Below are 106,467 nucleotides of genomic sequence, written 5' to 3' on the forward strand. Positions count from 1 at the left end.
CGGCCGCCTGGTCCGCTTCCTGTCGCCGCGCGACCTGAAGGACGAAACGGAGTCGCCACGCTGACCGCGACCTTCGACGCCGCGCAGCCCGTCCCAGCCGGCGACGCCGGCGCCGCGCCGCCCGCGGAAGCGCCGCCCGAGCTGGCGCTCGAGTTCGAGATCGAGCCGGAGTCAGCGGCCGCCCGCGCGTTGCGCCACCCGGCGCTCGCCGCGGCGCGGCAGGGGCGGACCCGCAGCGTCGCGGACGAGGTGATCTGGCTCGACGACGCCATGGGCAGCCTGGCCGCGGACGGCCTCGTGCTCGAGCGGCCGAAGCGCGGCCCGGCCCGGCTGCGGCGGACGGCGCCGGACGGCCGCGCGCCCTGGGTGCCGGGCACGCCGCCGGCGCCGTTCGACGGCAGCGGCGACGGCGAGGACGCGGCGGCGGACCTTTTGGCGGGGCCGGCGGTGCCGTTCGCGGCGTTCAGCTTCCGCCGGAGCGTCCTTTCGCTTTCCACCGCGGCGGGACCGGTGGAAGCGGAGCTGCTGGCGGGGAGGTTGCGCGCGGTCGCAGCCGAGCGGCCGGCGGCGCGGTTGCGCTTGTCCGGCGGGCGGGACGCCGTGCTCGGCGTGGCGGCGCGGCTCGCGGCCGACCTGCCTCTGTTGCCTGGCGGCGCGGCCCTGGCGGAGGCGGGCCGGGCGCTGGCGCGCGGCGGCGCAGGCGAGCCGCCCCGCCCGCGGCACCGCGGGGCGCCCGACCTCGCCGGGGCCGCGACGCTGGAGGAGGCGCTGCTCCGCGCGGTCGGTCACCTGCTCGACGTGATGCTGCACCAAGCGCCCTTGTGCCGGCTGGAGGCGGGGCCGGAGGGGGTCCACCAGCTCCGCGTGGCGCTGCGCAGGCTGCGCTCGGTGCTCAAGACCTTCCGCCCGGCGGCGCGCGGCGCCGCGCTCGGGGCGCTGGACGACGACCTGAAGGCGCTGGCGCGACGGCTCGGCCCGGCGCGGGACTGGGACGTCTTCCTGGGCGGGCTCGCGGCGGAGGCGGCGGCGGCGCTGGGCGAGGACCGCCGCCTTTCCGCCCTGCGCCGCGCCGCGGAAGCCAAGCGAGACACGGCCTATGCCGCCCTGCGGCGGGAGCTGGACGGCCCCGCCTTCCGGCGGCTGGCGCTCGACGGCATCTCGGCCTTGCTGCGCCGGCCGTGGCGCGACGAGCCGGACGCCGCGGACGCGGCGGCGCTGGACGCCCCGTCGGAGGAGTTCGGCGCGGCGCTGCTCGACAAGCGCTGGCGCAAGCTCCGCGACGGCGGCGAGGGCATCGCCGCGCACTCCTTCGAGGCCCTGCACGACCTGCGGCTGGAAGCGAAGCGGATGCGCTACGCGGCCGAGTTGTTCGCCCCGCTCTGGGGCGGCAAGGCCGCGCGCCGCTTCCTCAAGCGGCTGTCGGCCTTGCAGGAAGCGTTGGGGACGGTGAACGACGCGACGGTGGCGCGTGGGCTGTTGTCGGCGCTCGACGGCGGCGCCCCGGCCTGGGCGGCCGGCGCGGTGGAGGGCTTCGCGGCGGCGCGTGTAGGGCCGGCGCGGAAGGAGGCCTTGTCGCGCTGGGACGACGTCGCTGCGGCCAAGACGTTCTGGGACGACGGGGCGTGCGGCGGCGGGTGAGGCCCTCCGGCTGAGCATCGCCGCATCGTGATGCCCGGCACGCCGCGACGGCACGCCGTCCGGTGGACTAGATGAACTTGGGCGGACGCCGCGCCACAGAGCAGCTCTTCTGGGGCCGCGTTGCCAAGTCCGGGCGGGCCTCCAATATTGTTGCACCGCATCATGACGGCGCCCGGGCGAACGGCGCCGCGCCAGCCAGGGGACCGAGAAGGATGAGCAGCACGGCCGACAAGGGCGCCACCAAGCGCAGCGTCACCGTCACGTTGGACGGGAGCAACCGCAGCGCCAGCCTGCCGCTGGTCTCCGGCACGCTGGGGCCGGACGTGTTCGACATCCGCAAGCTCCACGGCGAGCTGGGCGTCTTCACCTTCGACCCCGGCTACGGCGCCACCGCCTCCTGCGAGAGCCGAATCACCTACATCGACGGCGACGAGGGCGTGCTGCTCTACCGCGGCTACCCGATCGAGCAGCTCGCGGAGAAGTCGGACTTCCTGGAGGTCGCGTACCTGCTGCTGAACGGCGATCTGCCGGACGCCAAGCAGTTCGAGGACTTCCACCAGGGCGTGACGCGGCACACGATGCTGCACGAGCAGATCCGCCGCTTCTACGACGGCTTCCGCCGCGACGCGCACCCGATGGCGATCATCTGCGGCGTGGTGGGCGCGCTGTCGGCCTTCTATCACGACAGCCTTGACATCAACGACGCGCGGCAGCGCGAGATCGCCGCCTTCCGCCTGATCGCCAAGGTGCCGACCATCGCCGCCTGGGCCTACAAGTACTCCATCGGCCAGCCGTTCATGTACCCGCGGAACGACCTCGGCTACGCCGAGAACTTCCTGTACATGCTGAACGCGGTGCCGGCCGAGCAGTGGCAGGGCAACCCGATCCTGTCGCGCGCCATGGACCGCATCCTGGTGCTGCACGCCGACCACGAGCAGAACGCGAGCACCAGCACGGTGCGCCTCGCCGGCTCCACCGGCGCCAACCCCTACGCCTGCATCGCCGCCGGCATCGCAGCGCTGTGGGGCCCGGCGCACGGCGGCGCCAACGAGGCGGTGCTGAAGATGCTCGCCGAAATCGAGCGCCCGGAGAACATCCCGGCCTTCATCGACGGGGTGAAGGACAAGAGCAGCCACCACAAGCTGATGGGCTTCGGCCACCGCGTGTACAAGAACTTCGACCCGCGGGCGAAGATCATGCAGCAGACCTGCCACGAGGTGCTGCGCGAGTTGGGCATCAAGGACGAGCCGATGCTCGACCTGGCGATGGAGCTGGAGCGGATCGCGCTGTCGGACGACTACTTTATCCAGCGCAAGCTGTACCCGAACGTGGACTTCTATTCGGGCATCATCCTGAAGGCGATGGGCATCCCGACCAGCATGTTCACCGTGCTGTTCGCCGTGGCGCGCACGGTGGGCTGGGTGAGCCAGTGGAAGGAGATGATCGAGGACCCGGCGCAGCGCATCGGCCGCCCGCGGCAGATCTACACGGGCGCGCCGCAGCGCGACTACGTGCCGATTGGCCGGCGTGGCTGAGGCCGCCTGAGGCGGGCGCTGGCCGTTCCCGGTCCGCGTCCCGCCGCGGGATCGAAGCAACGACGACTCAACCCGTCTTGGCATTTTCTTAACAGACAGTCTCAAAACAGATAAAAATCTAGGATTACTTGCCGAATCCCTCTTGTCGCGAAGTCGTGAGTTCTGCATCTTCTACTCATGGTTGAGTGAGGATTTGGAACTCCCGCGATGCAAGAGTCTGTTCGGAAAGCCGGCCGCCACGAGTTGGACAAAGCGGTCCGTGCGCAACTGATGAAGTGGCCGCAACGGCCTCCAGGCGTGGTCGCCAGCAGGAAGCAACCGGGGACTTGGCTGCGCGCGAGGCCCGGCGACCCTTCGGTTTGCGCCCAGCCTTTCTTGAAGTTGCCGGGCTCCAACCGGCTCCGGACGCTGCCGGACGGGCTGTGGATGCACTTCAGCCCTTCGCCGGCGGACCCTTACGTCGACATCACCTGCATCGAGGCGTGCTCCTCCTTCCAGAACCTCCTGGACAAGCGGTCGCGCTTCGCGCCTTCCACCTCCTCCCTGCTCGCCGTCTGCCCGACGCCTTGGCTGCTGGCGCCGGCGCGGCCCGAGGACGCGCTGCCGGTCCCGCGGTGGCGGCTCATCCGCATGCTGCACAACGAGCCGGCGGCGCCGCTCGTGCTTCCGGTGCGCGACGCGCGCGTGCTGTTCGGCCTCAAGCGCCGACACTACGAGGGGTTCGCGCAGAGCCAGATCGCGCAACCGCACGAGTTCTTCTGCCCCATGGAGGCGCTCACCGCCGAGCGCGGGCACGAGGACCCGGAGATGCGGGCGCTGATCGCCCGCGCCAGCGCCGCCGCCAACTTCATGCGGATGCCGTAGCCGGCGCGGGGGGCGCGTGCGGCCGAGGGTTGTGGGTGCGGGGGGCGGTCTGTAGGCTCCGCGCTTCCCGGCCCGACCGCGGGGCCGAGGCAAGGAAGAAGGCCCCGCCAGCGGGACCGGGAGGAGCGATTGCAGCACCAGCACCCCGGGCGCGCCACCGCCCCGCCCGAGCCGCTCCGCGACCCCGCCGCGCTGCGGCGCGTGCTGTCGCCGCGCAGCGTCGCGCTGGTGGGCGTGTCGGCCGAGCCGACCTCCTTCGGCGCCCGCAGCACCACCAACCTGCGCGACTTCGCCGGACAGGTGTGGACGGTGAACCCGAAATACGCGGGGCAGGAGCTGCACGGGCGGCCTTGCTTCGGGAGCATCGCCGACCTGCCTGAGGCGCCCGATTGCGTGCTGCTCGCCTTGCCGCGGACGGGCGTGCTCGCGGGCGTGAGGGCCGCGGCGGAGCGCGGCGCGGGCGGCGTCGTGGTCTACGCGTCCGGCTACGGCGAGACCGGGCTGGCGGACCGGGTGGCGGAGGAGGACGCGCTGCGGGAGGCCGCGCGCTCCTCGTCCTTGCCGCTGGTTGGCGTGAACTGCCTGGGCGTCGTGGACCACACCACGCGCGCCGCCGTCACCTTCATGCCGGAGTACCCGCGCCTGACCGCGCCGGCGGGCGGCGTCGCCGTCACCTCGCAGTCCGGCGCGCTGGGCTACGCGCTGATGCAGGCGGCGGAGCGCGGCTTCTCGCTCTGCCACATGGCGACCGCGGGCAACGCCACCGACCTCGACGTGTGCGACCTGGCCGCGTACCAGCTCTCCATGCCCGAATGCCGCAGCGTGGCGCTGGCCGTGGAGGGCCTGCGGGACGCGCGGCGGCTGTTCCTGCTGGGCGACGCCGCGCGGGAGGCGGGCAAGGCCGTCGTCGTGCTGAAGCTCGGCCGGGGCGAGGCGGGGGCGGCGGCGGCCGTGTCGCACACCGGATCGCTCGCCGGCAGCGCCGCCGCGTGGTCCGCCGCCTTCCGCCGCGCCGGCCTGGCGGAGGTGGAGGACTTCGACGCGCTGCTGGAGACCGCCGGCCTGTTCGCCAAGGCGCCGAAGCCCAAGGCGCGCGGCGTCGCCATCGTCACGCCCTCCGGCGGCGCCGGCATCATGGCGGCGGACCACGCGGAGGCGCTGGGCCTCGACATGCCGCAGCCGGCGCCAGAGACGGAACGGGTGCTGCGCGGCGCCATCCCGGAGTTCGGCGCACCGCGCAACCCGTGCGACCTCACGGCGCAGGTCGCCACCAACCCGGCCATGTTCGACGCCTGCATGGACGCCATGCTGGCCGACCCGCAATACGGCGTGGTGGTGATGCCGGTGGTGTATTCGCACCACGCCACGACGGCCGGGCGCATGGAGTCGATGCGGCCGCACGCGCGCAAGCACGGCAAGCCGGTCTGCATCGCGTGGATGCCGGAGCAGCTCGAAGGACCGGGCGCGGTGGCCGCGGACTCGGCGCCGGAGCTGCCGCTGTTCCGCAGCACGCGGCGGCTGATGAACGCCATCCGCCTTTGGCTGGAGCACGACGCGCAGCAAGCGCCGGCGCCGGACGCGGGCCCGGCTGCGGCGTCGGGCCTTGAGACGGCGGCGGCCTCGTTGCCCGACGGCGGTACGCTGATGGAGGCGGAGGCCAAGGCGCTGTTCGCCCGCGCCGGCCTGCCCGTGGTGGAGGAGCGCCGCGCCGCCACCGCCGAGGCCGCGGCGGAGGCCGCCGCCGCGCTCGGCTTCCCGGTGGTGCTGAAGCTCGACAGCCCGGACATCGCGCACAAGACGGAGGTGGGCGGCGTCAAGCTGAACCTGGCCGACGCGGACGCGGTGCGCGGGGCTTTCGACGCCATCGCCGCCTCCGCGCGCCGACACGCGCCGGGGGCGCGGGTGGACGGCGTGCTGGTGCAGCGGATGGCGCGGAAGGGCGTGGAGCTGATCCTGGGCTGCAAGCGCGACCCGCAATTCGGGCCGATGGTGCTGGTGGGCACCGGCGGGGTGATGGCGGAGCTGTTCCGGGACGTGGCATTGGACCTCGCGCCGGTGACGCCGGAGCGGGCCGAGGCGATGTTGCGGGGCCTGAAGGGCTTCCCGCTGCTCGACGGCTTCCGCGGCGCGGAGAAGGCGGATGTGCGGGCGGTGGCGGCGGCGGTAGCCGCCTTCTCGGCGCTGGTCGCGGCGGCGGGCGAGCGGATCGCCGAGGCGGAGATCAACCCGCTGATCGCGGGGCCTTGGGGCTGCTTGGCGGTGGACGGGCTGGTGAGGTGCGGCCCGGCGTGAGCCGCGTCGTTCAGCGCGCCGGCCCGGGCCAGCCCCGGTAGCGCAATTCCGGACGGGCGGCCGTCAGGTCCGCGTACAGCCAAGCCATGCGATCGATGTACCAGAGCTTGGCGCCGGTCACGAGCGCGGCGCCGAGCAGCGTCGGCCAGACGGAGAGGTCGGCCACGCCCCAGACCACGGACGCCCCGCCCGCGGCGCCCGCCGCGTTGAGCAGGTGCGGCGCCAAGCGGTGGTGCTCCGGCACCGCCACGGAGTCGCGGCGCGTCCAGAGGCGCTCGCCGAACACGCCTTTGGAGATCCAGGGCGCGTCAGACCGCGCCGGCGGGAACACCCGCGGGTTCAGCCACGTCCAGGCGAGCGCCGCGGCGACGGGCGCGGCCGACCACCAGCCGAGCCGCGCGCGGCTCCAGAAGGCCAGGACCAGCAGCGGCAGAACGGTGGCGAAGCGGGTCCAGCCGCTCCAAGGGTTCGCGTGCCGCGCCCACGCCTCGTCGTCCAGGGCGAACAGGGCGGCGACGCGCCCTTCGGGCGTCACGGCGGCCCTTGGCGCTACCAGCCGTTCACCCGCTCCCACACCGCGAGGACGCGCTCGCCGCCGTCCACCACGTGGTAGCGGTCATGCGCCGCCGCCGTCAGGCAGGCGTGGTTCGGCGCCACGCGCACCCGCGCGCCGACCGGCAGCCGCGCGAAGGGGAGCGGTTCCGCGCCCCTCGCCTCGCCGTGCTCCTGGTGGACGCGCGTCACGACGGCTTCCCCGAAGGACGGGCGGCCGGCGCGATCGAGCACGAGGCCGAAGCCGTAGTCGCGCGGCGCCGCTTCCGTGCTGCGGTCCTTGGAGAGCGCCAGCGCGCCGGCGTCCAGCAGCACGGCGTTGCGCCCCGGCCGCCGGCCGATGACGCTGGCGAGCACCGTCAGCGCGATGCCGTCGGGCCCGTGGGTGCCGAGCTGCATCTGGAACAGGTCGCCGAACATGTAGACGCCGGCGCGGACCTCGGTGACACCCGCGAGGTTCCGCGCGTGCAGGGCGGTGGGGGAGGAGCCGAGCGAAACGATTGGGACGGCGTGGCCCATCGCGCGCAGGCGCTCGGCGGCGCGCACCACGCCGGCGCGTTCGGCTTCGGCCACCGCGGCCATCGCCTCCGGCGTGCGCTCGGCGTAGCTGTGGCCGGCGTGGGCCATGACGCCAGCGAGGCGCGGCCCCAGCGCCGCCGCGATCTCCGGCAGCGCGTCGTCTTCGGGCCGGACGCCGCCCCTGCCCTCGCCCACGTCCACCTCGACCAGCGCCGAGACCGGGCCGGGGTGCGCGGCGACCGCGTGGGCGGCGCCGGGGTCGTCGGTGACGACCTTCACGTCGGCGCCGACGGCGTTCAGCTCCGCCACCGCGTCCAGCTTCCGGGGCGCGATGCCGACGGCGTAGATCTGGTCGGTCCAGCCGCCCTCGGCGAAGTGCCGCGCTTCCGCCAGCGTGCTTACGGTGATCGCGCCGCGGCCGGGCGCGGCCATGCGGGCAACGTCGCGGCTCTTCGCGGTCTTGAGGTGCGGGCGCAGCGCCACGCCGGGGTGCCGCGCGACGGCCGCGGCCATGCGGGCGATGTTCCGCCGCAGCACGCCGAGGTCGAGCACCAGGCACGGCGTCGGGAGGTCGTCGAGCGTTGTCATGCGGCGGTAGGTTAATGGCCCCGTCCGCAACGCGCCAAGTTCCGCGATCGGTGAGGAGGGACGCGGCCCCGGGGCGCGATAACGCCTGACAACCCGGTGTCTTGCGGCGTCGTGCCGGGCTCTTGAAGCCGCGCGCGACGGGAGTTGGGGCAAAGCTGTGCGCGCAGGAGGACAGGACCCATGTCGCACGGCGCGCAGCACCGTCACGATCGACCCGGAAAGCCCGCGCCCATGTCGCGCGAGGCCGCCGAGGCCGTACTCCGCCGGCACGGCCTGGACGCCGCCGGCCTCGCGGCGGACGAGCTGAAGCGCCGCTGGCAGGAGTTGGCGCGCCGGCACCACCCCGACCTCGGCGGCGACACGCGCGCCATGCAGGAGATCAACGCGGCCTATTCTTTCCTCAAACCGCAGGCCGGCGGCGGCCTGCGCGACACCACTTCGCCGCGCGTCGGCGGCGTGCCGGTCTGGGCCTGGGCCGGCAACGCCCTGGGCACCGTGCCGGACGAGGTGATCTCGCGCGACGACTACAGCGACCGCAACTTCTTGAAGAAGCGCCTGTGGGAGATGTCCGGGTGCTCCAAGGAGGAATGGACCCTGTGGGCCTTCGACGGGCGCGAGTTCCTGCCGCCCGTCGTCGCCTACGGCAGCGAGGCGATCTTCCCGGAGATGGGCCGGGCCATGCTGCACCACGGGCGCCGCGGCTTCCGCTGGCCGCGCGCGGTGCTCGCGCAGGCGCCGAACGAGCGGTACGAGGTGCTGCTGCTGCACGCCGACCGCCGGCCGCTGGACCCGCCCGTGGCGATGTCCCTGTCGTGCCCGGGCGGCTTGGCGCGCGACCGGGCCTTCGCCATAGACCTGCCGGGCTATCTCGACTCGCTGGCGGCGCGCCGGAGATCCTGACCGCCGCGCCTCACAGCGCGACTCCGAGCAGCTCCGCGAAGCGCGGCGTGCTCTTCAGGCCGGTGCCGGTCATGACGAGCACGGTGCGCTCCTCCGGCCGTACCGTGCCGGCGCCGAGCAGCTTGCGGAAGGCGGCCGCGGCCTGGGCGCAGGTCGGCTCCACGTAGACGCCCATGCGCGCGAGGTCGAGCGCGGCGGCGCCGATCTCCGCCTCCGACAGCATCACCGCGCCGCCGCGGCTCTGCTGCAAGAAGCCGAGGCACTCGCGCATCCGGATCGGCTTGGCGATGGCGGTGCCCTCGGCGATGGTCGGGCGCGGCTCGGCCGGTTCGAGGTCGAGGAAGGCGCGGGCGATGGGGGCGCAGTTCGCCGGCTGCGCGGCGAATATGCGTGGCACCCGGTCGATCTGCCCGGCCGCCAGCAGCTCCGCGAAGCCCATGCCGCAGCCGAGCACGTTGGAGCCGGCGCCGCAGGGCACCACGACGTTGTCCGGCGCGGCGAAGCCGAGGTCCTCCCACAGCTCGTAGGCGAGGGTCTTGGTGCCCTGGAGGAAGAAGGGGTGCCAGTTGTGGCTGGCGTAGAACACCGAGGCGGCTTGGCGCAGCGCCTCGTCCGCGCAGTCCTGCCGGCTGCCGGGCACCAGCTCAATCTCGGCGCCGCTGGCGCGCGCCTGCACCGTCTTGGCGGCGGAGGTGCTTTCGGGGACCAGGATCTTGGCGCGCATCCCGCCCGCCGCCGCGTAGGCCGCGACCGCCGCGCCGCCGTTGCCGGAGGAGTCCTCCAGCACCGCCTCGACGCCCTGCGCGCGGAGCAGCGAGAGCATCACGGACGCGCCGCGGTCCTTGAAGGAGCCGGTGGGCATGAACCACTCGCACTTCAGCAGAGCGGTGGCGCCGCCGCCGACGGCGCGCGGGACGAGCGGCGTGCAGCCCTCGCCCATGCTGATCGGCGGCGTGCCTCCGAGCGGCGGCAAGGCGGCGCGGTAGCGCCATAGGCTGCGCTCGCCCCGGTCGATGTCGTCGCGCCCGATGCCCGGCATCGGCGTGAGCATGAGCGGCGCCCCGTCGTCGCCGCGCCAGCGCGGCCGGTCGAAGGGCCAAGTGGCGCCGGTGCGGGGGTCGAGGTAGGCGGGAGAACCGTCCATGCGGCGAGACTTGCTCTTTCCGAACTGCGCGGCAAGGTTGCGTGGATGACCAAGGAAGCGAAAACGCCGGCCGCTCCCTCGGTGCGCCCTGCCGATGACGCCGCCGCGGTCGCCCGCCTCGCCGCCGACCTCGTCTCCATCGACAGCCGAAGCGCCGTTTCGAACCTGGCGGTGGCCGACCGGATCGAAGCGGAACTCGGCGGCTTCGAAGTGGAACGGCTGGACTACACGGATGCCGCCGGCGTGCCGAAGCGCGCGCTGGTGGCGCACCGCGGACCGCCGGGCGGGCACGCCTTGTCCGGGCACATGGACACGGTGCCGGAGACGGGCTGGACGGAAGAGCCCTGGGCGCCGCGGCTCGGCGCGGCGGGCGTGCTGCACGGCCTGGGCAGCGCCGACATGAAGGGGCCGCTCGCCGCTTGCATCGTCGCCGCGCGGGGCGTGCCGGGGCGCGTGCCTGCGACGCTGCTCATCACCACGGACGAGGAGACCACCAAGGCCGGCGCACGCGCCGTGGCGGACAGCGCTCTGGCCCGCCGCCTCGGCCTCCGGGGCGTCCTTGTGGCGGAGCCGACCCGGCTGGTGCCGGTGCGGGGCCACCGCGCTTCGGTGAACATCACGGCCACGGCCGAGGGTGTGCAGGCGCACTCGTCCACCGGCAAAGGCCGCAACGCCAACTGGGACCTGATTCCGTTCCTGGCGGAGATGCGCGCGCTGGCGCAACGGCTCCGCGACGACCCGGCCTTCCGCGACGGCGCCTACGACCCGGCCTTCCCCGACTTCAACCTCGTCGTCGACAACCACGGGACGGCGGTGAACGTGACCGTCGCGCGCGCGACCTGCCGCATCAAATTCCGCCGCAGCCGCGGCCTGCGGGCCGAGCCGGTGCTGGAGGCGGTGCGGGACGCCGCGGCGCGGGCCGGTGTCGCGCTGGACGTCTCGGCCGAGGGCGAAGCGCCGGAACTCGCCGCCGACCACCCGCTGGTGCGCCTTTGCGCGGAACTGTCCGGCAAGGCGCCCGCGACCGTCCCCTTCGGCACGGACGCGGTGGCGTTGCAGGCGCTGGCGCCTTGCGTGGTGATGGGGCCGGGCGACATCGCCGTCGCCCACACGCCGGAGGAGCGGGTGTCCGTGGCCGAGTTGGCGGCGGCGGTGCCGCTCATGGCCCGTTTCCTGGAACGCGGCGCCGACTGAGAATCATCTTTGCGGGATCGCTCCGCCTAGCGGGGTCGGAAGCCGTTCAAACGCCCGCGACGCCCCATATGGCGGAATCATGCACACGAAAACGGCACCCGGCGGGGCTCGCACCGCCGCCGGCGCCGCCCGGGAGGTCCGAGATCCATGACCCGACCCGCCTTGGCAGCCCTGCTCGGCGGCTTCCTGCTCGCAGGCTGCGCCGTGCGCCCGCCGACCGGCCCGACCGTCCTTGCGATCCCGCCCGAGGGGAAGAACCTCGCCCAGTTCCAGCAGGAAGAGGCGGGCTGCCGGAATTACGCCTTCAACCAGATTGGCATCAGCCCTGCGCAAGGCGCGAACCAATCGGCGGCCGGCAGCGCGGTCGCGGGCACGGCGCTCGGCGCCGCCGCGGGTGCGCTGCTGGGTGCGGCCGGCGGCTCGCCGGGCACGGGCGCGGCGATCGGCGCCGGCACCGGGCTGCTGGCCGGTTCGGCGGTCGGCGCCAACAACGCGCAGGTTTCGGGCTACAGCCTCCAAGCCCGCTACGACCAAGCCTACACGCAATGCTTGGCGAGCACGGGCAACCAAGTGCAGACCGCGGCCGCCTATGGGACTCCCTACGGCGCGCCGTACCCGTACTACCCGGCCTACCCGTATTACGGGCCGTACTACAGCCCCTATGTCGGCGGGTTCTACGGGCCGGGCTTCTACCGGCCGGGCGTTTCGCTCGGCTTCGGCTTCGGGATCAATCACTGGCGTCCCTTCTACGGGCGCGGCTTCCACGGCGGTGGATTCCGCGGCGGCGGCGCCCGCGGCTTCGGCATACGCGGCCGTTGAGGCGCCGCGGACGCCGGCCCAGCGGGCGCGGAGCGGTCGACCGGAGCCTGCTGCGCCGGCGTCAGACCACCCCGGCCAGCTGCGCCGAGCGGCGGCCGTGGCCGATGACCACGCCTGGCGAAGCGGGCTTGGCACGGCGAAGCGCACTCCACGCGCGCGGCTGGCCAGCGCCGCCGACGGCGCCGTGGGCGGCGGCACCGACCACGGCTCCCTCTTGCACAGCCGGTGCACCGGGCAGCATGAAGCCGGCGTTGCGTGGCGCCTGCGCCGAGCCTTCCACCAACCAAGCGTCGGCCGGCGACACTGGGTGGCCGAGCAGGCGCCGAGCACCGCCGTGACCTCGCCGGCGCCGATCGCCCTGGCGGCAGGTGGACCGCGGCCGATGCGGCGACCGCGGCGGGCGGTTCGGACAGGATGCGGCCGACGCCGGGCGGTTCGCGAGCGTTCAGCAGCAGGATCGCGGCCGGCGCCAGCAGCGCCATGAGCCCGCCGTTCCGCAACGCGCGCCCGTAGCGGCGCGCGCTGCGGAACGGCGGCGCATCGCCGAGCCCGGCCGCCGTCCCGGTCCCGGTCGGAACCTCGGGCGCGCCGCGCACGGGGCCGCCGGGTACCGCGCGGGTCGCGGCGGCGCCCGCCGCTACTCCAGCTTGATGTCCAGTTCGCGCACCTTGCGCTCCCATAAAGCGCTTTCCTGCCGGACCATGGCCGCGAACTCCGCGAGCGGGCGGGCCGGCGCCGGTTCCAGGCCGTCGTGTTCCAACCGCTCGCGGAAGCGCGGCGAGTCGGCGGCGCGGCGGCAAGCCGCGGACAGGCGCTCCTGGACTTCGGCGGGCAGGCCGGCGGGCGCGAAGACGCCGTGCCAACCGGTGATGACCACGCCGGGCAGTCCGGCTTCCGCGAGCGTCGGCACCTCGGGCAGCGCGGAGATGCGCTTTTCGCCCGTCACGGCGATGGCGCGCAGCTTGCCCTCCTTGATCTGCGGGATGGCCGGGGGCGGCGAGGAGAAGTTCATCGCCACGCGCCCCGCCACCACGTCCAGCAGCGCCGGCGCGGTGCCGCGGTACGGGATGTGCTCCATGGAGAGGCCGGCCGCCTCGGCGAACAGCACGCCAGCGAGGTGGTTGGCGTTGCCGACGCCGCCGGAGGAGTAGGAGACCTCGCCGCGCGGGCGGCTCCGCACGTGGGCGATCAGCTCCGGGAGGGTGCGCGCCGGCACCTCCGGGTTGACAACCAGCACGTACTGGTAGGACGAGACCTGCGCCACCGGCGCCAGGGCGTTGGCGAGGTTGAGCCGGTCGCCGCGCTGCAGGTGCGGATTGACCACGATGTTGGTGGAGACCGCGAAGAGCAGGATCGAACCATCCGGCCGCGAGCGCGCGACGCCCACCGAGCCGACATGCCCCGCCGCGCCGCCGCGGTTGTCCACCACCACGGTCTGGTTCAGCTCCTGGGCGAGGAGCTGCGCGAACTCCCGCGCGGTGATGTCGGTGCCGCCGCCCGCCGCGTAGGGCACCACCACCGTCAGCGCACGGACCGCGGGCTGCTGCGCATGGGCGCCGCGGCGGCCTGCGGCGAGGGCGGCGGCGCCCAGGCCGGCGGCGAGCGCGACGCGGCGCGTCGGGACGGTGGCGGTGGCGGTGGCGGTGGCGGTGGCGGTGGCGGTGGCGACAGACGGGCTCGGCATCGCGTCGTTCCTCGTGGTGCGGCTCGGTCGGCGAGTTTTGCCCCGAAAGTCGGCCTGCCGGAGCCGGGCCTCACGCATCCGTCATCGAACCGGCGCGCGCAGGTGCCGAGCGTTCCGGCCCCGGCGCTTGATCGCCGCCGCGGATCGGGCTGCTTTGAACGACAACCCAACAGGGAAGGGGACGTCCATGGCGAAAGTGGCACTGGTCACCGGCGGGCAGCGCGGGATCGGCGCGGCCATCAGCGAAGCGTTGCAGCAGGCGGGCCGCACGGTGGTGGCGAGCTACGCCGGCAACGACGCCGCGGCCGAGGCCTTCACCAAACGCACCGGCATTCGCTGCTTCAAGTTCGACGTCGCCGACTTCAAGCAGTGCGCCGACGCGGTGAAGCGCATCGAAGGCGAGGTCGGCACCGTCGAGATCCTGGTGAACAACGCCGGCATCACCCGCGACGCCACCATGAAGCGCCTGACGCGCGAGCAGTGGGACGCGGTGATCGATACCAACCTCGGCTCCTGCTACAACATGTGCAAGCTGGTGTGGGACGGCATGATGGCGCGCCAGTTCGGCCGCATCGTCAACATCGGCTCGGTCAACGGCCAGGCCGGGCAGTACGGGCAGGTGAACTACGCCGCCGCCAAGTCCGGCATCCACGGCTTCACCAAGGCGCTGGCGCAGGAAGGCGCCAAGGCCCAGATCACGGTGAACGCCATCGCCCCGGGCTACGTCGACACCGAGATGGTGCGCGCCGTGCCGCCGGACGTGCTGGAGAAGATCATCGCCCGCATCCCGCGCGGGCGCCTGGGCACGGCGCAGGACATCGCGCGCGGCGTGGCCTTCCTCACCGCCGACGACGCGGACTTCATCACCGGCTCGACGCTGTCCATCAACGGCGGGCAGCACATGTACTGACGTTCCGAGCGGGGGCGGCGGGAACACCGGCCGCCGCCACTCGTTCTGGTCCTCTCGGCTAGGAGAGGACGCACCATGGCCAGCAGCAAGCACCCGAAGACCACGGCGGACCGCGAGAGCGGGCTCGGCGCCGACGCGCCGCGTCCGCCGGACGACCTCGACCGCAACCCGGGCATCGGCACCTCCAAGGGCGTCCACAGCGCCACCGGCGTGGATCCGGAGGACCTGGAAGCGCAAAGCACCGTCGAAGGCGATACCATGAACGACACGACGGCGCAGGGCGGCGTAGACCCGGACCAGCAGGGCCGGACCAACAAGTAGCGGTGGAGGCGCGGCGCCGCCCGACCGAGGTTGCTTCCGGGCCGGCGCCGGCCGACCATCGGGCGCGCCGGACGGAGAAGCGCCCATGGGTTACGCCATCATCGCCTGGGACGGCGAGGACGAGGCCGCGCCGCAGCGCCGCATGGCGGCGCGCGAGCGGCACATGACCGTCATCACCGAATGGGCGGCCGACGGGCGCTTGGCGCTCGGCGTGTCGTTGTTCACGCCGGACTGGAAGCCGGCGGGGTCGCTGATGCTGCTCGAAGTGCCCGACCGCGCGGGGCTCGACACCTACCTCGCCGCCGAGCCCTTCGCGCAGGGCGAGGTGTGGAAGCACGTCGAAGCCTTTCCCTTCCGCATCGCGCCCCTGCCCTACCGGCCGCTGCCGCAGCCCGGCGCGCCGGTCGCTTCCAGCCGCACGCACACCGTGATCGTCGCGCGTGACGGCACCGACGAAGGGGCCGAAGCGCGGCGGCTCGCGGTGCGGGCAGCGCACATGAAGCGCGTGTCGCCGATGGCGGCGGACGGCACGCTCGCCGTGGGCGGAGCCATCCTGGACGAACCGGGCGGGCGCATGATCGGGTCCATCGCCGTCACCGCGCACGCGGACGACGCCGCAGCGCGCGCCTGGATGGCCGAGGACCCCTACATTACTGGCGGCGTGTGGCGCGACGTCTCGCTGTACGGCACCCGGTTCGCGCCCCTTCCCTACCGACCGCTGCCGGGCTCCGCCTGACCCGCCCCGGCGTGTCGGTCGCGGCGGCGCACGCGGGGACGACCGGGTCGGGCACCATGGCCGGCTGCGCGGCATTGGCGCTTTGGGCCTTCCTGGCGCCGTTGACGCGCTTGGCGCAGCCCACGCCTCCGCTCCTGCTCACCGCGCTCGGCCTCGCCGCCGGGGGGATGTTCGGCTTGGCGGCAGTGGCGGCGCGGGGGCGGCTGTCGGCACTGCGGCAGGGCCCGCTCGCCTGGACGCACGGGTTGGCGGGGATCGGCGGCTACCACGCGCTCTACTTCGCGGCGCTGGGCTGGGCACCGGCCGTCGAGGCGAACCTGCTGAACTACGCTTGGCCGCTGCTCATCGTGCTGTTCTCGGGCCTGATCGGCGGGTTGCGGCTGGGCGCGCGGCGCCTGCTCGGCGTCGGCATGGGCGCGGCCGGCGCGGCGCTGCTGCTGGCGGGGGGCGGAGCGGCGTTCCCGGCGGAAGCCTGGGCGGGCTTCGCCTGCGCGCTCGCCGCCGCCGTGGTGTGGGCGCTCTACTCCGTGCTGGCTGCGCGGCTCGGTTCGGTGCCGAGCGAGGCGGTGGCGGGCTTTTGCCTCGTTTCCGCCGCCGCGGCTTGGCTGGCGCATTTGGCGCTAGAGCCGCCGGCCGCCTTGGAGGCGCGGCATTGGACGGTGGTGGCGCTGATGGGCCTCGGGCCAACGGGCGCGGCCTTTTTCCTGTGGGACCACGGCATGAAGCGGGGCGACCCGCGGCTGCTCGGCACCCTGGCCTACGCGGTGCCGGTGGCGTCCACCCTGCTGCTGGTGGCCGCCGGCGAGGGCGAGCTTTCGGCGCGGATGCTCGTCGCGGCGGCGCTGGTGAGCGGCGGCGGCCTGCTGGCGGCCTCTGCCGGCCGGCGGCGCGGGTAGCGCCCGCCGTCAGCGGTCACCGGTCACCGGTCACCGGTCACCGGTCACCGGTCACCGGTCACCGGTCACCGGTCAGCCCAAGGCCACGCGGTCGCCCAAAGCAAGCCGCATCCGCCACGTGACGCCGCCACTGCCGTAGTCGAGCGCCACCTCGCCCCCGAGTTGGCGCGCCAAGCCCTTCTCCAGCAGGTGCAGGCCGAAGCCGCGCCGGGTCGGCGGGCCGGCGAGCGGGGGGCCACCGCTCTCGGCCCAGGCGATGTCGAGCGCGGCGGCGTCGTCCGGCGCCGGCGCCCACACGAGCGAAACCTTGCCGCCTGGCCGGGACAGCGCGCCGTGCTTGGTGGCGTTGGTCGCCAGTTCGTGCAGGGCCATCGCCAGCGACACGGCCGGCTCCGGCGCGAGCAGCACGCGCGGCCCGTCGCACGCGATCCGCGCCGCGGCGGCGCCCGTGCCGAGCACCCCGAAGGGCGCCAGGGCGGCGTGCGCCAGCCCGGCGAGGTCCGTGTTCCGCCACGCCTCCCGCGTCAGGAGGTCGTGCGCGCGGGACAGCGCCAGCAGCCGGGTGCGGAAGTCGGCGTGGAAGCGCTCCTTCTCCTCGCCGCCGCCGGTGGCGCGGAAGGACTGCTCGGCCAGCGCCAGCACCACGGTGAGCGTGTTCTTCACCCGGTGGTTCATCTCGGCCAGGATCAGCGCCTGCCGCTCCCCGGCGGCGCGCTGCTCGGTGCTTTCGATGGAGGCGCAGACCAAACGCACCTCCCCGGCCGACGCGCGCCTGCCCGCCTCGGCCACGAAGCCGGCCCGTCCGACCGAGCGGAACCAGCGCGGGCGGCCGTCCGCGCCCGGCTGCGGGCCGCGGTGCTCGATCGCAAAGCGGCGGTCGCCGGCCGGGTCGAGGGCGCGAGCGACCGCCTCCCGCACCGCGGCGGCGTCGTCCGGGTGCGCGAGGAGGCGGAGCGCGTCCGCGAAGGGGAGCCGGCCGGGCATTCCGAACAGGTCCCGCGCCCCGGCGTCCCAGGTGGACAGGCCGGTGGCCGCGTGGAGTTCCCAGGCGCAGCCGCCCGCGGCTCCGAACGCGAGGCGCAGCCGCTCCTCCCCTGCCCGCCGGGCGCCCGCCTCGTCCAAAGACCGCGCGGCTTGCCGCGCCGTGCGTTGGTTCTCCAAGGCCCGCATCGCCACGGAAGCGAGCGAGGCCAGCCGCCGCCGCTCGGCGGGCGCGATGCCGAAGGGCCGGGGATGGGGCGACAGGACGCATACGGTGCCGAGCGCGCGGCCGTCAGGGGCGACGATCGGCGCGCCGGCGTAGAAGCGTATGCGCTGCCCGCCGACCACGGGGGCTTCGCCGGCGAAGCGGGGGTCGGCGGCGGCGTCGTTCACCACGAAAACATCGCGGGGTTCGCCGAGCGCTCGGCCGCAGAGCGCCCAAACCTGCGGGACCTCGGCGACTTCCAGCCCGACCCGCGCTAGGGGGAATTGCCGCTGCCTTTCCGAGAGCGAGACCAGGGCCGCCGGCGCCCGCAGCAGATCCGCCGCCAAGTTGGCGATCTCGTCGAATTCGGGCGCGGAGGACGCTTGCGGCCCATCGCAGCGGCGCGTCGCGGCCGCATGCGCCGTTTCTCCGGCCGCACCAGCGGGAAAGGCTTGGTACCCAGGCGCAGCCATTAGTGGGTGTTCTCATGCGATAACAGTTCGTTAGTGTATCTAACGTTCCGCTATGCGAACAGCGCCGTCCTGAGACCTCATCCAATTGTCAGCGTCAAAGCCAGGAGCGAACGATCGCGGCGATCTGGCGCGGTGCCGATGGCCTGCATCATACCGCCGCGCTTCGGCGACGCGGCTCGCCGAACCCCGGCCATAGGTGCATGCGGTATACGGCGAGGCTCGGCGACGGAGAAGGCGCGCGCCGTTTGGGCGGCTCCTACCGCCCTTTCAGTTTCCGCCACGCGGCGAAGTCCGACAGGCTGCGCTCCTCGGTGGCCGGGTAGAGGCCCAGGATGGGGCGCCCCTTGCGGACCTCCTCGGTCACGAAGTCTTCGTACGCGGTCATCTCCACCGCTTCCGCCGCCAGTTCGTCCGCGAGGTGGGCGGGGAGGACGATCACGCCGTCGTTGTCGCCGACCACCACGTCGCCGGGGAACACCGGCGCGTCGCCGCAGCCGATAGGCACGTTGATGTCGATGGCTTGGTGCAGCGTGAGGTTGGTGGGCGCCGAAGGGCGCTGGTGGAAGGCGGGGAAACCGAGCGAGGCGATCTCGGCCGCGTCGCGGAAGCCGCCGTCCGTCACCACTCCGGCGACCCCGCGCGCCATGAGGCGCGACACCAGGATGCCGCCGGCCGAGGCGGCGCGCGGGTCCTTGCGGCTGTCCATCACCATCACCGCGCCGGGCGGGCACTCCTCCACCGCCTTGCGCTGCGGGTGCGTGCCGTCGCGGAACACCTCCAGCATGTTGAGGTCTTCCCGCGCCGGCATGTAGCGCAGCGTGAAGGCTTCGCCGACCACGCTCTCCTTCAAGGGCGAGAGCGGCTGCACGCATTGCACGAACTGCGAGCGGAAGCCGCGCTTGTAGAGCGCGGTGGCGAGCGTCGCGGTGGAGACGCCCTTCAGCTTGTCGCGGGTCTCGGGCTTCAAAGCCACGGCGTCGCCTCCCTCAGTAGATCGCGGGTTCGGGGACCGGCGCGCCGAACTCGGTGCGCAGGAAGTCGAAGTCGCAGCCCTCGTTCGCCTGCTGGATGTGCTTGGTGAACACCCAGCCGTAGCCCCGCTCGAAGCGCGGCTCCGGCTGCTTCCAAGCGGCGCGCCGCCGGGCCAGTTCCTCCTCGGGCACATCCATGGAGATGGAACGGGCGTCCACGTCCACCGCGACCGTGTCGCCGTTCCTGAGCAGCGCCAGCGGGCCGCCGACGTAGCTCTCCGGCGCCACGTGCAGCACGCAGGCGCCGTAGGAGGTGCCGCTCATGCGCGCGTCGGAGATGCGCAGCATGTCGCGGTGCCCCTCCTTCAGCAGCTTCTTGGGCATGGGCAGCATGCCCCACTCCGGCATCCCCGGCCCGCCCTGCGGCCCGGCGTTCCGCAGCACCATGACGTGGTCCGCCGTCACGTCCCAGGACTCGTCCTCCACCGCCTTCTTCATGGAGGGGTAGTCGTCGAACACGACGGCGGGGCCGGAGTGCTTAAGGAAGCGCTGGTCCATCGCCGCCGGCTTGATGACGCAGCCGTCCGGCGCGAGGTTGCCCTTCAGCACCGCGAGCGACCCTTCGCCGTAGATCGGGTTCGCCGTGGTGCGGATGACGTCGTCGTTGAAGACCTTCGCGCCCTCGATGTTCTCGCCCAGCGTGCGGCCGGTGACGGTCAGGCAGGACAGGTCCAGGTGCTCGCGGATGCGGCCCATCAGCCCCTTGATGCCGCCGGCGTAGAAGAAGTCCTCCATCAGGTACTGGTTGCCGGAGGGGCGGACGTTGCCGATCACCGGCACGCGGCGGGAGTAGCGCTCGAAGTCGTCGAGGCCGACGTCGTGCCCGGCGCGCCGAGCCATGGCGATCAGGTGGATGATGGCGTTGGTGGAGCAGCCCATGGCCATGGCGACGGCGATGGCGTTGCCGAAGGCGGCGCGGGTCTGGATGCGCCGCGGCGTGAGGTCCTCGCGCACCATCTCCACGATGCGCCGCCCGGACTCGCTCGCCAGCCGGATGTGCCCGGAGTCCGCCGCCGGGATGGAGGAGCCGCCCGGCAGCACCATGCCCGCCGCCTCGGCGATCGCCGTCATGGTGGAGGCGGTGCCCATGGTCATGCAGGTGCCGTAGGAGCGCGCGATGCCGCCCTCGACGCCGAGCCAGTCCTGGTCGGTGATCTTGCCCGCGCGCAGCTCGTCCCAGTACTTCCAGGAGTCGGAGCCGGAACCGAGCACCTTGCCCTGCCAATTGCCGCGCAGCATCGGCCCCGCCGGCAGATAGATCGCGGGGATGTCCATGCTGGTGGCGCCGAGCAGCAGGCCCGGCGTGCTCTTGTCGCAGCCGCCCATAAGCACCGCGCCGTCCACGGGATGGGAGCGCAGCAGCTCCTCCGTCTCCATGGCCAGCATGTTGCGGTACATCATGGTGGTCGGCTTGACGAAGCTCTCGCTCACCGAGATCGCCGGCAACTCCACCGGGAAGCCGCCCGCCATCAGGATGCCGCGCTTCACGTCGTCCACGCGGGTCTTGAAGTGCGCGTGGCAGGGCTGGAGGTCGGACCAGGTGTTGACGATGGCGATGACCGGCTTGCCCGTCCATTCCTCCGGCGCGTAGCCCATCTGCATGGCGCGCGAGCGATGGCCGAAGGAGCGCAGGTCGGCCGGGCCGAACCAGCGGGCGGAGCGGAACTCGGACGGGTCCTTGCGGCGGGGCTGCGCGGAGTCCGGCGCCTCGGTCGCTTCCAGTTGCGCGGGTCGCGTGGCGGCGGGTTCGTCGGGCATGGCGGGCGCGTCCTCCTCTCGGCTCCGGTCGTCAGTCCAGGCTGATCTTGGCGCTCTTCGCAACCTCGCCCCAGCGCTTCGTCTCGCTGGCGACGAAGGCGCGGAACTCCTCGGGCGAGTTGCCGACCGGGGTTATGCCGAGGTCGGCGAAGCGCGCCGCCACGGCGGGGGTGGCCAGGGCCGCGCGCGCCTCGGCGTTCAGGCGCTCGATGATCGGGGCGGGCACGCGGGCCGGGGCGAAGAAGCCGTGCCAGGACAGGCTCTCGAAGCCTGGCACCGTCTCGGCGATCGCCGGCACGTCCGGCGCGGCCGGGCTCCGCTGCAAGGAGGTCACGCCCAGGACGCGCAGCTTGCCCTCCCGCGCGAAGGGCCAGGCGGAGGAAAAGTTGTCGAAGGCCATCGGCAGCTCGCCGCCGAGCAGCGCCGTCGTGACCTGGCCGCTGCCCCGGTAGGGCACGTGCTCGATCTGCGTGCCGGTGAGCTGCGCGAACAGCGTGCCGGCGAGGTGGACGGAGGTGCCGACGCCGGAGGAACCGTAGTTCACCTGCCCCGGCCGCGCCTTCAGGTGCGCCACCAGCTCGGGCACGCTGCGGGCGGGGAAGCTTTCCGCCACCGCCAGCGCGTTCGGCTGGGAGGCGAGCTGGGTGATCGGGGCGAAGTCGCGCAGGTTGTCGTAGGGCAGGCGCGGGTAGATGCCCGGGTTGATGGCGTGCGAGCTGATGGTGCCGAGGCAGATGGTATAGCCGTCCGGCTGGGCCCGCGCGCAGGCTTCGCTGCCGAGGTTGCCGCCGGCGCCGGGCCGGTTCTCCACGACGACCGGCTGGCCGAGCGCCTTGGACATCTCGGTGCCGACAAGGCGCGCGACAGTGTCGGAGGTGCCGGCGGAGAAAGGCACGATCACGCGGATGGGCTGGGTCGGCCAAGCCCGCTGCTGCGCCGCAGCCGGCCACGAGGCTGCGCCCAGCGCCGCCCCCAGGACCAGCGCCGCCCCCGTCACCGCCGCCATGCGCCTCGTGATGGCCTCCATCGTCGTCCCTCCGCGCCCCGCTGCTTCATCCGGGCTTCCGGGCCCGCATGCCAACTGCTATGGCAGATGGCAATGCCCGACTCGTACGAATCCGCGGTCGTACCCTTCGCGCCCGACGAGGTCCTCTCGCTGGCCGAACGCGCGTACCGGCGGCTGCGCGACGCCATCCTGGGCGGCGCCCTGCCGACCGGGAGCCGCGTGTCCGAGCGCGCGCTCGGCAAGTCCCTCGGCGTGTCGGCCCAGCCGGTGCGGGAAGCGCTCCGCCGCTTGGAGGCCGAGGGCATGGTGGTCACCTCGCCCCGGCGCGGCACGGTGGTGGCCGAGTTCGACGCCAGGGCGCTGGCCGAGATGAACCTGATCCGGCTGGCGCTGGAGGGCAGCGCCGCCGCCCTCGCCGCGCGCAAGGCCACGGACGCCGACATCGCCGGGCTCCGCGCGCAGCTCGGCGCGATGCGCGAGGCGACCGCCGCCGGCGACATCGCCGCCCTGACGCGCGCCAACGAGGCCTTCCACGAACGGCTGCACGCCGCGGCCGGCAACGCGTTCCTGGCGCGCGCCCTGCAAACCTTGCGCGCCTACGACCGCGTGGCCCGCCTCCGCGCCCTGGGCAGCTCGCCGGCTGAGCCGGCCCAGGCCTTGCGGGAACACGCGTCGCTGCTCGCGGCGCTGCGCCGGCGCGACCCCGAACTGGCCGAAGCGCGGATGCGGGCGCACGTCCGCCGCTCGCTCCGCGCGGGCGGCTTGGCCGACCCGCCCGGCGGCGGGCGGCGCCGGAGGTGACCGCCCCGGGACCTCGGCCGTCCGGAGGTCCCCGCTCGGCTTCCACGAGCCCGGCCGTGCGCGCCGGCGGGCCGCCCGCGCTAGGCTGGCCGGCGCACACCCGGGAGGAAGACACCATGGCCATCAGCATCCCGCGTCGGGCGGCCCTCGCCGCGCCCGCCGCCGCGCTCCTCGCCCCGCGCTTGTCGCGCGCCCAGGCGAACTGGCCCGAGCGGCCGATCACCATGGTCGTGCCTTTCGCGCCCGGCGGCACGCCGGACATCGGCGCGCGGCTGCTGGCGCCGAAGATGGGCGAGTTCCTGGGCCAGTCCGTCGCGGTGGAGAACCGCGCCGGCGCCGGCTCCACCATCGGCACGCGCTCCGTCGTGCAGGCGCGGCCGGACGGCTACACGGTGCTGATGGGCTCCATCTCCTTCCTCACCGCGCCGCTGACCATCCAGCCCATGCCGTTCGACCCGGTGGAGACGCTGCGTTGCGTCTGCCTCGTTTCCACCTCGCCCTACATCCTGGTGGTGCGGGTCGACAGCCCGGCGCGCGACATCGCCGGCTTTCACGCCATGGCGAAAGCCGAAGGCGCCAAGCTGAACTACGGCTCCGCCGGCAACGGCACGCCGCTGCACCTGGGCGCGGAGCTCTACAAGCTGATGATGGGCGTGGACCTCACCCACGTCGCCTACCGCGGCACCGGCCCCGCCATCACGGCCTTGCTGTCCGGCGACGTCTCCATGGTCTTCGCCGATGTGCCGGGGGCTTCGGCGCACATCGCCTCCGGCGCGGTGCGGCCGCTGGCGACGCTGGTGAAGCAGCGCATCGCGCAGTTCCCGAACGTGCCGGCGATGGCAGAAAGCGACCCGCGCCTCGCCGACTACGAGGTCTACACCTGGGCGATGCTGGCCGCGCCCAAGGCCACGCCGGACGGGCCAGTGATGCGCCTCAACGAGGCCGCGCGGCGCGCCGCCCAGGCCCCCGGCGTCTCGGAGCGCTTCGCGGAGTTGGGCTTCGACCACATCGGCTCCACGCCGGCGGAGGGCGACGCGCGGTTGGGCCGCGAGAAGGCGAAGTGGCAGGACGTGATCCGGCGGGCGAACATCCGCGCGGACCTTTAGGCGCCGGTCGCCCATTGGGAAAACGCCAAAGGCGTGAAGCGTCGGGCCGGTGGGGGCGAGCCCCTTCGGCCGGTTCGCCATCGGGCCGAAGCCGGGCCAGCGTCCTCGGCGACGGGCGTGTCGGCGCGCGGCGCGCCCGGACGCCGTCGACGCGGCCGCTTCCCTCAGGCGACTCCCTGACCCGCGCCACCGCGAACGCCGTGTAAGGCCGATCACAGCGCGGCGCGGACGAGCACGGCATCCATGCGCGGCACCGGCAGCTGCGCTGCCGGCCCCACCGACCGGATGAGGCGCCGCGGATGCGGCCGGTCCTTGCTGCGCGGCGGGCAGCAAAAGAGGACGCGCGCCATGGATCGCAACGATTCCCTGACCGGACGCATGTTGGCCGGGCTGGATGCCGACCCGGACGCCGGCGCGTTGCGGCGTCGCGGCGGAGAAGCCGCCACGGAAGCCGAATGGCGCGCGATGCGGGGCGCCTGGGTCGCGGCGGTGTTGCGGGCGCTCTGGCGCGCCGCGCCGGTCGGGCCTGCCCGGCTGGCGCGACTGCCGGCGGGCGGGCGTCGTTGAACGCGCCAGCACCCAGCGGCTCGGCGCGCCCACGCACGCGCGGCTTGACCGCGCTCATCGCCGCACTCACGGCGCTGCCCGCCTTGTCCATCGACATGGGCCTGCCGGCGCTGCCGGATCTGGCCGACGCCTTCGGCGCCGGGGCGGGCGATGCGCAGCTCTCGATCGGGCTTTTCCTGGCTGGTTTCGCCGCCGCGCAGCTCGGCTGCGGGCCGGCGTCGGACCGCTTCGGCCGGAGGCCCGTGCTCCTCGCCGGCCTCGGCCTCTTCGCCGCCGCCGGCCTGGGCTGCGCGCTGGCGCCTTCGCTCCCCGCCCTGTTCGCGTGCCGCACCCTGCAGGGAGTCGGCGCCTGCGCCGGGACCGTGCTCGCGCGCGCGGTCATCCGCGACCTGTTCTCGGGCGAGGCGGCAGTGGCCAAGCTGTCCCAGGCCACCGCGATCATGGCGCTGGGGCCGGTCCTGGCGCCGGCGGTCGGCGCCGCGGTGCTCGCCGTTTTCGGCTGGCGGGCGGTCTTCGTCGTCCTGGGCCTGGGCGGGCTGGCGCTGTTCCTGGCCGTGGCGTCCGGCTTGGCGGAGACGATCCCCGCGAAGGACCGCGGCGCGCTGGACCAGCGCGCGCTCGCGCGCAACGCGGCCGCCTTTTTCAGAAACGGGCGGGCGCTGGGCAACGCGCTCGCCGCGGCGTTCCTGTTCGGCGGCATGTTCGCCTACGTCGCCGCGTCGCCCTTCGCGCTGATGGAGGCGCTCGGCGTCGGCACGCCGGGCTTCTCCGGCCTCTTCGCGCTGACCGCGCTCGGCATCATGGCCGGCGCGCTCGCCGGGTCGCGCCTCGTCCGCGTCGCGGGCCGGCGGCGGGTGGTGCTGGGTGGCCTCGCGCTCGGCGCGACGGCGGGCGCTGTCCTGTTCGCGCTCGCCCTCGCCGGGGGTCCCGCCTTGCCCGCCGTGGTGGCCCTCGTGGCGCTCTACACCTTCGCCCGCGGCCTGGTGGTGCCGGTGGCTACAGCCTCTGCCATGGAGCCGATGGGCCACGCGGCCGGCCTCGCCTCCGGCCTGATCGGCGCCATGCAGATGGCCGGCGCCGCGCTGGCCGCGTCGAGCGTCGGCCTCTTCGGCGATCCGCTGGTCGGCATGGGGGCGACGCTCGCTTTGTCCGGCGCCGCCGCGCTCGCCTGCGGCCTCGGCTGCGAGAACGAGGCCGGCCGCTACGCCCCGTCCGCCGCGGCGCCCGCGCGCGGCAGGTAGGCGCGGGCCGGCAGTCGGCGCATACGCCCGTCGCCGCTTCCGGCATCGCGGCCGGACGGGGACGGGGGAGCGCGGGGCGCCCATGGCGGTGTACTTCACGGCGGACACGCATTTCGGGCACGCGGCGGCGCGCGCGCTGTACCGCCGCCCCTTCGCCTCGGTGGCCGAGATGGACGAGGCGATGGTCGCGCGCTGGAACGAGGCGGTCGGGCCGGAGGACGAGGTTTGGCACCTGGGCGACTTCGTCGTGCGCCGCGGCGCGGCCGAAGCGGCGGCGGTTTTGCTCACGCGACTCAATGGGCGCAAGCGCCTAGTCATCGGCAACAACGACCCGCCGGCCGTGGCGGCGCTGCCCGGCTGGGCGGCGCCGGCGGTCCACTACGCGGAGGCGGAGGTGGACGGGACGGGCGTTGTGCTCTGCCACTACGCCTTCCGCACCTGGCGCAACGCCGGCCGCGGGTGGGTCAACCTGCACGGCCACAGCCACGGCCGGCTGCGCCCGCCGCTGCCCCGCCAAGCGGACGTGGGCGTGGACGCGCAGGATTTCCGCCCCGTGGCCCTGGCGGAGATCTTCCGGGCCCGACGCGGCGGCCGGCGCGGACCGGCGTAGCGCGGGAATTGGACGCGCGCCCCCCTGGCGCAGCCTTCAAAGGCGGCGCGTCGGGAGGAGCCGGCCGCCGCCGCGATGGGGAGGGAACGATGAAACGCCTGCCCGGCGCCGCCCTGGCGGCGGTGTCGCCGTTGTTCGCCCTCGCGGCGCCCACGGCGCGCGCCCAAGACTTCCCGGCGCGGCAAATCACCATGATCGTCGTGTTCGCGCCAGGCGGCGCGACGGACGTGCTGGCGCGCCTGGCGGCCGACCACATGGGCCGCACGCTGGGCCAGCGCGTGGTGGTGGAGAACGTCACCGGCGCCGGCGGCACGGTCGGCGGCGCCCGCGGCGCGCAGGCAGCGCCCGACGGCTACACGCTGACGGTCGGCAGCAACGGCAGCCATTCCGCCGCGCCGTCCATCTACCGCATCATCCAGTACGACCCGCGCGAGCTGCAGCCGATCGGCCTGATCGCCGGGACGCCGCTTTACTTCATGGTGCGCAACGCCCTGCCTGCCCGCAGCTTCGCCGAGTTCGCGGCGCTGGCGCGGACCGTAGCGGGAGGCCTGTCCAACGGCCATGCGGGGGTGGGCTCCACCAACCACTTGGCCTGCGCGCTGTTCGCCCAGGTTTCCGGGCTGCGGCTGAACGCCATCCCCTACCGCGGCGAGGCGCCGGCCGTGAACGACCTCGTCGCCGGGCAGATCGACTCCGCTTGCGTGCTCGCCCTCGCCGCGGTGCCGCAGCTCCAGGCCGGCACGGCGCGGGCGCTGATGCTCGCCGCGCCCGAGCGTTTCCCGACGGTCCCGGACGTGCCCACCTCGCGCGAAGCAGGGCTCGAAAGCTTCGTATTCCAAGGCTGGAACGCGGTTTTCGCGCCGAAGGGCACGCCGCAGCCGGCCGTCGCCAAGCTGTCGACCGCCCTGGCGGCGGTGTTGGAAGACCCGGGGGTCAGACGGCGCATCGAGGAGTTGGGCTCGGTCCCGCCACGGCCGGACCAGACCGGGCCTGAGGCGCTGCGCGCTCTGGTGCGCTCCGAGGTGGAGCGCTGGGCCGAGGTCGTCCGCGTGGCCGGCATCGGCGCGCAGTGAGGTGGGACCGGCGCCGCCCGACCAAGCCTCTTTTCGGCCGCGCGCCGCCACCTCCACCCCGGCCCAGCCTTCGGTGACGCGCACCAGCTCCGTCACGTCCGTCCCCGCTGCGCCTTGCGCCAGCGCCAAGCCGTAGAGCAGGCGCGCGGCGCCGCAGGTCGGCATGACGAGGCCCAGCGCCTCCGCCTTATCCAGGGCCAAGCGCATGTCCTTCGCCATCAGCTCCATGCGGAAGCCGAAGTCGAAGCGGCGGCTCAGCACCGGACCCGCGGCGAAGCGTCCGGTCGGGAAGGAACGGCCAGAGGAGACGTTGAGCACCCGAACCATCAGCTCGGGGTCGAGCCCGGCTGGGCGCCCACCGCCATCGCTTCGCACGCGGCGGCCCAAGTCGTCGCCGCGAGCAGGTTGTTGACCAGCTTGGGCGTCTGCCCCTGCCCGACCGCCGGCCCGACGAACACCGTGTTCGAGCCTATGGCCTCCAGCACCGGCCGCACCCGCTCGAACGCGGTGGGGTAGCCAGCGGCCATGACGGAGAGCGTGCCGGCCTCGGCGCCCGCGACGCCGCCGCTCACCGGCGCGTCCAACGCGGCCACGCCCCGCGGCGCCAAGCCTTGCGCCACCTCCTGGGCGACGCGGGCACCCGCGGTGGAAAGGTCGACGTAGACGCGCATCGCGCGCCCTTCGACCAACCCGCCGGCGCCCAGCGCCACCGCTTTCGCCGCCGCTGGCGTGGGCAGGCTGACCAGGACGATCTCGGCCTCGTCCGCGACCGCCGCGGCGCTCCTCCGCCCTTCCGCGCCGTCCGATCCGGCGGCGGACAGCGCCGAGGGATTTGCATCGTGGGCGAGGACGCGGTGGCCGGCCGAGAGCAGGCGCCGCACCATCGGCGCCCCCATCGCACCCAGGCCGACAAAGCCTAGCGGGCCGCCGCCGCTCATTGCCGCACCAAGGGGCATTGGCCTTCGGAAAGCGGGCGGAAGGCCTGTTCCGCGGGAATCGCGGCGAGGACGCGGTAGATGTCCCAGGGACAGCGCGACTCCTCCGGCTTATTGACCTCGACGAGGTGCATGTCATGCACATGGCGCCCGTCCTCGCGCACCCGGCCGCCGCGGGCGAACATGTCGTCCACCAGCATGGCTCGCATCTTCGCAGCCACCGCCATGGCCTCGTCCGTGCCGGAAGCCTCGATCGCCTTCAGCCAGCGCCGCACGGCGGAGTAGACGCCGGCCTGGTACTGGGTCGGCATCGCGCGGCGGTGGCGCTCGGCGAAGCGGTGGGCGAAGGCCCGGCTGTCGTCGTCGCGGTCCCAGTACCAAGCTTCGGTCGCCACCACGCCCTGCGCGGTTGCGAGGCCGAGCGCCTTGGCGTCGGTGATGTTGACGAACATGCCCACGAGGCGCTGCCCGCCGCGCGTCAGCCCGAACTCGCCGGCCTGTTTGATGGCGTTGATGGTGTCGGTGCCCGCATTGGCCAACGCTACCACCTGCGCGCGAGGACTGCGCCTGCAGCAGGAAGGAGGAGAAGTCTGGCGTGTTCAGCGGGTGCCGCGCCCGGCCCAGCACACGCCCGCCCTGCGCGCTCACCGCCGCTTCCGAGCCGCGCTCCAGCGCGTGGCCGCCCTCGTGATCCACCGCCAGGAAGTACCAGCTCTTCCCGCCCTGCCCGACGACGTCGCGGGTGGTCCCGTTCGAGAGCGCGTAGCTGTCGGCGACTCAATGGAAGCCTACCGGCGAGCACTGCCGCCCGGTCAGTTCCGTCGAGGCGGCAGAAGTGTTGATGATGATGAGGTTGCGCTCGCGCCCGACCTGCTGCACGGCGAGCGCCACGGCGGAGTTGGGCACGTGACCACCATGTCCACGCGCTCGGTGTCCACCCAGCGCCGGGCCAGCGCGGCGCCCACATCGGGCTTGTTCTGGTGACCGCCCCCGATCACCTCGATCGGCTTGCCCATCGCCTGCCCTCCGTGGTCCTCCGCCGCCATGCGCGCCGCGACGACGGAGCCCGGCCCGGCAAAGTCGGCGTAGGGGCCCGTGAGGTCGGTGAGCACCCCGACGCGCACGACGTCGTCGGAGACCTGGGCCACGGCTCCCGCCGCGGCCACCACGGCGAGCGTGAGCGCGAGCACCGTCTTTCGGATGGTTGGCATGCTTCCCCCCCCCCGCCACTCCTCCCGGCGCGTCCACGGGGGCGTGCCTTGCGGGGAGCCTACCGGCACATCCGGGAAAGCACAGCTCCGGACCGCCTGCGGCTGGCGCGCAGGTTCGACATCGCCCTCCTCACACCGCTCCTTTCCGGCGAGCCCGGGCGCGACCGGCGCCCCAAACGACGAGTAGCGCGCCGGAGGCCGCCGCCAGTCGCGTGGGCGCTGGGAGCGAGTGCAGGAAGGCCGCCGCAAACCCGGACGCCCCCAGCAGCGCGCGCGGGGCCGCCCTCAGAGGCGCCGCCAGGTAGCCCGCATAGGCCGCGGTGATCGCCACCAGCGCCGCTACCTGCACGGCCACCGCCAGCAGCACATCCGCCACGCCGCCGCGCAGCATGACGCCGGGGTCGTAGACGAACGCGAAGCCCACGGTGAAGCCGGCGACGCCGAAGCGGGTGGCGTGGAGCGAGGTGAGCGTGGGCGGCGCTTTGGCGACGGAAGCGGCGGCGAAGGCGGCGGCCGCCACCGGCGGCGTCGCGTCCGCCAGCACTGCGAAGTAAAATATGAACAGGTGCGCCGGCAGCAGGTCCACGCCCATGGCGACGAGTTGCGGCACCCCGATGGCGGCGGCGATGATGTAGGAGGGCGTGGTCGGCAGCCCCATGCCCAGCACCAGCACGGTCAGGGCAAGGAGCAAGAGCAGCAGCGGCAGCGATCCGCCCGCGAGGGCCTTGATGATGCCGCCGAAGGCCACGACCATGCCGGTGGCCGTCAGCGCCGAGATGACGATCCCCGCCCCGGCGATGGCGACGGCCAACGGCGCCATCGTCAGCCCGGCCGAGACGAAGCTGTCCAGGATCGCGCGCGGCGACATGCGCGTCCGCCGGCGCAGCATCGCCACGCCCACCATGGCGAGCGTCGCGCAGAAGGCCGCGTAATTGCCCGACCAGCGCTCCATCATCAGGAACACCAGCAGCGCCATCGGCAGCAGCAGGTGCGCGTCGGCCGCCACCTCGCGCCAGGGCGGGATGTCGGCCGGGGCCATCGGCGCCATGCCGCGGCGCTTGGCCTCGAAGTGCACGGCCGCGAGGATGGCGAAGTAGTAGAGGATGGCGCCCAGCGCCGCGGCCACCACGATCTCGCCATAGGCGATGTTGGTGATCTCGGCCATCACGAAGGCCGCCGCGCCCATCACCGGCGGCATCAGCGCCCCGCCCACCGAGGCCGCGGCCTCGATGCCGCCCGCGACGGCCGGCTTGTAGCCGATGCGCTTCATGAGCGGGATGGTCATGGCGCCCGTGGTGATGACGTTGGACACGGACGACCCGCTCATGGTGCCGAAAAGGCCGGACGTGACCACCGCGACCTTCGCCGGCCCGCCCGCGAACCGGCCCGCCGCCGCCGCGCCCAGGTTGGAGAAGAGGCGCCCCGTGCCCGAGCCCGCCATGAAAGAGCCGAAGACGATGAAGGCGGCGATGGTGGTGGCGACGATGCCGGTCAACGGCCCGTACACCCCGCCGGCGGTGGGCACGAGCCAAGCGGCTTCCAGTATCTCGGCGGGCGTGAACACGCGGGTGTTGAGGACGCCCGGCATGAGGTGCCCGAACTGCATGTAGGCGACGCTGAGGACCACCATCCACGCCAAGCCCGGCTCCACCGCCCGGCGCGTCGCCTCCAGCAGCGTGGCGATGGCGAGCACCGCCAGCGCCGCCATCGTGGGCGAGAACGGGTCCACGTACTCCATGCGGTCCGACACCGCGGCGGCGTTCCACCACACCCAGGCGTGCGGCGCGGCGGCGGCGGCGAACCAGAGCCAGTCCACGGCTGTCGGCCGGTCCTTCGGCGAGGCGGCGCGCGCCGGCCACAGCAGGAAGATCGGCGGCACGAAGGCCAGCAGGTGGAAGCCGCGCATGGCGATCGGCTCGGGGAAGCCGGAGCCGGCGAAGTAAAGGTGGACGGCGCTCGCCAGCGCCATCCAGCCCGTCAGGACCGGCCCCAGCGGGCCGCGGAGGGTCCGCAACCCGGTGCCGCCGGCGTCAGGCGGCCGGCATGGCGCCGGCCTCGCGGTAGGCGCGCGCGGCGCCCGGGTGCAGCGGCACGCCGCTGTATTTCCAGGCGACCGCCGGGTCGTAGGCCGCCATGGAGCCGTGGATCTGCGTCAGCCGCGGGCCCTTCGCGCGGATCAGGGTGCGCGCCATGCGGTACGCCACCTCCTCCGGCACCGCCTCGTGCAGCAGGATCACGCTGTCCATCGTCGTGACCTTCAGGTCCGACGATTGCAGGTTCGGGTAGGCAGAGGCCGGCAGCACGCCCTCGTTGTAGGCGTAGGCGTCGATCAGGTGCTTGCGCACGTCGTCCGGGAAGCCGACGAGGCGCGCGGGCCGGCGCCCCTGCCCGATCTCCGTCAGGATCGCGGCGGGCTTGGCGAGGGCGCAGTAGACGTAATCCACCTGCCCGTCCCCGAAAGCCGCGGCGATGTCGTTGTACGACCCGTTGAGGTAGCGCCCGCCGTCGGCCCTGATCTTGTCCGGCGAGGAGCCGAGGAAGCGCAGGATGCGCTGCATCGTCATCTCGTCGGTGGAGGAGCGCTGCGGCGTGCCGAGGCGCAGGCCCTTCTGGGTCAGGATGCCGCGCATGTCCTCAGGCTGCTTGTCCGCCGCGCGCAGCAGGTTGTGCTCGGTGGGCGAGTAGCCGGTGCCGAGGCTCCGCAGCTTCTCGTGCTTGGCGGAGTAAGGCTCCTCCCCGCGTGCCGCGGCGGCGGTGAAGGCGTCGATGCCCCAGCCCATCTGCGACTGGTTCTTGTTGACGCGCGTCGGGTTCGCCAAGCCCCCGCCGGGCACCACGCGGATCTGGATGTCCGGATTCTCGTCCTTAACCAGCGCCGCGATGCCCGCCGCCATGGTGTACCAGCCCCCGCCGAGCGACCCCGCCACGAACTCGAAGGTCTGCTGCGCGCGGGCCGCGCGGACGAAGGGCAACGCGAGAACGGCGGCGCCCAGGGCCGAGCGGCGCGAAACGGCTGTGGGCATGGGTCGCCTCCGTGGGCTGGTTCGTCCGGTTCCGCGATGATGGGCACGGCCCGCGCCGCGCCGCAACACTCAGGGGCCGAAGGCCCACGGCCGCAGCCCCGCGTGGAGCCAACTCACCATGGAGTGGATGTCGAACACCGGCAGCCCCACCGCTTCGCGCAGCGCCGCGGCGTAGGGCGGCATGTTGGTGCATTCGAGCACGATGGCGCCCACCTCCGGGTGCCGGGACACTAGGTCGCGCCCGGCGTCCAGGATGTCCCGCTCGGCCGCGTCCACGTCCAGGTCGTCCTTCTCGGCGCGGATCAGCACGCGGAAGAACTCCCGGCCGTTCTCCGTCCCGGCCACCGGGATGTCGGCCGGCACGCCGGCGGCGGCGAGGTGCGCCGGCGTGAGGGAGGTGGCGGACACCGTCACCACCCCGACTCGCTTTCCTGGCGGCAGCGTCGCCTGCACCCAGGGCACCTGCATGAGCGACGAGGTCGCCACCGGCACGCCCACATGCGCCGCGATCTCGGCCTGGAACAGCGACAGGAAGCCGCAGGAGGTGGTTATGGCCTCCGCGCCCAGCCGCACCAGTTCGGCCGCGCCGTCGAGGAAGGCGGGCAGCAGGCCCCGTGCGCCGTCCAGCACCACACGCTCCGGAGTCGCGCCGCGGACCACCTTGTAGAGCACCGGGAAGGGCCAAGTGCCGGCGTTGCCGATATCGCCAGGTATGCGCGGGAAGCGCGCTTCCAGGACGAGGATGCCGAGCGGCGCGCCGTAGAGCGCCCGGCCGCCGCGCGCGACGCCGCGCCTCGGGGCCGGGCCGGGGATGGGTTGGACCTCCGTCATGGGCGGAAACCTCCCGTCACGAGCCTGCCGCGCCGGGGCGGATAGCGCGGCGCGCCCCGGTTGTGGAAGCGGGCCGCGCCGCGACCGGCGGCGGGTCGGCTTGACGGCCGGGAGCGGAGCGCTCTTTGCTGGCGAAACAAAGGCGGCTCGGAAAAGGGCGCACGGGAGGGAAGCGGATGCGGATCGATGGAACCACCACGCGGCGCGGCCTGATGCGGGTCGGCGCCGCCGCCGGCTTGGCCGCGACGGTGCCGGCGCAGGCCCGCGCCCAGGCGACGCGCGGCGAGCCGCTCCGCGTCGGCGTGATGACCGACCTGTCCGGCCCCTTCGCCGGCGCGGGCAGCCAGCCGCTCTTCTGGGGCGCCGAGGTCGCCGTCGAGATGTTCAACGAGCGCGGCGGGGTGGACGGCCGCCCGGTCCAGCCGGTGACGGCCGACAGCCAGAGCCGGACGGAAACGGCCATCAATGAGGCGGAGCGCCTGCTCGGGCAGGAGCGCGTGGAGGTCGTCACCGGCATCTACTCCTCGGCCCACGCGGTGCCGCTGGCGCAGCGCTTCGAGCAGGCGCGCAAGATCATGTGGATCACCAGCGCCATCGCCACGGCCGTCGTGAAGGACAAGAACTTCCGCTACGTGTTCCGCCCCACCGTCCACTCCGAGCAGTATGGCGAAGGCTCGGTCTCGCTGATCCACGAGCACGCGCAGGCCAAGCTCGGGATGCCGCCGGACAAGGTGAAGCTGGCGGTGATCTACGAGGACGGCCCCTACGGCACCGGCGTCGCCTCGGCGATCGAGGCCAACGCCAAGAGCCGCAACATGCCGATCGTGCTCAAGGAGGCGTATTCGGCGAGCGCGCCCGACCTCTCGACGCTGGTGACGAAGCTCCGCCGCGAACGGCCGGACGTGGTCTACCAAGTGGGCTACAACCCCGACATCACGCTGTTCCTGCGCCAAGCCAAGTCGGGCGGCCTGCGCTTCCGGATGCTGATCGGCCACGGCGCTGGCTGGTCGCAGATCGACCGCCTGTCCGAGACCTTCGGCGCGGACGTGAACCACTTCTGCAACGTGGACCCGGCGGGCACGCAGATGCTCGACTGGACCAAGCTCGGCCCCGGCGTCGGCGACCTCGCCAAAGCTTTCGTCGAGCGGTTCCAGGCCAAGCACCGCCTGCGCGACCTGCCGCCGCACGCCTCCATGGGCTTCAACAACACCTGGATCTTCCTCAACGACGTGCTGACGCCCGCGGTGAAGAAGACCGGCGGCATGGCGGCCGACGCGCTGCGCGAGGCGGCGTTGGCGGTGGACATCCCCGTGGGCGGCACCATCCAGGGCTACGGCGTGAAGTTCCACCCCCCGGGTCACCCCATGGCGGGTCAGAACGAGCGCTCCATCGCCGTGGTGATGCAGTTCGAGGATGCTAAGGCGCGCGTGGTTTGGCCCACCGCCATCGCCGGCGCGCCGCCGGTGCTGCCGCTGCCGCCCGGGCACGCCTTCGCGCTGCGGTCGTGAGCGGCACCGCGGCGCCGCTGCTGAAGGTCGAGGCGCTCACCAAGCGCTTCGGCGGCTTCACCGCCGTGGACCGGGTCTCGTTCTCCGTGGCCGAGGGCGAGATCCTCGGCCTGCTCGGCCCCAACGGCTCCGGCAAGAGCACCACCTTCAACTGCATCGCCGGGATGCTGAAGCCGACGGCCGGTTCCGTGCTGCTCGGGGGCGAGGAGATCGGCGGCCTCACCGCCGACCAGGTCTGTCGCCGCGGCATCGGTCGCACCTTCCAGATCCCCCGCCCCTTCCGCGGCCTTTCCCTGTTGGAGAACGCCGTGCTGGCGGCGCACTACGGCGCGGGCGGCGCGCTGGAACGGGACGAGGCCGAACAGCGGGCACGCGACGCTCTGCGCTTGGCCCAATTGCCGGAGGACCCGCACACTGCCACCGCCGGGCTCGGGGCCGCCGGCTTGAAGAAGCTGGAACTCGCCCGCGCCCTCGCCACCAAGCCGCGCCTGTTGCTGGCCGACGAGTCGCTCGGCGGCCTTGACGCGGCGGAGATGCGGCAGGCCGCCGCAATGCTGAAGCGCATCCGCGACGAGCGCGGCATCACCGTGGTCTGGGTAGAGCACATCATGGGCGTGCTGCTCTCCGTGGTTGACCGCGTGGTGGTGCTGGACCACGGCGCTGTGGTCTTCGAGGGCACGCCGCAGGCGGCGCAGGCGGACGAGCGGGTCGCCGAGGTGTACCTCGGCCCGCCGGAGTCGCGCGCGGCATGAGCGGCGCTTCCACGCTGGAGCTTTCCGGCGTCCACGCGGGCTACGGCGACTTCCAGGCGCTGTTCGGCGTCGGGCTGCGCGTGGAGCCGGGCGAAGCGGTGGGCGTGGTCGGGCCGAACGGCGCCGGTAAGACCACCCTGCTCCGCGTCATCTCCGGCCTGATCCGCCCGCGCGCCGGGACGCTGCGCTTCGGCTGTCGGGACCTCGCGGCCCTGCCGGCGCACGAGCTGCCGGGACTGGGCATAGCGCACGTACCGGAGAACCGGCGCCTGTTCCCGAACCTGACGGTGGAGGAGAACCTGCGCGTCGGCGCCTACGCCAAGTCGGCGCGGGCGCGCTTCGCGGAACGGCGGGACCATGTCTATGCGATGTTCCCGCGCCTAAAAGAGCGCCGCCACCAGTTGGCCGGCACCATGTCTGGCGGGGAGCAGCAAATGTGCGCCATCGGCCGCGCCCTGATGTCCGGCCCGCGCATCCTGCTGCTGGACGAGCCCTCAGCCGGCCTGGCGCCGCTGGTGGTCAAGCAGGTCTTCGACCTCGTCGCCCGCATCCGCGGGGAAGGGCTGACCGTGCTGATCGTGGAGCAGAACGTGGCGCAGGTGCTGCGCGTGGTGGACCGCGCCTACGTGCTGGAGACCGGCCGCGTGTCGGCGGAGGGAACCGCGGCCGACCTCGCCGCCGACCCGGCCATCCGCCGCAGCTACTTCGGGGGGCACTGACCGGATGGACCCGTTCCTTTTGGAAGCGCTGCTGAACGGCGTGCTGCTCGGCGGCGTCTTCGCCCTGCCGGTGCTCGGGTTGAATCTGGTGTTCGGCGTCGTGGATGTGGTTTGGCTCTGTTACGCCGAGTTGGTCATGGTGGGCATGTACACCGTGTGGTTCCTCCACACCCAGGCGGGCTGGCCCCTGGCCCTCGCCTTCGCCACCTGCCTGCCCGTCGTCGCCGCGCTCGGCTTGCTGCTGCACCTCCTCGTGGTCCGGCCCTTGCTGTCGGCGGCACCGATCAACCAGGTGCTCGCCACGGGCGGCGTCTTGTTCGTGCTGCAAGGCGCCGCGACGCTGGTGTTCTCCACCGACTTCCGCAGCCTCGGCGTGGAAATGCCGCCGATGGAACTGGGCGAGGTGTTCGTGTCCGGCACCAAGCTCGCGGCCTTCGTGGCGGCGCTGCTGGGCGCGGCGGCGCTCTGGGCCTTCCTGAAGTTCACCTACGTCGGCACCGCCATCCGCGCCATCGCCCGTGACCGGGAGGTGATGCCGCTGATGGGCGTGGACCCGCGGCGCATCTACCTGATCGCCTCGGCGGTGGGCGGCGCGCTGGCCGGGCTCGCCGCCTGCTTGCTGGTGGTGCAGCTCGACGTGCACCCCTTCGTCGGCCTGTCCTTCGGGCCGATCACCTTCATGATCTGCGTCATGGGCGGACTCGGGAACATGCTGGGCGGCTTCCTCGCCGCCTTCCTCATGGGCCTGATCGTCTCCACGGGCGGCTTTTGGTGGAACACGGAGATGTCCTACGTGGTCGCCTTCCTGTTCTTCATCCTGGTCATCTTCGTGCGACCGCGGGGGCTGTTCGCGCGATGAAGGGCGGCGTCCTCCTCGCGGTTCTCGCGGCGCTGGCCACGGTGCCGCTGCTCGGCCCGCCCGACTACGGGATGCACCTGCTCATCACCGCGCTACTGACCGCCCTCGCGGGCACGGGCTGGGCGATGATGGGGCGCTTCGGCCTAGTTTCGTTCGGGCACGGCGCCTTCCTCGGCGTCGCCGCCTACACCACGGCCCTGTTGTGGAACCTCCAGGGCGTGTCGCCCTGGATCGGCGTGCCGCTGGGCGTGGCCGCCGCGGCGGGGGCCGGCGCGTTGCTCGGCTACCCGTGCTTCCGGCTCCGCGTGGTCGGGCACTACTTCGCGCTGGTGACGCTCGCCGCGGGCGAGATCGTCCGCATCCTCGTCACCGCCCTTCGCGAGTACACCGGCGGCTCGCTCGGCATGACGCCGGACCGGGCGCCCCCGGACGCGGCCTTCGCCGCCATGCAGTTCGACAAAGCCGGCTTTTGGTGGATCACGCTCGCGGCCTGGGCGGCGGGGCTGCTCGCCTGGCGGCTGCTGGACCGCTCCATGTCATCCAAGGCGCTGATGGCCATCGCCGAGGACGAGGACGCCGCGGCTTCCATCGGCATACGCGTGACGCGGGAGAAGCTAAAGGTCACGCTCATCTCCGCGGCCCTGGCCGGGCTCGCCGGCGCGCTGACGGCGCAATACCGCATGTACCTCAACCCGGAGTCCCTCGCGGGCCTCGGCATCTCGCTCCAGATCGTGTTCGGCGCCATCGCGGGCGGGATGTACAGCCCGATTGGCCCCACCATCGGCGCGTTGATCACCATCGGGCTGGAGGAGTCCTTGCGCGTCGCCTTCGGCACGGAGTTCACCGGCGCCGCAGCCTTCTCCTACGGCATCCTGCTGGTGCTGTTCATGCTGTTCCTGCCGCGCGGCATCGCCGGGCTGTTGGAGCGGCGCCGGCCGGCGGCGCCCGCCAGCGGGGCCGCGGAAGCGGGCGGGGCCGTGCCGGCGGCGCAGCCGCCGGGTTGAGGGCTCACGCAGCCAGCCGTTCCTCCTCGGCTTGGGCCGCGACGTCGCCCACCAGCAGGAGCGCGGGGCCGCACGTGTGCCACACGGGCGCGCGGGCCACGACGCTGTTGAGCGTCCCGCGCAGCACGCGTTGCGCGTCCGTGCCTCCGCGCTCGACCAGGGCGGCGGGCGTCCCGGCGGGCAGGCCGGCGGCGACCAGCCCGTCGCGCAGGGCGGCCAGGGTCGTGACCCCCATGTAGACGGCGAGGGTCTGCCCCGGCCGGGCGAGCGCCGCGAAGTCGAGGTAGAGCCGCCCGTCTCGCGTGTGGCCGGTGGCGAAGGTCACGGTCCGGGCGCGGTCGCGGTGGGTGAGCGGGATGCCGGTCGCGGCGGCGCAGGCGAGCGCCGCCGTCACGCCCGGCACCACCTCGCACGCGACACCCGCGGCGCGGCAGGCTTCCAATTCCTCGCCGCCGCGGCCGAAAACGAAGGGGTCGCCGCCCTTCAAGCGCACGACCCGCTTGCCCTCGCGCGCGAGGCGCACGATGAGGGCGTTGATTTCGCCCTGCGGCACGCAATGGTTGGCGCGCGCCTTGCCGACGAAGACGCGCTCCGCGCCGCGCCGCGCGAGGTCCAGCACACCCTCTCCCACCAGACGGTCGTAGACCACGACGTCCGCCTCGCCCAGGAGGCGGAGCGCACGGAGCGTCAGGAGGTCCGTCGCGCCCGGCCCGGCGCCGACGAGGTGGACCACGCCAGTCAGGCGCGTCTCCGCGCCGCGCCGGGCGTCGGCGAAGGCGGCACCCGCGGCGCGCCCTGCGATGGCGAGATCGGCGGCGGGGCCGGTGAGCGCCGCGTCGGCGGAGCGGCGGCGGGCAGCGAGGCCCGGCAGGGCGGCGCGGGCGGCCGCCTTGAAGCGGTCTGCCAGGGGCGCGCCGCGGGTGCCGCCTTCGCCGACGCCCGGCGCGGCGCGGCCGGTCAGGTCCAGGAACGCTGGGAAGTGTCGCATCAGGCCGGCACGGCCTCCCTCGCGGCGCAGGCCAGCAGCGCGGCGATCTCCGGCCGGCAGGAGCCGCAGCCGGTGCCGGCGCGCGTTCGTTCCCCGACCGCCGCGACGCTGCGGGCCCCGGCCTCGATGGCGCCGCGGACGCAGGCTTCCGAGACGCCGTTGCAGACGCAGAGCGTAGGCGAAGGCGGCGGGCCGTCCATTGCGCGGCCGGCGAGCATGGCGGCGACGTTCGGCGTCGCGCCATCCGCGCCTGGCGCGATCAGCGCCGCCAGCCAGCCGCGCGGCGGCAGGCGGTGGTGCGGGCCGAGGAAAAGCGCCGCGATCAGACGCCCGCCTTCCAGCAGCACGCCGCGGTGCAGCCCGCCCGCGGCATCCTCCAGCCGCGCCCAGGCGTCGCCGGGCGGGCTTGCCAAGTCGATGAGGCGCGCGAAGGCGCGCTGCGGCTCTTCCGCCCCGGCCAACTCGTGCCGCCACACGCCGGGCGCCGCCAAGCCGGTCGTGCAATAGGGGGCGAGGCCCGGGCCGAGGTCGGCACGCGCCAGCAGGAAGCCGTGCCACGCCGGCTCGTAAGCGGAGAGCGCCACCCGCGCCGACTTCAGCGCCGGCTGCCCGCTGACGGGATCAGCCTTCGGCGGCACGGCGTTGTTCACCCGCGCGGCCGGAGCGTTGCGCGCCGTCCAGTGCATCGGCGCGAAGGCGGTGCCGCGGCGCTGCCCTGCGTCGTGCCGCAGCCGCAGCACCGCCGCGCCCTGGGTGCTGGAAACGCGCGCCAGGGCGCCGTCCGGGATGCCGCGCGCGTCCTCCGGGTGGACGGCGAGCAGCGGCTCCGGCGCATGCGCCATGAGCCGCGGGACGCCGCCGGTGCGGGTCATGGTGTGCCATTGGTCGCGGTAGCGGCCGGTGAGCAGGGTGAGGGTGCCGTCACCGCCATCCGCGGCGCTCTCGCCGCGCCGAGGCGTGGGGACGAAGCGCGCGCGGCCGGCGGTGAAGCCGCCCGCCGAGAAGAAGCGCTCCCTCGCCGGCCCCTTCGCCGGACAAGGCCAGCGGGTCGGCGGCATGGCGGCGTACTCGGCGTTCGTCATCGCCGCCAGCCCGGAGATGTCGAAGGCGCGGCGGCCGTCGTTGCCGAGGCCGGTCAACGCCGCGTGCTCGCGGAAGATGTCGGCCGGGCCGGACCAGGCGAAGGCGTCGCCCCAGCCCAGGCGCGCCGCGACCTGCGACACGATCCACCAGTCCGGCCGCGCCTCGCCCGCGGGCGGCAGGAAGGCGCGCTGGCGGGAGATGACGCGCTCGCTGTTGGTCACCGTGCCGTCCTTCTCGGCCCAGCCGACGGCGGGCAGGCGGACGTGGGCGAACTCCGCCGTGTCCGTTTCGGCCACGCAGTCGGACACGGCGAGGAAGGGCGCGCGGCGCAGCGCGTCCCGCACGGAAGAGCCGTCCGGCATGGACACGGCGGGGTTGGTCGCCATGACCCAGAGCGCGCCGATGCGGCCGGCGGACACGGCGCGGAACAGGTCCACCGCCTTCAGCCCCGGCGCGACGGCGATGTTGGGCGCGCGCCAGTGGCCGCGCACCAACTCCGCCTCGCCCGGCCGCTCCCAATCGAGGTGGCCGGCCAGCATGGTGGCGAGCGCGCCCACCTCCCGCCCGCCCATGGCATTGGGCTGGCCGGTGACGCTGAAGGGGCCGGCGCCGGGCTTGCCGATGCGCCCGGTCAGCAGGTGGCAGTTGAGGATGGCGTTGGCCTTGTCCGTACCGGTCTCGGACTGGTTCACCCCCTGGCTCCAGAGGGTCACGGTGCGCTGCGTCGCCGCGAACCAACGGAAGAAGGTGGCGAGGTCCGCCGGGTCGAGGCCCGTCAGTTCCGCGGCGCGCGGTGCCACGGCGCGCGCGGCGTCGAGCGCGGCTTCGAGGCCCCGCGTGTGCTCGGACACCCACGCGCTGTCCGCCTGGCCTTCGGCGTGCAGGTGCGCGAGCAGGGCGCCGAACAGCGCGACGTCGGAGCCGGGGCGGAGCGGCAGGTGCAGGTCCGCGCCCTCGCAGGTGGCGGTGCGGCGCGGGTCCACCACGACGACGCGCATGGAGGGCCGCGTAGCCTTCGCCGCGGCGACGCGCTGGAACAGCACGGGGTGGCACCAGGCGAGGTTGCTGCCGACCAGCACCAGCAGGTCGGCGCTCTCCAGGTCCTCGTAGACGCCCGGCACCACGTCCTCGCCGAAGGCGCGCTGGTGCGCGGCCACGGCGCTCGACATGCACAGGCGCGAGTTGCTGTCGATGTTGGCGGTGCCGAGAAAGCCTTTGGCGAACTTGTTCGCCGCGTAGTAGTCCTCCGTCAGGAGCTGGCCGGAGACATATAGCGCCACGCCCCCCGGCCCGCGCTCGGCCAACGCGCGGCGGAAGCCCTCCGCCACCGCGTCCAGCGCGGCGCCCCAGGAGGCGCGCTTGCCGCGCACCTCCGGGTGCAGCAGCCGGCCCGGCAGCGCGATCGTCTCGCCGAGCGCCATGCCCTTGCTGCACAGGCGGCCGCGGTTGGCGGGGTGGTCCGGGTCGCCCGCCACCGTGCCATCCGGCGCGGCGAGCACGCCGCAGCCGACGCCGCAGTAGGGGCAGGTGGTACGCGTGAGGCTCCTGGCCGGCGGTGGCACGTCCATCAGTAGACGTCCCGCTGGTAGCGGCCTTGCCGCGCCAACGCGACGATCCAGTCGCGCGCGGCGTCCGCGTTCATGCCGCCTTGTTTCATGGCGATCTCGCGCAAGGCGGCGTCCACGTCCTTGGCCATGCGAGAGGCGTCGCCGCAGATGTAGAAGCGCCCGCCCTCCTGGAGCCAGCGCCACAGGTCTGCCGCCTCCTCGCGCATCCGGTCCTGCACGTAGACCTTCTTCGCCTGGTCGCGCGACCAGGCGAGGGAAAGGCGCTCCAGCGTGCCGTCCTCGCGCCAGCCGGCGATCTCGTGGGCGAAGAGGAAGTCGGTGGCGCTGCGCTGGTCGCCGAAGAAGAGCCAGGTGCGGCCCTTGATGCCCTGCGCGGCACGGTGCTGGAGGAACGCGCGGAACGGCGCGATGCCGGTGCCGGGGCCGCACATGATGACCGGGACCGCCGGGTCCTCCGGCAGGCGGAAGTGGCTTTCCTGCATGTGGGCGGGCAGCGGCGCCTCGCAGCGGAAGCCGAGGTGGGCGGACGCCACGCCGTCGCGCGAGCGGCCCCGGAGGCGGGCGCGGACGACGGACACGCACAGATCCACCCGCCCCGGCGCCGCCAAGGGCGAGGACGCGATGGAGTAGAGGCGCGGCTTCAACCCCGGCAACGACGCCGCCAGGTCCGCGAGCGGCGGGCGCGCGGAGGGGAAGGCGTGCAGCAGGTCCAGCAGGTCGGCGTCCGCCGGCTCCGCGCCGTCGTCGCCGTCCGCCAACGCGCGCAGCGCCTTCGCCTCGCGCCCGTCGCGGGCGCTGCCCGCCAGCAGGTCCAGCGTGCGGTCCAGCGGGCGCGCGACGGCGAGGTGCGAGGCGAAGGCCTCGCGCACCGGCCGCGCCTGCCCGTCCGGGCAGGGCACCGCTTCGTCGCCGGAGGCGCCAAGGGCGGCCACGCACGCCTCCACCAGCGCCGGGTCGTTCGGGCAGAGGAGGCCGAGGCTGTCGCCCGGCTGGTAGCGCAGGCCGCTCCCGGCGAGGTCGAGGGACACGTGCCGCACGTCCTTCGCCGAGCCCTCGCCCGTCAGCCGCGCGGCCGAGAGCATCCGGATCGGCACCAGCTCCGGCCCGGCGGCCTTGGGCTTGGCCTTCGGCGCGGCGGTCGCGGGCGCTTCGGCCACCAGCGCCTTCAGCGCCTTCTGCGTCGCCTTGCCGCCGGGCGCGCAGAGGCCTAGCGAGGCCTCGGCGCCCGACGCGATGGCCTCCGCGTAGGTCTTGCACACGTAGCCGCACTGGCCGCAGTCGAGCTGCGCCATGGCCGCCATCAGCCGGCGCGGTCGGGGCTTGCCTTCCGCGAGCTTCAGGCGCTCGTCGAGGCCGAGCGCCGGATCGTGCCAGGGGAAGTCCTCTTCCGGCTCGGGCGCGGCGGCAGCGGGCGCACCGGCGCCGAGGGACATGTTCTCGGCGCCGCCCATCGCCCCGCCGTAGATGCCGGCGAGGAAGCCGTTCAGCCACGCGCGCTGCTCGGGCGTGAAGGGGGCGGTGTCGGGGATCAGCGGGACCGGGGGCGCCCCGAAGCTCTGGACGATGGCGTTCACGGCGCGGCGCCCTCGGCGATAGCCCGCAGCGCGGCCTCGTCGTGGCGGGCGGTGAAGTCCTGGAAGCTCAGCTCGGGCGCCTCCTCCTGCCACGCACGCAGCAGGTTCAGCACCATGGGGTTCAGCTCGTCGTGGGCGACCTTCGGGCGGACCAGGCGCGCGATCCGCCGCTCCACGCCCGCGCCGCCGCCGACGTGCAGGTCGTAGCCTTCGACCTCCTCGTCCTCGCCGCGCTCCACCTTGGCGCCGATCAGGCCGATGTCGCCGATGTAGTGCTGGGCGCAGGAGTTGTGGCAGCCGGTCAGGTGGATGTTGATCGGCTTGGTCACGGTGATGCGGGCGTCGAGGTAGTCCGCCAGCTCCGCCGCGTGCCGCTTGGTGTCGGAGGCGGCGAACTTGCAGCCGGCGTTGCCGGTGCAGGCGACGAGGCCGCCGCGCACGTGGCTCGCCTCCCAGCCGAGGCCGAGCGCCGCGACGGCCGCCTGCGCCTCCGGCATCCGCTCGCGCGGGACGTCGGAGATCAGCAGGTTCTGCCACACGGTGAGCCGGATGGCGCCGGAGCCGAAGCGGTCGGCGACGTCGGCCAGGCCGCGCATCCGCTCCGCCGTGATCCGGGCCACCGGCAGCACGACGCCTATGTATTGCAGCCCCGGCTGCTTCTGGTCATGCACGCCGATGTGGCCGTGCTTGAGGGGCGGCGCTGCGGGCGTCGCGTCCTCGGCCCGGCGCAGCTTGGCGCCGAGCTGCGCCTCCACGGCTTCGAGGAAGCGCGGCAGGCCCCAGGCGTCGAGCACGTACTTCAGCCGCGCCTTGCGGCGGTCCGTGCGGTCGCCGTTGGCGAGGAACACGCGCAGGATCGCGTCGCAGACCTTCACCACGTCGCCGGGCGGCACCACCGCGTCCGTGCCGCGGGCGAAGTCGCGGTGGCCGGTGATGCCGCCGAGGCCGAGGCGGAACAGGGCCTCGCCGCCGACCTTCACGGCTGTGAAGGCGATGTCGTTGGTGTCCTCCAGCACCGCCACGCGCCCGCCACCGTCGAGCGAGATGTTGAACTTGCGCGGCAGGCCGAACAGGTCGCGCGTGTTCAGGATGTGGTGGTGCAGCGCGCGCACGATGGGCCGCGCGTCGATCAGCTCGCCCGGATCTATGCCCGAGGTCGGGTTGCAGGTGATGTTGCGGATGTTGTCGGCGCCGGTGCCCTTCGGGATGATGCCGAGGTCGCCCAGGCGCTCGATCACCTCCGGCCCTTTGGCGGAGGGGATCATGCGGATCTGGAGGTTGTTGCGCGTCGTCACGTCGGTCCAGCCGCCGCCGCACTCCTCGGCGATGGCGGCGATGCCGCGGAGTTGGTGCGTGGAGAGGAACCCGCCCGGGATACGCAGCCGACACATGAAGGCGTCCTGCGTCGGCCCGACGTAGAACAGGCCGTGCCAGCGGGTGAGCAGGTTGTCCACGCCGTGCGGGAACTTGCCTTGCTCCGCGCGCGCCACGACCTCGTCCCAACGGTCGAGCGGGTGCTTGTCGCGCTTGGCCTTCTCCTCCGGGGTGAGCTTGCCGCCCTTGGCGATCGCCGCGTCCTGCGCGGCGCGCATCGCGTCCGGCGGCGCGCCTCCGCCCTGCCCGCCGCCGGCCGGCGCGAGCGAGCCGCGGCGGGCCTCGACGCCCGCCATGAAGCCCTTGAGGTACTCTTGCTGTTCGCCGCTGAAATCGTTGCCGGCCATCACGCCGCGTCCTTCACCCAGGCGCTGCCGAGCGCCGCTTCCGCGCGGGAGGCCACCGCTTCGCCCGTGGCGATCAAGCGGAGGAAGAAGGCGCTCTCCGCCACGTCGCCGTAGAGCACCGCGCCGACCAGCCTGCTCCCGCGCCACCAGAGGCCGCGGTAGGTCTCGCCGGCGCGCAGCGTCACCGCTTCGGCGTCCGCCGGCGCGACCTCGCCCGCGGACCACACGGCTGTGCCGGAAACCTTCAGCGCCGCGGCGTCGGCGCGCGGCGCCCAGGACGCGGCTTCGCCGGCCAACGTCGCCGCCGCGAAGTCCGCCTGCTCCAGCGCCGGCGCCACGAGGCCGATGAGCCTCCCGTCCAACTCGGCGCATTCGCCGACCGCGAGCACGCGCGGGTCGCTGGTGCGCATGGAGGCGTCCACCACCACGCCGCGCCCGACGGTCAACCCGGACGCGCGGGCCAGGTCCGTGTTCGGCCGCACGCCCACTGCCATCACCACCAGCCGCGCCGGGATTCGGGTGCCGTCGGCCAGCCGCACGGCGTCGACGCGGTCTCCGCCCTCGATCGCCTCGGTCTTGGCGTTCATCAGCAGCTTGAGGCCACGGCCGCGCAGGCGATCGGCCAGCAGGGCACCGGAGTCGGTGCAGAGTTGCCGTTCCATCGGCCAGCCGACGGCGTGCAGGACCGTGACCTTCATGCCGCGCGCGGCGAGCCCTGCCGCCGCTTCCAAGCCGAGCAGCCCGCCGCCGATGACCACCGCCGGGCCGCCCTCGCGCGCGGCGCGCAGCATGGCGCGGCTCTCCGCCAAGTCGCGCCAGGGCACCACGCCGGGCAGGTCCGCCCCCGGGAGCGGCAAGCGAACGGCGCGGCTGCCGGTGGCGAGGACGCAGCGGTCGTAGTCCAGCGCCTTGCCAGACGCCGTGACGGCGCGCCGAGCCGGGAGGTCCAGCGAGGCGACGGGTGTGCCGGCGCGGAACTCCACCCCGGCGGCGGAAAGGTCCGCGAGGCTGTGGGTGATCAGGGCTTCCTGCTCCACGGCGCCCGCCACGTACCGGGACAGGGCGACCCTGTCGTAGGGCAGCGCGGGCTCGGCGCCGGCGAGCGTGACGGTCGCGCCGGGCAGCCGCTTCGCCACGCCGAGGGCGCAGCGCGTGCCAGCGGGGCCGGCGCCGATGACCAGGACCCTCGTCATGCCGCGGCGAGGCCCGGCGCGGTGTGGCGGTGGTGCAGGAACTCCAGCACCGACGCTCGGGCGGCGACGAAGCGCGGATCGGCCGCCAGCGCCAAGCGGTCGCGCGGGCGCGGCAGGTCCACTTCCAGGATCTCGCCGATGCGGGCGTTCGGGCCGTTGGTCAGCATGACGATGCGGTCCGAGAGCAGCACCGCCTCGTCCACGTCGTGGGTGATCATCATCACCGTGGTGCCGAGGCCGGCATGGATCTGCATCACTTGGTCTTGCAGGTGCGCGCGGGTCAGGGCGTCCAGGGCGCCGAAGGGCTCGTCCAGCAGCAGCACCTTGGGCTTCATGGCGAGCGCGCGGGCGATGCCGATGCGCTGCTTCATGCCGCCGGAGATCTCGCCGGGCCGCTTGTCTTTCGCCTGGGCCATGCGGACGAGGGCGAGGTTCTCCAACGTCCACGCGTGCCGCTCCGCGCGGCCCATGGCGCGGGAGAGCGTCTGGTCCACGGCCAGCTTGACGTTCTCGTAGCAGGTGAGCCACGGCAGCAGGGAGTGGTTCTGGAACACCACGGCGCGGTCGGGGCCGGGGCCGTCCACCTCCTTCCCGTCCAGCACCACGCCGCCGCCGGAGGCGGGCAGCAGCCCCGCCACCACGTTCAGCAGCGTGGATTTGCCGCAGCCGGAGTGGCCGATGACGGACACGTACTCGCCACGAGCTATCTTCAGCTCGATGCCGTTCAGCACCGGCACGCGCGAGCGCCCGAAGGCGACCGTGACCTGGGAGATGTCGAGGAAGTCCGCGCGGTTGTTCATGGTGCCGGTCCTCATTGGGCCGAGGTGCCGCGGGTGACCAGGCGGCCGGCCAGCGCCATGGCCCGGTCGAGGGCGAAGCCGACGAGGCCGACATAGGCGAGGGCCACGACGATGTCGGACAGGTTGGAGCTGTTCCAGGCGTCCCAGATGAAGAAGCCGATGCCCACGCCGCCGATCAGCATCTCGGCCGCGATGATGGCGAGCCAGGACAGGCCGACGCCGATGCGGAGCCCCGTGAAGATGTACGGCGCGGCGGCGGGCAGGATGATGCGCGCGAAGTAGGCCGGGCCGCGCAGGCGGATCACCGCGGCGACGTTGCGGTAGTCCTGCGGCACGTTCCGCACGCCGACCGCGGTGTTGATGATGATCGGCCAGATCGAGGTGATGAAGATCACGAAGATCGCCGAAGGCTGCGCCTCGCGGAACGCGGCGAGCGAGAGCGGCAGCCAGGCGAGCGGCGGCACCGTCCGCAACACTTGGAACAGCGGGTCGAGGCCCCGCGTGGCGAGCTTCGAGGTGCCGATCAGCAGGCCGGTGGCGATGCCCGCGCCGGCCGCCAGGGCGAAACCCACCGCCACGCGCTGAAGGCTGGCCAGCAGGTGCCAGAACAGGCCCTTGTCCAGCCCGCCGCGGTCGAAGAACGGGTCGGTGATCAGCTCCGACGAGTCCGCCCACACCTTGGACGGCGGCGGCAGTGTGGCGTTGGGGCCGCTCGCCACCACCTCCCACAAGCCGGCCAGGGCCAGCACGACCAGGAGGGGCGGCAGGACGGCGTCCAAGGTCGGGCGCAGCCGCGCGGCGAGGGACCGCTCGGGCATCAGGGCCGGTTCGGCGACCGAGACGGGTGCGGCGGCGGGCGCCGGTTTCGACGTTGCGATGTTCATGGTCGTCAAGCCGCCGCTGTCTTCTTGATGGAAAGGGAGGCGAGGTAGGCGGAGGGATTCTCTGGATCGAAGTTCTTGCCGTCGAAGAAGGTCTCGCGGCCACGGCTGGTCCCGCTGGGCACCTCGGCGTTCGGCACGCCGGCGCGGGCGGCGGCGGCGCGCCAGACGCCCTCGCGGTTCACCTCGCCGATGAGCTTCGCCGTGTCCGTGCCCTCCGGCAGCACGCCCCAGCGGATGTCCTCCGTCAGGAACCAGAGGTCGTGGCTGCGGAACGGGTAGGAGGCGTGGTCGCGCCAGAACTTCATCAGCAGGGGCGAGTCCTGGGCCTTGCGGCCGTCGCCGTAGTCGATGTTCCCCTGGCTGCGGGCCAGGATGTCCGCCACCGGCACGTTGAACCAGGCGCGGCGGCCGACGATCGCGCACATCTCCTGCTTGTTGGCCGGCTCGTCGCACCACCGCTGCGCCTCGATCACGGCGGCGGTCAGCGCCTCGGTGGCGCGCGGGTTGCGCTCCACGAAGTCGGCGCGCAGCGCGAAGGACTTCTCCGGGTGGTCGCGCCACAGCTCGCCGGTGACGCAGGCGGTGTAGCCGAGCTTCTGGTTCACGAGCTGGTCGTTCCAGGGCTCGCCCACGCAGAAGGCGTCCATGGTGCCGACCTTCATGTTGGCCACCATTTGCGGCGGCGGCACCACGATGGTCTGCACCTCCTTGTCCGGGTCGATGCCGGCGGCGGCGAGCCAGTAGCGTATCCACAGGTCGTGCGTGCCGCCGCGGAAGGTCATGGCGACCTTGCTGTCGGCGCTCACCGCGCGGCGTAGGCCGGAGGCGTCGAGCCTGGCGCCGGTCGCCGCGTGCTTGGCGGCGACGGAGATCGCTTGGCCGTTCGTGTTCAGCCGCGCCAGGATCGCCATCGGGACCGGCTGGCCGTTCTGGGTGATGCGGCCCGTGTGCATCAGGTAGGGCATCGGCGTCAGGATGTGCGCGCCATCGATGCCGCCGGAGCCGCCGCCGAGCACGAGGTTGTCGCGCGTCGCGCCCCAGCTCGCCTGCTTGGACACCTCGACCTCGGGCATCCCGTGCTTGGCGAAGAGGCCCTTCTCCTTGGCGACGATCAGCGGCGAGGCGTCGGTGAGGGCGATGTAGCCGAGCGTGGCCTTCCGTACCTCCGGCATGGCGGGGCTCTGGGCGAAGGCGCCGCGCGGCGTCGCGGCACGGGCGGCGGCGAGCAGGGCTGCGGTGGCGGCAATCGCTTGGCGGCGGCCAAGGGGGAACGGCTTGTTCATGCGGCGATCTCCTCGGGAAGCGTGACGCGGTCCGGTTCGGACTCGCCGACCAGGGAAGCGGCGGCGCGCCAGATGGCGTCGCCGTAGGGGGCCAGGGCCTCGGCCGCGGGCACGGAAGCGGGCAGGTGGTTCCAGCGGCGCATCTGCCCGAGCCACCACGCGGCGGCCTCGGCGCGCGCGAGGGTGGCCGGTCGGAAGCGGAGCGGCGCGGAAAGGAGGCGCGTCGCGCCGCCGGGCGCGGCGGGGACGCGCCCCTCGAAGGCCAGCCGCACGGTGTCCCGCGACAGCGCCGGGAAGACCCGCGCGTGCATCAGGGCGACGGCGTCGTCGCGGTTCGCCGGGTCGTCGAGCCAGCGCGCGGCAGCGATGCCGGTGGCGGTGAGCGCGACGGCCGCCTCCCGCGGCAAGCCCTCGCGGAAGGCCAGCACCTTCTCCGGATGATCCGGCCAGATGTCGCCGGTGGCGAGCGCGACGCGGCCGGCACCGATGGCCGCCGCGTGGCTGCCCCAGGGCTCGCCGGCGCAGAAGCCGTCCACCTCCCCGTCCGCCAAGGCGCGGACCGCGCGGACCGGCGGCACCACCGCCAAGGTCAGGTCGCGGTCCGGGTCGAGGCCGCCGAGGGCGAGCCAGTGCCGGAGCAGGTAGTTGTGGGAGGAGAACGGGAACACGGCGGCCAAGCGCACCGGCGGGCGCCCGGCGACCCCACGGGCCCGGACCGCGGCGGCGAAGGCGTCCGGCGCCAGCGCGCCCTGCCCGTCCACCCCGGCTTCGTCGGCCAGAGCGCTCGACAAGGTTATGGTGTTGCCGTTGCAGCCGATCCCGGCGCCTACGGACAACCGCGCCGAGACGCCGCCCAACCCGCTGGCGAGGGCGATCGGCATGGGGCCGAGCATCTGCGCGCCGTCCAGCGCACCGAGGGCGACCTTGTCGCGGACGGTGGCCCAGGAGCCTTCTTCGGACAAAGACACCCGTAGGCCCTGGCGGGCGAAGAAGCCCAACTCGTCCCCGGCCAGCAATGGGGCCGCGTCGGTGAGCGCCACATAGCCTATGCGGAGCAGGGACGTGGGCGGCAAGGTCGCTCTCCTACGACCCTGGGAAGGGTCGGGAGGCGGGCCGCCATTGGACCGCCGCGAAGGGTTCCGGGCCCTGTTCTGGCGCACGCCGTTGCGCGCCGACCCGTCACGCTGCAATGCACCATCGCGCGCGGGCCGCGCAAGGCGTTTTTGCGGTCATTTTAAGCAACTGAAGCAAATCAGCCCATAAAGAACGCATCAACGTTCATAATCGCCTAATCTGTGCCCAGAACAGCCTGCGCGGCCTCGGCCAAGCGGACGCCGCGGTCCATGGCCATGCGGCGGAGGCGCCGGTAGGCCTCCTGCTCCGTGAGCCGGCGGGTCTCCATCAACCGCGCCTTGGCGGCGTCGATCACCTTGCGGGCGGCCAGCGTGGCGCGCGTCGTCTCCAGTTCTTCGCGCAAGACTTGGTGGGCGCGGAAGCGTCGGATGGCGACCTCGATCACCGGGCGTACCCGGTTGGGGGTGAGCCCTTCCACCACGTAGGCGGCGACTCCCGCTTCGAGCGCCGCTTCGATCTGCTCGGGCTCGCCCCGGTTGGCGAAGAGGACGACGGGCCGCGGCTCGTCGCGGTTCAGGACGCGCATGCTTTCCAGCGCGTCGCGGCTCGGGTCGTCCAGGTCGCAGACGATGACCTCGGCGCGGGACTCGCGGACGCGGCGGGTCAGATCGGCGGCGTCGGGCGCCACGGCCACCACGTCGCACCCGGCTTCGGCCAGCCCGGCCGCAACCAAGGCGGCGCGCTCGGCCATCCCGTCCACCAGCAGAACACGCAAGCGCGCCTTCCTCCAAACCCCTGAGGTGCCGCCGTGCCGCGTTCTCCCGCTTCGATTGTGCGGCGCGGCGCGGCGGAGGTGAAGCCCTTGAACCTCCTCAGGACGGACGGCGCGTCACGCCGAGAAGCGTTCCACCCGCGGCCCTGCCGGCGGCGCGTGTGCGATCTCGCGGGCGAGCTTGCGGCGGACGGCGGGCGCGAAGGCTTCGAAGCTCTCCGCGACCACCAGGAAGGCGCCGGACCCTCCGATGACGGAATCGCGGTAGTACTCGTCGAGGGGCGGGCGTGGACGAAGCGACTTCCCGGGCGCGGCGGGCGGCGGCTCGGCGTCGAGGATCGCCAATCCGTTCAGCACGATGCCGCGGTCCAGGGCGTCGTCCCTCGCCTGTTCCAGCGTGCGGCCGGGCCGGGCCGCGTTGTCCGCCCCGTCTCCCGAGATGTCGACGACGCGCCGCGTGCCCTCGAAGCCGCTCCGGCTGAACAGGCCCGCGGCGAAGTCGATGGCGCCCGAGATCGAAGTGTAGAGGCCGGTCGCCCGGGGCGCCGCGCCGACGGCGGCCGCGAAGGCCCGGGCCGCCCCGACCCCGTCGATGCGCGTCCAGGGGACGAGCACCTGCTGGTGGTCGGGGTCGGACCATACGAAGAGCGTACAAGCGATGGCGCCGATCGGCCCTCCGCGAATTCGACGGGCGAGTTCCGGAGCCTGAAAGGCGGCCGAGTACCCCCGGAACTGGAGCTCCATCTCTTCGGGTTTGATGGAACTGCTGACGTCCACCGCCAGCACGAGTTCAAGGTCCACGGGCTCAGGCCCGTCCAAGGTCGCCGCCCGAGCCGGGCGCCGCGACATTGCGGCCGCGGCCGCGACGCCTCCCCGCATCATGTTTCGTCGCCGCATCAGGCCATCCCCCATTTGGGCCACCCGTGCGCCGGCTTTCATCCCTTTGCCAAGTTAGCTCGCGGTTATTGTGCAATGCAACATACAGCTTGCGGTATCTCGCGCCATGTTCGGTGAAGCACCAGCGTGGGCCTGTTGCGGTACCGACCAGGGTTCATTTCGTAATAAAGTTACCCTCAAGCGCGGCCCCCTCCCCTGGATGGTAGAGCGGGGCACCGCTTTACTCGGCGCCGACAACGACCGTGGCGCTGCAAGGCTCCGGCACGGCGCGTCGACGCGAAGGGGGCTTAGGCGTGCGGTGGAGCATGGCGGTGGCGGGGCTTGTCGCGTGGCCTGCGGAAGAGGCCGCAACCGTGACGGTCCGCGCCTCCCTCGGTGAGCGAGGCGTACGGTGAGCGAAGGGAACGCCGGACGTTGCGCCGGTGGCGGCGCCGGCACATCGGCGGCCATCCTCGTCGCCGTCCTGCTCTCGATCGCCCCCGCGATGCTCGTGCGCATCCCGCCGGTGCTGGACTACCCCAACCACTACGTCCGCCTTTGGCTGCTCACCGGCGGGGTGGATCATCCGCCCCTTTCGCAGATCTACGCCGTCGATTGGTCGCGCGCGTCGACGAACATCGCGATGGACTTGGTCGCCGTTGGCCTAGCCGGAATCGTGCCTCTCGGCGTCATCGCGGCGTTGATGCTGGCGCTGGCGATCGCCTTGCCCCCGCTGGGCGTGGCCCTGCTGGGGCGGCAGGTGTTCGGTGCCTTCCACTGGTGGCACGTCGCCTGCTTCGTGCTGGCTTGGAACTGGGTGCTTCTGGCCGGCTTCGTCAATTTCGAGATATCGCTCGGCCTTGCCTTGGTCGGCGCGGCGCTCGACCTCCGTTTGGCGAAGCACGGCGCCGCCGTCGTGGTGCCGCTCAGGATCGTCATGGGCGGTGTCGTGCTCGTCGCGCACGCCTTCGGGTTCCTGTTCTACGCGGCCTTGCTGGGAGGCCTCGCGCTCGGTCCGGCCCTCGCCCCGCTCCTCTCCCCCGGTGCGGCGGGGCGGGCAGTCCTCCGCGCGGTCCTTACCTGCCTGTCGCTGGCCGCGCCGGTGCTCCTGCTCCTTGTGCTCGCGCCCACCTTGCCGGGCGAGACCGGCGACGCCCCGCCTTCGCCCATCGTCTGGCAGGAGCGCAGCGTCTTCGCTTACGTGTCCACCTTGTTGACGGGGCTCAAGACATACCGATTCCCCGTCGACATCGCCTTCGGCCTTCTCCTCGCCGCGCCCGTCCTCGCCGCCCTGTTCCTCAGGCGGCTCCGCGCCCATGCGGGGTTGTTGGTCACCGGCGTTGTGCTCACCATCGGCGCGATCCTGATGCCGCGCGCGATCCTCGACAGCGGCGGGATAGAAACCAGGCTGCCCTGCATGGTCGCGTTGACCTTCGCCGCGGCGGTGCTGCCGGACCTCAGGCTGCCGCGGCGCTGGGCGACGGTCGCGGCGGCGGTGGCCGTGCTGGTCGTGGCGGGACGGGCCGGGTGGATCGGGCGCATCTGGGTCGATCGGCAGTCCGACATCGTTTCGGTCGACCGCGCGCTCGCGCATGTGCCGCCCGGCGCCGCGGTCCTGCCCCTGGAGCACCTGCCGGCCGCCGCCGACCTCGCCCGCGCGCCGCTCGGCCGCTTCTTCGGCAGTAGGACGCCCACCTATTGGCATTACCCGACCCTCGCCATCATGGAGCGCCGAGCCTTCGTGCCGCACCTTTTCACGATCGCCGGCAAGCAGCCGTTGCGCGTCCTGCCGCCCTGGGACGCGATCTCCGTGCCCGAAGGGCCCCTCGCGCCCGTGGACAAGCTGGGCGACCCTTCGACGCTGGCCGGGCCTTACCTGGGCCGCTGGCGGGAGTGCTTCGACTACATACTCGTCGTGAACGCCGACATGCCCAACGCAGGCGGCCCCCTACCCGCCTCGCCCGCCATCGCGCCGGTCGCCGACGAAGGCTTCGCGCGGCTGTATCGGATCGACCGGCCCGGCGCCGGCCCCGCCGCCTGCGGCTGACGCGGCCTGGGCCGGCGCGGCGTAAACGAAGCGGCCGCTCAACAGGTAGCCGGCCGCGAAGGTGGCGAGGACGGACACCGCCTTGGCGGCGACGTCCGGCAGAAAGGGCAGCGCGGCGGCGATGGCCGCGACCGACACGCCCAGGCAGAGGGCGGTGACGGCGGCAAAGCGCAGCACCCGGGCCGCCGACGCGAGCCGCGCCCCGCGGTCGCCGAAGGTCAGCAGCCCGTTGGCGACGTAGCTGTGCGCCGAGCCCGTCAGGAAGCCGAGCGCGCTGGCCGCGACGGGCCCCACGCCGAGCACGCGCGTGAGCGCCAGGAACACCCCGAAATCCACCGCTGTGTTGGCGACGCCGACCGCCGCGAAGAGCAGTGGGCGGCGCACCCCTGCCCTCAAAGGGCTTGCGTGGAGGCGCCCGGCACGTTCTGGTTCGCCGCGGCGTCTTGCCGCATCGCGGTCCACAGGCCTTGTTGCGCCCCGGGGCTGAGGCGGGAAAAGTCGGTCGGCAAGGCGTGGGCGTTGCGGCCCGCCAACACCGTGTCCACTAGGAAGAGCGGTCGCGCCTTCACCTCTTGGAACAGCCGCCCGACATACTCGCCGAGGATGCCGAGGACGATTAGTTGCACCGCGCCGAACAGCGTTATCGCCGCCATGGTGCTCGACCAGCCGGCGACGGTGCCGCCCTGGGCCCAGCGCCACAGCGTATAAGCCAGCAAAGGCACCGCCAGCCCCGCCGCGGCGACGCCGAGCCAGGACGCCAAGCGCAGCGGCGCGGTCGAGAAGCTGGTGATCGCGTCCAGCGCGAAGGCCACCATCTTGCGCAGCGGATACCCGGTGGTGCCGGCGTGGCGGGCCTGGCGCTCGTAGGGCAGCGGCATTTGCCGGCCGCCCACCCAACTCACCATGCCGCGGATGAAGCGCTGCCGTTCGGGCATGGCGGCCAGCGCGTCCACGACCCGGCGGCTCATGAGCCGGAAGTCGCCGGTGTCGCGCGGGATGGGCGTGCCGGACAGGCGGCCGAGCAGGCGGTAGAAGCCCGCGGCCGTGGCGCGCTTGAACACCGTTTCGCCTTCGCGGCGCGTGCGCTGGCCGTAAACGACCTCGGCGCCCTCGTCCATCACCCGCGACATCGGCGCCAGCAGCTCCGGCGGGTCTTGGAGGTCGGCGTCGATCAGGAGCACGGCTCGCCGCGCGCCAGCGACAAGCCGGCCGTCGCGGCGAGTTGGTGGCCGTGGTTGCGCATCAGCCGGACGCCGACGACGCACGGGTCGGTCCCGGTCAGCTCGGAGATAACGTCCCATGTCGCGTCGCGTGAGCCATCGTCCACCAGGACGATCTCGTACTCCGCGGCCCGGTGCCCGTCCCCGAGTGCCATCACGGCGGCGGAGGCGCGCCGGTGGAACTCCCGCAAGTTCTCCGCCTCGTTGTAGCACGGGGCGACGATCGATACGCGGATGCGGTCGTCTTGGCGGAGCATGTGCGCGCTGTCCCGAGGTCAGGGGCGGCGTCGGAAGACTCGCCGACGGCCCGCCCTTAACTTGGAACCGTGAACATTGCAACGAACCGCCATCACCGCAACGATGCGAAATCGTTGCGTTTGTCTGGAGGCTGTTACGGACCATGCGCCAGGCCCACGCGGTGGAGCATGAGGCAGGCGAAGGCGACGAAGTGCAGGCCGCGGAGGGTGTCGGGCAGGCGCTCGTAGTCGCGCACGAGCCTGCGGCAGCGCGTGGCCCAGGCTGAGGCGCGCTCGACGCCCCAGCGGCGGGGCAGCAGCACGAAGCCGCGCTTGGCCTCGGGCAGCTTGACCAACTTCAGCGCGATGCCGTGCTCGGCGGCGGCCCGCGCGGGCTTTTCGCCCGTGTAGCCCTGGCCCACGTAGGCGAGGTCCACGCTCTGCCCCGTCGCCTGCTGGACCGCCCCGGCCAGTTCGGCCACCGCGGCGCGGTCGTCGGCGCTGGCGGGCGTGACGTGCAAGGCCAGCAGGTGCCCCAGCGTGTCCACGGCGATGTGAACCTTGCTGCCCTTCTTGCGTTTCGCGCTGTCGTAACCCGCCCGGTGCCCGCTTTCGGGCGTGGAGCGGAGCGTGCGGCTGCCGAGCACCGCGGCGGACGGGGCCGGTTCGCGCTGGGCGGTCGCCCGCAGCAGCGCCCGCAGGTCGGGTGCGAGGCGCTCGAAGTAGCCCGCCCGGAGCCAGCGGCGGGCTTGGTCGTACACCGCGTGCCGGGGCGGCAGGTCGTTGGGCAGCAGGCGCCACGGCGCGCCGGAGCGCACGAGGTGGCGCAACGCGTTGAACACCTCGCGCAGGCTGTGCTGGCGCTGCGCGGCATCCTCGGGCAGCAGCGCCAGGTAGGGCGCCACCAGCGCCCACTCGTCGCCGGACACGTCGGAGGGGTAAGGCTCGCGGGCGGGCGTCATGGTTCGAGCGGCGCTGAACGCGACGGCCGCGTCCACCAGCGCCGCGCGCACGCCGGAGGTGCCGACATCGCTTCCGACCGCGACGCCCTCGGCCACGCCGCCGGAAGCGCTCAGCCGCGGAGCGCGGCGATGGCGCGGTCGTACGGAGGGCGGGCAAACACGGCCGATCCCGCCACCAGCACCGACGCGCCCGCTTCGACGGCGAGCGGCGCCGTTTCGGGCGTGATCCCGCCGTCCACCTCGATGCGGATCGCGCGGTCGCCGATCATCGCCCGGAGGCGGCGTATCTTCTCCAGTTGCCCCGGCAGGAAGGCTTGGCCGCCGAAGCCCGGGTTCACGGTCATCACCAAGACGAGGTCGATCCGGTCCAGCACGTAGGCCACCGCGCTCTCCGGCGTGGCGGGGTTGAGCGACACGCCGGCCCTCCTCCCGAGCGCCGCAATGGCCTGGAGGGTGCGGTCGAGGTGCGTCGTGGCCTCGGCGTGGACGATGATCCGGTCGGCGCCCGCCTTGGCGAAAGCTTCCAGGTACGGGTCAGCGGGCGCGATCATCAGGTGGGTGTCGAAGCACTTCGCCGAGCAAGGCCGGATGGCGCGCACCAACTCGGGGCCGAAGGTGATGTTGGGCACAAAGTGGCCGTCCATCACGTCGAGGTGAATCCAGTCGGCGCCGGCCTCGTCCACCGCCCGCACTTCCTCGCCGAGCCGCGCGAAGTCGGCCGAAAGGATGGAAGGCGCGATGAGCGGGCCGGTCGTCACGCGGCCTGCCCGGCCGAAGCGTGCAAGCCGTCAGCGTCACTCGCCACGACGCGGCTCGTCAGGATCTCGTCGGGGCCGATCGTCATGGGGTCCTCTGCGGGTGGAGCTCGTCGCTGAACCCGATGTTCACCGCCCAGACGTTCCGCTGGCAATGGGCCGCTTGCGCCTTGCCTCGGCCGTCGGCGAGGTCGGGTTCACGGCTCGGGCGGCGCCATAGAACAGGCGGCCTCTTTCGAAGCGCCAGGCCGCCCTCGCAGCCGTTCGTTGGAGGCGAATGGCAGCGTCGGCGCGACACGGCGCGGAGAGACGCCGGCAGACGAACCTTCGAACCTCCGAGTAGCGCCGAAAGCAGAACCACGCTCCGCCCCGTCACGCCGGCCTGAGCGCGCGGACCGTCGCTTCGAGCGCGGTGCGGCCCAACGCCTCGACGGCGTCGGCGATGGTGCCGTGGAACCGCGCGAAGGCCTGGGTCGCTTGGCCGACGGCGGTGTCCGCGCCGCAGCCCAACCCGTCGAGCGCGCCGGTGGCCCAGGCGTAGTGGCGCGCTTCGTCCTCCGCGTGTCGCCGGAGGAGGGCGGACAGTTCCGGCGGGTACGGCTGGGCCGCATAGCGGGCGTACTTCTCCCGCGACTGCCATTCGTTCGAAACGAAAGCGAGCAGGACGGCCCGGTCGCCGCCGGGCAGACCAGCCATCTGCACCCCGAGCTTGAGGAGGCCGGTCGGGAGGTGCGGAAGCGTCAGCGGAACGCCGCCGTGCTTCCGGATCTGCGCGGAGAGGTCGCGCACGTGCCGTTCGTGGTCGGCCCGGAACGCCTCCATTGCTTGCCGCAGGTCCGGCCGGCGCAGTCCTGCGATGGCCACCGAATAGGCGGGCAGCGCGTCGGACTCCAGTTGGAGGAGGTCGGTGAGGCCGGCAAGCAAGGCCGCGTTGTGCTTCGGGGTGTCGCCCCCGACTGTCCGCTCGCTCAAGAGTTCCGTCTCCGGCTCGATATGTCGGGCGGGTGCCCCCCGGCGGCCCGCCATTGTCGGTGGCAACAGCGCAGCCCGGGTCGCGTTTCCTGGCGCCACTTCGATTCCGGAGTACGGCAGGAGTCAGGCCGCCGCCTCGCGTTCGAGTTCGGCGTTCAGCACCGCGCCGGCCGGCACGGCCGCGCTGGACAGCCAGGCCCAGTTCATGAGGACGACCACCGCGCCGAGCGAGCCGTAGATCCGGTCGTAGCCGCCGACCCGCGCGGCGTAAGCGGAGAACACCACCGAACCGAGCAGCCAGGCGGACGCGGCCAGGGCTCCGCCCAGCTCACCCACCTCCACCGCGGACACGCGCGGCTCGCCCCGCACCGGTAGGCCGCGGCCAAAACCGCAGAAACCGCCACGAGGAGGACCGGCCAACGACCGAAGCGGAGCGCCGCGCCGGCGCCGCTCCCGGCCCCTGTCTCGGCGCCGAACACGGCCGGGGCGGCGATGGCGCCGAGAGCGAAAATGAGGAAAGCCCCGGCGCAGAGCGCGAACACCAGCGCCGTGGCGTAAAGGCTTAGCAGGCTCCGGCTTTCCCGCTCGCCGTAGGCAGCGTTCAAAGCGCCGAAGAGCTGCGCCGCGGCCGCGGTCCCGCTCCAGAGCGCCGCTGCGGCAGCCGCCAAGCCGGCGCCCGGGCCCAAGCCGACGTTCGGCCTTGCGGCCAGGCGGCCCAAGAGTTCCCCGGCGACCTCGGCCGGGCCGGCCGGCAGTTCGCTCGACGCGCCGTCACGCAACCTCCCCGCCACCGACGCGGGGTCGACGAGCAAGCCGAAGAGCCACACCGAGGCCGCCAACGCCGGGAACAGCGCGAGCCGGGCGTAGAACACCACGGCCGCCGCCTCGCCCAGCAAGCGCTTCTCGGCCATCCGAAAGAACGCCCGGCGCAACGCCTCACGCCAGCGGCGCGCGGAAACGCCGGACGGGGCGGCCGGGCCGCGCGCCCCCTGGCCCAGGCACATCGCTGCCGCGGGCGAGGGGCTTCCGTGCTGTGCTCGGTCAGGATCGCCACCATGCGACTTTGCAGCGCGCAAGGGCCGGTCGGGACCGTTCCTTGGGGCTTGGCGTGTGGAACGAGGGATCCGGGGCGCGGCAGCGACCGCGCGGTGGCGGGGCGCCATGGCCCTCAGGCGCCCGACAAAGCCATCGTGGCGATACGCATCCAGGTGTTGGAACTCGCTTTCGGCCGTACAGGAGGCTGCGCCGGCGGGCCATGGCTTCATCGCGCTTCCAGGACCGTTGCGCGCGGCGCAGATGGGAACGCCGGAAGCGGGCAGGACCAAAGGGAACGCTTATTCTCAGCGCTTCAAGGGAGCAGGCCGGTCCGGTCCAACAAGCCGAGCAGGTATGCCGCTGCGACGGCTCCGGCGACGCACAGCAGCACGCCCAAACCTATGATGGCGCGGTTGCGCCGCGGCGCCGGCGCCGCTTCGGAGCCGGCGCGCCGCCCGTCAGCCGGATCCTGCACCGAAGAACGTCTCCCGTGTGAAGAGCGTGTGGTCCGCTTCGAACACCATCACGGCCACGAAGACCAGCACCAGCACCGGCGGGAGCAGGATGGCGTAGGCTAGGGCCAGCCTCTCCCACGCCATGTGCATGAAGACGGCGACGATCAGACCCGCCTTCAGCATCATGAACAGCAGGATCAAGGACCACCTGAGCAGCCCCTGGAGGTGGAAGTAGTCCACGAGGTAGGAGAAGGCGCTGAGGACGAACAGCCATCCCCAGACCACGAGGTAGAGCTTGATCGGGTGCTGCTGCCCTTCGGTCGATGCCGCCGCCGTCGCCTGCGCCATGCCCCGCTCCTACCAGAGGTAAAACAGCGCGAAGATGAACACCCAGACCAGATCGACGAAGTGCCAGTAGAGGCCCATGATCTCGACGACCTCGTAGCGGCCCTTCCGGCTGGTGAAGAAGCCGGGACGCCCCTGGTCGAAGTCCCCGCGCCAGACCTTGCGCGCGACGATGAGCAGGAAGATCACCCCGATCGTCACGTGGGTGCCGTGGAAGCCCGTGATCATGAAGAAGGACGACCCGAACTGGGCCGCGCCCCAAGGGTTGCCCCACGGCCGCACCCCCTCGTGGATGAGCTTGGACCACTCGAAGGCCTGCATGCCCACGAAGGTCGCGCCGAACGCCGCCGTCACCAGCATGAGGATCGCAGTCTTTGCGCGGTCGCGGCGGTAGCCGTAGTTGACCGCCATCGCCATCGTGCCGCTGCTGCTGATCAGCACGAAGGTCATGATGGCGATCAGGATCAGCGGCAGGTGCGCGCCGCCGATCTCCAACGCGAAGACCTCGCTCGGATTCGGCCAGGGCTCGGTCGTGGACATCCGTACCGTCATGTAGGACAGCAGGAAGCAGCCGAAGATGAAGGTGTCGCTGAGGAGGAAGATCCACATCATGGCCTTCCCCCAGGACGCGCCCTTGAACGCGCGCTGGTCGGAGGACCAGTCGGAAACGAAGGTCCGCCAGCCCGCGGCGGGCAGTGTGGCGGCCTCTCTCACGTGCGTCGGCGCGGTGTCCGGCATGGGCCGATCCTATCCGAATGAGCCGGTGCAGATCGCGTAGAGCCACATGAAGGAGGGCGAATACGCGAGAAGGGCGAAGAGGACGATCCAGACCGCGAGCAGGAAATGCCAGTAGGTGGCGCAAAGCTCGACGCCCAGGCGCAGCGCCTCCATCCCCACGCCGAGCCGCAACTTGGCGGCCGTTCTGCCCAGGGCGACCAAGCCGCCCAGCACATGCAGCCCGTGGACCGCAGTGATCAGGTAGAAGAACGAATCGGCCGGGTTGGTCGTCAGGCGGTAGCCCGCGGCCGTGAGCTGCTTCCACGCGAGGATCTGGCCGAGGAGAAAAGCCACGGCGGCGAGCCCGCCGACCAGCAGCCAGGAGCGCACCCCGTCCAAGTCATCCCGGTGCGCCGCGGTCCGCGCCCGGTGCAGCGCGACGCTGCTCAGCACCAGCACGCCCGTGTTGACCCAGAGCAGCCGCGGCTGGGGCAGCGGCCGCCAATCCTCCATGTCCATGCGCATGGTGTAGGCGCTGACGAGGAGCACCAGCAGCGAGCCGGCGACGGCGAGGAAGACGCCCAGCCCGATCTTCGCCGTCGGCAGCGGGGACGCGCCCGTGTCCGGGACGTGCCCGGCGGGGCCGGTCTCCAGCCAGGGCTTGGTTGCGAGCCCTTGCCGCGACAGCCACCAGCCCACGAACGCCGCCAGCGCGACCACGAACAGCAGGGTGAAGATCATGCGTGCGCCCCCGCCGGCGCGCGCGGCGATGGCGGCTCGTTCTGCGGGATGAAGTCCCGTTCGGCGCCGGGCACGCTGTAGTCGTAGGCCCAGCGGTAAACCACCGGCAGTTCCTTGCCGAAGTTGCCGTGTCCCGGCGGGGTTTCGGGCGTCTGCCATTCCAGCGTGGTGGCGTTCCAGGGGTTGGGGCCGGCCTCCCTCCCCCTCCTCAAGCTCCAGGCCAGGTTGAACAGGAAGACGAGTTGGGCGAAGCCCACCACCAGGGCCACCACGCTGATGAAGGCGTTCAGCGTGCCGGCCGAGGCCGGGACGAAGGCGGTCTCCCCGATCTCGTGGTAGCGCCGCGGCACGCCCAAAAGGCCGAGGTAGTGCATAGGGAAGAAGATCGCGTAGGCGCCGAGGAAGGTGACCCAGAAATGGAACTTGCCCATCGCCTCGTCCAGCATCCGCCCGGTGATCTTCGGGTACCAGTGGTAGATGCCACCGAAGATCACCATGATCGGCGCGACGCCCATCACCATGTGGAAGTGCGCGACCACGAACATCGTGTCGGACAGCGGCACGTCCACGACCACGTTGCCGAGGAACAGGCCGGTCAGCCCGCCGTTCACGAAGGTGACGATGAAGCCCAGGGCGAACAGCATCGGCACGGTCAGGTGGATGTCGCCGCGCCACAGGGTCAGCAGCCAATTGTAGACCTTGATCGCGGTCGGGACGGCGATGATCAGCGTCGTCGTGGCGAAGAAGAAGCCGAAATACGGATGCATCCCGCTGACGTACATGTGGTGCGCCCACACGATGAAGGAGAGCGCGCCGATGCCGACGATCGCCCACACCATCATGCGGTAGCCGAAGATGTTGCGCCGCGCGTGGACGCTGATCAGGTCGGAGACGATGCCGAAGGCCGGCAGGGCGACGATGTAGACCTCGGGGTGGCCGAAGAACCAGAACAGGTGCTGGAACAGGATCGGGCTGCCCCCGCCGTACTTCAGTTGCTGCCCCATCTCGACGAGGGACGGCATGAAGAAGCTGGTGCCGAGCAGGCGGTCGAACAGCATCATCACCGCGGCGACGAAGAGCGCGGGGAAGGCCAGCAGCGCCATAACGGTGGCGGTGAAGATGCCCCAGACGGTGAGCGGCATCCGCATCAGCGTCATGCCCCGCGCGCGCGCCTGCAGCACGGTCACCACGTAGTTCAGCCCGCCCATGGTGAAGCCGATGATGAACAGCGCGAGGGACAGGAGCATCAGGATGATGCCCCATTCCTGCCCGCCAGGGGTTCCGGACAGGATCGCCTGCGGCGGGTAGAGGGTCCAGCCGGCGCCGGTCGGTCCGCCCGGCGCGAAGAAGCTCGCCACCAGCACCAGCACCGCGAGCAGGTAGATCCAGTAGCTCAGCATGTTTACGTAGGGGAACACCATGTCCCGCGCGCCGACCATCAGCGGGATGAGGTAGTTGCCGAAGCCCCCCAGGAACAACGCGGTGAGCAGGTACACCACCATGATCATCCCGTGCATGGTGATGAACTGGTAGTAGCCGGCCGGGTCGATGAAGGAGAAGGTGCCGGGGAAGCCGAGTTGCAGGCGCATCAGCCACGAGAGCACCAACGCGACGAGCCCGATCGCCGTCGCGGTGAGCGCGTACTGGATGCCTATGGTCTTGGCGTCCTGGCTGAAGACGTACTTCGTCACCCAGCTATGCGGGTGGTAAAGCTCGACCTCGGCGACCTCGGCGGGCGGGATGGCTTGGTCCGCGCCAGGCGCGACACTGCTCATCGGGTACCCTCCTCATCCCCTCCGGTTCACCTCGCCTGCGCCAGCGCCAATTGGGCGAAGGTCCGCTGCCTGTTCAGCCACACCGCGTGCTCGGTCTCGCTCTGGACCACCACCCGGCCGCGCATGACCGCGTGCCCCACACCGCACAGCTCGGCGCAGAGCACCTCGAAGGTTCCGGTCCTGGTGGGCGTGAACCAGAAGTAGGTGACCGAGCCCGGCACCATGTCCATTTTCGCGCGGAACTCGGGCACGTAGAAATCGTGCAGGACGTCGATCGAGCGGAGCAGCACCTTGACCGGCTTGCCGATCGGGAGGTGCAGGTCCTCGGCCTCGATCACGACGTCGTCCTGCCCGGCCGCGTCGTGCGGGTTCAGGCCCAGCGGGTTGTCGAGGCCGATGTGGCGGATGTCGGAGGTGCCGAGCTTCCCGTCCTCGCCCGGCAGGCGGTAGCTCCATTGCCACTGCCGGCCCACGACTTCGATCTCCACCGCGTCACGCGGGACGGTGACGAACTGGTTCCAGACGAACAGGCCGGGGGCCAGCATCGCCGCGACGCCCACAGCGGTCGCCACGGTGAGCCACCATTCCAGGCGCTTGTTCTCGGGCTCGTAAGCCGCCTTCGCTCCATGCCGGTGCCGGAAGCGGAATACGCAGTACGCCATGAAGAGGACGACGGCGACGAACACCACGCCCGTGATCCAGAAGGTGATCACGATGGTCTGGTCGATGTACTGCCAATTCGAGGCGATCGGCGTCCACCACCACGGGCTCAGCAAGTGGAACACCACCGAGCCGACAGCGATCAGCACCAGTGCCAGCGCGACCGCCATGCCCCGTCACCCTCGCCTTCGGAGGGTTCTGGGCTTGGACGGACTGGGCCTTGTCAGCCGCTTCTCCGGGCGCAACGCTCCGGGAGGACCGGCTTCTCGCCGGTCAGAGCCGAGGCCCCTCGGCGAAGAGGGCCTCACGCCTTCACCTGCGGCCAACGTACCGTCAGCCATGGCGCCACCCCGCTGCTCCGTTCCCGCGAACGGTCGCTGCACCGACGGCGACGCAACAACTCTGACGCCGCCGGTGTCATCCGCGGCAACCTGCGTTCCCGCATCGTTATGCACCGCGCCGGCCGCTGTCAATCAAGACCGGAGCGGGCCGCTCGACGGGGATGGCCGGGTCTGACGCGGCGCCCCCCCCCGTCTCGGTGTGGGGCCTGTGCCGTTCCCCAGCGGGCCGCGGCCCGGTCCGTGGCCCGGCCCGTGGCCCGCCGACGGAAGCCGGCGCGAGCGGTTGCTCCCGCCCGGGGCGGCTGCAATAAATTGCAGGCGCCGCGCCGTTCCTGCCTTTGCATGCGGGGCCCGGACCGGTCCACATTCGCAAGAGCAAGAAACGTCCGGCCATCGCCGCGAGTCGGCGCGCCGGGACCAGGGAGGCAGGAGACCAAGGATGCCCGACCGCGCCCCGATCGCAACCACCCGCCGCGGCCTGCTTGTCGGCGCGGCGGGGCTCGCCGCCTCGGCCGGAGCCTTGCCGCGCCCGGCCATCGCCCAAGGGTCGCCGTTGCGCATCGGGCTGATGCTGCCTTTCTCCGGCACCTTCGCGGCGCTCGGCGAGAACATCGCCGCCGCTTTCGAACTCCACCTCCAGGAGCGCGGCGGGCGCATGGGCGGCCGGCCGGTTCAGGTGATCCGCTTGGACGACGAGAGCAATCCGGCCAACGCGGTGCAGAACGTGAACCGCCTGATCGGGCGCGACCGCGCCGAAGCGCTGGTGGGGACCGTGCATTCCGGGGTGGTGATGGCCTTGGTGCAGGCGTCGCGGGAGCGCGGCGTGCCGCTGGTGATCCCCAATGCCGGCAACGTGGCCGCCACGCGCGAGCTGTGCGCGCCCACCGTTTTCCGCGCCTCGTTCAGCAACTGGCAGCCGGCCTACGGGATGGGCTTGGCGCTCGGGAAGCAAGGGGTGAAGCGCGCCGCCTGGATCACCTGGGACTACGCCGCGGGCAACGAAGCGGGCGAGGGCTTCCGCGAAGGGCTGCGCGCCGGCGGCGGCGAGGTGGTGCGCGAACTCAAGCTCCCCTTCCCCGAAACCAACTTCCAGCCGCTGCTAGCGCAGGTGCCGGGGCTGAACGTGGAAGCCGTGGGCTCGTTCTTCGCCGGCGGGGGCGCCGTGCAGTTCGTGCGCGAGTACGCGGCCGCCGGCCTCAAGGAACGGGTGCCGCTGTGCGGCTCCGGCTTCCTCACCGAGGGCACGCTGGCCGCCCAAGGAGCGGCGGCCGAGGGCATCCGCACCGCGCTCCATTATGGCGACGGCCTCGACAATCCCAAGAACCGGACGTTCCGCGCCGCCTTCAAGGAGAAGACGACGCGGGAGGCCGACGTCTACGCCGTACAGGGGTACGACTCGGCGCAATTGCTGGGCGTCGGGCTCGACGCGACGCGCGGCGACCCGGCGGCGGAGCGGGAGTTGGTCCGGGCCATGCGCGGCGCACGCATCGACAGCCCACGCGGCGCCTTCACGCTCTCGCCCTCCCACAACCCGGTGCAGAACATCTACCTGCGGGAAGCGAAGGGCGGGGAGAACCGCGTGATCGGCATCGCGGCGGAGGCGCTGGCCGACCCGGGCACCGGCTGCCGCATGGCTTGAGACGGCACCTGCGGCGGGTGGGTTCCCCATGGACCTGACGGGCCTCTTCGCGCAGGTCCTGAACGGCTTGCAGTACGGGCTTTTGCTGTTCCTCATCAGCAGCGGCCTGACGCTGGTGTTCGGCGTGATGGGCGTGATCAACCTGGCGCACGGCAGCCTGTTCATGGTCGGCGCCTACGCCGCCTGGGCCATCGCGCGGCAGACCGGCGCGCTGTGGCTGGCGTTGCCGGCGGCGGTGCTCGGCGGGCTGCTGATCGGGGCGCTGCTGGAGCGCGGGCTGTTCCGTCGGTTCTACCAACGCGACCACCTGGACCAGGTATTGTTGACCTTCGCCTTGATCCTGTTGTTCGAAGAGGCGCGCTCCTTCCTGGCCGGCAACGACTTCCACAGCGTGCCGGTGCCGGCGGTGCTGGACTTCTCCGTGCCCGTGGCCGGGGACTTCTCCTACTCGGCCTACCGGTTGGCGGTGCTGGCGCTGTGCGTCGCGGTGGCGGCACTGATGTTCCTCGGAATCGAGCGCACGCGCATAGGCAGCGCCGTGCGCGCGGCCGCCGAGAAGCCGGAGATGGTGGACCTGCTCGGCCTCGACGCGAGGCGCATCCACACCCTGGTTTTCGCGGTCGGCACCGCGCTGGCCATGCTGGCCGGCGCGCTCGCGGCGCCCCTGCATTCGGTCTACCCGAACATGGGCGACGGCTTCCTCATCGTCTCCTTCGTGGTGGTGGTGGTGGGCGGCGTCGGCTCGATCGCCGGCGCCTTCTGGGGGGCGCTGCTGATCGGGCTGGTGGACACCTTGGGCAAGGCCTACGCGCCGGCGGTGGCTGGGCTCGCGGTCTACGTGCTGATGGCCGCCGTGCTGCTGGTGCGGCCGCACGGCCTCTTCGCGCGGCGGACCTGATGCTCGCCGTCGCCTCCCGCGCCGGGCACGTCTGGCTGGCGCTGGCGGCGCTCGGGGTGGCGCTGCTGCCGCTCTGGGCCTCGAACTACCACCTCGAACTGGCCTCCACGGCGCTGGTTTCGGCGATGTTCGCGCTCAGCCTGCACCTGCTGGTGGGCGCCGCCGGCATGGTGAGCCTCGGGCACGCCGCCTTCTTCGGCATCGGCGCCTACGCGGTCCACCTGCTGCCGGCGGGGATGTCCGTCCTTCTGACCTTGCCGGCGGCGGCGCTGTTGGCCGCGGCGGCGGCCCTGCCGGTAGGCGCCCTGTCGCTCCGCACGCGCGGCTTCTTCTTCCTGATGACCACGCTCGCCTTCGGGCAGATGCTGTTCTTCGTCTTCCACGACACGCCTCTCGGGGGCGGCAAGGACGGGGTCTTCGTGTCCCGGCCGGCGCTGGAGGCCTTTGGCTTGGTGTGGGAGGTGCCGCGCCGGAACCGGCCGACGGTGCTGCTGCTGCTCAACCTCGGCGTGTTGGTGGCGATGTACGCCGGCCTCGCGGCCCTGCTGCGGACGCTGTTCGGCCGGGCGCTGCTCGGCATCCGCGCCAACGAGGGCCGGATGCGGGCGCTGGGCTACGACACCTTCCGGATCAAGCTGGCGGCCTTTGTGGTGGCGGGCGCCCTGGCCGGCGTTTCCGGCCACATGTGGGCCATGGCCCAGGCCTTCGTGAGCCCGGAGTTGCTCGGCTGGCACCGCTCGGCCGAGGCGCTGCTGATGGTGCTGCTGGGCGGCCTGGGGGCGCTGCACGGGCCTATCCTCGGCGCTTTCGCCTTCATCGGGCTGGGCGAAGCGAGCAACCTGGTGACGGAGCGGCAGAAGCTCGTCGAGGGCTTGGTGATCCTCGCCGTGGTGCTGGCGCTGCCCAAAGGCTTGGCGGGCCTCGGCCTGCGCCGCCGGCCGGCTCGGCCCGCGGCCCCCTCCCCCGCCGGGACGCCGGTGGCGGCGGCCGAGTTGTGACGGCCGCCCTGGAAGCGACAGGGCTGACGCGCCGCTTCGGCGGCCTAGCGGCCGTGTCCGACGTTTCCCTCGCCTTGTCCGTCGGCGAGTTGCACGCCGTCATCGGCCCGAACGGTGCGGGCAAGAGCACGCTGGCGAACCTGCTCTCGGGCGAGTTGGCGCCGAGCGGCGGCGCCGTCCGCCTGGGAGGGCAGGACGTGACCGGCTGGCCGGTTTGGCGGCGCGCCCTGGGCGGCATCGGGCGCTCCTTCCAGAAGGCGAACATCCTCCAGGAGCTGACGGTGCTGGAGAACACCCGGCTCGCCGCGCAGGCCCGCGGGTTCACCCCAGGCCGTTGGCTCCGCCGGGCGGCGCGCGAAGCGGGGCCGGTGTCCGAAGCGCGCGCGGCCTTGGCCCGGGCGGGGCTCGGACCGTGGGAGGACGCGGTAGCGACGACCTTGAGCCACGGGCAATTGCGTCTCCTGGAGATCGCCATGGCTTTGGCGACCGGGCCGCGCGTGCTGCTGCTGGACGAACCGCTGGCCGGCGTGGGGCCGGAGGAGGGCGAGCGCCTCGCCTCCTTGCTCAAGGAGTTGTCGCGGGACCACGCGCTGCTGCTGATCGAGCACGACATGGACGTGGTGTTCGCGGTGGCCGACACGCTGACCGTGATGGTGGACGGCCGCGTCCTGGAGCGCGGCCCGCCGGCGCGCATCCGCGCCTCCGCCGCGGTGCGGGACGCTTACCTCGGCCACGCCGCGTGACGCCGATACTGGAAGCGCGCGGCCTCGCTTCGGGATACGGCGCCGGCCTCGTGCTGCGCGGCGTGGACCTGGCGATCCGCCCCGGCGAGGCGATCGGCCTCATGGGCCGGAACGGCATGGGCAAGACCACGCTGATCCGGACCCTCATGGGCCAGGTGCCGGCGCGGGGTGGCCACGTGCTGATCGACGGCGCGGACGCGACCGCGGAGGCGCCGTTCCGCCGGGCCCGCCGGGGCATCGCCGTAGTGCCGGAAGGGCGCGGCGTCTTCGGCACGCTGTCGGTCATGGAGAACCTCCGCCTCGCCGCGCGGCCGGGCGCGGACGGCAGGGTCGATTGGCCGCTCGACCGCGTCATGGCGTTGTTCCCTCGCCTCGCGGAGCGCAGCGGCCACCGCGGCGACCAGCTCTCGGGCGGCGAGCAGCAGATGCTCTCCATCGGCCGGGCGTTGATGACCAGCCCGCGGCTGCTGGTGCTGGACGAGGCGACAGAGGGGCTCGCGCCCCTGATGCGCGACGCGATCTGGGACACCATCCGCGCCGTGCGCCAAGCGGGCATAGCCACGCTGGTGGTGGACAGGACGGTGGCCGCGGTGCTCTCCCTGGTGGACCGGGCGGACATCTTGGTGAAGGGCAGCCTCGCGTGGTCCGGGCCGCCGGAGCGGCTGCAGGCCGATCCGGAAACGATGCACCGGCACCTCGGCGTGTAGCCGGTCCGCCGGGCCTGCCCGACGCGCGGCTTGCAGGAGGGGTTAGCGGCCCGCACTATATTGCAAGCGCTTAGGCGCGATCGAATGAAGAAGCGTGCGGCAGACACGCGCGGAGGGAAGGAGGAAGCGGATGGATGGCATCCCCGCATCCGGTCAAGGCGCGTCGCGCGGCAATGCCGTTTCCTGGTTCGTCGATCGGCACGTGGCGGCCGGGCGGGGCGGCGCCACGGCCTTCACCGACCCGCACCGCAGCATGACCTACGCCGCGCTCGCCGAGGCGAGCGCGCGGTTCGCCGGAGGATTGCGCGCGGCCGGCATAGGGCGCGAGCGCCGGCTGTTGATGCTGATGCTCGATACGGTGGACTTCCCCGTCGCGTTCTGGGGCGCGCTGCGCGCCGGGGTGGTGCCGGTGCCGGCGAACACGCTGCTCACCGCCGAACAGGTCGCCTACATGCTGGAGGACAGCCGGGCGGAGGCGGTTGTCGTCTCCGCCCGGCTGCTCGCGGCGCTCGCGCCGGCCATCGCGGCCTCGCCCTGGCTGCGGCTGGTGCTGGTGGCCACGCCGGACGGCGAACCGGCGCCGGCCCTGCCCCCAGGCGCGCAGGAGTTGCGGAACTTCCTGGCCGGGGCGCCGGCGGCCGAGACGGTGGCGGCCAGCCCAGACGAGGTCGCCTTCTGGCTCTACTCCTCCGGCTCCACCGGCGCGCCCAAGGGCACCAAGCACGTCCACGCCAGCCTTCGCGCCACAGCCGAGACTTACGCGGCGCAGGTGCTGGGCATCCGCCCGGACGACGTGGTGTACTCGGCGGCGAAGCTGTTCTTCGCCTACGGCCTCGGCAACGCCATGACCTTTCCGATGTCGGTCGGCGCGCAGGCTGTGCTGCTGCCTGACCGGCCCTCGCCCGACGCGGTGCTGTCCGTGATGGCCCGGCACCGGCCCACCCTTTTCTGCGGCGTGCCGACTCTTTACGCGGCGCTGCTGGCGCACCCGGGGCTCGGGCGCGGCGCCGGCTCGGACCGGCTGCGCCTCTGCGTCTCGGCCGGCGAGGCCTTGCCGGAGCATGTGGGGCAACGCTGGTCTTCGGTCGTGGGCGCCGACATCCTCGACGGCATCGGCTCCACCGAGATGCTGCACATCTTCCTCAGCAATCGGCCGGGCCACATCCGGTACGGCACCACCGGGACCGCCGTGCCGGGCTACGATCTGCGGATCGTGGACGAGCAGGACCGCGATCTCCCACCCGGCGAGATCGGCGAACTGTTGGTGCGGGGGCCATCGGCCGCCGAAGGCTATTGGAACCAGCGCGACAAATCCCGCCGCACCTTCCAAGGTGAATGGACACGCACCGGCGACAAGTACACGCAGGACGCCGACGGCCATTACCGCTACCAGGGCCGCACGGACGACATGTTCAAGGTGAGCGGCATCTGGGTTTCGCCCTTCGAGGTGGAAGCGGCGTTGATGACGCACCCGGCCGTGCAAGAGGCCGCGGTGGTCGGGCGCGAGGACGCGGACGGCCTTACCAAACCCATGGCCTTCGTGGTGCTGAGGGAGGACGCGGCGCCGCCGGGTCCGGCGCTTACGGAAGCCCTGCGGGCGCATGTGAAGGAGCGCGTCGGCGCCTGGAAATATCCCCGCTGGATCGAGGCGGTCGAGGAGCTGCCGAAAACCGCCACCGGCAAGATACAGCGCTTCAAGCTGCGCGCGGGGTTCGCGTGATGGCGGCAGCGCGGCGCAACGTCCGGTTGGAGATCGGCGGCGGGCGGTTGGAAGCCGCGTGGTGGGGACCGGAGCCGGAAGCGGCGCCCACGATGGTGCTGCTGCACGAAGGGCTCGGCTCGGTGTCCCTCTGGCGCGACTTCCCGGAGCGGCTCGCGGCCGCGACCGGCCTCGGCGTCTTCGCCTATTCGCGCTTCGGCTACGGCCAGTCCGACCCGGCAGCGCTGCCACGGCCGTTGACCTACATGCACGAGGAAGCGCGGGAGGTGCTGCCCCGCGTGCTGGACGCCGCCGGGGTCAGGCGCTGCGTGCTGCTCGGCCATTCGGACGGCGGCTCTATCGCGGCGATCCACGCGGGATCGTTCCAGGACACGCGGGTGCGCGGCTTGGTGCTGCTGGCGCCGCACTTCTTCGTGGAAGAAGCGGGGCTGGCCGCCATCCGGGCGGCGAAGCAGGCCTTCGAAACGGGCGACCTTCGGGCGCGGTTGGCGCGGCACCACCGCGACCCGGACCTGGCCTTCCGCGGCTGGAACGGCGCTTGGCTGGACCCGGGCTTCCCCCGCGCCTTCGATTTGCAACCGGACATCGCGCACATCCGCGTCCCCGTGCTGGCGATCCAGGGCGAGGCGGACCCTTACGGGACCGTGGAGCAGCTACGGTTGCTGGAGCGCGAGGCCTATTGCCCGGTGGACGGCCTCGTGCTGCCCGGGGTTGGCCACAACCCGCACCAGGACGCGCCAGAGGCCGTGCTGGCCGCGGTGTCGGAGTTCACGGGCCGGCTGTTCGGCCTGCACGAGCCGGGGCCCGCCAACGCACAATAGTGCAGCTGGACTTGAAGTCCGCCAATAATATGCATTATGTTGCAGTTGGGGCGGAATGTCGCTGAAAGGACCGGACCGGATGGCGCAGATCGATTTCCGAACCGACCCCGGTCGTTACCGGCATTGGAAGCTGCGCTTCGATGGCCCTGTCGCTCACCTCATCATGGACGTGGACCCGGACGCCGGCTTGTTCGAAGGGTACGAGTTGAAGCTCAACTCCTACGACCTCGGCGTGGACATCGAACTGGCGGACGCCGTGCAGCGCCTGCGCTTCGAGCACCCGGAGGTGGGCGCCGTCGTCATCCGTTCGGCCAAGGAGAACGTGTTCTGCGCCGGCGCCAACATCCGGATGCTCGGCAAAGCCAGCCACGGCCACAAGGTCAACTTCTGCAAGTTCACCAACGAGACGCGCTGCGCCATCGAGGACGCGACGGAGCACTCCGGGCAGGCCTACCTCTGCGCCGTCAACGGCACGGCCGCCGGCGGCGGGTACGAACTGGCGGTGGCCACCGACCACATCATGCTCATCGACGACCGCCGCTCCACCGTTTCCCTGCCGGAGACGCCGTTGCTCGCGGTGCTGCCCGGCACCGGCGGCCTCACCCGCGTGACCGACAAGCGCAAGGTCCGGCGCGACTTGGCGGACGTGTTCTGCTCGATCGAGGAGGGGGTGCGCGGCAGGCGCGCCGTCGAGTGGCGCTTGGTGGACGAGGTCGTGCCGCCGTCCGCCTGGGAGAAGCGCGTCGAGGAGCGGGCGGCGGAGATCGCGGCCCGCAGCGACCGCCCGCGGGACGCCAAGGGCGTCGCGCTGACGCCGCTGGAGCGGCGGACCGAGGAGAACGGCGTCTTCTACGGCTTCGTCTCCGTCGAGATGGACCGCGCCGCACGCCGGGCCACCGTCACGGTCTCGGGCCCCGGCGGCGGCGCGCCGGCCTCGCTGGAAGCCGCCCGCAGCGCCGAGTTCTGGCCGCTGCGGATGGCGCGGGAACTGGACGACGCCATCTTGCACCTGCGGCTGAACGAGCCGGAACTCGGCCTGCTCCTGCTCCGCACGCAGGGCGACGCGGCAGAGGTGATGGCGCACGATGCCTTCTTGGAGGAGTACGAGGACGATTGGTTCGTCCGGGAGGTCCGGCTGAACCTCAAGCGCGTGCTGAAACGCATTGATGTCACCTCCCGCAGCCTGATCGCGCAAATCGAGCCGGGGAGCTGCTTCGCCGGCACCCTGGCCGAACTCGCCTTCGCGGCAGACCGGGCGGTGATGCTGTCCGGCGCGCGGGAGGGCGACAACCGCCCGCCAGCCGCGCTGTCGCTGTCGCCGCTCAACTTCGGCGCCTACCCCATGGCGAACGGGCTCACCCGCTTGCAAACGCGCTTCTACGGCGAGCCGGAGGGCGTGGACCGGGCGCGCGGGAAGGTCGGCGAGGCTTTGGAAGCGGAGGACGCGGAAGCGCTCGGCCTCGTCACCTTCGCTTATGACGAGACCGATTGGGACGACGAGGTCCGGATCATGCTGGAGGAGCGCGCGAGCTTCTCGCCGGACGCGCTGACCGGCATGGAGGCGAACCTGCGCTTCGTCGGCCCCGAGACCATGGAAACGCGCATCTTCGGCCGGCTCACCGCCTGGCAGAACTGGATCTTCCAGCGGCCGAACTCGGTCGGCGAGCAGGGCGCGCTCAAGCTCTACGGCAGCGGCGTCCAGCCCTCCTTCGACCGCGGCCGCGTTTAGCCAACAAGACACAGGGAGACGGAACGATGCCCGACGGCATGAACGTGGACTACAACGGCCTGATCCCGAACAACGTGGACCTCAACACCGACGCGCGCGTGCGCAAGGCGCTCGAGACCTGGCACCCGGGCTACATAGACTGGTGGAAGGACATGGGGCCGGACGGCTTCCAGGAGGCGTTGGTCTACCTCCGCACCGCCGTGTCCGTGGACCCGAAAGGCTGGGCGCGCTTCGACTACGTGCGGATGCCCGAGTACAAGTGGGGCATCCTGCTGGCGCCGAAGGTGGAGGGCCGCACGGTCGGCTTCGGCCAGCACAAGGGCGAGCCAGCCTGGCAGGAGGTGCCGGGCGAGTACCGCGGCATGCTGCGCCGCCTCATCACCATCCAGGGCGACACGGAACCCGCTTCGGTCGAGCAGCAGCGCCACCTCGGCAAGACCGCGCCCTCGCTCTACGACATGCGCAACCTGTTCCAGGTGAACGTGGAAGAGGGCCGGCACCTCTGGGCCATGGTCTACCTGCTCCAGAAGTACTTCGGGAAGGACGGGCGCGAGGAGGCGGAAGAGCTGCTGCGCCGCCGCTCCGGCAACGAGGACAGCCCGCGGATGCTGGGTGCCTTCAACGAGCAGACGCCCGACTGGGTGTCCTTCTTCATGTTCACCTTCTTCACCGACCGCGACGGCAAGATGCAATTGGAGGCGCTGGCGCAGTCGGGCTTCGACCCGCTGTCGCGCACCTGCCGCTTCATGCTGACGGAAGAGGCCCACCACATGTTCGTGGGCGAAACCGGCGTGCAGCGGATCATCGAGCGCACCTGCGAGGCGATGAAGGCCGCCGGCATCCAGGACCCGAACGACGCGGAGCGCATCCGGGCGCTCGGCGTGGTGGACCTGCCGACCTTGCAGCGGAAGATGAACCTGCACTTCTCGCTGACGCTGGACCTGTTCGGCAACGAGGTCTCCACCAACGCCGCCAATGCCTACAACGCCGGCCTCAAGGGCCGCTACCGCGAGGACAAGCTGGACGACGACCACCGGCTGCTGGACGCGACCTACCCGGTGCTGCGCTGCGTGGACGGGGCGATCGCGCAGGAGGCGGTGCCGGCGCTATCGGCGCTCAACATGCGGCTGCGCGACGATTACGTGCAGGACTGCCAGGGCGGCGTGAACCGCTGGAACAAGGTGATCGAGAAGGCGGGCATCCCGTTCCGGCTGACGCTGCCGCACGTCGCCTTCAACAGGAAGATCGGCGAGTTCTCGCGCATCCACGCCGACCCGGAAGGGCGGGTGGTGGATGCAGGCACCTTCGCCGCCAACCGCGACCGCTGGCTGCCCTCGGCCGATGACGACCTCTACATCACTGGCTTGATGAAGCCGGTGGACCAAGCGGGCGCCTACGCCTCGTGGATCGCGGCGCCCAAGGTGGGCATCGACAACAAGCCGGGTCACTTCGAGTACGTGAAGATCTGGAACTGAGCCCGGCGGGGACGGAGGCGGGAGCGGCGCGATGGACGGCATGCTGGAGGGCCAGGGTGGGGCCGGCGCTGCACTCAAGCAGCATCTGATCGACCCGGAGATCTGCATCCGCTGCAACACTTGCGAGGCGACCTGCCCGATCAACGCGATCACCCACGACGAAAACAACTATGTCGTGGACCCGGGCACCTGCAACTTCTGCATGGATTGCGTCGCGCCCTGCCCCACGGGCGCGATCGACAATTGGTTCCAGGTGCCCGCGCCCTTCGGCCTGGATGAGCAATTCTCCTGGCAGGAGCTGCCGCCCCGTCCCGCCCTGCCCGCCGACGGAGGCGGCGTGGGCGAGGCGGTGGACGCGCTGGACGAGGAGGCGGCGGCGCTGATCGCCGACGCCCACAGGGGCGCCGGCGGCAAGGTCCGCGCCCCTGTTTCGGCCAGCAAGCCGCGCGTCAACCTGTTCAGCCGCGCGGAGCCGGCGCTGGCCAAGGTGACGGGCAACATCCGCGTCACCCGGTCCGGCACCTCTTCGGACGTCCACCACATCATCCTGGACTTCGGCGCCACGCCCTTCCCGGTGCTGGAAGGGCAAAGCATCGGCGTCGTGCCGCCCGGCACCGGACCTGATGGACGACCGCACGCGATGCGCCTCTACTCGGTGTGCAGCGCCCGCGACGGCGAACGGCCGAACACCAACAACTTGGCATTGACGGTCAAGCGTGTCGCAGAGCCGCGGCCCGACGGGAGCGTGTTCCGCGGCGTGGCGTCCAACTGGCTGTGCGATCTCGCGCTCGGGGAGACGGTGCCGGTCATCGGGCCCTTCGGGGCCACCTTCCTCATGCCGGACGACCCGGAGACCGACGTCGTCATGGTTTGCACCGGCACCGGCGCCGCGCCCTTCCGCGGCTTCACCGAGCGGCGCCGGCGCCTCGGCGCCGCCGGGCGCGGCCGCTTGCACCTGTTCTTCGGCGCTCGCACGCCGGAGGAACTGCCCTATTTCGGCCCGTTGCAGAAGGTGCCGGTGGCGGTGCTCGACCAGAACCTGGTTTACAGCCGGCTGCCTGGCCGGCCCAAGGAGTATGTGCAGGACCGGATGCGGGCGCGCGCGGCGGATCTCGCTGCGCTGTTGCGGAAAGACGGCACCCACATCTTCGTGTGCGGCCTGCGCGGATTGGAGGCGGGCGTCGAAGAGGCGCTTTCCGCCATCGGCCGGGAGCACGGGATAGACTGGACGGCCCTCCGCGCCTCCATGCGGGAGCAGGGACGATACCACGTTGAAACCTACTGAGGGCGCGAAGGCCGGCGCCGTCTTCGTCCACACCCGCCGCGTCACCTGGGGCGAGACGGACGCCGCCCGCATCGCCTACACGGCGCGCTTCCTCGATTTCGCCATGGAGGCGACGGAAGCCTGGTTCCAGGACCGGCTCGGTGTGGGCTGGTACGAGATGAACGTGGACCACGGCATAGGCACGCCGTTCGTCCACGCGCGCTTGGACTTCCGCAGCCCCGTCACGCCGCGCGACACGCTCTCCAGCACCGTGCGGCTGGTCCGCCTCGGCGGGTCCTCCCTCCGCTTCGCCGTGGTCGGCCGGGTCGGGGAAAGATTGGCCTACGAAGCCGAACTGGTCTGCGCCTTCGTCGATGCGGCGGGCATGCGGCCCGTCCGGGCGCCGGACCGCTTTCGACCGGCGTTGGAGGCGGAGGCGGCGCTCGGGGCGGGTTGAGCGGCCCGCTCTCCGCTTTGGCCGATCACGCCCGGCTCTCCTCCACCGCCGCGACGCCGTCCAGCGCCAGCAGCGCCGCGAGCGTCTCCGACGGGGCGCATCCGGAGGTGTCCACCGTGAAATCGGCCTTGGCGTAGAGGGCTTCCCGGCTGGCCAGGATTGCCCTGAGATCGTCCATGGCGCGTTTGTTGTCGCGCATGGGGCGGGTGTCGCCTTGCTCGATGACGCGGCGCATGTGCTCTTCCGGGCTCGCCCGCAGCCAAACCGTGATGCAGGTGTCGAGCAGGAATTCGAAAGTGGCCGGCTCCGCAACGATGCCGCCGCCAGTGGCGATGACGGCGGGGGAGCCTTCCCGGACCAAGTGTTGCAGCGCCTCGCGCTCGAGGCGGCGGAACCCCTCCTGCCCGTGCACGGCGAATATGTCCGAAAGCTCCATCCGGCCCTCCCGCTCCACCTCCCGGTCCAGTTCGACGAAGGCGATGCCGAGCCGCTCCGCCAACAGCCGGCCGAGGGTCGACTTGCCGGCGCCGCGCAGGCCGATCAGCGCCACGCGCCGGACGCGGCTGCCGATGCCCTCGTGCCCGCCGAGCTGCCGCTTCAGCAAGCCGCGCGCCTCCGCCAGCCGCCCTTCCGGGAGTTGGGCCACCACCTGCTCCAGCAGGAGCCGCTCGGCCGTGCGCTCCGGGCGTTCGCCGACGATCTCCTCCACGCCGAGGCCGAGCGCGCGGGCGATGCGCCGCAAAAGGAGGATGGAGACGTTGCCGGCCCCCGCCTCGACCTGGGCGATGTAGCGCTCCGACACGCGGGACAGGCGCGAAAGGTCGCGGCGAGTCACGCCGCGGCGCGCCCGGAGCGTGCGCAACCGGTCGCCCACCGCGCGCAGGAAGGCGTCGTCGCCCGGATCGCCTTTCGCCCGCTCCGGAGGTGCGTCCCGCTGCGTGTCAAGCACGGGAGCGCGCTGGGTTTGAACGCCGGGCGCGGGAGGGAGCAGGGACGCGGCGGGGCATGGGCGCCGCCATAGGACCCCGCCAAGGCACTGACAAGCGCGGAGCGCGCCGCCTGACGGGCAGGGGCGCCCGTCGGAACAGGACCGACGGGCGCCGAACAGCCTAGCCGGGGAGGACTGCGAAGGCCCGCAGCGCCACCGGAGGGCGATGCCACGGCGGCCTCCGAGGACGTGGCGTCAGGACGTCCCTCAAGCGGCCGCGCATCGCCGACGGCGGCCGAGGCGGAAAGACCCTCACACCGAAACGCCAGGAAGGGCGGTGATCCCGGCCAAGCGGCCGTCGGCGACCATGGCGGTGGCGGCGGCGATGTCGGGCGCGAGGTGCCTGTCCTCCAACAGCGTCGGAACGCGTGCGCGTAGCAACGCCCGGGCGGCTTCGAGCGGCTCGGAGGAGCGGAGCGGCGCGTGGAAGTCGCAGCCCTGGGCCGCGGCGAGCCACTCGATGCCGATGATGGCGCGCAGGTTCGCCGCCATCGGCAACAGCCGCCGCGCGCCGTGCGCGGCCATCGAGACGTGGTCTTCCTGGTTGGCCGAGGTCGGTATGCTGTCCACGCTGGCCGGCATGGCCCGTTGGCGGTTCTCCGCGACCAGGGCGGCGGCCGTGACCTGCGGGATCATGAAGCCCGAATTCAACCCGGGCCGCGGCGTCAGGAAGGCGGGCAGGCCCGACAGTGCCGGGTCCACCAGCATGGCGATCCGGCGTTCAGCCAGCGACCCGATCTCGCAGAGCGCCATAGCGACCATGTCGGCGGCGAAGGCGACCGGCTCGGCGTGGAAGTTGCCGCCCGAGATCACCTCGCCCGTGTCGGCGAAGACCAAGGGGTTGTCGCTGACGCCGTTCGCCTCGACGGCGAGGGTGGCGGCGGCTTGCCGCAGCAGGTCGAGGCAGGCGCCCATCACCTGCGGCTGGCAACGGAGGCAATAAGGGTCCTGCACGCGCGGGTCGTCCGGACCGCGGTGGGACGCGCGGATGGCGCTGCCCTCCATCATCGTCCGCAGCGCCGCCGCCGCTTCGGTCTGGCCGCGGTGGCCGCGCGCGGCGTGGATGCGCGCGTCGAACGGCCCGTCGCTGCCCTTGGCGGCGTCGGTCGAAAGGGCGCCGGTGACGAGGGCGGACCGGAAGGCGCGCTCGGCCTCGAACAACCCGGCGAGGGCGAGCGCCGCGCTGATCTGCGTGCCGTTGAGCAGCGCCAGCCCCTCCTTCGGGCCGAGTTCCAGCGGCGCGAGCCCCCGCCGCGCCAAGGCCGCGGCCGCTTCGCCTTCACCGAGGAACTGCCCCACGCCCATCAGCGCCGCCGCCGTCATGTGCGCGAGCGGCGCCAGATCGCCCGAAGCGCCGCACGAGCCTTGGGAGGGGATCGCCGGCAGCAGTCCGTGCGCGAGGCAGGCCTCCAATCGTTCGATCACCGCCCAGCACACGCCCGAAAGCCCCTGCGCCAAGCTGCCCAGCTTCAACGCCAGCGCCAGCCGCACCACCTCGGCGGGCAGCGATTCGCCCACACCGGCGGCGTGGCTCAACACTATGTTGCGTTGCAAGGCGGCGAGGTCGCCGGCCGCTATCCGCACCGCCGCGAGCTTCCCGAAGCCGGTGTTGATGCCGTACACGGCTTCGCCCTTGGCGACGATGGCGGCTACGGCCGCGGCGCCTGCCTCCACCGCAGGGCGGCAATCGGGGCCCAGGTGCGGAACGGCCCCGCCGTGGACCGCGCGCCAAACATCCAGCGCGGCACGCCCCGCTGTCAGGATCACGCGCCGCCCCCCGCGCGGGCAAGCGGGCCGGCCGTGCTCCCGAGGCCTTGGATCGCCATGTCGCAGCGCTTGCCCATGCGAGGCGCGGTTTCCGCCGGAGGGTGTCGAAAGGCACCGGCGCCGCCGCTGCCGTGCTACGAATGAGCGTAGCAACGGAGCCGGCGCGGCGTCCAGCGTTTGGCTTGGGCATGGTGCAGGGCGCGGGCGACGGAGGCGATGCGCGTGCGACTCTTACTTGAAGAGGCGTGGCTGCCCGACGGCTGGGCGCGCGACGTGGGGTTGGAGATCGAGCGCGGCGCGATCTCCCGGGTGGTTCCTGGCGCGCCGGCCGACTTCGGCGAAAGGCGGGCCGGGCGCGCTATCCCGGGCATGCCCAACCTGCACTCCCACTTGTTCCAACGCGCCATGGCGGGCCTCGCCGAGCGCCGAGGCCCGGGCGCCGACAGCTTCTGGTCCTGGCGGCAGGTGATGTACGGTTTCCTGTCGCGCCTCGGACCGAGTGATGTCGAGTCGATCGCCGCGCAGGCCATGGTGGAGATGCTGGAGCGCGGCTTCACCGCGCTGGCCGAGTTCCACTACCTGCACCACGCGCCCGACGGCGCGCCTCACGCGAATTCCGCCGAGATGGCCGAGCGCATCGCCGCCGCGGCGGCCGAAACGGGAATGGGCTTGACGCTGCTCCCCGTGCTCTACACCCACGGCGGCTTCGGCCCCCTCCCCCCGGACGAAGGACAGCGCCGCTTCCTCAACGGCACGGACGGCTATCTCCGCCTCCTCGAAGCCTCGCGCCGCGCCATCGCGGCGATCGAGGACGCGCGGCTCGGGGTGGCGCCGCATTCGCTGCGCGCCGTCACCGGCGAGCAGATCGCCGAGGTGTTGGCAGCGGTCCTGGACGGCCCGGTCCACATCCACGTGGCCGAGCAGGTGGCGGAAGTGGAAGCTTGCATCGCCTGGAGCGGGCAGCGGCCGGCGGAGCGGCTGCTCGCCACCCAGCCCGTTGGGCCGCGCTGGTGCGTGGTGCACGCCACGCACATGACGGGCGGGGAGACGCGCGCCCTGGCCGAGAGCGGCGCGGTGGCCGGGCTCTGCCCCATCACGGAAGCCAATCTCGGCGACGGTTTCTTCAATGCCACGACCTACGCGGGCGGTTGGGGCGTCGGTTCGGATTCCAACGTCGAGATCACCGCCCCCGGCGAGTTGCGCCTGCTGGAGTATGGGCAGCGCCTGCTCCACCGCGCCCGCAACGTGCTGGCCCGAGGCGAGGGCCACTCCACCGGCGAAGACCTTTACGCGGCGGCCCTCGCGGGCGGGGCGCAGGCTTGCGGCCGCGAGATCGGCCGCATCGCCGCCGGGGCGCGGGCCGATTTGGTGTGGCTCGCGCCCGGCGTCACGCTCGACGACTACGTCTTCGTTTCCGGCGCCTCCGGCGTACGCGAGGCGATGGTGGCGGGGCGGACGGTGGTGGCGGAAGGCCGGCACTTCGCCCGGGACGCCATCCGCGCCCGGTTCGCGCGGACCATGGCGCGGCTCAGTGGGGGTTGATGCGTCCGACTCAGCCCGGGACGATGGCGGTCGCTTCGATCTCCAGCCGAGCTTCGGGTTCGGCCAACGCCGCCACCTGCACCAGCGTCATCGCCGGGAAGCGCCGCCCCATGACGTCCCGGTAGGCGACGCCCAGGTCCCGCAAGCCGACGCGGTACTCTTCCATGTCGAGCACATACCAAGTGAGGCGCCCTACGTGCTCCGGGCCGCCGCCCGCCTCCGCCACCACGGCCAGGATGTTGCGCAGCGCCTGCGCGGCTTGGGCGACGAAGCCGGCGGGGAAGCGCCCGGCCGCGTCCCAACCCACTTGGCCGCCGACGAGCACCGTTCGCCCCGCGCCGGCCATCCCGTTGCTGTAGCCGCGCGGCGCCGGCCAGCCCGGCGGTTGGAGGACACGCAGAGGCGCCGCCGGCGCCCCGCTCACCGCCGCGCCCCCGCCGCGGCCATCTCCCGCAGCGCCGCCCGACGAAGCTTGCCCGTCTGGGTGCGGGGCAGCGCTTCCACGAACTCGACGGCGCGCGGGTACTTGTAGGGCGCGATCGCCGCTTTGACGTGGTCCTGCAACGAGCGGACCAGCGCCGCGCCTGGAGGCACGTCCGCACGAGGCACGACGTAAGCCTTCACGATCTGCCCCCGCTCAGCGTCCGGCGCGCCGACCACGCCGCATTCGAGCACCGCTGGATGAGTCATCAGCGCCGCTTCCACCTCCGGCCCCGCGATGTTGTAGCCGGCGGAGACGATCATGTCGTCGCTGCGCGCCTGGTACCAGAAGTATCCCTCCGCATCCTGCACATAGGTGTCGCCCGTGATGTTCCAGCCGCCCTGCACGTAGTCCGCTTGCCGGGGATCGGCGAGGTAGCGACAACCGGTCGGTCCCTGCACGGCGAGGCGCCCGGGCGTGCCGCGCGGCGCTTCCTTGCCGTCGGGGCCGAGCACCCGCGCGCGGAAGCCGGGCACGGGAATGCCGGTGCTGCCGGGCAGCACGGCCTCCTCCGGCGCCGCGATGAAGATGTGCAGCATCTCCGTGGCGCCGATGCCGTCCAGGAGCTTCAGGCCGGTGGCCGCCCGCCACGCCTCGAACACCGGCGCCGGCAGCGCTTCCCCCGCGGAAACGCAATTGCGGAGCGAGGACAGGTCGAAGCCGCCCGCCTTGGCAGCCATCTCGCGCCACGCGGTGGGCGCGGTAAAACAAACTGTCGCGCGGTGCCGCTCGATCGCCCTGAGCAAGTCCTCGGGCGAGGCGCGCTCCAGCAGCACGCTCGTCGCGCCGACACGGAACGGGAACAGCACCGAGCCTCCGAGCCCGAACGTGAAGGCGAGCGGCGGCGAGCCGACGAAGACGTCGGACGGCTCCGGCCTCAGCACGTGCCGCGCGTAGGTGTCGCATACCGCCAGGAGATCGCGGTGGAAGTGCATGGTGCCTTTCGGCTCGCTGGTGGTGCCGGAGGTGAAACCGATCAGGCACACGTCGTCGGCCGCCGTGTCGCACGGCGCGGAGTCCGCGGCGTGGCGGGCGCACAATCCTTCCAACTCGCCGTCGCCCCAGAGGACCAAGCGCAAAGGGTCCGGCGCGTCCGTGGCGGCGAAGCGGAGTTCACCGGCGAGCCGCGCGTCGCACAGCGCGTGGCTGACGCGGGCCTTGCGCAGCACCTGCCGCAATTCCTTCACGCGCAGGAGCGGCATGGTGGCGACGACGATCCCGCCGGCCATCCAGACCCCGAAATGCGCCGCGACCATCCAGGCCGTGTTGGCGGAGCGCAGGAGCACGCGGTTGCCGGGCACCAGACCCAGGTCGCGCACCAGCACGGCCGCGATCTGCGCCGCGCGGCCCCGCAGTTCCGCGTAGGTCAGCGTCTCGAAGTCGGAAACCACCGCCGGGTGGCCACCGCGGCCCGCTGCCACCTGCGCGTCGAGCAGCGCCGCGGCCGCGTTCAGCCGTGCGGGGTAGTGGAGCTCAGGCAGGTCGAAGCGCATCTCCGGCCAAGCATCGCGCTGAGGCAGATTGTCCCGCGCGAAAGTGTCGAGGTGCGCGCTCGGCGACGTGTCGCCCGGCCAGCCCATCCCGTCCATGCCCGTCTCCCTCATGCGCCCGGAGCACGCCGTCCGCCTCGCGCGCCCCGCTCCCGTCCGGCGGCCCGTGCCTCCGCTCGGCCACCCCGATGCGTCGTTGCCGCCTCGTGGGGAACCGTCGCGTGGACGCCAAGCCGGGCCCACTGAGCGCTTCCGGAAACGGGAACGGCTGGGCGGCATCAGTCGCCTCTGAACTCGGGCTGCCGCTTCGCGGCGAACGCCTCGTAAGCGCGGCGGAAGTCCTGCGTCGTCATGCACAGGGCCTGCGCCACCGCCTCGGCCTCGATCGCCTGCTCAACGGACATGGCCCACTCCATCGCCAGCATCCGTTTCGTCATGGCGTGGGCGAAGGCCGGCCCCTCGGCGATGCCGCGGGCCAGCGCCGCGGCCTCGCCGGCCAATGCCTCGGGCGCGGCCAGCCGGTTGAAGAAGCCCCACGCGAGGCCCTCCTCCGCGTCCAGCGCGCGGCCGGTGTAGAGCAGTTCGCTCGCCCGGCCCTGCCCTACGATGCGCGGCAGGATGGCGCAGGCGCCCATGTCGCACCCGGCGAGCCCGACCCGGTTGAACAGGAAGGCGACCCGCGCGCGGGCCGTGCCGAGCCGGAGGTCGGACGCCATGGCAAGGATCGCGCCCGCGCCGGCCGCGACCCCGTCCACTGCGGCGACGATGGGTTGCGGGCAGGCGCGCATGGCCTTCACCAGCTCGCCGGTCATCGCGGTGAAGGCCATCAAGCCCTTGGTGTCGCGCCCCAGGAGCGGGCCTATGATCTCGTGGACGTCGCCGCCCGAGCAGAAGTTGCCGCCGGCGCCGGTCACGACGAAGGCGCGTACTTGCTCGTCCCGCGCGGCGGCGCGGAAAATTGCCGCGGCTTCCGCGTAGCTGTCGAAGGTCAACGGGTTCTTCTTCTCCGGCCGGTCGAGCGTCAGGGTGGCGACCGTGCCTTCCACCTCCAGCCGGAGGTGCTTGGCGGTGTAGCCGGCCAGCGGCGCGTCGATGGTGGTCATGCGGGCTCCCCTCCGATCGCCGATCGGGCACCGCCCTTGGCGCGGCCGAGCAGCCGGTGCAGCGCCGCTTGGTCGGCGGACGTCAAGCCGGCGAGCAGTTCGGCTATCCACTCCTCGTGCGCCGCCGATTGGCGCGCGAATTCCCGCCGCCCGCGGGGCGTGAGGCTCAGCGTGCCGGCGCGGCGGTCGGCCGGGTTGGCGCGGCGCGCCACCAAGCCCTCGGCCACGAGCCGCGCGGCGATCCCGGTGACGTTGCCGTTGGAGACCATCATGCGGCGGGACACCTCGCCGAGCGTGAGCCCCGCCGGCCCCGCCCGCTCGAGCTGCGCCAGGAGGTCGAAGCGGGGCAGGGTCGTGCCGAAAGAAAGGCGGAGGCGCCGGCGCACCTCGCCCTCGATCAGGTTGGCGCAGGCGAGCATGCGGAGCCAAAGCCGCAGCTCCCGCTTGTGGCCGGCCGGCGCGTCCGCGAGCAGCGTCTCCGCGTCCACCGCCGCGGCGCCGTCCGGCGGCGGCGGGCTCACGCTTCGCCTCCCGAGACGGGCAGCGCCGCGCCGTTCACCGCCTCGGCTCCGGGCGAGCAAAGGAAGAGCACGGCTGCCGCGACCTCCTCCGGCCGGACCAGCCGGCCTTGCGGGTTGTGGCCGGCCAAAGCCGCCCGGGCCTGCGCTTCGTCCCGCCCCGTGAGGGCCGTGAGCGTGGCGACGCTCTCCTCCAGCAACGGGGTGTCGGTGAAGCCGGGGCACACGGCGTTCACCGTGACGCCGCGCCCGGCGACCTCCAGCGCCAATGCGCGGGTCAGGCCCAGCAGCCCGTGCTTCGCCGCGACATAGGCCGCCACGTAGGGGTAGCCCTTGAGCGCGGCGGTGGAAGCGACGTTCACCACGCGGCCGAACCCGGCTTCCAGCATCGCGGGAAGCGCCGCGCGCGTGACGGCGGCTGCGCCGAGCAGGTTGGCGTCCAGCATGCGCCGCCACATCGCCGCGTCCGTCCGAAGGAAGGGCGCGCTCTCGGCCGCGCCGGCGGCATTCACCAGCAGGTCGCAAGGCGGGATCGGCGGCAAAGCCCCGGCTACGTCCGCCGAGACCCACGCGGCCGCGGCGCCGCCCTCCAACGCCGCGCGCAGCGGCGCCTCCCTCCGGCCGAGCACGGTGACGCGGGCGCCCGCCGCGGTGAGCGCCCGGGCGCAGGCCAAGCCGATGCCGGTGCCGCCGCCCGTGACCAGGGCCCGACGCCCGGCGAGCGCCCCTCCAGCGCGGGCAGGGAGGGAGACGGGGTCCATGCTGCCTCCACGATCCTTGAAGCTTAAAACGTCTCGCGGCGCCGGCGCAAGCGCCGAAAGCTGTTGCCACCCGGATGTTTGAAACCTAAACCATCTCGGTGCCCCGGAGGTGCAGGCGATGCGCATCGCGGTGATCGGCGGCGGCCCCGCCGGCCTTTACTTCGCCATCCTGATGAAGCGCGACCGGCCAAAGGCCCGCGTCACGGTTGTGGAGCGCAACCGCGCGGACGACACCTTCGGCTTCGGCGTGGTGTTCAGCGACCAGACGCTGGACTCCTTCCGCGTCGCCGACCCGCCCAGCTACCGCTCCTTCACCGAAAGCTTCGCCTACTGGGACGACGTCGAGGTCCACTTCGGCGGCGCCGTCCATCGCATCGGCGGCAACGGCTTTTGCGGCTGCTCCCGCCGCGCGCTGCTGCTGCGCCTGCAGGAGCGCGCCCGCGCGCTGGGCGTCGAGATGGAGTTCCGACGGGAGGCCGCGCCGGAGGACTTCCCCGACGCCGACTTGGTCGTGGCCGCCGATGGCATAAACTCGCCCGTCCGGGAACGCTGGCGCGACCACTTCGCGCCCGAGGTGGACTTGCGGCCCAACCGCTTCGCCTGGATGGGCAGCACCCGGCCCTTCGACGCCTTCACCTTCTTCTTCAAGGAGCGGCCGGAGGGCATTTTCGTCGCCCATTGCTACCAGTACGAAGCCGGCGCCAGCACCTGGGTTCTGGAGACCGACCCCGGAACCTTCGCCCGCGTCGGCCTGGACTCCATGAATGAGGCCGCCTCAGCCCGATTCATGGAGGGGGTGTTCCGGGAGGAGCTGGCGGGCCACCGGCTCCTCACCAACCGCTCGCACTGGCGCCGCTTCCCGATGGTCCGTTGCGCGCGCTGGACCAGGGGCAACGTGGTCCTGCTCGGCGACGCCAAGGCCACGGCGCATTTCTCCATCGGCTCCGGCACCAAGCTGGCGATGGAGGACGCCATCGCGTTGCACGCCGCGTTCGTAGCCGGCGGCGGCGTGCCCGAGTGCCTGGCCCGGTTCGAGGCGGCGCGCCGCGAGGACGTGGAGCGCACCCAGCATGCCGCGGACGTCTCCCTGGTGTGGTTCGAACAGCTCCGCCGCTTCCGCCGCTTCCACCCGACGCGCTTCGCGTTCGGGCTGATGACGCGCGCCAAGGCAATCACCTGGGACAACCTCGAACTGCGCGCGCCCGCCTTCGTCGAGGAGGTGCGGGAGACCTTCGCCCGCGAGGAGCGGGCGCGCGGCGTCCCGGCCGACCCGGCACGCCCGCCCGCCTTCCAGCCGTTCCGGTTGCGCGGCATGGCGCTGCCGAACCGCTTCGTCGTTTCGCCGATGTGCCAGTACAGCGCGGAGGACGGGCTGCCCGGCGACTTCCATCTGGTCCATTACGGCGCCCGTGGCATGGGCGGCGCCGGCCTGCTGTTCACCGAGATGACCTGCGTGTCGCCGGAAGCGCGCATCACCCCTGGCTGCACGGGCTTGTGGAACGGCGCGCAGGAGGCGGCCTGGACGCGCATCGTCGATTTCGTCCACGCCCGGGGCGAAACCCGCGTGGTGCTGCAACTGGGCCACGCCGGGCGCAAGGGCGCTACGCGTCTCATGTGGGAAGGGATGGACCGCCCCCTGCCCCCGGAACGGCGCTGGCCCACCCTGTCGGCGAGCGCCCTTCCCTACTTCCCGGACAGCCCGGCGCCGCGCGAGATGACGCGCGCCGACATGGACGCGGTCAAGGCGGACTTCGTGGCCGCGACGCGTCGCGCGGTCCGCTGCGGCTTCGACATGCTGGAGTTGCACTGCGCGCACGGCTACCTGCTGGCGAGCTTCCTGTCGCCGCTCACAAACCGGCGCTCGGACGGGTACGGCGGCGCGGTCGGGAGCAGGTTGCGCTACCCCCTGGAGGTGTTCGACGCCATGCGCGCCGAGTGGCCGGCCGACCGGCCGATGTCGGTGCGCGTCTCGGCCACCGACTGGGCCGACGGCGGCCTGTCGGAAGAGGATCTGCTGGCCATCGCCCGCGCTTTCGCGGCGCATGGCTGCGACCTGCTCGATGTCTCCACCGGGCAAACCGTCCATGACAGCGCGCCCGTCTACGGCCGGATGTTCCAGGTGCCCTGGTCCGACATGATCCGGCAGGAGACGGGAGTCGCCACCATGTGCGTCGGCAACATCACCACCGCCGACCAAGCGAACACCATTTTGGCCGCCGGCCGCGCCGACCTGGTGGCGTTGGCCCGCCCGCACCTGACGGACCCGATGTTCACCTTGCGCGCCGCCGCGCAGTACGGCGTTCCCGACGTGTCCTGCCCGGTGCAGTACGGCTGGGGCCGCGACGCGCTCATGCGCAACATGGCCCGGGAGCGCGAGGATTTGCGCGACCTGCGCCTCAAGGCCCGGCCGAGCCGCCACGCCCCCGACCCGGCGCCGCGACGCGCCGCGGAGTAGCGGAGGCACGGCCGGTTCGATCCCACCGGTGCCCCGGCCGCTTCCTTCCGCCGCTGCGGCGATGCATCGTCCGCGGCGACGATGACCCTGTCCCTTGAAAACTTGTCCGATCGGCAGCACGCGATCCTGGCGCTCGCGCGCGGCGCCGGGCGGGTCGTCGTCGAGGACTTGGCGGCCCGGTTCGGGGTCAGCCCGCAGACGATCCGCAAGGATCTGAACCTCCTCCGCGACCGGCGCCTCCTGACGAGGCAGCATGGCGGAGCCACGCTGACCTCGGGCGTGGAGAACCTCGCCTACGCCGCCCGCCGGGCGCTGGCGCACGAGGAGAAGCGGCGGATCGCCGCGCGCTGCGCCGCCCTGATCCCCGACGGCTCCTCGTTGTTCATCAACATCGGGACGACGACGGAGGAGGTGGCGCGCGCGCTGGCCGGCCGCCGCAACCTCCTCGTCGTCACCAACAACCTCCACGTCGTTTCCATCCTGCTGCCCTCCGAAGGGGTGGAGATCGTGGTGGCGGGCGGGCCCGTCCGCCGCTCCGACGGCGGCATAGCGGGCGAGGCCACGGTCGATCTGGTGTCCCAGTTCAAGCTGGACTTTGCCGTGATCGGCGCTTCCGCCCTCGACGAGGACGGGAGCCTGCTGGACTTCGACTACCGCGAGGTGCGCGTCGCCCGCGCCATCCTCGGCAACGCGCGCCACCCGATCCTGGTCGCCGACGCCGGGAAGTTCGACCGTTCCGCTCCCGTGCGCATCGGCCACGTGTCGCAACTGCACTGCGTGGTGACGGACCGGCCGCCGCCGGCGCGCTTCCTGGCCGCTTGCCGAGAGGCCGGAACAAACGTGGAGGTGGCCGCCGCATCGGGGGACGGCGGCCCAGGCGAAAACGACGCGTTCGAAAGCGAAACCCGATGAGGCGCGGATGGCGCGCGATTTTTTCGCTTGAGCTTGCGTTTCGCCAGTCCCAGAGTGTCGCCGCGCTCGGAGAAAGATCGCCGTGCCGACGGTGGACGACAAAGCGGTTCAGGATCTCTTCGTCATCGGCGGAGGGGTGAACGGCTGCGGGATCGCCCGCGACGCGGCCGGGCGGGGCTTGGGGGTCACCCTGGTCGAGAAGGGCGACCTCGCCGGCGCCACCTCCTCCGCGTCCACCAAGCTGATCCACGGCGGTCTCCGCTACCTGGAGTACCGCGAGTTCCGCTTGGTGCGGGAAGCGCTGATCGAGCGCGAGGTGCTGCTGCGCGCGGCGCCGCACATCGTCTGGCCGCTGCGCTTCGTGCTGCCGCACCACGCCGGCCTGCGCCCCTGGCCGCTGCTCAGGCTCGGCCTGTTCCTGTACGACCACCTGGGCGGACGCCGGATCCTGCCGCCGACCCGCGCGCTGGACCTGCGGGGCGACCCGGCCGGGGAACCGCTGCGTCCGGACTACCGCCGCGCCTTCGAATACTCCGACTGTTGGGTCGAGGACGCGCGCCTCGTCGTGTTGAACGCCCGCGACGCCGCCGACCGCGGCGCAACGGTCCTCACCCGCACACGCTGCGTTTCCGCCCGGCGCGAAGGCGGGCTCTGGCGCGCCGTGTTGCGCGACGAGACCACTGGCGCGCAACGCGAGGTGGCGGCGCGCGCCCTGGTGAACGCCGCGGGGCCTTGGGCCGCGGACGTGCTGGCCGGAGTGGCCGGGTTGAACACCCCGGCCCGGGTGAGGCTGGTCAAGGGCAGCCACATCGTCACGCGCCGGCTGTACGACCACGACCGCTGCTACATCTTCCAGAACGCCGACGGCCGGATCTGCTTCGCCATCCCGTACGAGGAGGAGTTCACCCTCATCGGCACGACCGACGAGGAGTTCACCGGCGACCCCGCGACCGCCGCGATATCGGAAGCCGAGACCGATTACCTTTGCCGCGCCGTCAGCGGCTATTTCCGCCGTCCCGTGACCAGGGACGACGTGGTCTGGAGCTACGCCGGCGTGCGGCCGCTCTACGACGACGGCGCGAGCCGCGCGCAAGAGGCGACGCGGGATTACGTGCTGACGCTCGACCACAAGGCGGCGGAGGCTCCGCTGCTGTCGGTCTTCGGCGGCAAGATCACGACCTACCGGCGGCTTGCGGAGGCCGCGATGGCGAAGCTCGCCCCGCATTTCCCCGAGGCCGGCGCGCCCTGGACCGCGGCCGCGCCGTTGCCGGGCGGCGACTTCCCTTGGGACGGCGCGCCGGCCCTCGCCGCCGCGCTGCGGCGCGACTACCCTTTCTTGGCCGAGCCGCTGGCCCGGCGTCTGGTGCGGCAGTACGGCACCCGCGCCAAGGCGGTGCTGGGCGAGGCGCGTGGCATGGCCGATCTCGGCCGGGACTTCGGCGCCGGGCTGACCGAGCGAGAGGTGGTCTGGCAGATGCGGAAGGAATGGGCGCGGGAGCCGGAAGACGTCCTCTGGCGCCGCAGCAAGCTAGGCCTGCGCCTCGACGCCGCTGGCCGCGCCGCGCTGGCACGGTTCATGGCGACGCCTGCGCTGGCCGGGAGGGCGGCGGAGTGAGCTTGGCGCTGGACTCGGTCGCGCTTTCCGCCGACGGCCGAGCGGTGCTGCATCCCGTGACGCTGGAGCTGCCTCCCGGCCTGCCCAACGTGCTGCTCGGCCCGACCGGCGCCGGCAAGACGACGCTGCTGCGGCTGATGGCGGGGCTCGACCGGCCGGGCGCCGGCCGCATATTGGCCGAAGGGCGCGACGTCACGGGGGTGGCCGTGCGGCGCCGCAGCGTCGCCATGGTGTACCAGCAGTTCATCAACTATCCCACGCTCTCCGTGTTCGAGAACATCGCCTCGCCGCTGCGCGTCGCCCGCTTGCCGCGCGCCGAGCTCGAGAACCGGGTGGGCGAGGCGGCCCGGCTGCTGCGCCTCGAACCCTATCTCGCGCGGAAGCCGCTCGAACTCTCCGGCGGCCAGCAGCAGCGCACGGCGATCGCCCGCGCCTTGGTGAAGCGCGCGGCGCTGGTGCTCATGGACGAGCCGCTTGCCAATCTCGATTACAAGCTGCGCGAGGGGTTGCGCGAAGAACTGCCCAAGCTCTTCGCCGAAAGCGGCGCGGTCTTCGTCTACGCCACGACCGAGCCGGCCGAAGCGTTGCTGCTCGGCGGCAACGTGGCGACGCTGTCCGAAGGCCGCGTCACCCAGTTCGGCCCGGCCGCCGCCGTGTTCCGCCACCCCGCCGACCTGGCCACGGCCCGCGCCTTCTCCGACCCGCCGTTGAACGAGGCGCCCGCGCGGGCGGCGGGCGGCCGGCTGCGCTTGGCCTTCGGCGTGGCACTCCCGGCGCCGCCGCTGCCCGAGGGCGACTGCACGATCGGCATCCGCGCGCACCAGCTCTCGCTCGACCCTGTGGAGGGCGCCGTCCCGCTGCCCGCGACGGTGCGGGTCGCCGAGGTGACGGGCTCCGAAAGCTATGTGCATATCGATGTGGGCGGCTTGCCCTGGGTGGTGCTGGCGCCCGGCGTGCGGCGACCCGAGCCGGGCGACGCCGCGACCGTCTGGCTCGATCCGCGGCGGCTGCTGGTCTTCGGGGCGGACGGGCGCTTGGCCGCCACCGCGAGCTTGGCGGAGGCGGCCTGATGGCCCGCATCGCGTTCGAGCGCTTGGCGCACGCCTATCCCGGCGTCGCCGCCCGCGCGCTGAAACCCATGGACATGGTTTGGGAGGACGGCGGCGCCTATGCGCTGCTCGGCCCGTCGGGGTGCGGCAAGACCACGCTGCTCAACATCGTCTCCGGCCTGCTGCGCCCGAGTGAGGGGCGCGTGCTGTTCGACGGGCTCGACGTGACGGGCCTCTCGACCGAGCGGCGCAACGTTGCCCAGGTTTTCCAGTTCCCGGTGGTCTACGACACGATGACCGTGCGGGAGAACCTGGCCTTCCCGTTGAGAAACCGCGGCGTCCCCGCCGCCGCGACCCGCGCCCGCGTCGAGCACGTCGCGGGGCTGCTGGGCCTCGCGGCGCGGCTCGACCGCCGCGCCCGGAACCTGGGCGCCGATGAGAAGCAGAAGGTCTCCCTCGGCCGCGGCTTGGTGCGCGAGGGCGTCTCGGCCATCCTGTTCGACGAGCCGCTGACCGTCATCGACCCGCACCTCAAGTGGGAATTGCGCTCCCGCCTGAAGGAACTGCACCGCCAGGTTCCGGTGACCATGATCTACGTCACCCACGACCAGACCGAGGCGCTGACCTTCGCCGACCGCGTGGTGGTGATGTCGGAAGGCGAGGTGGTGCAGGTCGGCACGCCGGAAGCGCTGTTCGAGCATCCCGCCCACACCTTCGTCGGCCACTTCATCGGCTCGCCGGGGATGAACCTGCTGCCCTGCGCCGTCGAAGGGCGGCGGGCCGTGCTGCCCGGCGGCCACCGCATCGCCCTGCCGCGCGCCTATCCCGCCTTGCCCGGGCGCGTCGAGCTCGGCATCCGGCCGGAATTCGCCGCGGTCTCGCGCGAGGGCGGCTTACCCGTGACGCTGCGCCGCGTGGAGGACCTCGGCCGGCGCCGCATCGCGTGGGTGGAACTCGCCGGCGTGCCGCTGGCCGCGACCCTGCCCGAGGGCGCGCCGGTGCCAGCCGAGCCGCGCCTCGCCCTCGACCCGGCGCGGCTGCACATCTACGCCGATGGCCGCTTGGCCGCGGGGGAGGCCTGAGCCATGGCCAAGCCCCGCGACGACCGCGCCTGGTTCCTGGTGCTGCCCGTGGTCGCGCTGGTGGCGTTCTCCGCCCTCATCCCGGTGATGACGGTGGTGAACTACTCCGTGCAGGACACCTTCGGGAACAACGAGTTCTTCTGGAACGGCACGGGCTGGTTCCGCGAGCTGCTGGACCCCTCCACCGACCTCGGCGGCCGCTTCTTCGACGCGCTGTGGCGGACGCTGCTGTTCAGCGCGCTCTGCCTGCTGATCGAGATCCCGCTCGGCATCGGCGTGGCGCTTTCGATGCCGCGGCGGGGCTTGGGCGTCGCCGTGTCGCTCGTCGTCCTGGCGCTGCCGCTGCTGATCCCCTGGAACGTGGTCGGCACCATCTGGCAGGTCTTCGCGCGGCGGGACATCGGGCTTTTGGGCGCCGCGGTGAACGGCCTCGGCCTCGACTACAACTACGCGCAGGACCCGCTGGACGCCTGGATCACCGTGGTGGCGATGGACGTCTGGCACTGGACCTCGCTGGCGGCGCTGCTCTGCTACGCCGGGCTGCGCTCCATCCCCGACGCCTACTACCAGGCGGCGCGGGTGGACGGCGCCGGGGCCTGGGCGGTGTTCCGCGCCATCCAATTGCCGAAGATGCAGCGCGTGCTGACCATCGCGGTGCTGCTGCGCTTCATGGACAGCTTCATGATCTACACCGAGCCGTTCGTCGTCACCGGCGGCGGGCCCGGCAACGCCACCACCTTCCTCTCCATCGACTTGGTGAAGATCGCGCTCGGGCAGTTCGACCTGGGCAAGGCGGCGGCCATGTCGATCGTTTACAACCTCATCATCCTCGCGGTGTGCTGGGTCTTCTTCGCGGTCACCACCCGCGGCCAGAGCGAAACCGCCGACCGATGAGCGGCGCCCAGCCCCGCGCCGCGGTCGCCGTGCCGGCGGCGCTGCCCGCCGCCAGAGCCCCGGCCCGCGAGGGCATGGCGCGGGCGCTGGCGCCGCGCGTGGTCCTCGGCCTCTACATCCTGTTCCTGCTGGTGCCGATCTACTGGCTCGTCAACATGAGCCTGAAGACCAACCTCGAGATCAGCTCCGGCATGACGCTCTGGCCCGAAGCGCCGACGCTGGACAACTACCGCCGCATCTTCACCGACGCGTCCTGGTACTCCGGCTACATCAACAGCCTGACCTACGTGGTGCTGAACACGGCCATCTCGCTCCTCGTCGCCCTGCCGGCGGCCTACGCCTTCAGCCGCTACCGCTTCCTCGGCGACAAGCACCTGTTCTTCTGGCTGCTGTCCAACCGCATGGCGCCGCCGGCGGTCTTCGCGCTGCCCTTCTTCCAGCTCTACAGCGCGGTCGGGCTGTTCGACACGCCCTGGGCCGTCGCGCTGGCGCACTGCGTCTTCAACATCCCCCTCGCCGTCTGGATCTTGGAAGGTTTCATGTCTGGCGTCCCGCGCGAGATCGACGAGACCGCGGCGATCGACGGTTGGTCCTTCCCGGCCTTCTTCGTCCGGCTCTTCCTGCCGCTGATCGCCGGCGGCGTCGGCGTCGCGGCCTTCTTCTGCTTCATGTTCTCCTGGGTGGAGCTGCTGCTGGCGAGGACGCTGACCACGGTGGACGCCAAGCCCATCGTCGCCACCATGACCCGCACCGTTTCGGCGGCCGGCATGGATTGGGGCCTGCTGGCCGCCGCCGGGACGCTCACCATCGTCCCCGGCGCCGTCGTCATCTGGTTCGTCCGCAACCACATCGCGCGCGGCTTCGCGCTCGGCAGGGTGTAGCGCCGCCATGGACCTCTCGTGGATGGCCTGGACTTGGCAGACCGCGCTGTTCTTCGCCCTGCTGCTCGCCACGCTGCTGGCCATGACCGTGCTCGCGTTGCGGCGGCCGGAGGTCGAGCGCGTCGGCGCCCTCGGCCTGCCCACGACGCGCGGCGACCGGCTGTTCCTGACGCTGCTCGGCGCGGCCTTCATCCATCTGGGTTGGCTGGCGCTGGCGGGCGACGCCCCGCTGTGGGGAGCCGGCATCCTGTCGCTGACCTGGGGCGCGGCGCTGTTCCGCTGGGCCTGACGCCGCGGCGCCCGACTACCGGGCACCCGGAACCAAGAGGGAGGAAACAAGGGTGAAGGACAGCATTCTCGGCCGGCGCGGCCTGCTCCTCGGCAGCGCCGCGACCATCGCCGCCCCGGCGATCCTGGCGTCGCGCCACACCGCCGGGCAGGGCGCGGACGCGGCCCGGCGCTGGGTGGAGGGGGAGTTCCAGCCCTCCACGCTGCCGCGCGACCAGCAGATGCAGGAGATGGAGTGGTTCGCCCGCGCCGCGCAGCCCTTCCGCGGGCAGGAGATCAACGTGGTGTCGGAGACGATCACCACGCACGAGTACGAGGCGCGCACCCTCGCCCGCGCCTTCTCCGAGATCACCGGCATCCGCCTGCGGCACGACCTGCTGCAAGAGGGCGACGTGGTCGAGAAGATCCAGACCCAGATGCAGTCCGGCCGCAACGTCTACGACGCCTGGGTGAACGACAGCGACCTGATCGGCACGCACTTCCGCTACCAGCAGGCGGTGCCGCTCACCGACTGGATGGCCGGCGAGGGCAAGGAGCAGACGCTGCCCACCCTCGACCTCGACGACTTCATCGGCCGCAGCTTCGGCACCGGGCCGGACGGCAAGCTGTACCAGCTCCCGGACCAGCAATTCGCGAACCTTTACTGGTTCCGCTACGACTGGTTCGCCCGCCCGCAGATCAAGGAGGCCTTCCGGCGCCAGTTCGGCTACGACCTGGGCGTGCCGGTGAACTGGTCGGCCTACGAAGACATCGCCGAGTTCTTCACCAACACGGTGAAGGAGATCGACGGGGTCAAGGTCTACGGCCACATGGACTACGGAAAGAAGGACCCCTCGCTCGGCTGGCGCTTCACCGACGCTTGGCTCTCGATGGCCGGCAACGGCGACCGCGGCATCCCGAACGGCAAGCCCGTGGACGAATGGGGCGTCCGCATGGAGGGCTGCCGCCCGGTCGGCTCCTCCATCGAGCGGGGCGGCAACACCAACGGCCCCGCGGCGGTCTACGCCGTGTCGAAGTACGTCGAGTGGCTGAGGAAGTACGCCCCGCCCGAGGCGGCCGGCATGACCTTCAGCGAGAGCGGCCCGGTGCCCTCGCAGGGCAACATCGCGCAGCAGATGTTCTGGTACACCGCCTTCACCGCCGACATGGTGAAGCCCGGCCTGCCGGTGGTGAATCCGGACGGCACGCCGAAATGGCGCATGGCGCCTTCGCCCAAGGGCGCCTACTGGAAGGACGGCATGAAGCTCGGCTACCAGGACGCGGGCTCCTGGACGCTGCTGAAATCCACGCCGGCCGACCGCCGCCGCGCCGCTTGGCTCTACGCCCAATTCTGCGTGGCGAAGTCCACCAGCCTGAAGAAGAGCCACGTCGGCCTCACCTTCATCCGCGAGAGCGACATCTGGCACCAGTCCTTCACCGAGCGCGCGCCGAAGCTCGGCGGCCTGGTGGAGTTCTACCGCTCGCCGGCACGGGTGCAGTGGACGCCGACGGGGGTGAACATCCCGGACTACCCGCGCCTCGCGCAGCTCTGGTGGCAGAACATCGGCGACGCCTCCTCGGGCGCGAAAACGGCGCAGGCCGCGATGGACTCCCTCGCGGCGGCGCAGGACAGCGTGCTGGAGCGGCTGCAACGCGCGAACGTCCAGGGCGATTGCGGCCCGCGCCTCAACCCGCGCCAGAGCGCCGAGCACTGGTACGCGCAGGCGCAGAAGGACGGCAACATCGCCCCGCAGCGCAAGCTCGCCGACGAGAAGCCGCAAGGCGAGACGGTGGACTACGACCAGCTCATCCGGAGCTGGCCGGCGACGCCGCCGCGGCGTAGCTGAAAAGGGCGGGGCCGCGCAGGTCGCGGCCCCGCCCCTCCCTCCGTTCAAGGACCCGCGCATGCCGCAGCCCGGACACGTCCTCGCCCTCGACCAAGGCACCACCTCCTCCCGCGCCATTGTCTTCCGCACGCCGGACCTGACGGCGGTGGCCACGGCGCAACAGGAGTTCCCGCAGCACTACCCCGCCTCGGGCTGGGTCGAGCACGAGCCGGAGGACCTTTGGCGAAGCTCGCTCGCGGTGATGCGGGAAGCCGTCGCCAAGGCGGGGCTGCGGCCGGCCGACATCGCCGGCATCGGCATCGCCAACCAACGGGAAACGGCGCTGGTGTGGGACCGCCGCACGGGCCGCCCCATCCACCGCGCCATCGTCTGGCAGGACCGCCGCACCGCCGGCGCCTGCGCCGCGCTGCGCGAGGCGGGCCACGCGCCGGCGGTCGCCGCCGCGACAGGCCTGCTGATCGACCCGTACTTCTCCGCGACCAAGATCGCTTGGCTGCTCGACGAGGTGCCCGGGGCGCGGGAAGCGGCCGAGCGCGGCGAACTCGCCTTCGGCACCGTGGACAGCTTCCTGCTCTGGCGCCTGACGGAAGGGCGGGCGCACGCGACGGACGCGACCAACGCCTGCCGCACCATGCTGTTCGACATCCACGCGGGACGCTGGGACCCCGCGATGTGCGAGCTGTTCCGCGTGCCGATGCCCCTGTTGCCGGAGGTCCGGGATTGCGCCGCCGCGTTCGGGACGACGGACGCGCTCGGCGCCCCTCTGCCCGTGCTCGGCATCGCCGGCGACCAGCAGGCGGCGACGGTGGGGCAGGCCTGCTTCCGGCCGGGCATGGTCAAGTCCACCTACGGCACCGGCTGCTTCGCCCTGCTGAACACCGGCGACCGGCCGGTCGTGTCCGGCCACCGGTTGTTGACGACCATCGCCTACCAGCTCGACGGCCGGCGCACCTACGCCCTGGAAGGCGCCATCTTCGTCGCCGGAGCGGCGGTGCAATGGCTCCGCGACGGACTCGGCTTGATCCGCAACGCGGCGGAAAGCGGCGCGCTGGCGGCGCGGTCCGACCCCCGGCAGCGGCTCTACCTGGTGCCGGCCTTCGTCGGCCTGGGCGTGCCGTACTGGGACGCCGAAGCGCGCGGGGCGATCCACGGCCTGACACGCGCCTCCGACCCCGCCGATTTCGCGCGCGCCGCCCTCGAAAGCGTGGGCTACCAAACCCGCGACCTCCTCACCGCCATGCGGTCCGACACGGCCGGCGCGCCGGCGGCGGGGGTCGGACGCGAGGACGCGGTGCTGCGGGTGGACGGCGGCATGGTCGCCTCCGACTGGACCATGCAGTTCCTGGCGGATGTGCTGGACGCACCCGTGGACAGGCCGGTCGTGCGGGAAACCACCGCGCTGGGCGCCGCCTACCTCGCGGGTCTGCAAGCGGCGGTGTGCCCGCAGCCGGACGTCTTCGCGCGGAGTTGGCGCCTCGAGCGGCGCTTCGTGCCGGAAATGCCGGGCGAGGCGCGGGAAGCCGCCTATGCCGGTTGGCGACGGGCGGTCCGGCGCACGTTGTCGGACATCGTTTGAACGCCACGCCGGAGCTCGGCGGAATGCCGGCTGCCGGCCCCGAGCCCGCGGGCGGGGCGGAAGCCGCGGATTGCGCGACGGCGGGAACCGTCGCCAGTATGGCTTCAACCCCGGTCGCCCCGAGGTCCGCCGAGAATCTTCCGGCGTGGGGCGGCTCGGGAAAAGAACCGTCGTACGATGGAGGAGACGGGCGATGACGCTGCGCTTCACGCTGAACGGCCGCGCGGTGGAGGCCGAGCCGGCCGACGCGGAGATGCCCTTGCTGTACCTGCTGCGCGAAGAGCCGTTCGCCTTGAACGGCCCGCGCTTCGGCTGCGGCCTCGCCCAGTGCGGCGCCTGCACCGTGCTGGTGGACGGTCAAGCGGTGCGCTCCTGCTCGGTGCCCGCGCAGTCGGTCGAGGGGCGGGGCGTGACGACGCTGGAAGGCCTCGGCACCGCGGCGAATCCGCACCCGCTCCAGGCCGCCTTCGCCGCCGAGCGCGTGGCCCAGTGCGGCTACTGCACCAACGGCATGATCATGCAGGCGGCCGACCTGCTCGCCCGGAACAAGCGCCCGAGCGAGGCCGAGATCCGGGAGGAGCTGGCCGCGAACCTGTGCCGCTGCGGCACGCACGTCCGGATCGTCCGCGCAGTGGCGCGCGCCGCTTCCACGATGGCCGGCTGAGGAGGGACGCGACGATGAACGCGATCACCGCCGATCCGGCCCTCGCCCGCCGGTCCCTGCTCGCCTCCGGCGCCGGCCTCTTCGTAGCCTTCGCCACGGGCACGGCGCGCGGACAAACGCCGACCGCCGCACCCGGCGCGCCGCCTGGCATGGCGCCGGGCGCACCGGCCGGCCCCGCGCCGACCAACCTGCTCGACCCGCCGCAGGTCGGCGTGGACGGCCTGCTCGCCATCGGCGCCGACGGCCGCTGCCAAGTGCTGACCAGCAAGACCGAATTCGGCCAGGGCATCCGCGCTTCCCTCGCGCAGATCGCGGCGGAGGAGCTGGACCTGCCCTACGCCATGGTCGAGGTGCCCTTCCCCGACACCGACCGTATGCCCGACCACGGCTTGACCGCCGGCAGCTTGACGCTCCAGGTCGTGGGGCCGCGGGTCCGCCGCGCCGCCGCGACCGCCCGCGCCGCCCTGGCCCGCATGGGCGCCGAGCGCCTCGGCGTCGCCCCGGACGCCGTCGAAACCGCGGATGGCACCGTGCGCGTCTCGGCCGAGCCCGCCCGGCGCGTGCCTTACGCCGATTTGGTCGGCGGCAAGCGCTTCGACCTGCCGATCGACCCGAACGCGCGGGTGAAGGACCCTGCGAACTGGCGCGTCGCGGGCCGGGACATCCCGCGCCCCGACGTGCTGGAGAAGGTGACCGGCGGCGGCGACTTCATCCACAACGTCCGGCTGCCGGGGATGCTGCACGCGCGGGTGCTGCACGCGCCGCGCGTGGGCGCCGTGCCGGCGGCCGTGGACGAATCCTCCATCGCCGCCATCCCCGGCGCCCGCGTCCTGCGCAAGAACAACCTCCTCGCCGTGGTGGCGGAGCGCGAGTGGAACGCGGTGCGCGCCGCGCGCGAGCTCAAGGTCGAGTGGAGCGAGGGCAAGCCGATCCCGGCCATGGCCGAAGTGTACGACGCCGCCCGGAAGGCGCCCGTGGCACGGGCCGACACCACCGTGGACCGCGGGGACCCCGCGGCGGCGCTGCCGGCCGCCGCGCGCCGGCTGGAGGCCGAGTACCGCTTCGGCGTGCAAACGCACGGCACCATCGGCCCGTCCTGCGCCGTGGGCCAGTACGAAAACGGCAGGCTCACCCTGCATTCCGGCTCCCAGGCGCCGTTCGACGTCCGCAAGCAAGTCTCCCACATCCTGGGTCTGCCGCCGGAGGCGGTGCGCGTGGTGTACCACCACTCCTCCGGCTGCTTCGGGCGGAACGGCCTGGAGGACGCGACGGCGGAATGCGCGGCGCTGGCCATGGAACTCGCCCCGCGGCCGGTGCGCCTGCAATGGATGCGCCACGACGAACACGGCAGCGAGCCGAAAGGGCCGCCCGTGGTCATGGCCCTGAAGGGCGGCTTGACGCCCCAGGGCCGCATCGCCGTGTGGGAAGCGGAGGGTTGGGTGCCCCACAGCACCATGAACCTGGTGCGCACCACGGCGGCCGAGATGCTGGGGACCGACGACGGGCCGCCCGGCTCGGGCAACTGGCACGCCAACTCCAACCCGCCTTACGACGGCATCCCGGCCGCGCGCACGGTGATGCACAGGATCACGGAAACCCCCTTCCGGCCCTCCTGGATACGCACGCCAGGGCGTTTGCAGAACTGCTTCGCGGTGGAGAGCTTCACCGACGAGTTGGCGGCCGCCGCCGGCAAGGACCCGGTCGCCTTCCGCCTGGAGCACCTGTCCGACCCGCGCGGGCGGGCGGTGATCGAGGCCGCGGCGCAGGCGGCGCAGTGGGACGGCCGCGCCTCGCCGGCCAACACCCAGCAAGGCTCGCCGGTGCGGCGCGGCCGGGGCGCGGCCTACATCCGTTACGACAACACGCGCACCTACGTCGCCTGCGTCATGGCTGCGGAGGTGGACACCCGCTCGGGCCAAGTGCGCGTGACCGACTGCTGGCTGGCGCAGGATTGCGGGCAGGTCATCAACCCGGACGGGGTGCGCCTGCAAGCCGAAGGCTGCGTCATCCAGACCGTGTCGCGCACGCTGGGCGAGGAGATCCGCTGGGAGGGCAACGCGATCACGACGCTCGACTGGGCGTCCTACCCGTTGCTGGCCTTCCCGCAGGTGCCGCGCATCGAGGTGGTGGTCCTGGACCGCCCCGACCAGCCGATGTGGGGCGCCGGCGAGCCGGCGGTGGCGGTGGTCTCCGCCGCGATCGGCAACGCCGTGTTCGACGCGACCGGGGTGCGCTTGCGGGAGGTGCCCTTCACGCCCGACCGGGTGAAGGCCGCCCTCGCCACGGGCTGAAGGTTCGGCACCGCCCGTGTGGGAGGGACGGGCCGCCGGTGCGGGGTGGGCGCAGCAAAAGCGAGGACGAGACGTCGAGCCGGGCCGAGCGGAGCGTCGCGTGAAGCGCTGCCGCGCCGCAGCCGCGGGTGTTGCGGCAGCGGCGCGGGGCGGCCTCCCCGACACGGGGCTTGCTCGGCAATGCCCTCCTGTTGGACGGCGCCCCCTAACCGCTTTACCGCTTTTCCCTCCTTCTGCACGCCAAGTGGGTACGCTGCGCGTTCGCAGCCGCTCCGGGCGCCAAGCGAGACAAGTCCCGACGCGACCCAACCACGTCAGGGCCGACTACGGGCGGCCGAATCCGGTCCGCCCAGCGCATCCATCCGAGCCATCGCGCTGCCGTCGCCGAGCGAAATCGCCTTCTGGTACCAAGCGGTGGCGAGCGCGGGATCGCCGCTTATGCCCCGCGCCCCTATCTCCGCCAAGAAGGCCGGGTCGTAGGTCCTGCCCAAGGCCGAAGCCGCCCGCGCATTCCCCGCCACCGCCGCGCGTTCGTAAAGGAGCCTCGCCGCGGAGATGTCGCGCCGGGCCATCATGGCGTCGCCACGCGAGACGAGGGCTTCGACGAGCGACGGCGGCATGGACACGACGGCCGGGTTGCGGCGCGCCGTGTCCCCGGCCGGCGCCGCCCCGCCGCGTGGTTCCTGCACCGCCGGGCGCGCCACGGGAGTTACGGCGCTCGGTGGCGCGGGCTCCGCGGCGCCGGCCGGGGGCACGGCGGCCGTCTGCGGCACCGGTGTTCCGGGCATCGCGGACGGCTCCATCGGCAGCGCGCCGACGGCAGGCGTGGGAACGGGCGTGGCGCTTTCCCCGTCTGGGGTGGAGCCCCGGACGGCGGGCGTGGCCGCCTCCACCGGGGCGGCCACCGCGCCCGCGACCTCTTCAGGCTCGGCAACGCGCCCCAGCGGCGGAGCATCCGAGCCGCCGGCAGGGTATTCCTGTGTCCGTGCCCCTCGCGGATCGGCCCGTGCCGCATCCCGGGCATCCTCCACCGGGGGTGCCCCAGCGGCCCCGGAAGGTTCGCTGGCCTGTTCTGCGGCTGCTGACGGAGGGGGCGCGTCGTCGGACCCGGTGGCGAGAGCGGCGGCGCCGGAGGGGAGCGGCCCGGTGCCGGTGAGGGCTGGCGTACCCGCCGGCGCGGGCGGATCGTCGGATGCCGTGCTCCGCCGGGCGGGAAGCCCGCCATCCGACTCGAAAGCCGTGCTCGAGGGCTCCTGCACTGCCGCAGCGGTCGGGGAGGCAGTCACCCCCGGCGGGTCCGCCGGGGCAGCGTCCGGGTCGTCGATCGAACCTGCCCCTTCTCCTCCCCGAGCCTCGGGCGGCGTCGCTGCAATCGGGGCGACCTCGGGAGAAGCGGGCGACGCGAGAGCGGGCGCGTCCGGGGGAAAGGCAGGTTCGGTTCGATCCCGGAATCGGCCCGGGAACGGTTGGGGAGTTTCCGCCTCGGTGGCCAATACGCCGGTGTCGCTCCCGGCGGTGGAAGCCTCAGGCGCTGCGGAGGCGGCTGCGGCGCCTGCGCCTCCGGCGACCGCGGGGGGCAGCGCCGCCGCGTCCGCTTGCACGGGCCGCGGCGAGTCCTCATCCAGCGAATCGCGGGCGCCACCAGCCCCGTCCCGCCCGGTCGAAGCCCCCCCGGCCGTGGCGAAAGCCGAAGACTTCGGCGACGGAGCGGGCTTGGCGGACTCGGCGGCCGACCGATCCTCATCAACCCCGGGATCGAACAAGGCCAAGCCGTCCGTTTCCGGCGCGCCCGCGCCGAAGCGCACCGGCATGCGTTCGGCGGGCCAAAGCGCGAAAATCGGACTCGGGGAGGGAAGCCGCGTCTTGTCCGAATCGGACGGCGCACGCCAAGCCTCCGGCACCCCCATAGTCGGCTGGGGGGGCTCCGGCTCGCCGCGATTGGTGCCGCGCGCGTGCGCGACGGCGGGCGATGCTTCGGGCGGCCCCAGGCTTTGCAGAATCAGAGCGCCGCCGCCGAACGCCATCCCAACGACGCCCCAAAAGACGGCGAGTCCACGCAGCCCAGGACTCGGCCGCGGCGCGGGCCGGCCCGCGCCGTCCCCGAAGGCGCCGGTCCGAGCGGCCAACGGGCTCGGGAACGCAGGCTGTGTTTCGGTGAACGCCTGCCCCGGCGCGCACAAGGGCGGTTCCGCCGTGAGCACCCCTTGGACCGCGCCGACCCACGCGTCCCCGCCCGCCAGCGCCAGCGGTCGTTGCAGGTCGAACTCCCGCACCAACAATCCGTTGAGGCCGAAAAGCGAGCGCGACGGTACGCAAAGGTAGACGATGGGCGGATAATCCCCGAACGCCGACCTGAATCGCGCCGCGTCCAGCAATTTCCGCAGTCGGTTCGGGGCACCCGGTGTGGTGGCGCCCGGGAGAAGGTCGAGCAGCGCGATCCCGAGATCCGGATGGAGCAGCGCGTAGCGCACCCGCACTTGGACGCCGTCGTCGCCATCCCCGAGCGCGCAGTCGCGGAGCACGGTCCAGCCCGGGTCCATCTCCGCGACGACCCTGAGCAGCGCTTCGTCGGGGCGGGCGCCGCCCGTGACGGACCGTTGACCGTCAAACAGAGTGTTCATCGGGTACCCCTCTGCCCGCTGGGGCGGATAAGTCTATGGGGCGCGGTAAGCGCTGTACACGATTCCAGCACAGCGAACCGCATTTTTCAGGCGCGTCTCGCCCGACGGAACGGCGGCTTTGGCGGCCTGCACCGGGCTGGCGAAGCGGCTGGCGCCCAAGCGCTCGGGCCGCTCCGCCCGTTCCAGCCTTCAAAGGGCCTCGCCAGGATGGATCTATCGGATCCGTAACGTAGCGCGTCGCGCAGGATGCCGGCCGTCGAGGCCGCCTGCAAAGGTACTGGTCAGGGAAGAAGCCCGGCCTTGGCGATCTTCGTTCTCACCACGCGCTGCCCGAAGGCACTTGTTTGACGCTTCGGTCTCGAGGTGACGACCGGCCAGCCGTCGAAGAGCACTTTGCCATCGATCAGGTCCAGCTTGTGACGGTCCAGGTTGCGCGCCCGCTTGCCTTCATCCCACTCGAAGAGCACGGCGCTTCCCCGTATGCACAACAGTGTAGATTTTCCTGCCGTCAGCCTCGAGTCCGTAGAGCCGGAAGAGCCGGAGGCTTTCGGGGGCGAGCACGGCACCGCGGAGCGAGCATAGACGCTCGACGCCCCTTTGTGTGCACGCAATGCGTCCGCATCGGAAACGCGTCGTGGCCGGACCGGAGCAGAACAAGGAAGCACCGCGGCCTCGGCGGGTGGGCGTGCGCGAATTCCGGGCGGACTTGGCGGGGTTCCTGCGCCAAGCCCGGCAGGGCACCTCGTTCCTGGTCACGTCGCGCGACCAAGTGCTCGCCGAGGTCCGCCCGCCGCCCGTGGCGGAGCGGCCCCGCCGCCGGCCGGGCGCCTTGCGGGGCAAGATCCGGATGGCGCCCGACTTCGACGCGCTCCCGCCGGAGGTGCTGGCGGCCATGGAGGGCGAGGAGGGGTGAGGCTCCTCCTCGACACCCGCGCCCTCCTCTGGTGGCTCGCCGACGACGACCGGCTCGGGCCGCGGGCACGGGCGCTGATCGGGGACCCGGCCAACGACGTCCTCGTCAGCGTGGCGTCGCTCTGGGAAGCCGTCGTGAAGGCGCGGGTCGGGAAGCTGGAGGCGGACATCGGAGCGATCCTGGACGCCGTCGGGCGGGAGGGGTTCGCGCTCCTCGGCATCGGCACCGGGCACCTGTTGGCGCTCGCAGGGCTGCCGGCCCATCTCCGCGACCCCTTCGACCACACCTGCTCATCGCGCAGGCGATCGCGGAGGACGCCGCCTTCGTTTCCGCCGACGGCAACGCTTCCGCCTACCCGGTCCGGGTCGTGGCTTGCTCGGACCCGCCGCCTCTCGCGGAGCGGTGAGGAGGCGGGGCCCGGCCGGGGGGGCGCGCCTACCCTTCCGCCCGCCAACGCGCCGCCATCCAGGCCCGCGCACGGACAGGTCCGCGCGGCGTTCGCACCCGCACCGGCACCAGCCGGTACTGCGCGCCTTCGTAGGCCGCCAGCCGCCGGAGCGCCTCCGGGCCGGCGCGCAGCACCGCACCGGGCGTCGACGCGCCGGGGCGCGGCACCAGCGTCGGGTAAGGCGTGCCGCGCAGGCCGACGCGGGCCCAGCCCTCCAGCCGCGCCGGGCGCATGCGCCGCGCGAGGCGGCGTTCGCCCGATCGGCGCTCCAGGACGCGCGGGTCCAGCAGGGTGCCGTAGAAGAACAGCAGCACGGCGGCGGCGGCGGTCGGCCGCTACTCCACCTGCATGCGCAGTTCGGCCACCAGCGGGCGCACCTTGGCGATTTGGCCGTGCACCGCCGCGGCGAATTCCGCAGGGCTGTTGCCGCCCGGCTCGGCGCCCAGTTCGGCGATGCGGCGGGCGACGTCGGGGTGGCGCGCCGCCGCCGCGATCTCGCGGTGCAGCCGCTCCAGCACCGGCGCCGGCGTCCCGGCGGGGGCGAAGAAGCCGTTCCAGCCCAGCAACTCGGCGTTCGGGAAGCCTTGCTCCCGCGCCGTCGGCACCTCCGGCAGCAGCCCGGCGCGCTTGGCGGCGATGGTCGCCAGGGGCTTCAGCGCGCCGTTGCGGATGTGGCCGATGGAGGAGGGGAGCTGGTCGCCGCCGAAGTGGATGCGACCCGCCAGCATGTCCTGCACCAGGGGCGCGGCGCCGCGGAAGGGCACGTGCTCCATGCGTATGCCGGCGTCGCGCTTCAGGATCTCGCCCACCAGGTTCATGGTGCTGCCCGGGCCGGTGGAGCCGTAGAACAGGTCGGTGCGGGCCTTGGCGTGGGCCACGAACTCCCGGAGGTCGCGCGCCGGGACGGACGGGTGGGCCAGCAGCATCAGCGGCACGTCGGCGCCCATGGTGATGGGGGCGAAGTCGCGCTCGATGGAGTGCGGCGCGCGGCCGGCGAACTCCAGCGCCGCCGTGGTGGTGGAGAAGGTCAGGTTGTGGAACAGCAGGGTGTGGCCGTCGGGCGGCGCCTTGGCCACAGCGTCGGCGCCGATGGACCCGCCCCCTCCGCCGCGGTTCTCCACCACCGCCGATTGGCCGAGCGTCTCCGTCAGCCGCTGCGCGAACAGGCGCGCCAGCAGGTCCGTGGTGCCGCCGGCCGGGAACGGCACGACGATGCGGACGGGGCGGGACGGGAAGGCTTCCTGCGCCCTCGCCGGCGGGCGGCCGGTGGCGAGGGCCCCGCCGACGCCGAGCAGCGCCCCGCCGAAGCGGCGTCGCGTGGTGTCCATCCTGGTCGTCCCTCCCTTCCGCGCCGACGCCTTCCGCGGCGGTTCAGCGCACCGGCGGCAGCGGCGTGCGGTCCACGCCGCCGCGCGGCATCGGCCCGCTGCCGACCGTGCTGCCCGCCACCGGCGGCAGGCCGCCCGCGGCGCCCCCGTCCATGCCCGG

General features: G+C 72.6%; 95 protein-coding genes and 4 pseudogenes (1 of these 99 running past the window's edge). 49 read left to right on the plus strand and 50 right to left on the minus strand.

Annotated features, from left to right (window positions below; all coding sequences use genetic code 11):
• From ABD067_RS04480 to ABD067_RS04500, 5 genes are all read left to right on the plus strand, one after another.
• Positions 1 to 64, plus strand: partial view of a SixA phosphatase family protein gene (locus ABD067_RS04480; RefSeq protein WP_343893964.1) — the 3' end only. 515 nt of this gene lie to the left of the window's left edge; the window shows 64 of its 579 coding nt (coding positions 516-579); the start codon falls outside the window, past its left edge; its stop codon occupies positions 62 to 64.
• Between the two features lie 125 nt (positions 65 to 189).
• Complete coding sequence (locus ABD067_RS04485; protein WP_343893965.1) at positions 190 to 1,638, plus strand: CYTH and CHAD domain-containing protein; 1,449 nt, start codon at positions 190 to 192, stop codon at positions 1,636 to 1,638.
• Positions 1,639 to 1,850: 212 nt separating this feature from the next.
• Entirely contained in the window at positions 1,851 to 3,173 is a 1,323-nt protein-coding gene (gene gltA, locus ABD067_RS04490; protein ID WP_343893966.1) for a citrate synthase, read from the plus strand.
• Positions 3,174 to 3,548: 375 nt separating this feature from the next.
• On the plus strand, positions 3,549 to 4,037 hold the full coding sequence (locus ABD067_RS04495) for a hypothetical protein (RefSeq protein WP_343893967.1): 489 nt from the start codon (positions 3,549 to 3,551) through the stop codon (positions 4,035 to 4,037).
• 129 nt (positions 4,038 to 4,166) lie between these two features.
• The gene (locus tag ABD067_RS04500; RefSeq protein WP_343893968.1) at positions 4,167 to 6,329 is read left to right on the plus strand and encodes an acetate--CoA ligase family protein; all 2,163 of its coding nucleotides are present in this window, start codon (positions 4,167 to 4,169) and stop codon (positions 6,327 to 6,329) included.
• 10 nt (positions 6,330 to 6,339) lie between these two features.
• On the opposite strand, the gene ABD067_RS04505 is transcribed toward ABD067_RS04500, so the two are convergent.
• Together ABD067_RS04505 and ABD067_RS04510 are read right to left on the minus strand one after the other, a co-directional pair.
• Complete coding sequence (locus ABD067_RS04505; protein ID WP_343893969.1) at positions 6,340 to 6,864, minus strand: DUF6653 family protein; 525 nt, start codon at positions 6,862 to 6,864, stop codon at positions 6,340 to 6,342.
• Between the two features lie 14 nt (positions 6,865 to 6,878).
• Positions 6,879 to 7,988 carry an alanine racemase gene (locus ABD067_RS04510; protein WP_343893971.1) on the minus strand — a complete coding sequence of 370 codons (1,110 nt, stop codon included), beginning with the start codon at positions 7,986 to 7,988 and terminating at the stop codon, positions 6,879 to 6,881.
• 231 nt (positions 7,989 to 8,219) lie between these two features.
• On the opposite strand from ABD067_RS04510, the gene ABD067_RS04515 reads away from it, so the two are divergent.
• Positions 8,220 to 8,888, plus strand: a complete 669-nt coding sequence (locus tag ABD067_RS04515) for a J domain-containing protein (protein WP_343893972.1) — start codon at positions 8,220 to 8,222, stop codon at positions 8,886 to 8,888.
• Between the two features lie 10 nt (positions 8,889 to 8,898).
• On the opposite strand, the gene ABD067_RS04520 is transcribed toward ABD067_RS04515, so the two are convergent.
• Positions 8,899 to 10,032, minus strand: a complete 1,134-nt coding sequence (locus tag ABD067_RS04520) for a threonine synthase (protein ID WP_343893973.1) — start codon at positions 10,030 to 10,032, stop codon at positions 8,899 to 8,901.
• Positions 10,033 to 10,077: 45 nt separating this feature from the next.
• Between ABD067_RS04520 and ABD067_RS04525 the strand changes: the two genes are divergently transcribed.
• Entirely contained in the window at positions 10,078 to 11,226 is a 1,149-nt protein-coding gene (locus tag ABD067_RS04525; RefSeq protein WP_343893974.1) for a M20/M25/M40 family metallo-hydrolase, read from the plus strand.
• 147 nt (positions 11,227 to 11,373) lie between these two features.
• Positions 11,374 to 12,045: a glycine zipper family protein gene (locus tag ABD067_RS04530; protein ID WP_343893975.1), complete on the plus strand. Its 672-nt coding sequence runs from the start codon at positions 11,374 to 11,376 to the stop codon at positions 12,043 to 12,045.
• A 637-nt stretch (positions 12,046 to 12,682) separates the two neighbouring features.
• Here ABD067_RS04530 and ABD067_RS04535 read toward each other — a convergent pair.
• On the minus strand, positions 12,683 to 13,729 hold the full coding sequence (locus ABD067_RS04535; RefSeq protein ID WP_343893976.1) for a Bug family tripartite tricarboxylate transporter substrate binding protein: 1,047 nt from the start codon (positions 13,727 to 13,729) through the stop codon (positions 12,683 to 12,685).
• A 187-nt stretch (positions 13,730 to 13,916) separates the two neighbouring features.
• On the opposite strand from ABD067_RS04535, the gene phbB reads away from it, so the two are divergent.
• The 4 genes from phbB to ABD067_RS04555 all read left to right on the plus strand — a co-directional run bounded on the left by phbB (position 13,917) and on the right by ABD067_RS04555 (position 16,592).
• Positions 13,917 to 14,639, plus strand: a complete 723-nt coding sequence (phbB, locus tag ABD067_RS04540) for an acetoacetyl-CoA reductase (protein WP_343893977.1) — start codon at positions 13,917 to 13,919, stop codon at positions 14,637 to 14,639.
• A gap of 75 nt (positions 14,640 to 14,714) precedes the next feature.
• Positions 14,715 to 14,960, plus strand: coding sequence for a hypothetical protein (locus tag ABD067_RS04545; protein WP_343893978.1), 246 nt, complete (start codon positions 14,715 to 14,717; stop codon positions 14,958 to 14,960).
• A gap of 85 nt (positions 14,961 to 15,045) precedes the next feature.
• Entirely contained in the window at positions 15,046 to 15,696 is a 651-nt protein-coding gene (locus ABD067_RS04550) for a YciI family protein (protein WP_343893979.1), read from the plus strand.
• A gap of 11 nt (positions 15,697 to 15,707) precedes the next feature.
• Positions 15,708 to 16,592 carry a DMT family transporter gene (locus ABD067_RS04555; protein ID WP_343893980.1) on the plus strand — a complete coding sequence of 295 codons (885 nt, stop codon included), beginning with the start codon at positions 15,708 to 15,710 and terminating at the stop codon, positions 16,590 to 16,592.
• Between the two features lie 72 nt (positions 16,593 to 16,664).
• Here the strand turns inward: ABD067_RS04555 and ABD067_RS04560 are convergent, their stop codons facing one another.
• The 4 genes from ABD067_RS04560 to ABD067_RS04575 form a co-directional block, all read right to left on the minus strand.
• Entirely contained in the window at positions 16,665 to 18,251 is a 1,587-nt protein-coding gene (locus tag ABD067_RS04560; RefSeq protein WP_343893981.1) for a sensor histidine kinase, read from the minus strand.
• Between the two features lie 256 nt (positions 18,252 to 18,507).
• Positions 18,508 to 19,224: a ribonuclease activity regulator RraA gene (locus ABD067_RS04565; protein WP_343893982.1), complete on the minus strand. Its 717-nt coding sequence runs from the start codon at positions 19,222 to 19,224 to the stop codon at positions 18,508 to 18,510.
• A gap of 13 nt (positions 19,225 to 19,237) precedes the next feature.
• Positions 19,238 to 21,040: an L-arabinonate dehydratase gene (gene araD, locus ABD067_RS04570; RefSeq protein ID WP_343893984.1), complete on the minus strand. Its 1,803-nt coding sequence runs from the start codon at positions 21,038 to 21,040 to the stop codon at positions 19,238 to 19,240.
• A 31-nt stretch (positions 21,041 to 21,071) separates the two neighbouring features.
• Entirely contained in the window at positions 21,072 to 22,067 is a 996-nt protein-coding gene (locus tag ABD067_RS04575) for a Bug family tripartite tricarboxylate transporter substrate binding protein (protein ID WP_343893985.1), read from the minus strand.
• Between the two features lie 72 nt (positions 22,068 to 22,139).
• Here ABD067_RS04575 and ABD067_RS04580 point away from each other — a divergent pair, with 72 nt between their 5' ends.
• Entirely contained in the window at positions 22,140 to 22,847 is a 708-nt protein-coding gene (locus ABD067_RS04580) for a GntR family transcriptional regulator (protein ID WP_343893986.1), read from the plus strand.
• Between the two features lie 116 nt (positions 22,848 to 22,963).
• Positions 22,964 to 23,953, plus strand: coding sequence for a Bug family tripartite tricarboxylate transporter substrate binding protein (locus ABD067_RS04585; protein ID WP_343893987.1), 990 nt, complete (start codon positions 22,964 to 22,966; stop codon positions 23,951 to 23,953).
• Between the two features lie 212 nt (positions 23,954 to 24,165).
• On the opposite strand, the gene ABD067_RS04590 is transcribed toward ABD067_RS04585, so the two are convergent.
• Positions 24,166 to 24,303: a hypothetical protein gene (locus ABD067_RS04590; protein ID WP_343893988.1), complete on the minus strand. Its 138-nt coding sequence runs from the start codon at positions 24,301 to 24,303 to the stop codon at positions 24,166 to 24,168.
• Here ABD067_RS04590 and ABD067_RS04595 point away from each other — a divergent pair.
• The 4 genes from ABD067_RS04595 to ABD067_RS04610 all read left to right on the plus strand — a co-directional run bounded on the left by ABD067_RS04595 (position 24,302) and on the right by ABD067_RS04610 (position 27,444).
• Positions 24,302 to 24,520 carry a hypothetical protein gene (locus ABD067_RS04595; protein WP_343893989.1) on the plus strand — a complete coding sequence of 73 codons (219 nt, stop codon included), beginning with the start codon at positions 24,302 to 24,304 and terminating at the stop codon, positions 24,518 to 24,520. The two genes, ABD067_RS04590 and ABD067_RS04595, sit on opposite strands and share 2 nt — an antisense overlap.
• Positions 24,521 to 24,564: 44 nt before the next feature.
• Positions 24,565 to 25,761 (plus strand): multidrug effflux MFS transporter, encoded by a 1,197-nt coding sequence (locus tag ABD067_RS04600; protein ID WP_343893990.1) that lies wholly within the window; start codon positions 24,565 to 24,567, stop codon positions 25,759 to 25,761.
• Between the two features lie 82 nt (positions 25,762 to 25,843).
• On the plus strand, positions 25,844 to 26,371 hold the full coding sequence (locus ABD067_RS04605) for a metallophosphoesterase (protein ID WP_343893991.1): 528 nt from the start codon (positions 25,844 to 25,846) through the stop codon (positions 26,369 to 26,371).
• 89 nt (positions 26,372 to 26,460) lie between these two features.
• Positions 26,461 to 27,444 (plus strand): Bug family tripartite tricarboxylate transporter substrate binding protein, encoded by a 984-nt coding sequence (locus ABD067_RS04610; RefSeq protein ID WP_343893992.1) that lies wholly within the window; start codon positions 26,461 to 26,463, stop codon positions 27,442 to 27,444.
• Positions 27,445 to 27,579: 135 nt separating this feature from the next.
• Here ABD067_RS04610 and ABD067_RS26345 read toward each other — a convergent pair.
• From ABD067_RS26345 to ABD067_RS04645, 7 genes and pseudogenes are all read right to left on the minus strand, one after another.
• Positions 27,580 to 27,771, minus strand: a pseudogene (locus ABD067_RS26345) (NAD-binding protein); the annotation flags it as partial.
• A complete protein-coding gene (locus tag ABD067_RS04615) occupies positions 27,771 to 28,382 on the minus strand; it encodes an NAD(P)-dependent oxidoreductase (protein ID WP_343893993.1) in 612 nt (203 codons plus the stop codon). The gene ABD067_RS04615 and the pseudogene ABD067_RS26345, both read right to left, overlap by 1 nt.
• Positions 28,379 to 29,093 (minus strand): annotated as a pseudogene (locus ABD067_RS04620) (ABC transporter substrate-binding protein); the annotation flags it as partial. The gene ABD067_RS04615 and the pseudogene ABD067_RS04620, both read right to left, overlap by 4 nt.
• 98 nt (positions 29,094 to 29,191) lie before the next feature.
• Positions 29,192 to 29,590, minus strand: coding sequence for an ABC transporter substrate-binding protein (locus ABD067_RS04630; protein WP_343893995.1), 399 nt, complete (start codon positions 29,588 to 29,590; stop codon positions 29,192 to 29,194).
• 130 nt (positions 29,591 to 29,720) lie between these two features.
• Complete coding sequence (locus tag ABD067_RS04635; protein WP_343893996.1) at positions 29,721 to 31,604, minus strand: TRAP transporter permease; 1,884 nt, start codon at positions 31,602 to 31,604, stop codon at positions 29,721 to 29,723.
• A gap of 16 nt (positions 31,605 to 31,620) precedes the next feature.
• The gene (locus tag ABD067_RS04640) at positions 31,621 to 32,613 is read right to left on the minus strand and encodes a TAXI family TRAP transporter solute-binding subunit (protein ID WP_343893997.1); all 993 of its coding nucleotides are present in this window, start codon (positions 32,611 to 32,613) and stop codon (positions 31,621 to 31,623) included.
• Positions 32,614 to 32,682: 69 nt separating this feature from the next.
• Positions 32,683 to 33,444, minus strand: a complete 762-nt coding sequence (locus ABD067_RS04645) for an aspartate/glutamate racemase family protein (protein WP_343893998.1) — start codon at positions 33,442 to 33,444, stop codon at positions 32,683 to 32,685.
• 176 nt (positions 33,445 to 33,620) lie between these two features.
• Here ABD067_RS04645 and ABD067_RS04650 point away from each other — a divergent pair, with 176 nt between their 5' ends.
• Genes ABD067_RS04650 through ABD067_RS04670 form a run of 5 tightly spaced genes read left to right on the plus strand, consistent with a single transcriptional unit; the run spans position 33,621 to position 38,286 of the window.
• Positions 33,621 to 34,952, plus strand: coding sequence for an ABC transporter substrate-binding protein (locus ABD067_RS04650; RefSeq protein WP_343893999.1), 1,332 nt, complete (start codon positions 33,621 to 33,623; stop codon positions 34,950 to 34,952).
• A complete protein-coding gene (locus ABD067_RS04655; RefSeq protein WP_343894000.1) occupies positions 34,949 to 35,704 on the plus strand; it encodes an ABC transporter ATP-binding protein in 756 nt (251 codons plus the stop codon). The genes ABD067_RS04650 and ABD067_RS04655 overlap by 4 nt, the downstream gene beginning before the upstream one ends.
• Complete coding sequence (locus ABD067_RS04660; RefSeq protein ID WP_343894001.1) at positions 35,701 to 36,423, plus strand: ABC transporter ATP-binding protein; 723 nt, start codon at positions 35,701 to 35,703, stop codon at positions 36,421 to 36,423. The genes ABD067_RS04655 and ABD067_RS04660 overlap by 4 nt, the downstream gene beginning before the upstream one ends.
• 4 nt (positions 36,424 to 36,427) lie before the next feature.
• Complete coding sequence (locus ABD067_RS04665) at positions 36,428 to 37,282, plus strand: branched-chain amino acid ABC transporter permease (RefSeq protein ID WP_343894002.1); 855 nt, start codon at positions 36,428 to 36,430, stop codon at positions 37,280 to 37,282.
• The gene (locus ABD067_RS04670) at positions 37,279 to 38,286 is read left to right on the plus strand and encodes a branched-chain amino acid ABC transporter permease (protein WP_343894003.1); all 1,008 of its coding nucleotides are present in this window, start codon (positions 37,279 to 37,281) and stop codon (positions 38,284 to 38,286) included. The genes ABD067_RS04665 and ABD067_RS04670 overlap by 4 nt, the downstream gene beginning before the upstream one ends.
• Before the next feature lie 4 nt (positions 38,287 to 38,290).
• Here the strand turns inward: ABD067_RS04670 and cobA are convergent, their stop codons facing one another.
• The 11 genes from cobA to ABD067_RS04725 form a co-directional block, all read right to left on the minus strand.
• Positions 38,291 to 39,274, minus strand: coding sequence for a uroporphyrinogen-III C-methyltransferase (gene cobA / locus ABD067_RS04675; protein ID WP_408871505.1), 984 nt, complete (start codon positions 39,272 to 39,274; stop codon positions 38,291 to 38,293).
• Positions 39,274 to 41,925: a molybdopterin-dependent oxidoreductase gene (locus ABD067_RS04680; protein WP_343894004.1), complete on the minus strand. Its 2,652-nt coding sequence runs from the start codon at positions 41,923 to 41,925 to the stop codon at positions 39,274 to 39,276. Before ABD067_RS04680 ends, cobA begins: the two co-directional genes overlap by 1 nt.
• Complete coding sequence (locus ABD067_RS04685) at positions 41,925 to 43,499, minus strand: sulfite reductase subunit alpha (RefSeq protein WP_343894005.1); 1,575 nt, start codon at positions 43,497 to 43,499, stop codon at positions 41,925 to 41,927. The genes ABD067_RS04680 and ABD067_RS04685 overlap by 1 nt, the downstream gene beginning before the upstream one ends.
• On the minus strand, positions 43,496 to 45,220 hold the full coding sequence (locus tag ABD067_RS04690) for a NirA family protein (protein ID WP_343894006.1): 1,725 nt from the start codon (positions 45,218 to 45,220) through the stop codon (positions 43,496 to 43,498). Before ABD067_RS04690 ends, ABD067_RS04685 begins: the two co-directional genes overlap by 4 nt.
• Positions 45,220 to 46,413 carry an NAD(P)/FAD-dependent oxidoreductase gene (locus ABD067_RS04695; RefSeq protein WP_343894008.1) on the minus strand — a complete coding sequence of 398 codons (1,194 nt, stop codon included), beginning with the start codon at positions 46,411 to 46,413 and terminating at the stop codon, positions 45,220 to 45,222. The genes ABD067_RS04690 and ABD067_RS04695 overlap by 1 nt, the downstream gene beginning before the upstream one ends.
• Positions 46,410 to 47,213, minus strand: coding sequence for an ABC transporter ATP-binding protein (locus tag ABD067_RS04700; protein ID WP_343894010.1), 804 nt, complete (start codon positions 47,211 to 47,213; stop codon positions 46,410 to 46,412). The genes ABD067_RS04695 and ABD067_RS04700 overlap by 4 nt, the downstream gene beginning before the upstream one ends.
• 11 nt (positions 47,214 to 47,224) lie before the next feature.
• Positions 47,225 to 48,097, minus strand: coding sequence for a nitrate ABC transporter permease (ntrB, locus tag ABD067_RS04705; protein WP_343894180.1), 873 nt, complete (start codon positions 48,095 to 48,097; stop codon positions 47,225 to 47,227).
• A 5-nt stretch (positions 48,098 to 48,102) separates the two neighbouring features.
• Complete coding sequence (locus ABD067_RS04710; RefSeq protein ID WP_343894011.1) at positions 48,103 to 49,380, minus strand: CmpA/NrtA family ABC transporter substrate-binding protein; 1,278 nt, start codon at positions 49,378 to 49,380, stop codon at positions 48,103 to 48,105.
• On the minus strand, positions 49,377 to 50,453 hold the full coding sequence (locus ABD067_RS04715; RefSeq protein ID WP_343894012.1) for a CmpA/NrtA family ABC transporter substrate-binding protein: 1,077 nt from the start codon (positions 50,451 to 50,453) through the stop codon (positions 49,377 to 49,379). Before ABD067_RS04715 ends, ABD067_RS04710 begins: the two co-directional genes overlap by 4 nt.
• A gap of 215 nt (positions 50,454 to 50,668) precedes the next feature.
• Positions 50,669 to 51,229, minus strand: coding sequence for an ANTAR domain-containing response regulator (locus tag ABD067_RS04720; protein WP_343894013.1), 561 nt, complete (start codon positions 51,227 to 51,229; stop codon positions 50,669 to 50,671).
• A gap of 114 nt (positions 51,230 to 51,343) precedes the next feature.
• The gene (locus ABD067_RS04725; protein ID WP_343894014.1) at positions 51,344 to 52,027 is read right to left on the minus strand and encodes a DUF1194 domain-containing protein; all 684 of its coding nucleotides are present in this window, start codon (positions 52,025 to 52,027) and stop codon (positions 51,344 to 51,346) included.
• A gap of 487 nt (positions 52,028 to 52,514) precedes the next feature.
• Here ABD067_RS04725 and ABD067_RS04730 point away from each other — a divergent pair, with 487 nt between their 5' ends.
• The gene (locus ABD067_RS04730) at positions 52,515 to 54,149 is read left to right on the plus strand and encodes a hypothetical protein (protein ID WP_343894015.1); all 1,635 of its coding nucleotides are present in this window, start codon (positions 52,515 to 52,517) and stop codon (positions 54,147 to 54,149) included.
• Here ABD067_RS04730 and ABD067_RS04735 read toward each other — a convergent pair.
• From ABD067_RS04735 to coxB, 12 genes and pseudogenes are all read right to left on the minus strand, one after another.
• Complete coding sequence (locus ABD067_RS04735; RefSeq protein WP_343894016.1) at positions 54,051 to 54,533, minus strand: GtrA family protein; 483 nt, start codon at positions 54,531 to 54,533, stop codon at positions 54,051 to 54,053. The genes ABD067_RS04730 and ABD067_RS04735 overlap by 99 nt on opposite strands.
• Positions 54,534 to 54,541: 8 nt before the next feature.
• A pseudogene (locus ABD067_RS04740) lies at positions 54,542 to 55,626 on the minus strand (glycosyltransferase family 2 protein).
• 134 nt (positions 55,627 to 55,760) lie between these two features.
• The gene (locus tag ABD067_RS04745; RefSeq protein ID WP_343894181.1) at positions 55,761 to 56,567 is read right to left on the minus strand and encodes an IS5 family transposase; all 807 of its coding nucleotides are present in this window, start codon (positions 56,565 to 56,567) and stop codon (positions 55,761 to 55,763) included.
• 110 nt (positions 56,568 to 56,677) lie between these two features.
• Positions 56,678 to 57,325, minus strand: a complete 648-nt coding sequence (gene rpe, locus ABD067_RS04750; RefSeq protein WP_343894017.1) for a ribulose-phosphate 3-epimerase — start codon at positions 57,323 to 57,325, stop codon at positions 56,678 to 56,680.
• A gap of 369 nt (positions 57,326 to 57,694) precedes the next feature.
• The gene (locus tag ABD067_RS04755; RefSeq protein ID WP_343894018.1) at positions 57,695 to 58,294 is read right to left on the minus strand and encodes a ferritin-like domain-containing protein; all 600 of its coding nucleotides are present in this window, start codon (positions 58,292 to 58,294) and stop codon (positions 57,695 to 57,697) included.
• Between the two features lie 123 nt (positions 58,295 to 58,417).
• Positions 58,418 to 59,559 (minus strand): annotated as a pseudogene (locus tag ABD067_RS26350) (YihY/virulence factor BrkB family protein).
• Positions 59,560 to 59,642: 83 nt separating this feature from the next.
• The gene (locus ABD067_RS04765) at positions 59,643 to 59,804 is read right to left on the minus strand and encodes a hypothetical protein (protein ID WP_343894020.1); all 162 of its coding nucleotides are present in this window, start codon (positions 59,802 to 59,804) and stop codon (positions 59,643 to 59,645) included.
• The gene (locus ABD067_RS04770) at positions 59,788 to 60,132 is read right to left on the minus strand and encodes a cytochrome C oxidase subunit IV family protein (protein ID WP_343894021.1); all 345 of its coding nucleotides are present in this window, start codon (positions 60,130 to 60,132) and stop codon (positions 59,788 to 59,790) included. The genes ABD067_RS04765 and ABD067_RS04770 overlap by 17 nt, the downstream gene beginning before the upstream one ends.
• A gap of 9 nt (positions 60,133 to 60,141) precedes the next feature.
• On the minus strand, positions 60,142 to 60,867 hold the full coding sequence (locus tag ABD067_RS04775; RefSeq protein ID WP_343894022.1) for a heme-copper oxidase subunit III family protein: 726 nt from the start codon (positions 60,865 to 60,867) through the stop codon (positions 60,142 to 60,144).
• Positions 60,868 to 60,876: 9 nt separating this feature from the next.
• Positions 60,877 to 61,587 carry a cytochrome c oxidase subunit 3 gene (locus ABD067_RS04780; RefSeq protein WP_343894023.1) on the minus strand — a complete coding sequence of 237 codons (711 nt, stop codon included), beginning with the start codon at positions 61,585 to 61,587 and terminating at the stop codon, positions 60,877 to 60,879.
• Positions 61,584 to 63,362, minus strand: coding sequence for a cytochrome c oxidase subunit I (gene ctaD / locus ABD067_RS04785; protein WP_343894024.1), 1,779 nt, complete (start codon positions 63,360 to 63,362; stop codon positions 61,584 to 61,586). Before ctaD ends, ABD067_RS04780 begins: the two co-directional genes overlap by 4 nt.
• 26 nt (positions 63,363 to 63,388) lie before the next feature.
• On the minus strand, positions 63,389 to 64,192 hold the full coding sequence (gene coxB / locus ABD067_RS04790) for a cytochrome c oxidase subunit II (RefSeq protein ID WP_343894025.1): 804 nt from the start codon (positions 64,190 to 64,192) through the stop codon (positions 63,389 to 63,391).
• Between the two features lie 610 nt (positions 64,193 to 64,802).
• Between coxB and ABD067_RS04795 the strand changes: the two genes are divergently transcribed.
• From ABD067_RS04795 to ABD067_RS04845, 11 genes are all read left to right on the plus strand, one after another.
• Positions 64,803 to 66,002, plus strand: coding sequence for an ABC transporter substrate-binding protein (locus ABD067_RS04795; protein WP_343894026.1), 1,200 nt, complete (start codon positions 64,803 to 64,805; stop codon positions 66,000 to 66,002).
• Between the two features lie 28 nt (positions 66,003 to 66,030).
• Positions 66,031 to 66,900, plus strand: a complete 870-nt coding sequence (locus ABD067_RS04800; protein WP_343894027.1) for a branched-chain amino acid ABC transporter permease — start codon at positions 66,031 to 66,033, stop codon at positions 66,898 to 66,900.
• Positions 66,900 to 67,898 carry a branched-chain amino acid ABC transporter permease gene (locus ABD067_RS04805; RefSeq protein ID WP_343894028.1) on the plus strand — a complete coding sequence of 333 codons (999 nt, stop codon included), beginning with the start codon at positions 66,900 to 66,902 and terminating at the stop codon, positions 67,896 to 67,898. Before ABD067_RS04800 ends, ABD067_RS04805 begins: the two co-directional genes overlap by 1 nt.
• Positions 67,895 to 68,641: an ABC transporter ATP-binding protein gene (locus ABD067_RS04810; protein WP_343894029.1), complete on the plus strand. Its 747-nt coding sequence runs from the start codon at positions 67,895 to 67,897 to the stop codon at positions 68,639 to 68,641. Before ABD067_RS04805 ends, ABD067_RS04810 begins: the two co-directional genes overlap by 4 nt.
• Entirely contained in the window at positions 68,638 to 69,348 is a 711-nt protein-coding gene (locus ABD067_RS04815; RefSeq protein WP_343894030.1) for an ABC transporter ATP-binding protein, read from the plus strand. Before ABD067_RS04810 ends, ABD067_RS04815 begins: the two co-directional genes overlap by 4 nt.
• Positions 69,349 to 69,478: 130 nt before the next feature.
• The gene (locus ABD067_RS04820) at positions 69,479 to 71,068 is read left to right on the plus strand and encodes a benzoate-CoA ligase family protein (RefSeq protein ID WP_343894031.1); all 1,590 of its coding nucleotides are present in this window, start codon (positions 69,479 to 69,481) and stop codon (positions 71,066 to 71,068) included.
• Positions 71,068 to 71,889: an alpha/beta fold hydrolase gene (locus ABD067_RS04825; protein ID WP_343894032.1), complete on the plus strand. Its 822-nt coding sequence runs from the start codon at positions 71,068 to 71,070 to the stop codon at positions 71,887 to 71,889. The genes ABD067_RS04820 and ABD067_RS04825 overlap by 1 nt, the downstream gene beginning before the upstream one ends.
• Positions 71,890 to 71,968: 79 nt before the next feature.
• The gene (gene boxC / locus ABD067_RS04830; RefSeq protein WP_343894033.1) at positions 71,969 to 73,618 is read left to right on the plus strand and encodes a 2,3-epoxybenzoyl-CoA dihydrolase; all 1,650 of its coding nucleotides are present in this window, start codon (positions 71,969 to 71,971) and stop codon (positions 73,616 to 73,618) included.
• 26 nt (positions 73,619 to 73,644) lie between these two features.
• Positions 73,645 to 75,093 (plus strand): benzoyl-CoA 2,3-epoxidase subunit BoxB, encoded by a 1,449-nt coding sequence (gene boxB, locus ABD067_RS04835; RefSeq protein WP_343894034.1) that lies wholly within the window; start codon positions 73,645 to 73,647, stop codon positions 75,091 to 75,093.
• Positions 75,094 to 75,124: 31 nt separating this feature from the next.
• Entirely contained in the window at positions 75,125 to 76,378 is a 1,254-nt protein-coding gene (boxA, locus tag ABD067_RS04840; protein WP_343894035.1) for a benzoyl-CoA 2,3-epoxidase subunit BoxA, read from the plus strand.
• Positions 76,365 to 76,814, plus strand: coding sequence for an acyl-CoA thioesterase (locus ABD067_RS04845; RefSeq protein WP_343894036.1), 450 nt, complete (start codon positions 76,365 to 76,367; stop codon positions 76,812 to 76,814). The genes boxA and ABD067_RS04845 overlap by 14 nt, the downstream gene beginning before the upstream one ends.
• A 25-nt stretch (positions 76,815 to 76,839) precedes the next feature.
• On the opposite strand, the gene ABD067_RS04850 is transcribed toward ABD067_RS04845, so the two are convergent.
• Positions 76,840 to 77,763 (minus strand): helix-turn-helix transcriptional regulator, encoded by a 924-nt coding sequence (locus ABD067_RS04850; protein WP_343894037.1) that lies wholly within the window; start codon positions 77,761 to 77,763, stop codon positions 76,840 to 76,842.
• A 291-nt stretch (positions 77,764 to 78,054) separates the two neighbouring features.
• Positions 78,055 to 79,569 (minus strand): histidine ammonia-lyase, encoded by a 1,515-nt coding sequence (hutH, locus tag ABD067_RS04855; protein WP_343894038.1) that lies wholly within the window; start codon positions 79,567 to 79,569, stop codon positions 78,055 to 78,057.
• Positions 79,570 to 79,785: 216 nt separating this feature from the next.
• Here hutH and ABD067_RS04860 point away from each other — a divergent pair, with 216 nt between their 5' ends.
• Complete coding sequence (locus tag ABD067_RS04860) at positions 79,786 to 81,111, plus strand: formimidoylglutamate deiminase (protein ID WP_343894039.1); 1,326 nt, start codon at positions 79,786 to 79,788, stop codon at positions 81,109 to 81,111.
• A gap of 10 nt (positions 81,112 to 81,121) precedes the next feature.
• Here the strand turns inward: ABD067_RS04860 and ABD067_RS04865 are convergent, their stop codons facing one another.
• The 5 genes from ABD067_RS04865 to ABD067_RS04885 form a co-directional block, all read right to left on the minus strand.
• Positions 81,122 to 81,535 (minus strand): RidA family protein, encoded by a 414-nt coding sequence (locus tag ABD067_RS04865; RefSeq protein ID WP_343894040.1) that lies wholly within the window; start codon positions 81,533 to 81,535, stop codon positions 81,122 to 81,124.
• Positions 81,532 to 83,181 carry an AMP-binding protein gene (locus ABD067_RS04870; protein ID WP_343894041.1) on the minus strand — a complete coding sequence of 550 codons (1,650 nt, stop codon included), beginning with the start codon at positions 83,179 to 83,181 and terminating at the stop codon, positions 81,532 to 81,534. The genes ABD067_RS04865 and ABD067_RS04870 overlap by 4 nt, the downstream gene beginning before the upstream one ends.
• A 179-nt stretch (positions 83,182 to 83,360) precedes the next feature.
• Positions 83,361 to 84,185: an enoyl-CoA hydratase family protein gene (locus tag ABD067_RS04875; protein WP_343894042.1), complete on the minus strand. Its 825-nt coding sequence runs from the start codon at positions 84,183 to 84,185 to the stop codon at positions 83,361 to 83,363.
• Complete coding sequence (locus tag ABD067_RS04880) at positions 84,182 to 84,706, minus strand: MarR family winged helix-turn-helix transcriptional regulator (RefSeq protein WP_343894043.1); 525 nt, start codon at positions 84,704 to 84,706, stop codon at positions 84,182 to 84,184. The genes ABD067_RS04875 and ABD067_RS04880 overlap by 4 nt, the downstream gene beginning before the upstream one ends.
• Positions 84,703 to 85,464 (minus strand): SDR family NAD(P)-dependent oxidoreductase, encoded by a 762-nt coding sequence (locus tag ABD067_RS04885; protein WP_343894044.1) that lies wholly within the window; start codon positions 85,462 to 85,464, stop codon positions 84,703 to 84,705. Before ABD067_RS04885 ends, ABD067_RS04880 begins: the two co-directional genes overlap by 4 nt.
• Before the next feature lie 118 nt (positions 85,465 to 85,582).
• Here ABD067_RS04885 and ABD067_RS04890 point away from each other — a divergent pair, with 118 nt between their 5' ends.
• From ABD067_RS04890 to ABD067_RS04945, 12 genes are all read left to right on the plus strand, one after another.
• Entirely contained in the window at positions 85,583 to 87,919 is a 2,337-nt protein-coding gene (locus ABD067_RS04890; RefSeq protein WP_343894045.1) for a bifunctional salicylyl-CoA 5-hydroxylase/oxidoreductase, read from the plus strand.
• Positions 87,920 to 88,000: 81 nt separating this feature from the next.
• A complete protein-coding gene (locus tag ABD067_RS04895; protein WP_343894046.1) occupies positions 88,001 to 88,831 on the plus strand; it encodes a DeoR/GlpR family DNA-binding transcription regulator in 831 nt (276 codons plus the stop codon).
• 91 nt (positions 88,832 to 88,922) lie between these two features.
• The gene (glpD, locus tag ABD067_RS04900; protein ID WP_343894182.1) at positions 88,923 to 90,446 is read left to right on the plus strand and encodes a glycerol-3-phosphate dehydrogenase; all 1,524 of its coding nucleotides are present in this window, start codon (positions 88,923 to 88,925) and stop codon (positions 90,444 to 90,446) included.
• Positions 90,443 to 91,516, plus strand: coding sequence for an ABC transporter ATP-binding protein (locus ABD067_RS04905; protein ID WP_343894047.1), 1,074 nt, complete (start codon positions 90,443 to 90,445; stop codon positions 91,514 to 91,516). The genes glpD and ABD067_RS04905 overlap by 4 nt, the downstream gene beginning before the upstream one ends.
• On the plus strand, positions 91,516 to 92,577 hold the full coding sequence (locus tag ABD067_RS04910) for an ABC transporter ATP-binding protein (RefSeq protein WP_343894048.1): 1,062 nt from the start codon (positions 91,516 to 91,518) through the stop codon (positions 92,575 to 92,577). The genes ABD067_RS04905 and ABD067_RS04910 overlap by 1 nt, the downstream gene beginning before the upstream one ends.
• Positions 92,578 to 92,580: 3 nt before the next feature.
• Positions 92,581 to 93,471 (plus strand): carbohydrate ABC transporter permease, encoded by an 891-nt coding sequence (locus ABD067_RS04915; protein WP_343894049.1) that lies wholly within the window; start codon positions 92,581 to 92,583, stop codon positions 93,469 to 93,471.
• Positions 93,468 to 94,352, plus strand: a complete 885-nt coding sequence (locus ABD067_RS04920) for a carbohydrate ABC transporter permease (protein WP_456305234.1) — start codon at positions 93,468 to 93,470, stop codon at positions 94,350 to 94,352. The genes ABD067_RS04915 and ABD067_RS04920 overlap by 4 nt, the downstream gene beginning before the upstream one ends.
• 7 nt (positions 94,353 to 94,359) lie before the next feature.
• Positions 94,360 to 94,641 carry a DUF2160 domain-containing protein gene (locus ABD067_RS04925; RefSeq protein WP_343894050.1) on the plus strand — a complete coding sequence of 94 codons (282 nt, stop codon included), beginning with the start codon at positions 94,360 to 94,362 and terminating at the stop codon, positions 94,639 to 94,641.
• A gap of 52 nt (positions 94,642 to 94,693) precedes the next feature.
• Complete coding sequence (locus ABD067_RS04930) at positions 94,694 to 96,466, plus strand: ABC transporter substrate-binding protein (RefSeq protein WP_408871506.1); 1,773 nt, start codon at positions 94,694 to 94,696, stop codon at positions 96,464 to 96,466.
• 58 nt (positions 96,467 to 96,524) lie between these two features.
• Entirely contained in the window at positions 96,525 to 98,042 is a 1,518-nt protein-coding gene (gene glpK / locus ABD067_RS04935; protein ID WP_343894051.1) for a glycerol kinase GlpK, read from the plus strand.
• A 193-nt stretch (positions 98,043 to 98,235) separates the two neighbouring features.
• Positions 98,236 to 98,706 carry a (2Fe-2S)-binding protein gene (locus ABD067_RS04940; RefSeq protein ID WP_343894052.1) on the plus strand — a complete coding sequence of 157 codons (471 nt, stop codon included), beginning with the start codon at positions 98,236 to 98,238 and terminating at the stop codon, positions 98,704 to 98,706.
• A 14-nt stretch (positions 98,707 to 98,720) separates the two neighbouring features.
• Positions 98,721 to 100,997: a xanthine dehydrogenase family protein molybdopterin-binding subunit gene (locus tag ABD067_RS04945; RefSeq protein WP_343894053.1), complete on the plus strand. Its 2,277-nt coding sequence runs from the start codon at positions 98,721 to 98,723 to the stop codon at positions 100,995 to 100,997.
• 314 nt (positions 100,998 to 101,311) lie between these two features.
• On the opposite strand, the gene ABD067_RS04950 is transcribed toward ABD067_RS04945, so the two are convergent.
• The gene (locus tag ABD067_RS04950; protein WP_343894054.1) at positions 101,312 to 103,618 is read right to left on the minus strand and encodes a hypothetical protein; all 2,307 of its coding nucleotides are present in this window, start codon (positions 103,616 to 103,618) and stop codon (positions 101,312 to 101,314) included.
• A gap of 281 nt (positions 103,619 to 103,899) precedes the next feature.
• Positions 103,900 to 104,085, minus strand: a complete 186-nt coding sequence (locus ABD067_RS04955; protein WP_343894055.1) for a BrnT family toxin — start codon at positions 104,083 to 104,085, stop codon at positions 103,900 to 103,902.
• Positions 104,086 to 104,252: 167 nt separating this feature from the next.
• On the opposite strand from ABD067_RS04955, the gene ABD067_RS04960 reads away from it, so the two are divergent.
• Positions 104,253 to 104,531: a prevent-host-death protein gene (locus ABD067_RS04960; RefSeq protein WP_408871507.1), complete on the plus strand. Its 279-nt coding sequence runs from the start codon at positions 104,253 to 104,255 to the stop codon at positions 104,529 to 104,531.
• A gap of 435 nt (positions 104,532 to 104,966) precedes the next feature.
• Here ABD067_RS04960 and ABD067_RS04965 read toward each other — a convergent pair whose 3' ends face one another.
• On the minus strand, positions 104,967 to 105,293 hold the full coding sequence (locus tag ABD067_RS04965) for a gamma-glutamylcyclotransferase family protein (RefSeq protein ID WP_343894057.1): 327 nt from the start codon (positions 105,291 to 105,293) through the stop codon (positions 104,967 to 104,969).
• 21 nt (positions 105,294 to 105,314) lie between these two features.
• Positions 105,315 to 106,307, minus strand: coding sequence for a Bug family tripartite tricarboxylate transporter substrate binding protein (locus ABD067_RS04970; protein ID WP_343894058.1), 993 nt, complete (start codon positions 106,305 to 106,307; stop codon positions 105,315 to 105,317).
• Positions 106,308 to 106,467: the final 160 nt, after the last annotated feature.

Origin of the sequence: Craurococcus roseus, assembly GCF_039523795.1 — a bacterium.
GTDB lineage: Bacteria > Pseudomonadota > Alphaproteobacteria > Acetobacterales > Acetobacteraceae > Craurococcus > Craurococcus roseus.

What these genes read in the sequence shown, in the direction of transcription:
- gltA (WP_343893966.1), top strand. Translation starts at nt 1,851, where the DNA reads ATGAGCAGCACGGCCGACAAGGGCGCCACCAAGCGCAGCGTCACCGTC.
- ABD067_RS04510 (WP_343893971.1), bottom strand. Translation starts at nt 7,988, where the DNA reads ATGACAACGCTCGACGACCTCCCGACGCCGTGCCTGGTGCTCGACCTC.
- ABD067_RS04515 (WP_343893972.1), top strand. Translation starts at nt 8,220, where the DNA reads ATGTCGCGCGAGGCCGCCGAGGCCGTACTCCGCCGGCACGGCCTGGAC.
- ABD067_RS04520 (WP_343893973.1), bottom strand. Translation starts at nt 10,032, where the DNA reads ATGGACGGTTCTCCCGCCTACCTCGACCCCCGCACCGGCGCCACTTGG.
- ABD067_RS04525 (WP_343893974.1), top strand. Translation starts at nt 10,078, where the DNA reads ATGACCAAGGAAGCGAAAACGCCGGCCGCTCCCTCGGTGCGCCCTGCC.
- ABD067_RS04530 (WP_343893975.1), top strand. Translation starts at nt 11,374, where the DNA reads ATGACCCGACCCGCCTTGGCAGCCCTGCTCGGCGGCTTCCTGCTCGCA.
- ABD067_RS04535 (WP_343893976.1), bottom strand. Translation starts at nt 13,729, where the DNA reads ATGCCGAGCCCGTCTGTCGCCACCGCCACCGCCACCGCCACCGCCACC.
- phbB (WP_343893977.1), top strand. Translation starts at nt 13,917, where the DNA reads ATGGCGAAAGTGGCACTGGTCACCGGCGGGCAGCGCGGGATCGGCGCG.
- ABD067_RS04545 (WP_343893978.1), top strand. Translation starts at nt 14,715, where the DNA reads ATGGCCAGCAGCAAGCACCCGAAGACCACGGCGGACCGCGAGAGCGGG.
- ABD067_RS04550 (WP_343893979.1), top strand. Translation starts at nt 15,046, where the DNA reads ATGGGTTACGCCATCATCGCCTGGGACGGCGAGGACGAGGCCGCGCCG.
- ABD067_RS04560 (WP_343893981.1), bottom strand. Translation starts at nt 18,251, where the DNA reads ATGGCTGCGCCTGGGTACCAAGCCTTTCCCGCTGGTGCGGCCGGAGAA.
- araD (WP_343893984.1), bottom strand. Translation starts at nt 21,040, where the DNA reads ATGCCCGACGAACCCGCCGCCACGCGACCCGCGCAACTGGAAGCGACC.
- ABD067_RS04575 (WP_343893985.1), bottom strand. Translation starts at nt 22,067, where the DNA reads ATGGAGGCCATCACGAGGCGCATGGCGGCGGTGACGGGGGCGGCGCTG.
- ABD067_RS04580 (WP_343893986.1), top strand. Translation starts at nt 22,140, where the DNA reads ATGCCCGACTCGTACGAATCCGCGGTCGTACCCTTCGCGCCCGACGAG.
- ABD067_RS04585 (WP_343893987.1), top strand. Translation starts at nt 22,964, where the DNA reads ATGGCCATCAGCATCCCGCGTCGGGCGGCCCTCGCCGCGCCCGCCGCC.
- ABD067_RS04595 (WP_343893989.1), top strand. Translation starts at nt 24,302, where the DNA reads ATGGATCGCAACGATTCCCTGACCGGACGCATGTTGGCCGGGCTGGAT.
- ABD067_RS04590 (WP_343893988.1), bottom strand. Translation starts at nt 24,303, where the DNA reads ATGGCGCGCGTCCTCTTTTGCTGCCCGCCGCGCAGCAAGGACCGGCCG.
- ABD067_RS04605 (WP_343893991.1), top strand. Translation starts at nt 25,844, where the DNA reads ATGGCGGTGTACTTCACGGCGGACACGCATTTCGGGCACGCGGCGGCG.
- ABD067_RS04610 (WP_343893992.1), top strand. Translation starts at nt 26,461, where the DNA reads ATGAAACGCCTGCCCGGCGCCGCCCTGGCGGCGGTGTCGCCGTTGTTC.
- ABD067_RS04615 (WP_343893993.1), bottom strand. Translation starts at nt 28,382, where the DNA reads ATGAGCGGCGGCGGCCCGCTAGGCTTTGTCGGCCTGGGTGCGATGGGG.
- ABD067_RS04630 (WP_343893995.1), bottom strand. Translation starts at nt 29,590, where the DNA reads ATGCCAACCATCCGAAAGACGGTGCTCGCGCTCACGCTCGCCGTGGTG.
- ABD067_RS04640 (WP_343893997.1), bottom strand. Translation starts at nt 32,613, where the DNA reads ATGCCCACAGCCGTTTCGCGCCGCTCGGCCCTGGGCGCCGCCGTTCTC.
- ABD067_RS04645 (WP_343893998.1), bottom strand. Translation starts at nt 33,444, where the DNA reads ATGACGGAGGTCCAACCCATCCCCGGCCCGGCCCCGAGGCGCGGCGTC.
- ABD067_RS04650 (WP_343893999.1), top strand. Translation starts at nt 33,621, where the DNA reads ATGCGGATCGATGGAACCACCACGCGGCGCGGCCTGATGCGGGTCGGC.
- ABD067_RS04660 (WP_343894001.1), top strand. Translation starts at nt 35,701, where the DNA reads ATGAGCGGCGCTTCCACGCTGGAGCTTTCCGGCGTCCACGCGGGCTAC.
- ABD067_RS04665 (WP_343894002.1), top strand. Translation starts at nt 36,428, where the DNA reads ATGGACCCGTTCCTTTTGGAAGCGCTGCTGAACGGCGTGCTGCTCGGC.
- ABD067_RS04670 (WP_343894003.1), top strand. Translation starts at nt 37,279, where the DNA reads ATGAAGGGCGGCGTCCTCCTCGCGGTTCTCGCGGCGCTGGCCACGGTG.
- cobA (WP_408871505.1), bottom strand. Translation starts at nt 39,274, where the DNA reads ATGCGACACTTCCCAGCGTTCCTGGACCTGACCGGCCGCGCCGCGCCG.
- ABD067_RS04680 (WP_343894004.1), bottom strand. Translation starts at nt 41,925, where the DNA reads ATGGACGTGCCACCGCCGGCCAGGAGCCTCACGCGTACCACCTGCCCC.
- ABD067_RS04690 (WP_343894006.1), bottom strand. Translation starts at nt 45,220, where the DNA reads ATGGCCGGCAACGATTTCAGCGGCGAACAGCAAGAGTACCTCAAGGGC.
- ABD067_RS04695 (WP_343894008.1), bottom strand. Translation starts at nt 46,413, where the DNA reads ATGACGAGGGTCCTGGTCATCGGCGCCGGCCCCGCTGGCACGCGCTGC.
- ABD067_RS04700 (WP_343894010.1), bottom strand. Translation starts at nt 47,213, where the DNA reads ATGAACAACCGCGCGGACTTCCTCGACATCTCCCAGGTCACGGTCGCC.
- ntrB (WP_343894180.1), bottom strand. Translation starts at nt 48,097, where the DNA reads ATGAACATCGCAACGTCGAAACCGGCGCCCGCCGCCGCACCCGTCTCG.
- ABD067_RS04710 (WP_343894011.1), bottom strand. Translation starts at nt 49,380, where the DNA reads ATGAACAAGCCGTTCCCCCTTGGCCGCCGCCAAGCGATTGCCGCCACC.
- ABD067_RS04745 (WP_343894181.1), bottom strand. Translation starts at nt 56,567, where the DNA reads ATGACGCCCGCCCGCGAGCCTTACCCCTCCGACGTGTCCGGCGACGAG.
- ABD067_RS04770 (WP_343894021.1), bottom strand. Translation starts at nt 60,132, where the DNA reads ATGGCGCAGGCGACGGCGGCGGCATCGACCGAAGGGCAGCAGCACCCG.
- ABD067_RS04775 (WP_343894022.1), bottom strand. Translation starts at nt 60,867, where the DNA reads ATGCCGGACACCGCGCCGACGCACGTGAGAGAGGCCGCCACACTGCCC.
- ABD067_RS04780 (WP_343894023.1), bottom strand. Translation starts at nt 61,587, where the DNA reads ATGATCTTCACCCTGCTGTTCGTGGTCGCGCTGGCGGCGTTCGTGGGC.
- ctaD (WP_343894024.1), bottom strand. Translation starts at nt 63,362, where the DNA reads ATGAGCAGTGTCGCGCCTGGCGCGGACCAAGCCATCCCGCCCGCCGAG.
- coxB (WP_343894025.1), bottom strand. Translation starts at nt 64,192, where the DNA reads ATGGCGGTCGCGCTGGCACTGGTGCTGATCGCTGTCGGCTCGGTGGTG.
- ABD067_RS04795 (WP_343894026.1), top strand. Translation starts at nt 64,803, where the DNA reads ATGCCCGACCGCGCCCCGATCGCAACCACCCGCCGCGGCCTGCTTGTC.
- ABD067_RS04800 (WP_343894027.1), top strand. Translation starts at nt 66,031, where the DNA reads ATGGACCTGACGGGCCTCTTCGCGCAGGTCCTGAACGGCTTGCAGTAC.
- ABD067_RS04805 (WP_343894028.1), top strand. Translation starts at nt 66,900, where the DNA reads ATGCTCGCCGTCGCCTCCCGCGCCGGGCACGTCTGGCTGGCGCTGGCG.
- ABD067_RS04820 (WP_343894031.1), top strand. Translation starts at nt 69,479, where the DNA reads ATGGATGGCATCCCCGCATCCGGTCAAGGCGCGTCGCGCGGCAATGCC.
- ABD067_RS04825 (WP_343894032.1), top strand. Translation starts at nt 71,068, where the DNA reads ATGGCGGCAGCGCGGCGCAACGTCCGGTTGGAGATCGGCGGCGGGCGG.
- boxC (WP_343894033.1), top strand. Translation starts at nt 71,969, where the DNA reads ATGGCGCAGATCGATTTCCGAACCGACCCCGGTCGTTACCGGCATTGG.
- boxB (WP_343894034.1), top strand. Translation starts at nt 73,645, where the DNA reads ATGCCCGACGGCATGAACGTGGACTACAACGGCCTGATCCCGAACAAC.
- boxA (WP_343894035.1), top strand. Translation starts at nt 75,125, where the DNA reads ATGGACGGCATGCTGGAGGGCCAGGGTGGGGCCGGCGCTGCACTCAAG.
- ABD067_RS04860 (WP_343894039.1), top strand. Translation starts at nt 79,786, where the DNA reads ATGCGCGTGCGACTCTTACTTGAAGAGGCGTGGCTGCCCGACGGCTGG.
- ABD067_RS04870 (WP_343894041.1), bottom strand. Translation starts at nt 83,181, where the DNA reads ATGGACGGGATGGGCTGGCCGGGCGACACGTCGCCGAGCGCGCACCTC.
- ABD067_RS04875 (WP_343894042.1), bottom strand. Translation starts at nt 84,185, where the DNA reads ATGACCACCATCGACGCGCCGCTGGCCGGCTACACCGCCAAGCACCTC.
- ABD067_RS04885 (WP_343894044.1), bottom strand. Translation starts at nt 85,464, where the DNA reads ATGGACCCCGTCTCCCTCCCTGCCCGCGCTGGAGGGGCGCTCGCCGGG.
- ABD067_RS04890 (WP_343894045.1), top strand. Translation starts at nt 85,583, where the DNA reads ATGCGCATCGCGGTGATCGGCGGCGGCCCCGCCGGCCTTTACTTCGCC.
- ABD067_RS04895 (WP_343894046.1), top strand. Translation starts at nt 88,001, where the DNA reads ATGACCCTGTCCCTTGAAAACTTGTCCGATCGGCAGCACGCGATCCTG.
- ABD067_RS04910 (WP_343894048.1), top strand. Translation starts at nt 91,516, where the DNA reads ATGGCCCGCATCGCGTTCGAGCGCTTGGCGCACGCCTATCCCGGCGTC.
- ABD067_RS04915 (WP_343894049.1), top strand. Translation starts at nt 92,581, where the DNA reads ATGGCCAAGCCCCGCGACGACCGCGCCTGGTTCCTGGTGCTGCCCGTG.
- ABD067_RS04920 (WP_456305234.1), top strand. Translation starts at nt 93,468, where the DNA reads ATGAGCGGCGCCCAGCCCCGCGCCGCGGTCGCCGTGCCGGCGGCGCTG.
- ABD067_RS04925 (WP_343894050.1), top strand. Translation starts at nt 94,360, where the DNA reads ATGGACCTCTCGTGGATGGCCTGGACTTGGCAGACCGCGCTGTTCTTC.
- glpK (WP_343894051.1), top strand. Translation starts at nt 96,525, where the DNA reads ATGCCGCAGCCCGGACACGTCCTCGCCCTCGACCAAGGCACCACCTCC.
- ABD067_RS04940 (WP_343894052.1), top strand. Translation starts at nt 98,236, where the DNA reads ATGACGCTGCGCTTCACGCTGAACGGCCGCGCGGTGGAGGCCGAGCCG.
- ABD067_RS04945 (WP_343894053.1), top strand. Translation starts at nt 98,721, where the DNA reads ATGAACGCGATCACCGCCGATCCGGCCCTCGCCCGCCGGTCCCTGCTC.
- ABD067_RS04950 (WP_343894054.1), bottom strand. Translation starts at nt 103,618, where the DNA reads ATGAACACTCTGTTTGACGGTCAACGGTCCGTCACGGGCGGCGCCCGC.
- ABD067_RS04970 (WP_343894058.1), bottom strand. Translation starts at nt 106,307, where the DNA reads ATGGACACCACGCGACGCCGCTTCGGCGGGGCGCTGCTCGGCGTCGGC.